The organism is Bradyrhizobium sp. CAR08, from assembly GCF_052871955.1.
In genome coordinates this window covers 157,501-270,139 of record NZ_JBIXJX010000005.1, presented here as the reverse complement: position 1 = coordinate 270,139, position 112,639 = coordinate 157,501, and the positions used below count along the sequence as shown (strand labels likewise).

The following is a 112,639-nucleotide window of genomic DNA, read 5'->3' as shown; positions in this document are numbered from 1 at the left end:
TTGAGGTTGCCGGCCGAGGCGCGGATGATCGACTGGCCCGTGACATGCGAGCCGGTGAAGGCAACCTTGTCGACGTCGTGGTGTGCGGCAAGCGCCGCGCCCGCAGTCTCGCCATAGCCAGGCACGACGTTGATGACGCCGGGCGGAACGCCCGCTTCCATCGCCAGCTCGGCGATGCGCAGCGAGGTCAGCGGCGCTTCTTCGGCCGGTTTGAGCACGACGGTGCAGCCGGTCGCGATCGCCGGACCGATCTTCCAGATCGTCGCAGTCAGCGGACCATTCCAGGGAATGATGGCGCCGACGACGCCGATCGGCTCCTTCAGCGTGTAGGAGAAGATTTCGCCGGGCAGCGAGTTCTCGATGGTCTCGCCATGGATCGCGGTGGTCTGGCCGGCATAATAGCGCAGCATGCCGACGGCGCGCAGGCGATAGGCACGGGTACGGCTGAGCGGCGCGCCCATGTCGAGCGTGTCGAGCTGCGACAATTCGTCGAAATTCTTCTCGACGAGGTCGGCAAGCTTCAGGAGCAGATTCTGCCGCTCGAACGGCTTGACCTTGCTCCAGGGCCCTTCGAAGGCGCGGCGAGCGGCAGCAACTGCGCGATCGATATCTTCCTTGTCGCCCTCGGCCACTGTTGCGAGCAGTTCGCCGGTCGCGGGGTTGTGGGTCTCGAAGCGCTTGCCTGAGGCAGCATCGACCCACTTCCCGTCGATCAGCATCTGCTTGTAGGATCCGTTGGCGAATGGATGGCGTGTGATCGGAATAGCCTGCGACACAGCCATGGCTGAACTCCCTGTCAATGATTGATTGGTTCGATCTGGGTGGGATCGTTGGTCGATAGAATACTGCGATGCCGGACAGGCGTAAAGTAGAGGCGTAGAGTCGGCGCGGAACGAACACCTCCCATGCCGACTTGTGCGGGGTCGCGCGAGTGCCATGTTATAGCACGACCGAGCCCCTCCCCGGAGACCGATCCATGCCACATCCCGCGATCATCAAAGACAATGTTGCCGTGATCACCGGTGGCGCGTCCGGCATCGGATTCGCCGCCGCCGCAGCCTTCGCGCGAAACGGCGTGAAGGTGTGTATCGCCGATGTGGATCAGGCGCGGCTGGCGGACGCCGCGACAAGACTCTCATCCCTCACGTCCGCCGCACATGTGATGACCTTCGCGATTGACGTCAGCAAGGCCGAGAGCGTGATGGAACTGGAGCGCGCCGTCCGCGAGCGCTTCGGCGGCACCGACATCCTCATGAACAATGCGGGCATCCAGCCCGGCAGCACGCTGTTCGGCGAACCCGACAACTGGCAGCGCATCATCGGCGTCAACATGTGGGGCATCATCGACGGCTCGCGCATCTTCGCGCCCAACATGATCGCGCGCGGCAGGGCGGGGCTCATCATCAACACCGGCTCGAAGCAGGGCATCACCACCCCGCCCGGCGATCCCGCCTACAACGTCTCCAAGGCCGGCGTGAAAGCTTTTACGGAAGCGCTCCAGCACGAGCTGCGCAACACTGCGGGTTGCCGCATCACCGCGCATCTGCTGATTCCCGGCTTCGTCTTTACCGGCCTTACCGCGAAGGGCCGGACGGAGAAGCCGGCCGGGGCGTGGACGGCCGAGCAGACCGTGCATTTCATGCTGGCGCGGCTGGAGGCCGGGGATTTCTACATTCTGTGCCCGGACAACGACGTCCCGCGCGCGCTCGACGAAAAGCGCATGCTGTGGGCCGCGGGCGATATCGTGGAGAACCGCCCGCCGCTGTCACGCTGGCACCCGGACCATGCGGATGCATTCGCGAAATTCGTGAAGGGGGATTAGGCGTTTTTCCTTCTCCCCTTGTGGGAGAAGGTGGCGCGAAGCGCCGGATGAGGGGTTGCATCCGCAAATTCAGGAGCAGTGTCTCTCGCAGAGAGAAACCCCTCGCCCGTCTCGCCGCTATGCGGCGAGCCACCCTCTCCCACAGGGGGAGAGGGCGAAGAAACCTACAGCGTCTCTTGCTGGTGCCCGCAATTCTTGCATGCGAATTTGATGCGGGTCTGGCCCTTTGGCGCCTGCACCCGGTTCGGGGCGCCGCATTTACCGCAGACGGCCTCGATGCGGGTATCCCCCTGCTTGACGACGACGGTTTTCTTTTCCATCGATTCGCGGATCAGGCGCTCGGCCTCCTCACGCAGGGATTGTTTCGACAAAGCTCGTCTCCGCCATAAATGCGGGCGAGGCTTATCCCACCTGCGGCGAAATCACAATCCGAAACGGCTGCTCAGACCTCCACAATCACGTAGCTGTCCTCGACATGCACCGGAAAGGTCTCGGCAACATACGGGCCTTTCTGGAGTTCCTCGCCTCGCTCCACCGCGACCGGATATGACCTAATCTTGACGCGCTTCGGGTCGAACCAGGATTGGCCGTTGCGCATGTCGAACTCCCAGCCATGCCAGGGACAGCGCAGCATCTCGCCGACGCGCGAGCGCTGATAGATGCCGGGCTCGGGCGAGGTCAGTCGCGCGACACAGGCCGCTTTCTCCAGCGGCGCGCCTTCGTGCGGGCAGCGGTTCAGCAAAGCGAAGAACTCGCCATTGACGTGGAACACGACAATGTCGCGGCCGGCGACATCGACGACCTTGTTGCCACCGGGTGGGATCTCCGAGGTGGACGCGACGATGTGACGGGCCATCCGTGCAGACCTTCTCAGAACTTGTAGACCGCGCGGGCATTGGTGCTGAAGATCTTCCTTCGCTCGGCCTCCGTCAGTGGCGTCTTGAACGCAAAGCGCGGATCGTCGAAATCCCAGTGCGGATAGTCCGACGAGAACAGGAGACGGTCGATGCCGACCCATTCGATCAACGAGCGCAGGTGCCGGGCTTCGTCAGGTTCGTCGATCGGTTGCGTCGTGAACCAGAAATGCTCGCGGACATATTCCGACGGCTTGCGCTTGAGATGCGGCACCTCGCTGCGAAACCGCTCAAAATGCTGGTCCATTCGCCACACCGCGGACGGGATCCAGCCGAAGCCGCCCTCGATAAAGACAAACTTCAATTTCGGAAAACGCTCCGGCACACCCTCGATCACGAGGCTGGCAAGCTGCGCCGCAATGGTGTGCGCGTTGGACTGGTGCTCCTCGACATAATAGGACGGCCAGCCGCCACCGGTCGGCGCATGCCCGCCATAGCCGCCGACATGGATGCCGAGCGGCAGGTCCAGTTCTTGGGCACGCTCGTAGATCGGCCAGTAGCGGCGGCGGCCCAACGGCTCGTTGGCGCGCGGCGAGACGTTGATCTGGACGTATTCGCCGATTTTCGCGCAGCGTTCGATCTCGGCAATGGCGAGATCGACGCCGTCCTGCCCGACCAGGATCGAAGCCTTCAGGCGCGGGTCGCGATGCGACCAGAACGCCAGTTGCCAGTCGTTGATGGCACGCTGGATCGCGGCGCCGAATTCGAGGTTCTGCTGCGAGAAGATGAAGAGATCGAGCACCTGCAAAATCCCGAACTCGACATCGAGCGGATCGAGATGCTGCTTCTGCATGAAGGCGAGATCCGAACCGGGCGGCCCGCCGGTCGGCGGCCAGGCATCGCGCCGCGCGATCAGCGGCGAAGAGCGCGGATAGGGCGTGGTGAACAGATAGGGCGTGCGCAAATGGCTGCCATATTCCTTCAGATGCTGCTGCCAGCGCTTTGGCAGAAACTCGTTGAGATCGTCGAACGAATGCAGGCTCGGATGAACGTCGCAATCGACGATGCGCAGCCGCGAAGCGGCAGGCTTTTCGTCTTCTCGTAGTGGGCGGTCGATGACGTCACTCATGCGAAACTCCGGTCTAGTTGGCGAGCGACAGCCGCGGAAACGTCTCCAGCGGGTTGTCGACGCACATCTTCGAGATGATGCTGTTCGGCAGGTCCGGCGGGATCGGATCGTCGCCGTCGAACTGCCAGTGCGGATAGTCGGACGCGAACAGGAACATCTTGTCCGAGCCGATCTGGTCGATGATCTCCTCGACGCTTTTGGCGTCGCCCGGCGCGTCGAACGGCTGCATTGTGACACGAAAACTGTCGCGGATGATCGCTGCCGGCTCGCGCTCGACCCAGGGCACCTCGACGCGCACGCCGCGCCAGGTCTTGTTGGCGCGCCACATGAAAGCCGGGAGCCAGCTCACGCCGGATTCCATCAGCACGACCTTGAGGTCCGGAAACTTGCCGAACACGCCCTCATAGATCAGGCTCAGGATCTGCGCCTGAAATGCCTGCGCCTCGACGAAGTAATATTCGTAGCGGTGCGACGGCCATCCGGCCGAGCTCGGCGCCTGCCGATATTGCGTGCCGGCGTGGATCGCGAGCGGCAGCTTGTACTTTTCCGCGAGCCGATAGACCGGCCAGAAATGCCGGCGTCCCAGCAGCGTCTCGCCCTGCGCCAGCACGAGGATCGAGACGAAGCGGTGATCGCCGGCGCGGCGCTCGATCTCCTCGACCGCCAGATCCGGATCCTGCATCGGCACCACGATCGAGGCACGCAAGCGCGCATCGCGCGACAGCCACTCAGTCGCGATCCAGTCGTTGATCGCCCTGCAGAAGTCGGCCGCCATGTAGGGATCGAACACGGCCTGAGCGCCGTAGAGCACGTTGAGAATCGCGTGGCTGGCACCCAACTGCTCGAATGCGCCCTTCTGTACCATCGCAAGATCGGAACCAGGCTTTGCGCCGTTCGCCGGACGCCAGTCGGCGCGGCCCGCCAGCGGCATGCTGGGCGGATAGGAGGTGAGATCGAGCCCGTCGATGGCGCGGCTCACGACCTGCTCTTTCCAGTGATCGCTGAGATAGGGCAGCAGCGTCGTGCGCGTGCCACCAACCGCCGGGTGGATGTCGCAGTCGATCCGCGTCACCGCCATGAAGTTCCTCGCCGAGATCTTGTAAGCACATCTTTTTGGCGGCATTCTTTGTGTGCCGCTCGTGCAGAGTGCTCCGGCCGCTGCCGGTGCGCAAGAGCGCACGCCCGCGCGATCCGTCATGGCTCGGTTGCATTTCGCAGGCGCAATACGAAGTTTGGCGGAATGCAGGTCGGCGCCGAGGCAGCGGAGCGAATTACTCCGCTGCTTCCTCGCGTATTGTCATGCCTCTCAAGCCGCCTTGGAGACTTCCATCAGTAAACGTTCCGCCCTGGCATCCTCGATGCGGTTCACCATCCGGCTACTTTCATGGTTGTCCCGGACCGTCTTGGTCAGGGTGATGCAAGTCTGGATCAACATGACGATGCCCATGGTGAGATAACCCTTCATCCAGAGGTCGATCGGCAGGAAGAAGATGCCGATGGCGATGAGGAAGGCGGAGGCTGCGAAGGACACGTAAGTGAAAGTCACCCAGGCGCCGCTGTGGGGCTGGCCATTCTGGTTCATGATGGTCTCCTGTTGGTTCGAATGATGATGGGTTTGGGATCAGACCGTCGGCGTGCGCTTGGACTTCAACCGTGCCAGCACGTCGTCCGCGGTCGTCTTGAGCCTGGGGCCAAAACCCTGCTCGGCGAGTTTTTCGGCGGTGGCGAGCGGACCGGTGGCCGCATCGAGCTCGACCAGCGCGTCGTCGGCGGCGTGGGCTTCCATCTGCCGCTCACGAAGACGCCTCAAAGTGCTCTCCGCCTCCGGCAGCGTGGATTCGTAGGGGCGTGCCGCCTCGATGCCGCTGCGGCGAAGCGAGCGCACCGCTTCCGAGGCACGGGCGACGCGGCGGCCGCGGTCGAGCTCGGTGATGCGGGCCTGCGCGCTTGCGACGTGCCGCTTCAGCCGCGCGATTTCGGTTGCGAACAGTGCGCGGGCCGTCAGCGCCGCATCGCGATCGGCCTCCAGGCCCGCGATGGCTTCGGCAGCATCGTTGGCGAGATCCTCGCGGTCCCCGTCGAGCGCCGCGACCGCGCGCATCTCGAGATCAGCGATGCGGGCGACGGTCGCCTCGAGCTTGCGAGCTTCCTGCTGGTCCTGCGCAATCGCCAGCGCAAGGGTCCGTTTGCCGCGCTCGACGGCCGCGGCCGCGTCGCGCATCTGTTGATCGAGGATCAGAAGGGCCGTCCGGTCTTCCAGCTCCTCGCTGGCGGCGGCCACGCTGCCGCGGAAAAGTGTCACTACGGTCTTGAACATCTGAAGCTCCCTGTTATGAGCGTTGCTCACGGATGGTTTGTAGCAAGAAACTTGAACATCGTTCAAGGAATATTTGAACGACGCTTAAGAATTTGGTTTGCGGATGACTAAGCCATTGGAACGCCGAGAGAAACTTCGATCCGATTTGATCCTGGCGGCGGAACGAATGATCGCCGACAGGGGATTGGCGGGTTTAAAGACCCGCGATCTCGCCCGCGAGATCGGCTGCGCCAACGGCGCGGTCTACAATCTCGTCGCCGATGTCGATGAACTGATCCTACGCGTGGGCTCGCGCACTTTGCTTCGGCTCGACCGGGCCCTGAGCGCGGCGGAAAGCGCGCGCGAGCCGTCGCCGCAGGAGACCCTGGTCCGCATTGCTCTCGCCTATTGCGATTTCGCCGCGGAGAATCTCGAGCTGTGGCGCGCTCTGTTCGAGCACCGCATGGCAGCCGACAAGCCCCTCCCCGACTGGTCCATCGACGACCAGCTGCAGCTGTTTCGCCACGTCTACCAGCCGCTGGCCGCGCTATTTCCAAAACGCAGTCGGGAGGAGCTCGGCATCACCGCGCGCAGCCTGTTCTCGGCGGTGCATGGCATGGTGGCGCTGGGACTGGAGCAGAAACTGGTCGCGGTGCCGCTGCCGGCGCTCCGGAAGGAAATCGCGGGCCTGGTGCGCGCGATGATTGACGGGCTGATCGCGCGGGCGGCGTAGAGGCCGAGAGAGCACGGCTCAACTGTCGGCGTGCCTGACTAAAATTTCACCTGTCGCGTCGTGTGCCGCGCGCTTAGCTTCGCGAGGTCCACTTCCCTCTCCGGAGCATCCAATGCCCCTCCTCATCCGCGGCGGCACCGTCGTCAATCATGATCATTCGCGCCGCGCGGACGTGCTGATCGACGGCGCGACCGTCGTCGCGATCGGGCGGTCGCTCGATGCGCCGACGGGGTGCGAGATCATCGATGCGGGCGGCGCTTACGTCATCCCGGGCGGCATCGATCCGCACACCCATCTCGAAATGCCGTTCATGGGCACGGTCACCGCCGATGATTTCGAATCGGGGACCAAGGCGGCGCTGGCCGGCGGCACCACCATGGTGGTGGATTTCTGTCTGCCCGATCCAGGCCAGTCGATGCTCGCGGCCTATCAGGAGTGGCGGCACAAATCCGAGAAGGCGGCCTCCGATTACGGCTTCCACATGGCGGTAACGTCGTGGTCGAAGCAAATCCATGACGAGATGGAGACCGTGGTCAAAACCTACGGCATCAACACCTTCAAGCACTTCATGGCCTACAAAGGCGCGCTGATGGTGAACGACGACGAGCTCTACAACTCGTTCGCCCGCTGCGCCCATCTCGGCGCCATGCCGGTCGTGCATGCGGAGAACGGCGACGTCGTCGCCCTGATGCAGGAGGCGCTGATCGCGCGCGGCATCACCGGGCCCGAGGGACACGCTTATTCACGGCCGCCGGAGGTGGAGGGTGAAGCCACCAACCGCGCCATCATGATCGCCGACATGACGGGGACGCCGGTCTACATCGTGCACACGAGCTGCCGCGAAGCGCATGAGGCGATCGCGCGCGCACGTGCGGCGGGCAAGCGCGTCTATGGCGAGCCGTTGATCCAGCACTTGTTGCTGGACGCCGGTGAATATCAGAACAAGGACTGGGATCATGCCGCGCAGCGCGTGATGTCGCCACCGTTCCGCGACAGGTCGCATCAGGATAGTCTTTGGGCCGGTCTGCAAGCCGGCTCGCTGCAGGTGGTCGCGACCGACCACTGCGCCTTCACCACCGAGCAGAAGCGGTTCGGGTTCGGCGATTTCAGAAAGATCCCGAACGGCACCGGCGGCCTCGAAGATCGCCTCGCCCTGCTGTGGACCGCGGGCGTCGCCACGGGACGGTTGACGAAGGAAGAATTCGTCGCAGTCACCTCGGCGAATATCGCCCGCATCCTCAACATCTATCCGCGCAAGGGCGCGGTCGCCGTCGGCTCGGATGCAGATATCGTGGTTTGGGATCCCAAGGCGAGCAAGACCATCAGCGCGAAGCGGCAGATGAGCCGGATCGATTACAACGTGTTCGAGGGGTTTTCCTGCACCGGCGGACCGGCGGCGACGCTGTCGCGCGGCCGAATCGTCTGGAAAGACGGCGATCTGCGCGCCGAGGCCGGCGACGGCCGTTATGTCGAGCGCCCGGCGTTCTCGCCCGTGCATGTCGCCAATTCGACGTGGAAGGAGCTGACCGCCCCACGCGCCGTGCCCCGCGGAGCGGTGACGCCGTAGAATTGATGGCCGCGGCCTCGGCGTCCACGTGTTTTCGGCAATGCCTGTCATCGTCAACAACCACGTCGCGGGGGTGATCTACACGACGCGGACGCTTCAGGGCAAAGCGGGCAGCCTGACGCCGGCCGAGCAGGAGACGTTCATCGCCAACATCCTGTCCGACACAAAGCGGCTGGAAGCGATGGCGCAGCGGCTGCGTGAACTCGCACGTGCCGAAAGCCTGCCGCAAAACGAGCGCACGGAATTGGCGCCGGTGATTGCCGACCTCAGGAGCCGATTTCCGGCGAGCTCGATAGAGGCCAGCGGCAGCCTCGACCTGATGATCGGCATGTCGGCCGAGAAGGCGCTCATCGTGCTGTCGCATCTCGCCGATAATGCGATGCGACACAAGGCTGGGACAATCAGGCTGAAAGCGATCGACGAGCGTACGACCCTGCGTGTGACGGTAAGCAATGACGGCGAGCCGATCTCGACGCCGAACCGCGACAGGATCTTCGACGCGTTCTTCACCACGCGCCGCGACCAGGGCGGCACCGGGATGGGGCTGGCGATCGCGCGCGCGGTGATGGCGAGCCATGGCGGCTCGATCAGGCTCACGCCGACCGATCAGGGCGCGGCGTTCGAGCTGCAGTTTCCAATGGGCTAGATCGCGAACACCCAGGCGGCGACGATGGTGCCGATGGTGACCAGACCGGCGATGGTCCAGCCGGCTGCGTATTCCAGCTCAGGATGACCGGTCGCCCGCATGATCTCTGCCGGATCGGCGGTATGCTTCTCTGCCATGACAGCCTCGCATGTTACTTTCCGCGTCATATGTAAGTCGCATCAGCCATCATTAGGTTCCATCACGGAAATGCGAGGAATGACGCAGCTTGGCTTGTTCGACGATCCGCACGCAGGGCCCGCCGGCCTTCGCTATGCCGATGACTTCGTCGAGACCGCCGTCGAGCAGGCGCTCATCGGCCGCATCGCAGCATTGCCGCTCCAGCGCTTCCAGTTCGGCGCCTTCGAGGGCAACCGCCGGGTGGCGTCCTTCGGCTATCGCTATGACTATTCGCTGCAGCGGCTGGCCGAGGCCGAGCCGATCCCGGACTGGGTCCTGGCCGTCGCGCGGCAGGTCGAGGCATGGGCTGGGCTTGCTGGCGGCAGCGTGCGGCAGGTGCTCTGCACCGAATACGAGGCCGGCGTCGGCATCGGCTGGCATCGCGACAAGCCGCATTTCGACAAAATCCTCGGCATGTCGCTGGGCTCGTCCTGCAAATTCCGTTTCCGCCGCCGTAGCGGCGACAAATGGGAGCGCCACACGCTCGAAGCCCGGCCGCGCTCGCTTTACATGATGGACGGCGAGGCGCGGTCGCAATGGGAGCACAGCATCCCGCCGGTCGAGGCGCGCCGCTATTCCATCACCTTCCGGACGATGAAGCAGGCCTGACAGGTCGGCCAAACAAAAAAACGCGAAAACAACCCCATGCACAGTAGAACGGCCGTCTCGGCGCGGGGCTCGGCCCCGCGGCGTAACCGTTTGACACCTCGGAGCAAAACAGCCGTAGCGCGCGAAGGCGCAAGGCGAGGCGAACTTGCCTTCCAATTCGGATTTACATGCTAATCTGGTTCCGCGCGCTTCCCGGAGGGAAGCCGCGATTGCAGGTCCAGGGAGGGAAGATGAAAGCCGGTCGATTGATCTTCGCCTGCACCCTCGTCCTCGCAGCCGCCTCCGGCGTCGCGGGAGCCTCCGACGCGACGCCCGCAAAAGTCTCGGGCGCGACGGCGCTGGCGCTCGCGGGGGTGATCGCGCCGCTGTCGTCGGTCCTGTCTGGCGCCGAGAAGAAGGCAATGGCGATGCTGTTCGCCGCCAACAGCGACATTCCCTACAAGAAGCCGATCATGGTGACCGCCGATCGAATCATCTGTCGCGCCGGCAATGTCGACATCACCGTCCGGAACTGCGAGGTCACCTTCGGCAAGAAGACCCGGACGGTGAATGGCTCCACGGCCAACGAGATCTTCGCCACCGAAGCTCTGGCCGGCATTCCGGCCGACGGCGCCGCGGGATCGAATTTCGAGAGCCTGACCAAGCTGAGCTGCACGATCGACCCCAATGCCATCCGCCGGAAGGACGGCAGCGGGGCGGATTGCACGTTCCAGCCGGGGAATTGAGCCACGCGTGGAGGACGAGCCGAGAGAACCATGGGTGCCGCGAAATCGCCTCATGACCAACTAACTAATAAGGCGAATTGAAAAGACGGGCCAAACGCGCGAGCCCATATCGGGCACGCAGGGCCACCACCGACATGAAGAATTTTCTCGCATTTTTTCTGATTCTGGGCCTGACGGCAGCCTCCGCGCACGGCCCCTTGCCGCCGCGGCCGGCTGCGCCGTCCGATCTTGTCCAGGTCGGCCTCACAGATAGCGACACCACCGCAGGCGGCACCGCGCGGCTATGCGAGCAGGTCACCTTCTCGCGCGGCCTGCGCTACGGCGAGAGCGAAGCCAATGTGCTCGATGTCGCCACCGCCACGACCAAGGCGGATACGCCGCGGCCGGTGCTGCTGTTCGTGACCGGCGACACTTTCACTGGCGACCGCGCCGCGCCGGAGCTGTCGCGCCAGATCCAGGACCAGGCCATGTGCTTTGCCGCGCGCAACGACATGATCGGCGTGCGCGTCAACTACCGGCTGGCGCCCTCGGCGACGTGGCCGGCGGGTGCGAGCGACGTGGCGGCGGCGCTGTCCTGGGTCCACGGCAATATCGACCTATTCAACGGCGATGCCCGCGAGATCGTTGCGGTCGGCTACGGCGCCGGCGCCTTCCACGTCGCCACCCTGCTGGCCCATCCCGAACTCCAGACCGACCGCGCCGATGTCGCGGCGGTCGTGCTGGTGTCCGGGATCTACCGCGCCGGCAAGGACGCCAGCGACAGCGAGAAGGCCTATCTCGGCAGCGACGCCAGCCAGTACAACAAGCGCTCGGTCTTCCCCGGCATCCTCAATGTCGACGTCCCGATCGTGCTGGCCTGGGCCGCGGATGATTCCGCCGGCATCACGGCGCAGGGCGAAACCCTGAAGAAGACGCTCTGCGGCGCCGGCCATTGCCCGCGTAGCGCGCTGCTGCGCAGCCGCGACGGCATCGCGAGCGCCTTCGGCCTCGACGGCTCCGGCGACAGCCTCGCCGAGCCGACGCTGCTGCTGGTGCATCAGCTCGAGGCGCGCGGTCTGCCGTAGCGGCGTGTTGCCGGCAGCGCGCTGATAACGTCCACCTTTAGCTGGGTTGCCCCTCTCGCGGCCGCGCGCTCTCAGACAATTGTCTCGCCGGCGTTAGCACGCTTCAAACTACGATTCGCGATCTGGTCGCCGCCCGGATCGCCGCGTGCTATCTAGGAGAGCTCTCTGAAGCATTTCTATCTGTGGGGGTTCGTTAGGGACCAAGCAAATCGGCGTTTCGACGCGCCGCCGCCACGATCGGAAAACCGATGCTTAGTTTGCTTGCACGATGCGCGGTGATCTCTTTTGCGTTGATCTCGGCCTCCGCCGCCGAACCGGTCAAGCTCAAATTGGCCTTCCCCAGTTCCGACCGCTCGACGAGTTATCTCGCTGCGGTCAAGCCATTCGTCGACGCGGTCAACGCCGAGGCAAGAGGCCAGATCGAAATCGAGACCTATTTCAGCGGCGTGCTTGGAAAGGATCCGGCTGAGCAACCCCAGCTCGTGCTCGATGGTACGGCCGACATCGCCTACGTCGTGACGGGACTGACTCGCAACCGGTTCGCAGACAATGCAATCATCGAGATGCCCGGCCTGTTTACGAACATGCGGGAGTCCGTTGCGGTGTTCAACCGGCTTATGGCCGCCGGCGCGCTGCAAGGATACGACGACTACGTGGTGATCGGTGCCTATGTCACCGAGCCCGAGACGATCCACAGCAACATTCCGATCACGTCGCTGAATGATCTGAAGGACAAGAGAATTCGCGTCAACAATCCGGGCGAAGCCGCAGCGCTCGAAAAGCTCGGAGCGCGGCCCGTATTTCTGCCGGTCACCAAGATCTCCGAAGCCATCGGCAGCGGCAGCATCGATGGCGCCCTGGTACCACCATCTCCATTGGTCGATTACGGCATCAAACGCGTTGCGACCTATCATTACCTTCTTGGCATCAGCGGCGCACCGCTGATGGTTTTGATGAACCGGAAAATATTCAACCGGCTGCCGAAACCTGCACAGGCGACCATCCTCAAATACAGCGGTGCGTGGTCTGCCGGACGTTTCATGGATACCTACGAAGCCGTTGAAAACAGCATTATGGGGGAGCTGAAGTCCGATCCCAAACGCCAAGTGACCATACCCACGCCGTCGGACCTCGATGCGGCCAATGCCGTGTTCGCGGCCGTTGCCGACGATTGGGCTTCGAAAAGTGAGCGCAATGCCGAACTGCTAAAAACGGTTCGGGCCGAGCTCACGAAAATGCGATCGACCCGGTAGCACTGATGCCGTCACTCGCCAGTATCTGGCCTCAGCGAAACATCGTCACCATCGTCGCCGCGCTTGCCATTCTGTTGCTGGGCGCCGGGACGACCCTGAAGATCACGACCGATCATCTTCTCCGTCAAGATGCGACGTCGACCGCTCGTAGCTGGGCGAGGTTCCTGGCGGCCAGTGTCACCGATCTCGAGCAGATCGCCGGCGGCGAGCAGCCTTCCGCCGCGAGCATGGCGTTCTTCCTGTCGGCGCGAAATTCCGGCGAGGTCTTTCACTACGAAATATTCAACCGTAATGGCTACTCCCAGTTCGTTTCGACCCGCGAAAAGATCGCGCTCGTCGACTTGTCTGAATATAGCCCCGATGCGGCGCGATCAGCGGTTGACGGTCTCCCGATCGTCGACGTCAGGGAGGGAAATTCGCCCGACCGGCCGGCATTCTTCGCCCGCGCCTATGTCCCGGTCCAGACCGACGGTCGCCTCACCGCTGTCGTTGCGGCCTACGTGGATGAAACCGAGCAACGCAAGAATGTCCACAATACGTTCCTGACCGCGGCCGTGTTCCTTTGCCTGCTGTCAGGTCTCGCCTTCTCCATTCCCGCAATTGCCTGGTATCGGGAAACAAAGGTGAAGCACGCTGACCGGCGCATCCGGTTTCTCGCCCATCATGACGCGTTGACCGGGCTGACCAATCGCCCGCAGCTGATCGAAAAACTGGAGAGCGCCATCGCTCGCCTGCCGATGCGGGGCGGCAGCCTTGCCGTACACTTCATCGACATCGACCGTTTCAAGGAGGTCAACGATTCGCTTGGTCACGACGGTGGCGATTTTCTGCTCAAGTCCATCGCCAAGCGTCTTCGCGCCGCGGCCAGGATCGACGACGTGGTGGCGCGGCTCGGCGGCGACGAATTCGTGGTCGTGCAGAGCGGGATCGCCGGCAAAGCTCAGGCCGAGTCGTTTGCGAGCCATCTCGCCGCCGCGGTAAATGCGACCGTGAAATTCAAGCAGCACGAGATCCTCACCACCGCTAGCATCGGCGTGGCGCTGGCGACGGGGGAAGACACCACCGCCGAGCGGTTGCTCAAGAGTGCCGACCTCGCGCTCTACGCGGCCAAGGCAGCCGGCCGCAACTGCATCCGGTTTTTCCTGCCTGAAATGGACACTGAGCTACAAGCGCGCATCGAGCTCGAGAGGGCGATTCGCGACGCGGTACTGAATGATCGCTTCGAATTGCATTACCAGCCGCTCTTCGAAATATCCCAGCGCCGCCTTGCCGGCTTCGAAGCGCTGATCCGGATGCCCGCGGCGGACGGAACCCTCATTCCGCCATTGACCTTCATTCCGGTCGCCGAGGACTTGCGGCTTGTCGACAAGATCGGGGCGTGGGTGTTGCGGGAGGCATGCCGCACGGCCGCGACCTGGCCGGCGCACCTGACCGTTGCAGTGAACCTGTCACCCGTGCAGTTCGTGGCGGGCAACATCGGTGACATCGTCGCCGCCGCACTAAAAGACGCCGGACTCGCGGCGCACCGACTCGAACTGGAGATCACCGAAAGCCTGCTGCTCGGCAACACCGAAACGATCATGGCTCAGCTCCGGACGCTCAAGACGATGGGCGTTGCCATCGTGATGGACGATTTCGGGGCTGGCTATTCGAGCCTCAGCTATCTGTGGCGCTTTCCGTTTGACAAGATCAAGATCGATCGAGCCTTCATGCAGAGCCTCGACGGCCCTCATTGTCAGGTCGGGACAGTAGTAAAAGCGATCATCGCGCTCGGACGGGAACTGCGCATGCGGGTGACGGTCGAAGGCGTCGAGACCGCCAACCAGGCAGCTTTCCTCGACGCGGCCAACGGTGATCAGGTCCAGGGCTTCTTCTTCGGCCGGCCGATCCCCGCCTCAGAGCTCGGCGCCAGCATTCTCGCGGAGTTTGAGAAAGCAATGCCGCGGGCTTCGCCCGCGACCAAGCTGCACCTCGTCAACACATCGGCTGAACGGTAGCACGGACCCGTGCCTCTATCGGCCCAATGCGACTCTTGGCGATCCGCTATCGCAGACAATTCTCATGTTTCAGTTAGCCTTTGCAACACCAACATCGCATTTGGATTCGGCCGGCCGTATCTCGCGCGGAGGTTGCGCGTTGACTCTCAGGTGTATGATGCAAAACAAAACGCGTTTCGATTCGACATTCGAAGGCGGCGGCGGTCCAGATATCGCAAAACCTCTCGCGGTGGACGGAAACCATGACGCGCACGGTTTGCAACGCGCGTTGGATGCGCGTCTCAGTCCCGGCAATGCCGATGCCCCCGCAACCGGCGGCGATGCCGCCGCGGATGTAGCGCAATCCAAGCCGAGCCGGACGCTTCTCCGATTTGTGAAGGCCGCGGCGGGCATCGCCATCGTCGCAGTATTCGGCTGGCTGCCGCTCAGAGCGCTTTTCCAGACGTCAAGCGTCGAAGCCGTCGTCAATTCGAGGCTCGTGACGTTGAGGTCGCCGATTGACGGGAAGATTTCAGCCGGGGCCAGTCTGTCAGGCGATTTAGGCACCGTCGGTGAGGGCACTTTCATCCTCCGTGTCGTCAATCCGCGCGGCGACCGCGTGCGGCTCGATGACCTGCGCAGTCAGATGTCTCGCCTCGAAAACGAAAGGCCGAGCCTCGTTTCGAAGATAGCTTCAGCCCAGGCGGGGCAGAAGGATCTGGCGCGTCAGGCGGCCCTGTTCACAGCGGGGCGCATTCGTCAGCTCGAGGCGCGCATCGCAGAAATCCAAACATCAATCGAAGCGGCCGCAGCGCGTCGTGAAGAGGCGGCAGCCGCGGTGGAACGAGCATCATCGCTCATCAAATCGGGCAGCGTTTCGTCTGTCGAGCTTGGGCGCCTGACGCGGGATCAAACCATTGCTCAGCAGACCGAAATCGGCGCGCGACGCCGTCTGGATGCAACCCAGGTCGAGCTCACCGCCGCGCGCGAGGGCACTTTCCTCGGCGACAGCTACAACGATCGTCCGAGCTCGGTGCAGCGTGAGGAGGAAATGCGGCAGCGGGCTGAAGGCCTCACCGCGGACGTAGCGCACGCCGATGCGCAAATCTCGTGGCTCGTCGGCGAGATAGAATCAGAGCGATCTCGTTACATCGGCCGCTCCGAGGCGGACATCAAGTTCCCCGTCGCCGGCCGAATATGGGAGGTCATGACGGCACCTGGAGAGGACGTCCGGGCCGGACAACCGCTCATTCGTCTACTCGATTGTTCCGGCGCCGTAGTGACGGCGAACGTCACTGAGAGCGTGTATAACGGGCTGCAACTGGGATCTCTCGCACATTTCCGGCCGAGCGCCGGCGGCCCCGAATTGACTGGCACCGTCGTCAATCTCACCGGCTCCGCAGGGGTCGCAGCGAACCTCGCCATTAATCCCGATGCGCTGAGCAAGGAACCGTATCGTGCGACGATTTCGGTCCCCGACCTCAACGATGGCTCCAACGATTGTCCAGTCGGGCGAACCGGACGCGTCATCTTCTCGCCAGACACTGCGAGAAAGCCATGATCGCCGCGCTGACACCGGGCCTTATTGCGCTCGGGTTCTGCGTTGCCGTCCTTCCCTGGTTGCGGCACGAGAACTCCACGGCGCGCTCGCTGATGATCTCAATCGCATTGCTGCTCATGATCCGCTATTTTGGATGGCGCATGACAGCCACGGTGCCGCCCGTCGGCTGGACCGCCGACTTCGCCGTGGGATCCGTGTTCCTCTTCGTCGAGGCTGTATCGCTTGCGGCGGGTGCACTGACACTGGTGTTTCTCAGCCGCTCGACCAATCGAACGCCGCAAGTCGAAGTCAACAGGCGGTGGCTTGCCGGACGGCAAGCTCCGCTGATCGACGTATTCATTTGCACCTACAACGAGGAAACGTCGATTCTGGAGCGCACAATCATCGGCGCCACGGGAATGAACTATCCCAACTACCGCGTCTGGGTTCTGGACGACGGACGGCGTGACTGGCTCGAAAAGCTTGCCGGCCAGCTCGGCTGCCGGTATCTGGCGCGCCCGGACAACAAGGACGCCAAGGCCGGCAACATCAATCACGCCCTGTGGCATGTGGCGGAGCTCGCCGATCCCCCAGATTTCATTTCGATTCTCGACGCCGATTTCGTGCCTATGCCCGAATTTCTCAGCCGCGCGACGTGCCTGTTCCGCGACCAGGGCGTAGGCGTGGTACAGACACCTCAGCATTTCATCAATGCGGATCCGATCCAAACCAATTTGGCCGCGACCAAGGTCTGGCCGGACGAGCAGCGCTTTTTCTTCGATATCCTGATGCCATCGAAGGACGCTTGGGGCGTGGCGTTTTGTTGCGGCACGTCGTCGGTCATCCGATTCTCGTCCCTCGTGAAGATCGGCGGCTTTCCGACCGATTCCGTGACGGAGGACTACTTGCTGACGCTGCGGCTGACGGAAATTGGATCACGCACGGTGTACCTGAACGAGCGTCTGACCTTGGGGCTGGCCCCGGAGGGACTCAAGGAGTACATCACTCAGCGCAGCCGATGGTGTCTTGGCTTCATGCAAATCTTTCGGGGGCGCAGTGGTCCCTTTTCCCGAAGATCGCAGCTGGACGTTGTCGACAGGCTTTCTCTCATCGAAGCATTCATGAGTTGGACCTCGACCTATGTCGTCAAGGTCTTCGGTCTCGTCGTTCCAAGCCTTTATCTTCTCTTCGGCATCAAAGCGGTCCAGGCCGATCTTTTCGAACTCCTCGGATATTTCCTGCCTTTTTATGTCTGGTATTCGCTCACCATGGCCTGGATTTCCCGCGGACGCTCCATGGCGGTGATGTCGGATGTCGCTCAATACATTGCACTGCCGGCGGTTCTCAAGGCCGTGGCGGCGGGACTGCTCCAGACGCAGGGACACACATTCAAGGTCACGGCGAAGGGCGGGGATCGCGACCAACGCTTCGTCGAATGGCCACTGCTCAGGATATACGGCACCGCATTGGCGATTACGCTCGCGGGTATCGTCTATGCCTTCGTGCTTCATGTGCAAGGTGACATGATCGCCTATGGCGGTCTGGCGCTCGCCTGGAGTTTGTACAACGCCATCATTCTGTTGATCGTCTGCCTGGTGTCCATCGAGCAGCCGCGGCGACGGAAGGCCGAGCGGTTCGAGCGAGATGAGCCTGTCCTTTTCAATATCGGTTCCCGGCAGTGCATCTACCGTTTGGCAGACATGTCGATCACGGGCGCTCGCTTCGTGAGCGACAATCCACCACCTGTCGGGACCGCGGTTCGCTGCACCCTCCAGGAGAGAAACGTCGCGGCCCTGGTCGTGCGACGCACGGGGAATGGCTTTGCAATCCGGTTTGATGAAACCCTCAACACCCGCATCGCTCTCATTCGCGCTTTCTATTCCGGTGACTACGTCAGCGCATTCAGCGGCATCCACGCCGCCCCGATCGGCAAAGCATTAATGATGCGGATTTTCGGGTGACTACCTCTGCTGATGAAGCGCAGCACCAAGCTCGCTGAACGTCACCGTCGTTGCCAAGCCGAGCGCTGCAACCGGTTCTTCTCGACCAATGCCTACGTCCAGGCCTTCGGCGCTCGATCGTTCCAGGTAGCGCGCGCCCTATGTAGGCGCCCGCAATTCGCCCTGAAACCAAGCCAAGGTATCAGACGATCTCATTGGGTCGACCAGCACGACCGCGATCTGGTCGACGAAATCGCAAGCGGGACATTCGAAGGTCCAAATCTCAGAACCGGCGGAGCTTGGCGTGATGCGCGCCAGCGTCGTTGTTATCCGGCATGTAGGACAAGGTGGTCGCTGAATGGCCATGAGGCTCGCCTGAATCCGGCGGGAGCGCGATACTCTCAGTCACCGATGGGCGCCGATGCGGGCGGTGATGGACCATCATGGAACCGAGAGCTCTGCCGCCACCGGTCAATATAGACCACCATCCAAATTACGGCCCGCTATCCCAAACATGATCTTTCACAGATCGATTCATTTTTCATCGGACGAGTGCGGAACAGCGAGCGCACCCGGGCTATATCGCCCGATTTCACGACCGCCGGGTCGAGATGGAGTTCAAAGTCCGCGGGCTGCCCTAGCGGCGCGCCCCAGTCGGCGCGTCAGCACGCCTGCCGTTTCGTCCGGCCCTCCAGCTGCGCACCGCGCCACAGCTTTGACAAACGCTTGACCTAGATCAAGCAGCCTTGGTGCGGATTGAGCCGACCTCGATGAGGGGCCAACGTCAAGGTATCGGGCATGCGCGTCTCCGGCAGGATGCTGTTCGTGTTGATGGTTGCCCTGGCATCGCTCGGGGCGATGTCGCAGGAGCGCGCCGATCAACCCACCGCCGACAACGAAATCCGTATCGGCAATGTCATGCCGTATTCGGGACCGCTGTCCGAATTCGGCGCCATCGGCCAGGCGGAAGCGGCCTATTTCGACATGGTCAACGCGCGCGGCGGCATCAACGGCCGCAAGATCCGCTTCATCACGCGCGATGACAATTCCGATCCGACGACCGCGCTGGAGCTGACGCGCAATCTGGTCGAGACGGACGACGTGCATTTGATGTTCGGATCGTTCGGCACGCCCGGTAATCTCGCCACGCGCTGGTATCTGAACGCGAAGAAGATCCCACAACTGTTCGTCGCCTCCGGCGACGAGGAGCTGAGCCAGGCCAAGGCGTTTCCCTGGACCATGGGCTGGCAGCCGTCGTTCCGGTCGGAGGGGCGCATCTACGCCAACTATCTCCAGGCCTATTATCCCAGGAAGAAGATCGTGGTGCTCTGGCAGAACGACCAGTTCGGGCGTGCGCTTCTCAAGGGCCTGGAGGAAGGTCTTGGCGATCTGAACCGTCTCGTCCTCGTCGACATCGCCTTCGACATTGCCGATGAGCATCTCGACGGACACGTCTCGATCCTCAAGCGCGCCGGCGCCGATATCTTCGTCTTTCTCGGTGTACCGTCGACGGCGTCCAAGGTGATCAAGCTGGCGGCGTCGCTCAAGTGGCGCCCGGTCTTCATCGTCAACGACGCCTCCGCCTCAATCGCCAATGCGATGGCGCCCGCAGGCCTGGAGAATTCCTCCGGCGTGATCTCGGCGGCCTTTCTGAAGGACCCGAGCGATCCCGCATGGAAGGACGATCCCGCCATGAAGGACTGGTTCACTTTCATGGACAAATACCATCACGACGAAAGCACCAACAGCAGCGCCGCGCTCTATGGCTACGCCGCGGCAGAGGCGCTGACGCAGGTGCTGAAGCAATGCGGCGACGACCTCTCGCGCGAGAACATCATGCGTCAGGCGGCTTCGCTGAGGAATTATCAGCCTTCGGTCGCCCTGCCCAACATCAGGATGAACACCTCGCCAAACAGCTACCTGCCGATCCGGCAGATGCGGCTGGTCCAGTTCGACGGCCGCTCCTGGCAACCCTTCGGCGACGTGATCGAAACCGCCTTCACGGAAGGCGCGGCGCGGTGAGTTGACTCGGGCCCACCTATTGCTGGGCTACCCCTCTCCCCCGCCCTCTCCCACAAGGGGGGGAGGGAGCCGAGCGGAGAACGGAGCAGCGTCGCACCATGATCGACTTTCCGCGAAGTTGGACAACGTCGCCACGTTAAAGATGTGTTTCCCTCCCTCCTTGTGGGGGAGGGCTAGGGAGGGGGTGCCACACGGCACACTCTCTCGATGGGAGACGGCAACGCGCGTGCTCCTCACGCCGGGTTCAGCGAGGCCAGCGCATTCTCCAGCAGCGAGCGCACCCGCGCCGCGTCGCCGGATTTGACCACGGCGGGGTCGAGATAGAGCTCCAGCCCCGGCGCTCGCTCGGTGATGATCCCGCTCCTTTCGGCGGCCGCGTCGTTCAGCGCGTCGACCGAATAGGGAATGATTTCGCGGCTGATGCCCTTCATCGTGATCGCGGGCAGCGCGTGGGCGCGGACGATGTCGCTGACCAGCGCGAAGGTCTCGTAGCTCAGCACGATGCCGCCGGGCTCGGCGATCGATTGCAGGCGCGCGGCGAGGTTCGCCTCCGCACCGATGATGGTGTAGTCCATGCGATCGCTGCTGCCGAAATTGCCGACATTGCAATAGCCGGAATTGATGCCCATGCGGGCCTTGAACGGCAGCTCGATGCCGGAGGCGCGCCATTTCGCATTGAGCTCGGTGAGCCGGTGCTGCATGCGCCAGGCCATCTGAAGGCAGGCCTGCGCGTCGGCGCGGTCGCCTTTGGTATCGGGGTCGCCGAAGAAGATCAGCATGGCATCGCCGATGAACTTGTCGATGGTGCCGCCAAATTCGTGGGCGACCGCCGACATCTCGGTGAAATATTCGTTGAGGAGCTGGGTCAGCAACTCCGGCTGGAGCCGCTCCGCCGTCGCGGTGAAATTCTGGATGTCGGAGAAGAAGATGGTGAGCTTCTTGCGCTCGGTGTGGATGGTGACGTCCTTCTGGCCGGAGAAGATGCTCTTGTAGACCTGCGGCGGGATGTAGCGCGAGATCTTCATCGACAGCGAAGCCAGGAAGTCGTTGGCGGATTCGAGCTCCTTGTTCATGCCCTTGATACGGCTCGCCTGGCGGCGCTGCAGCGAGAGAAACGACAGGCCGCTGCCGGCGGCGATCAGGAAATAGGCCAGCAGGAACTTGAACGAGAAGATGTTGGCGGCGATCGGCTGGGCGATGATCACCTCCTGGATGCCTCTGACGTCACCAACCTTCCAGTCCTTCTTCGGGCTCTCGGGGTGGCTGTTGTGGCAGCTGACGCAGGCCGGGCCCATCGTCACCGGAGCAATCAGCCGGACCTTGTCGTTGAACAGCGAGGTCTCGGTGTCGACGATCTTCTGCTCGGGATCGTTGCGAAGCGATTCGAGCGCGTCCTTCTCGAACTTGTCGAGCTGGTGCGGGGCGCGGTTCTGGAACGGGAAGTCCGAGACGAAACGGTAGGTGATGTTTTCCTGCTGCGCCCCGATCACCCGCCCTAGCTCCAGCGACAATGTCGCCGGGATCGGGATCGCGCCGGGGATGGATTCGTAGTTGTGAATCACCCTGGTCGTACCGTTCGGATTGGCGATGATGCGCCCGACCACGTTGGTCGCGTAGTAGCTGCGCACGCTCGTGATCACCGAATTCAGGTCGATCGCCTGCCGGCGCAGCGCGGTCTTGCTGAGTTCGGTCAGGTCCAGCCACACCGCGAGCGGCAAGGCGAGCAGCAGGAAGGCGATCGCGGCACCGGTCAGGATGCCGCTCTTGCGCTGTTCTTCGGAGATCTCTTGCTTCACTCTTTGGCTCCGTGATTGCGTTCCTGTCTCGAACTCGGGGCGATTTGCGGAACAGAGCCAATAAACGCGCTCCCGCGCAACCCCATTTTATGGTGGTCGCGCCAAGCGGCTTTTCGTTTCATGGCGAATGTTTAAGATCGGCATTTATCTGCATTCACTCCGCCAGGAGATCCACCAAATGGCCGAGACCATCCGCATCAAGCGCTTCAATGCGCGCTCCGTCATCGTGCCGATGAACCTCCCGCTCCAGACCTCGACCGGGGCTGTCGCAAAGGCACCGCTGGTGCTGATCGACTGCGAGACCGACCAGGGCGTCCAGGGGCACGCCTATCTGTTCTCGATCACGCCATCGGCCTTGAAGCCGCTGACGGCGATGGTCGCGGAAATGTCGGAGCTGCTTGCGGGCGACGAGCTGCTACCGTTCGAGATCGAGCGCAAGCTGACCCAGCGCTTCACCCTGCTGGGGCTCGCCGGCCTGCAGCGGCTGGCACAATCCGGCATCGACATGGCGGCATGGGACGCACTGGCGCGCGCACGCGGCCTGCCGCTAGCGCGGCTGCTCGGCGGCGCGCCAAGACCGGTCAGGGCCTACAATTCGAAGGGGCTCGGCATCATGCCGGCGGGTGCCGCGGTGGAGGAAGCCCACAAGCTGCTGGCCGAGGGCTTTCAGGCCGCAAAGATCCGCGTCGGCCGTCCCGATGCACGGGAAGACCTGAAGGTGGTGCGCGCGGTGCGCAAGGCCGTCGGCGACGACGTGACCTTGATGTGCGACTATAACCAGGCGCTGACGGCCACCGAGGCGATCCGCCGTGGCGAGATGCTCGACGATGAGGGCCTGACCTGGATCGAGGAGCCGATCCGTCACGACGATTATGAGGGTAACGCCCGCATCGCGGATGCGCTGCGCACGCCGGTCCAGATCGGCGAGAATTTCGACAGCGCCTTCGCGATGCAGACCGCGCTCTCAGCCGAAGCCTGCGACTACGTGATGCCCGACGTGCAGCGCATCGGCGGCGTCACCGGCTGGCTGCGCGCCGCCGCGCTGGCGCATGCCGCCGGGATCGAGATGTCGACGCATCTGTTCTCGGAAGTCAGCGCGCATCTTTTGTGCGTGACGCCGACCGCGCATTGGCTCGAATATGTCGACTGGGCCGACGCAGTGCTTTCAACGCGGCTGATCATCAAGGACGGCTTTGCCCTGCCGAACGAGGAGCCCGGCAACGGGATCGCGTGGGACGAGGCTGCGGTGAAGAAGTATCTGGTCGAATAGACCGCGTGTCGTCGCGACGTATCGAAGTGCGAACGTCGAAGCTGACGATCAGCGAACGGCATGCCTTCCTACGACTGAACAGCGGCAATCATACTCAGCTCGACCGGTGCACCCCGCGGCAACTCGGCGACGCCGACAGATGTACGCGTGTGACGACCGCGATCGCCTAGGCGCTCGATCAACCGGTCGGAAGCGCCGTTCATGACTTGCGATTGCTGAGTGAATCCAGGGGCCGAGGCGATGTATCCAACGAGCTGCAAGACCTGGACGATCTTGTCCTCTCCACCTGTTGCGTGATTGATGGCCGAAATGCAGAGATCTGCGCAGAGGGCCGCCGCCCCCTGTGCGGCGGCGACATCGACACCTGCGCCGACTTTACCGGAGCACAGCAGGGCTTCGCCGCGACGCGGCAGCTGACCACTGACATACGCAATTCCACCATGGATGATCACCGGCAAGTAGTTGCCACCTGGTTTGTTCACGCTGCTCATATCGATAACCTGCCTTCATTTCTCGCTGGCGTGGTGGGCGGACAATGGCAGGCGGGGAGTCGCGGATCAAGCTGCGCATTGCACCGAGGTGGTGCACGATAACGATCCCCCATGACCACATGGCGCCTTCATTCGCACATCGCGTCGTCGCGATCGGCGGCGAGATCGAGTTCGGCGAGAGCTGGCAGGCCGCGCTGGTGCGTAAGTTCCACGAGGAGCTCGGTATCGGAATCTCCATCGTGAAGGCGATGAGCTGAACACGTTGCTGCTTCCACATCGTCATTGCGAGCGCGGCCAAGCAATCCAGACCCCCTCCGCGGAAACAGTCTGGATTGCTTCGTTGCGCTCGCAATGACGGAGTGTGAGACAGCAGCGCTGCATGACCAGCTACGCTACCAAACCTCCGCGCCGGGAATCTTCCTGCGCACCGCGATGCGCTGGATCCAGATGCAGCGGCGGATGGATCTGTTGGAGCGGCCGACGGCCGAGATGCCCTCGCCGGCCTGAAGCAGCGGCGCCACGCTTTCGCGCAATGCGCGGCAGCGCTGCAGTTCGGCCTGCCAGTCGATGACCGCAGCAGCGGCGCGCGACGACATCAGCGCCAGCACCATCAGGGCAACATAGCTCGCCCGCATCACCCGCATTCCCTTCATTTTGATCCGCGCTCGTCGCGCCAGTAGCGGAAATCGCAATGGGACGCGCCTTGCATGATGGTTTGCGTGCGCGTGAGCCTGACGTCGGCGCCAAATCCATCAGCGGTCGCGAAGTCGGCGGTGCAGACCAGCAGGAAACCGAGCTCCGGCTCGCCCAGCGCCTTGTAGAACTCGGCATAGGCGCATCGCGTCACGTCGAACGCAAAGGCGTCCTGGGTCTGCTCGATGATGTCATAGGCGAGCGCGTCGTCTCGGGCATAGGTCTTGAACGCCGACGCGACGGCCTTGCCGAGATCGGCTTCGTTGTTCGTGCTGTTCTTTGCCTTCCAGAATTCCTCGCCGAAGCCGCGATAGAGGTCGCCAAGCGCCTTGCGCACCAATGCATTGGCGCGCGCCTCGCCGAGTTCGGCCTGCAACGCCTTAACCAGGGGCACCAGCACCTGCGCCTGGATCTTTGCCTGCTCGATGACGGACACGCTCATGGGCAACCTTCATCCGGGTTACTTCACACCACAAGACGATAACTCAACTCGCTGCTCGCGGCGAGGGTTTGCTTGCCTGGTCCCGTGGCATCCGGAAGTCTACGTTTCCGTGATGTCGGGGTCATCGCCGATCGTGCAATCCTGAAAACATCGACCTGGCCACAATGGTATGACGCTCACCATTCAAATTCCGCCGGCAAATGACCAGAGGTGACCATGATCCGACCCAAAATGCCTTCAGGCAATTTCACGCCACGAGTGTTTTCACGGCGCCCTCAAGTTGCGGCGTTTGCCGCAGCGCTGTTTCTCGCCGCAACGTTCTGGCCGGCCGGAGGCGCGCAGGCTGCCGCAAATGATGCCGAAGCACGAACCATCTTCGAGAAATTCATCGCGGCGCAGAATGCGCATGATGCGGACGCCATGAAGGCCATGCTCCTGAATTCACCCGGAACGCTGTTGTTTGCCAGAAACATCGAGACGCGCGGTCGCGATGAGGTCGCCGAACGCTTCAAGACCTATTACGAGGGCACCTGGCACCTCGAACCCGACATGTCGAAATTCCGCGTCGCCGTGATCTCGAACGAGATCATGCAGATCCTCGTGCCGATCGTCTTTACGCGCGGCCTTCCGGGCAAGCCGCCACAACAAAATACGTTTCTGATCAGCCAGACCTACGTTCAGGATGCGGACGGCTGGCACGTCGCCTCAATCCTTCCGGTCGCGAATACGGAACTGAAATAGGGGATTTAGTGGCTGTGTGTCGGCGCAGGAGGCTGCCGCTCCAGTCCGTGTCCGCTCTTCGAGCTACGCCGGACACGCTTCGCCAAAATGAGATTGGTGGCTTCCGAGCCGAAGCTCGCGGCGGCAGCCCGCCTGCGCCCGTTGGGCTTCGGCGTGGCATCCTTCACTCGGCTATCGCGAGCGAAGGATGGTGGGCGCGACAGGGATCGAACCTGTGACCCCTACCATGTCAAGGTAGTGCTCTCCCGCTGAGCTACGCGCCCTAGATGTCTCTAGATCGGGTCGGGTCCCTATAACGGCTCACGGGAGCCGGTGCAAGGACGGAAGGGGGCCGATTTAGGCCGCCAGCATCTTGTTCACTTCGCTGACCAATTCGCGCAAATGCACGGGCTTGGACAGCACCTTGGCGTTCTTGGGGGCATCCGAATCGGAGTTCAGGGCGACCGCGGCGAAGCCCGTGATGAACATGATCTTGATGTCGGGGTCGAGTTCCGAGGCCCGGCGGGCGAGCTCGATGCCGTCCATCTCCGGCATCACGATGTCGGTGAGCAGCATCTCGAACGGCTCTTCCCGTAGCCGCTGATAGGCGGCCATGCCGTTATCGTGGGACGAGACCTGAAAACCGGCGTTTTCCAGCGCCTTGACCAGGAAACGGCGCATGTCGTTGTCGTCTTCGGCGAGCAGGATCTTTGGCATGGCGGAAATGTCGAATCCCCAGAGGATATCAGCGGAGGTCACTAAGCCCGACGGACGGTAAATTTGGGGTGAAAATCTTTACCCTCCGCAGCTCGCGCTGCCGGACTCTTGTGAACCGGAATACGGCACGAAGCAATCGAGCCGTACCTGCCGGTCCCCACCTCGCTGCCCGCAGGGTTAAGACATGTTCCAGCGCAGATCTCATCTTTTCGCTTGGCAGGATGGTTGCGATTCCGGACAATGACGACACATAAGAGCCGCCCGATCGGCCGAATCAATGCGCCAAGGGCGAAGCCTGATACCGAGAGGCGGAGCCTGATTGCCAAGGGGCCTGACACCAAGGGACGAAGCCTGAGAAGATGACCCGGTTTGACGGCGACAAGTCGCCAGCCTTCGAGATCGTTGAGCCCGCGCAATGGCGCGCGCCGGTTATCTTCAACTCGCCCCATTCCGGCTCGACCTATCCGGACGAATTCCTCAGCGCCTCCAGGATCGACCTGCCGACGCTGCGGCGTTCCGAAGATTCCTTCATGGACGAGCTGATCGGCCATCTCAGCGAGCGCGGCTTTCCGACCGTGCGGGTCAACTTTCCGCGCTCCTATGTCGACGTCAACCGCGAGCCCTATGAGCTCGATCCCCGGATGTTCACCGGGCGCCTGCCGAGCTTTGCCAACACCCGCTCGATGCGGGTTGCCGGCGGACTTGGCACCATTCCGCGCGTGGTCGGCGACGGCCAGGAGATCTATCGCGAGCGCATCCTGGTCGACGACGCGCTGGGGCGGATCGAGACGCTGTACAAGCCGTATCATCGCGCGCTGCGCCGGCTGATCAACAAGGTGCACCAGATGTTCGGCACCGTCGTGCTGGTCGACTGCCATTCGATGCCCTCGGTCGGCGTCTCCCGCGACGAGCCGCGCCGGCCCGACATCGTCATCGGCGACCGCTACGGCACGAGCTGCACGCCGCTATTGCCCGACCGGGTCGAGGAGACCATGGCCGGCCTCGGCTATTCGATCGGCCGCAACAAGCCCTACGCCGGCGGCTTCATCACCGAGCATTACGGTAACCCGGCCAGTGGCCTGCATGCCGTGCAGCTCGAGCTCAACCGCGCAATCTACATGGACGAGCGGCGGCGCGAGCGCAGTCCGCGCTTTGCACAAGTGGCGTCGGACTTCGGCGTGCTCGCAGACGTGCTGGCGACCACGGTCCCGTTCGGCGATCTCGGCCCGTTCCAGGCCGCGGCTGAATAGGCGCGACGTTTTCTTCGAACAATTGTGTTGGTGCGATCAGCGCGAATGCGTTTCGCGGCGAGCATCGAAATGAAAGCCGATGCCGAGAGAAAGCAGAGGCTGAAAGAAAAAAGGGCCGCTTCTAATGAAGAAGCGGCCCAAGTCTAGGGAGGAAACGCCCAAGGAGGGCAGCAGTAACGCGAGAAGCGCTACCGCACCGCAACAATATGCGGCCGCGACGCACAAAGTGCAAGGGCTTTCGACCGGTTTCCCATGCAATGAGGACATAGCTCGGTTGCTTCTAGAGAAACCCAGATTCAGTTCCTTTGATAAGGAAATTCAATGGGTTGATAGTCATTTGCATACGAACGAGGCAGATCCGGAACTAAGGTTTCAACTCAATGATCGATTTTTGGCCAGCCAAGTTCTTTGAAGGAGGGACGCATCCGGCATCCAAAATACCAGGGTGCAAAAGCAAGACAGCGCTGCACGATTCTTCCGATTTGAGCTAGGCAGGAGTGAGCTTCGCCCGACTTTCGCTTTTTGAGGATACGCCGTGACGGTGATCGATTTCTCCGCCTTCATCGGACGGCTCGCCACCGCCTCCGGCGAAACCATCCTACCGTTCTTCCGCACCTCGCTGTCGATCGAGGACAAGAGCAAGACCAAGGATTTCGACCCCGTGACCGAGGCCGATCGCGCCGCGGAGGCGGTGATGCGGCGTCTGATCAAGGCCAACTTTCCCCAGCACGGCATCGTCGGCGAGGAATTCGGCAACGAGCGCGAGGATTCGGATTATGTCTGGGTGCTCGACCCCATCGACGGCACCAAATCCTTCATCGGCGGCTTTCCGATCTGGGGCACGCTGATCGCGCTCCTGCACAAGGGCACGCCGGTCTACGGCATGATGCACCAGCCCTTCATCGGCGAACGCTTTTCCGGCGACAGCGGCTCGGCTCATTATAAAGGCCCGTCCGGCGAGCGCCGGCTCCAGGTCCGGCGCTGCGCCTTGCTGTCGGAGGCGACGACCTACACCACCAGCCCGCTGCTGATGAGCGAGCGCGACCGCGCCATCTTCGGCCGCATCGAAACGGGCGCGCGGCTGTCGCGCTATGGCGGCGACTGCTACTCCTATTGCATGCTGGCGGCAGGTCACGTCGATCTCGTGGTCGAGACCGAGCTGAAGCCTTACGACATCGCAGCCCTGATCCCGATCGTGACCGGTGCCGGCGGCGTCGTCACCACCTGGGAAGGCAAGCCGGCCCAGGGCGGCGGCCGCATCGTCGCGGCCGGCGACGCCAGGGTTCACGAAGAAGCACTGAAACTGCTCAACGGCTAGGCGATCTAGGAGCCTGCATGACCAACCGGCGTACGCTCCTTCTCGCGGCCTTGCTTCTTTTTCCGACGCTCGCCTCCGCCCAGAATTTCCCGGCCAAGCTGATCGTGCCGTTTCCGGCCGGCGGCCCCAACGATATCATCGCGCGGGTGATCGGCCAGCGCATGTCGGAACTGTCAGGGCAGCCGGTGCTGATCGACAATCGCGGCGGCCAGGGTGGCGTGCTCGGCACCGATGCCGTCTCCAAGGCTGCACCTGACGGCTACACCATCGCGATCTCCAGCGCCGGCGCGCTGGCGATCAGCCCGAGCATGGAAAGGGTCGCCTACGATACGCTCAACGACCTCACGCCCGTGACGTTGGTCGCAACCGTGCCGGAAATGTTGGTGGTCGCCACCAACGTCCCCGCAAAGGACATCGCGGAATTGATCGCGCTCGCCAAGGCGCAGCCGGGAAAACTCAACTTCGCCTCCTCCGGACCCGGCAGCCTGCCGCATCTCGCCGGTGAATTGTTCAAGCTGACGGCCAAGATCGACATCGTGCACGTGCCCTATCGCGGCGCGGCGCCCGCCGTGAACGATCTGCTGGGCCAGCAGGTGCAGATGACGTTCCTGGACCTCCCCGTGCTGCTGCCGCAGGTCAAGGCGGGCGCCCTGCGACCGATCGCGGTCGGCTCCGCCGAGCGTTCGCCGACGGCGCCTGACGTGCCGACCACCACAGAAGCGGGCTTTGCGGATCTGCGCATCGAGAACTGGTACGGCATGGTCGCGCCGAAGGGCACGCCGAAGGAGATCGTCACCGCGCTACATGATCTGGCCACGAAGGCGATGGCGGATCCGGCGGTGAAGGAAAAGCTCGCTGCCCAGGGCGCGACGCTGGTCGGCGATGAGCCGGAGCATTTTCGCACATTCATCGCGGACGAGACGAAGAAATGGGCGAAGGTGATCAAGGACGCTGGCGTGGAGACGGCGAAGTAGCTGCGTCTTAACCTCTTCTAAAGGGAGGGGAAATCCCAGAACTCACACCGCCGCAGACCGCAAATGCTCCACCAGCATCTTCGCCGGGCGCGGTAGTGTCTTGAAGCTTCGCGCGCAGATCACGAGTTTGCGGTTGGCCCAGCTATCGCGCAGGCGGACCATGGCGAGCGGCATCAGTTTTGCGCAGCGGCGGGCCGCGGCTTCGGGCACCAGCGCGACGCCGACATCGGCGGCGACCATCTGGCAGATCGCATCGAAGTCGCGCAAGCGTGCGCGGTAATGCGGCCGCATGCCGAGCCGGGCGGCGTGCTTCGAAATATGCACCTGAAGCGCGGTGGCGCTGGTGAGCCCGACGAAGTCGCAAGCGCCCGCCTCCTGGAAATCGATCGCGCGGCGGCCGGCGAACGGGCCGCGCCTAGACGTCACCAGCGTCAGGCGATCCTCGCTGAAGGCGAATCGCTCGATATGATCGGGCAGCGCGTGCTCGGCGGCGAAGCCGAGATCGGCCGCGCCCGCAGTGATCGCGGCCGCGATGTCGGTGCTCTCGCGCTCCTCGATGTCGATGGCAACGTCGCGATGCTCGCGCAGGAAGCCGGCGAGCGCCTTCGGCAGATGCTCCGAAAGCCCCGAGGTATTGGCGAGGAAGTGCACGCTGGCGCGCACGCCGCTGGCAAAGCCGGCGAGATCGCCGCGCATGGCGTCGATCTGGTGAATGACGAGACGGGCGTGATCGAGCAGGCTCTCGCCGGCCGAGGTCAACTCAACGCCGCGGCGCCCGCGCTTGAGCAGCGCGACGCCGAGCGCATCCTCCAGCCCCTTGATGCGCGCGCTGGCTGAGGCCAGCGCCAGATGCGACCGCTCCGCGCCGCGGGTGATGCTGCGCTGGTCGGCGACCGCGATGAACAGCTGGAGGTCGACGAGGTCGAAGCGCATCGGGGGTCCCTTCAGCCTTCGTTCCAAACGAAGGCTTTCTCCGTAAGCTACAGATTGTGCCGGCGCGCTGCATCGGTCAATGTGCAGATATGATCGACCCGCTCCTCATTCTCATCGCCGCCGTTTTCCTGATCGCCGGATTCGTCAAGGGCGTGGTCGGGCTCGGCCTGCCGACGGTCTCCATGGGCCTGCTCGCGGTGAGCATGGCGCCGAGCCGCGCGATCGCCATCGTGATCGTCCCCGCCATCGTCACCAACATCTGGCAGACCTTCGTCGGCCCCCATTTGCGCGATATCCTGAGGCGGCTGTGGCCGCTGATGATCGGCACCGTGATCGGGTGCTGGCTCAATGCCGGCGCGCTCACCGGCCCGCATGCGCGCTACGGCACGATCGTGCTCGGCGTGCTCCTGGTCATCTACGCGATCATCGGGCTGAACAAATTCCAGTTTCATGTTGCGCCAAAGAACGAGAAATGGGTCGGCGGCGTGGTCGGCGTGGTCACCGGCGTGATCTCGGCCTCGACCGGCGTGCAGGTGATCCCCTCGATGCCGTTCATGCAGGCGATCGGCATGGAGAAGGACGAGCTGGTGCAGGCGCTCGGCGTGTTTTTCACGACAGCGACACTGGCGCTCGCCTTCAACCTCACCGCGGGCGGATTGCTGACGCCGGCCAACGCGGTGCCGGGCGCCGTGGGCATGGCATGCGCGTTTGCCGGCATGTACATCGGCCAAACGGTGCGGGCGCGGATGCCTGCGGAAGCGTTTCGCCGCTGGTTCCTGATCGCGATGATCCTGCTCGGCCTCTATCTCGCCGGCAGCGCGCTGCTGAAGGAATTCGCGTAAAGGACGTTACCGCGTCTCCAGCATGGCGACGCGGATGCCGAGATAGATGAAGAGGCCGCCGAGGGCACGGTTGACCCAGGCGACCGCGCCTTCGGAGCTCCGCAAGCGGTGGGCGGCCCTTGCCGCGAACGCCGCCAGCACCAGGCACCACAGCGTTCCCGTGCAGATGAAGATCAGGCCAAGCGTCAGGAAGGCGAGCGGCTTGTGCGCCGAGTCGGCTGCGACGAATTGCGGCAGGAAGGCCAGGAAGAACAGCGCGACCTTGGGATTGAGCGCGTTGGTGAAGACGCCCTGGAGGAAAACCCGCCGCAGCGAGCTCTGCACCGGCGCGTCGATGGCCGAGGCCAGTACCGGGCGCGACCACAGCATCAGAAGCCCGGTCACGACGAGATAGGCCGCTCCGACCAGCTTCAGGATCGAGAACGCGGTCGATGAGGCCATCAGCAGGGCCGAAAGGCCGATCGCGGCGCCCGCGACGTGGAAAAAGCAGCCGCAACTGATGCCCAGCGCAGCCGCGGCGCCACCTCGCCAGCCCAGCTGCATGCTGCGGCCGATCACATAGACCGTATCAGGCCCCGGCGTGATGTTGAGCAGCACGCCCGACAGGACGAAGAGCCAGATTTCGTGAATGCCCAGCATGTGTGACGTGCCTCCGCCGCCCAACCGTAGCCCAAGAGGTCGGCTTAGTGCGTTCGCTCGTCCCCGTCCACTGCCGGGATTGCCGAGGATTTACCTCGAATTTGCAATGCGGATCATACTTTCGCTCGGCCTCATCTGCTCTATAAGGAACGGGTTCTTTGAATGCGGGATTCGAGGCGACTGCCACGCCGTGGCCGGTCCTCGATCTCTTCCAAGTCTCTTGCAAGTCTCTTGGAGCTCCGGAATATGGAAAGACGTCTGGCTGCCATTGTCTGCGCCGATGTCGCCGGCTATTCGCGCATGATGGGCACCGATGAGGCCGGCACCCATGCCGCCTTCAAGGCCCATCGCAGCGCGATCCATCCCATCATCCTCAATCACGGCGGCCGCGTCGTCAAAAACACCGGCGACGGCTTCCTGCTGGAATTCCCCTCGATCGTCGGCGCCACCGAGGCCGCGATCGCGATGCAGACCCTGATGGCGGAGCGCAATCACCATCTGCCCGCCGATCGCGCCATGCAGTTCCGCCTCGGGATCCATATGGGTGACGTCATCGCCGACGAGGACGAGGTCTTCGGTGACGATGTCAACATTGCCGTCCGCCTCGAAGCCGTGGCGAGCCCCGGCGGCTTCGCCATCTCGGCCAAGGCCTACAAGGAGGCCAGCAAGCATCTCACCGTGCCGCTGGTCGATGCCGGCAACCACCGCTTCAAGAACATCAAGGATCCGATCGGGGTCTGGACCTGGACGCCTGAAGGTGCACCGGCGCTTGCGCCCGCGCTGAGGGAGGCATCCGCCCTCTCGCAGCAGTATCGCACCGCGATCGTCGGCGTGCTCCCTTTCGCCAATCTCAGCGACGCACAGGACGAGTATTTCTCCGACGGCCTGACCGAGGATCTGATCCACGCGCTGTCGCTGCAATCCTTCTATCGCGTGCTGAGCCGCAACTCGACGTTCGTGTTCAAGGGCAACAACGCCAGCACCCGCCTGATCGCGCGGGAGATCGACGCCACCTATCTGATCCAGGGTTCGGTGCGGCGTGCCGGAGCCAAGATCCGCGTGACCGCAGAGCTGATCGCGCCGGAGACCGGCGAGCAGCTCTGGACTGGCCGCTACGACCGCGACATCGGCGATCTCTTCGCGATGCAGGACGAGATCACCACCAACCTGTCCGCCGCCATCGCCACCGAGATCGTCCGGGCCGAAGCCTCGGCGCCGGCGCGGCTCTCGACCGACGTCACCGCCTGGGACCGCTTCCTCAAAGGACTGTCGCACTATTATCGGCAAACCAAGGAAGACCTGGCCATCGCCGTCGACCTGTTCCGGGAGGCCATCAGGCTCGAGCCCAAGCTGTCGATTGCGCACGCCTATCTCGCCACGATTCAGATCCAGAGCATCCAGTTCGGCTGGGTCAAGGGCACGCGCGAGATGTGGGCCGAGGCGATGAAGCTTGCCGAAACCAGCGTTCGGCTCGATCCGCGCTCGTCATTTGCGTTCTCGATCCTCTCCTGGACCCACGCGCTGGAGGGGCATTACGAGGCCGCGATGGACGCCGCCAAGCGCGCCGTCGCGCTCAACCCCTACGACAACGGCGCGCGCGGCGTGCTCGGCATCTGCCATTTCGTCATCGGCGAGCACCGCGAGGCGATCGAGCTGTTCTCGATGGCCGCACAGCGCGACAACAGCGATCCGCGCTACCAATGGGCCGCACTGAACGCCTTCAGCCATTATCTGCTGGGCCAATATGACGCGACCCTGTCATGGGCTCGAGAACAGCTCTACATCAACCCGAACCATTTGCAGGCGCTGGCAATCCGCGCCGCGGCGCTGGCGCAATTGGGGCGCGGCGACGAGGCGGTCGAGGCGACCCGCGTGCTCATGGCTAACTACCCGACTCTCAATGTCGACCGCCATTTGCGCAATTTCCACTGGAAGCGGCCCGAGGACCTCGCCCATTACCGCGCCGGACTCTTGAATGCGGGCGTGCCGCTCGGCAAACTGACCCTGGTTTCGAGCGACGTCAAACGCGTCGCCGAATCCTGAGAGCCAGCCGCGGCCACGCGGCAATGTCCCCTCCGCCTTTATTGACACGACAGTGAATTCAGCCACACTCGGCTACACGCTGAAGTAGTATAACGTGTTGTCGGTTTGTCAGGACTTTCCGCGCTCTATCGCCGCGTCTGTATTTCACGATTCGCCGTTTTCAGGATTTGGGCCATGCATGACTCCGCTCCGAAGCCCCCCTTAGACCCTTCGATCCAGGTCTCGCCGAACAATCCCTGTCCATTCCTCCGCGGCCTCGTCGGCGAGGGGTTTGTTGACGGCGGAACCGTTCCGCTCGGTACGCTGTCGCAAACGATCGCGAATGCGAGCGGCGAGACCGGGCTGAAGAAGGTCTCGGCCCGCATCCAGGTCCGCGGCGTTGCGCTTATCGCCAACGGGCTCGGTCACATCCTGAAGAGCATATTTTCGGGCGCACAGCTCGACGCGTTGCGTGGCGGCCCTCTCGACAAGCGCGGTGCCGGCTCGCGCGTCCTCGGCGTCGACGGCAAGGTCGATGAGGACGAGCTTGCGCGGTTTGCGAGCTTCGGCCGGGACTACCGGGATCCGAACGGCGGCGGCTCTGAGCCCGGTCTCAACGCCTCGGAAATCGGCGTCTTCATGCGCGACAACCTCAAGCGCGCCGGCAGCGCCGCGCGCTGGTACTACCCCCTGCTGATGAAGTTCGAGTGGCCGATCCTCCTGAAGATCATGGGCAAGGGCGCGGGTGAGGACCGCTATCTCAGCGTGGCCGACGTGCGCACTCTGTTCAACGAGCGGGAATTCCCTGCTCGCATCAACCAGCGGCTGGTATCGCAGCCGGTGCTGTCCACCTGCCAGCGCGTGGTGCGGGGCGCCCTCAAGGTTGCGGCCCTGCTGCTCGCCCTCGGTCTCGCCTTGCTCGTTGCGGTCGCCGAATTTCCCGACCAGGTGTGCGCCATGCTGCCGCAAAAGGGAATTCTCGTGAATCTCCTGCCGCCACCCTTGCCCACGGTCCCGGAGACGAAGGCGGCCTTTTGGCTCGAACAGAATTGGTCGCTGAAGGACAGGCACTGGTTTCACCATGCCAGCCAGGGCACGGCGACCTTCCCGGTGCCCTATGAATGGTTCATGGCCCTGGAGCAGCCGCGCCTGCATCTGTTCTCGGCGCCGGGCATGATGACGGACGGCACCTATCTCGAGCGCTTCGGGTTCATCCCGAGCCCGCAGTCGATCCAGACTGACGCGACGTCACTGCGCCGCTTCGGCTATGCCAATGTCTACGAGACGACACAGGTGCCGGACTGGTCGACCAGGTGGACGCCGGCGGAGAACGTCGACGGCCTGCCGGTCGGCTTCGCACGGATGACCGGTGTCGTCGATCCCGCGACCGGCCGTCGCGAAGAGGACAAGATCGGGCTGACCTGCGCGGCCTGCCATACCGGCCAGATCCACTACCAGGGCGTGGACGTGCGTTTCGACGGCGGCCCGGCCATGACCGACCTGAAGAAGCTCGAGGTCTCCACCGGCCTGTCGATTGCCTACACGCTTTACGTGCCGTTCCGCTTCCAGCGCTTCGCCGATCGCGTGCTCGGCCCCGATGCCAGCAAGGCTGACCGCGCCGCGCTCAAGCAGAAGCTCAGCGCGATCGGCAACTTCCTGATCGACTGGGCGCAAACCCAGCAAAAGACGATTGAAGGCAAGAAGACCTGGAACGGCAGGCAGCAGCAGGACACCGAGGAAGGGTTCGGTCGCCTCGACGCTCTCAATCGCATCGGCAATCAAGTTTTTTCGCAGGATCTCGCGCTGAGCGGGATCAAGGGATTCGAGAAGAACCTGCACGCCCAGGACGCGCCGGTCAGCTATCCCCCGATCTGGACCGTGCCCTGGTTCAAGTTCGCCCAGTACGACGCCTCGATCGAGCAGCCGCTGATCCGCAACGCCGGCGAAGCCCTCGGCGTGACGGCGCTGCTCAACCTGTCCGACGCCTACCCGGAGGACAGGCTGTGGCGCTCCTCGGTTCATATCAACACGCTCGGCTGGATCGAGGACATGCTCAGGGGGCCAGACCCGTTCAAGACGGCAGATCCCTCCACCGGCCCGAAGTTCGGCGGCCTGCTGGCGCCGAAATGGCCCTCGCAGATCCTTGGCGACAATTGGAGGCTCGATCAAAAGAAGGTCGACAATGGCCGCAAGATCTACGCCGAGATGTGCTCCGGATGCCATCTGCCGGCGATCGACACCCCGGCTTTCTGGTCGTCGGGACATTGGGAGCCGAGCGGCGACAGCAAGGTGCTGAACGCGGTGACGATCCCCCTCGACGAGATCAAGACGGATCCCGAACAGTCGCTCGTGCTCAGCAACAGGATCGTCGATCTGCCCGGCTTCCTGAAGGTGAATACGGCCGACCTCCAGAAATGGTGGCAATGCGACGTCTCGACCGCAAGCTCGCCGACCGCGATGGTTTATGCGCTCGGGTTGATGACGGTGGTGGATCTCGTCGCCCGCAAATGGATGGACGACGAGAAGACTCCGGACGCCGAGCGGTCGAAATTGTGGAATCTCGCGCGCAAGAACTGCCTCAATCCGGTGGGGGGAGCACGCTATCGGGCACGGCCGCTGAACGGCGTCTGGGCCACGGCACCCTATCTGCACAACGGTTCGGTGCCCTCTCTCTACTGGTTGCTGAAGCCTGCAAGCGAGCGCCCGCAAAAATTCTGCATGGGCCGCCGCGACTATGATCCCGTGACCGTCGGCTTTGCGGTCACCGCCAACGAGAAGTGCAAGACGGGTGAAACCGAGTTCTCGGCCGGGTCGGACAAGGATCCGATCCAGGGCAACAGCGTGCTCGGCCATTCCTTCGAGCGCAAGCCGGGCGAGGAAAAACGTCCCGGTGTCATCGGCCGCGTGTTCAAGGACGACAACGAGCGCTACGATCTGATCGAGTATCTGAAGACGCTGTAGTGGGTGATGCTACTTCCTCGTCATGGCCGGGCTTGTCCCGGCATGCCGGCGTGTGGTCGCAGGGCAGCATCGCCTCCCCTCACTTGAACAGCGGCGTGCCTGGCACGAAGGCGTCGAAGGCTGCCCAGAATTGGGAACGGTAGCGGTCCTGCTCCTGGAGAATCTCGTGCTTGGCACCGGCGATCACGAGATGGGAGCCTGCGCGCAAATGATAGGCGAACTCCTCGATCGCCGCGATCGAGACCACGGTGTCGCTGGAGGCCGCCAGCATCAGGATCGGCTGACGGATCTCGGACGGGTAGTTTTTGCCCTTGAAGGTGTTCATCGCGCGGAAGGCGGTATCGGCCCAGGCGACCGTCGGTGACGCGAGCCCGAGGGTCGGATCCTCCTCCAGGATTGCGGCATTGCGCGCATAGCGCACGGGGTCGCTGGTCAGCGGATTGTTGATGAAGGGATTGAGCCCGGTGATCTGGTCGCTGCCGCCGGGGACATAACGGCCGCCCATCCCCAGCACGCGCATCGTCTTCAGCAGAGCCCGCGCCGGAAACGAGGTGGCGCGGCCGGGGAGGTCGATCATCGGCGCAGACAGCACCATGCGGTCGAACCAGCGCTTGCCCGCATGCGCCACCCGCAGCATCACGGTGCCGCCCATGGAGTGGGCGAGCGCGAAGAAGGGCGGCGGGCAATCCGGCAGCACCACCTGCTGCACGAAGGTCTCGACGTCGATCTCGAAATCAGCGAAGTCGCGGACATAGCCCTTGCGCGGATCGCGCAGGCGGCGCGAGGAGTGGCCCTGCCCGCGCCAGTCGATCATCGCCACCGCAAAACCGCGGTCGCGCAGGTCGCGCACGGTCTCGAAATACTTCTCGATCTGCTCGCTGCGTCCGGTGAAGACGCAGACCGTGCCCTTGCGGTTCGCCGGCGGTGCCCAGCGCGCAAAGCGCAGCTCGACGCCATCAGGGGTCTTGATGGTGCCGCTGACGACGTCTTCGGGAACGGGATTGGACGGTATCGAGACCAGCGTCATGATGGGGAGGGCTTGGGCACGAAGAGCTGCAAATCAGGGGCGGGAGCGCCGAAAAGGCTGAGTATCCGCCCTCTTGAACGCCGTTCCCCTGAACCCATATCACCTTGGTGCAGGCCGCTACCAGTGTTTCGGAACCGGAACATCAGGCTGCACACAGACGAAAGCCCGGCCCGATTGGCGGGCGGGTTACTCAACAGTCGCTCAATGGAGGACTTGACCATGCGTACCTACGACCTGACCCCCTTCTACCGTTCCACCGTCGGCTTCGACCGTCTCTTCAACCTGCTCGACCAGGCCGGTTCGGACGGCAGCCCCGGTTATCCCCCCTACAATATCGAGCGTACCGGTGAGAACGACTACCGCATCACCGTTGCGGTTTCGGGCTTTGCCAAGGATGAGCTCTCCATCGTCGCGAAGGAAAACACGTTGACGATTAAGGGCGAGAAAGTCGCCAACGAGAACTCGAAGGCCGAAGTGCTGTACCGTGGCATCGCCGCGCGTGCCTTCGAGCGCGCCTTCCAGCTTGCCGACTTCGTGCAGGTGAAGAACGCCTCGCTCGAGAACGGGCTGCTTCACGTCGACCTCGTCCGTGAGATTCCCGAAGCGAAGAAGCCCCGCCACATCGCGATCAACACCGGTGCGCAAGGCGCACAGGTGATCGAGAACTCGGTAGCCGCGTAAATCACGTCGGCCGCTTCCAGGTTGCGAAAACGCCCCGGTGCCCCGGGGCGTTTTTTTGTTGGGCTCTCCTCGTCCCGGCGAGAGCCGGGGAATCCTGCCGCGAGATCGATCAATCGTGCACGGAAGAAATACCGAACGACGGATCTGCCATACCTTACCAGAGAGGATGGTCTCGGTCGTCGCCGGGACGTCACCGATTGCTGAACGGCCGTGCTGGACTGTTGCGCCGCATCACAGAGCGGTGAAATGGCGTAACACCGCCGCCCCGCGCATCGTCTTTTGGATATCGAACCCAAAAACAAGACGGAGAACAATCATGACTTTCTGGCGCAGCCTTTTCGTCGCCGCGAGCCTGCTGGCGGCCCCTCTCAGCCTCGCTCACGCGCAGACGCCGCAGACCGTAAAGGCCAAGAACGTTGTGCTGGTGCACGGCGCCTGGGCCGACGGCTCAAGCTGGTCGGAAGTGATCCCGATCCTCCAGGCCGCAGGGCTCAACGTAACTGCCGTGCAAAATCCGTTGTCGTCGCTTGCGGATTCCGTCGAGGCGACCAAGCGCGTGCTGGCCGAACAGGATGGTCCGACCGTGCTGGTCGCGCATTCCTGGGGCGGCACCGTGATCAGCCAGGTCGGCACCGACCCGAAGGTCACCGGCCTCGTCTATGTCGCCGCCCGTGCGCCCGATGCCAACGAGGATTTTGTCGCGCTGTCGAAGCAGTTTCCGGCGGGACCGGCACGCGCCGGCGTCGTCGAGCGCGACGGCTACACCAAGCTGTCAGAAGACGCCTTCCTGAAGTACTTCGCCAATGGCGTTAAGCCGGAGCAGGCCAAGGAGCTCTACGCCGTGCAATGGCCGACGGCCGCCTCGATCTTCGCCGGTCGCACCACGGAGGCGGCATGGCATTCCAAGCCGAGCTGGTACGCGGTGTCGAAGAACGACTACACCATCAATCCCGATCTCGAACGCTTCCTCGCCAAGCGCATGAACGCAACCACGATCGAGCTCGACGCCGGCCATCTCTCGCTGGTGTCGCATCCGAAGGAGGTGGCGAATTTGATCCTGGAAGCGGCGGGGTATGGCCGGAGCTGAGCCGCGCTCGTCATGGTTCAGAAGGCGCCTGAGTGCTGAGACGCCTTCTGTTTGCGCTAACTCTCTCCCCAACCTCGTCCTGGCGAAGGCCAGGACCCATCACCACAGGGAGGAGTTTGGCGAAGATTCGGAGTTCGGTACTCCCGCGTCACTCATATGATGCACCTCGCGGTATGGGTCCTGGCCTTCGCCAGGACGACACCGTTGGGATGATGCGGGCCATCGCCTCAAACGCCCGCGCTTAGTCCAGCCCCTGTGCCGCCGGCATCTCCTGCGTAGGCAGGATAGTCGCGGCAGGCTTGACCTGACCTACGGTTGGCGCGGCGGCTTGCGGTGCGACCTCAGCGGGCTTGGACGGCACGGCGGCCGCGGTCTGCGTCACAGGTTGTGCCTGCGGCACCTGGGCCTGCGGCGTCGCAGGCTCGGCCGGCTTGGCGGGGACGCCCGGGGCCTCGCGCGGCGGAGCCGCCTTGGGCAGCGGCACGGAACGGCTGGCGACATGCGGGATCGGGGCCGGAGGGCGGGGCGGACCACTGCGGACCATGGTCGGCGGCGGCAGCGCGCTTTGCGGGCGGTAAGGTGCAACCGCAGGCTGCTCGTAGCCGGGTGCCATGCCGTAGGCGTCGGCAGCCGGCATGAAGCGCAAAATCCTTCCGTCGCGGGCATCGATCACGAGCCGGCCGTCCTCCCCCCGGCGGTCAATCACCGCGATGGTGTAGACGCCGCCGCGCAGGCGCGGGATGCCCAGTGGAGAGAAGCCGTTCTCGCGCAGCACCGCGTAGACCTCGGTCGATGGCAGCAGCACCGGGGCCGGCCCGCGTTCTTCGTAGCCATAGCCGTAGCGCGGCGGCGGCGCGGCCTCCGACGGCGCATAGGGGGCGTCGAAATCCGAGACCGCGATCATCGCCCCTCGCGCTGGAACCTGCGCTTGAGCCGCGGTCGCGGCCAGCGCCAGCGTGGCGGCGGCCACACATCCTGTGAAAAACTTCATGGTCGAGACGCTCCTGTCAGGCCCCCGGATGGATCGCGCTCTTTCGCTTCTTGCGGCGTGGCGGGTCTTCCAAAGGGTTGATCCGAAGCTTCATTGGGGATTCCGGCGTCGGCAGGGCCGGATCAGGGCGCGTTTGCTTCAAAACCGGGGCCGCGCAACTTTTGGAAAGCGATTGATTGACATATGGGGAATCGGGACTTGCGCGCGCTTGTGTGATAGACAAAAATTTGGCAAGGTGATGGTTAGGACAGGAAGACTGTCTCAATTTTGCTTGCGGTTCCGGCATAGGGATTGCAACGAAAGTCGGTGCTTTCGAGCGCCAAGAAGGCAACAGGCAAAGCCGTTCTCGGGGACGAAGAACGCCTTGGCCTGAATTTAAGAAAATGCGGCTCGCGAGCGGACGAGCGGTGACCCAGAAGCGGGTGCCGCGGGACGCCCAAGGTGCGCCGAAGATGGCGGTGAGGCAGCTTGCCGCATGGAGAGGACGAGAACATGAACGGGTCGCAAGTCGAGCGCGGAAACATCGTGGCAGAACAACTGTCGGCGACGGTCGCCTCGAAAACGACCGATCCGATTCAGGAACACAATTCACGGCCGCCGGCCGTAGGCCTGTACGATCCGAGCCTGGAAAAAGATTCCTGCGGCGTCGGCTTCATCGCCAACATCAAGGGCCAGAAGTCGCACGAGATCGTCGCGGACGCGCTCAGCATCCTCTGTAACCTCGAGCACCGCGGCGCCGTCGGCGCCGACCCGCGCGCCGGTGACGGCGCCGGCATTCTGGTGCAGATCCCGCATGCTTTCTTCAGCCGCAAGGCGAAGGAGCTCGGCTTCGTGCTGCCCAATCCGGGCGAATACGCCATCGGCGCGTTGTTCATGCCGCGCGACACTGCCTGGCGCAACGTCATCAAGAGCATCATCGCCGACCAGATCAAGGAAGAGGGCCTGACGCTGCTCGGCTGGCGCGACGTGCCAACCGACAATTCCTCGCTCGGCGTCACCGTAAAGCCGACCGAGCCCGCCTGCATGCAGGTGTTCATTGGCCGCAACGGCACCGCCAAGACCGAGGACGATTTCGAGCGCCGGCTTTACATCCTGCGCAAGTCGATCTCGCAAGCGATCTATCAGCGCCGCGACCGCGGCCTCGCCGGCTACTATCCGTGCTCGATGTCCTGCCGCACCGTGATCTACAAGGGCATGTTCCTCGCCGACCAGCTCGGCAAGTACTATCCCGATTTGCACGAGAAGGATTTCGAGAGCGCGCTGGCGCTCGTGCACCAGCGTTTCTCGACCAACACCTTCCCGGCGTGGTCGCTGGCGCATCCCTACCGCATGATCGCGCATAATGGCGAGATCAACACGCTGCGCGGCAACGTCAACTGGATGGCGGCGCGCCAGGCCTCGGTGAGCTCCGAGCTGTACGGCAAGGACATCAACCGGCTCTGGCCGATCTCCTACGAAGGCCAGTCGGACACCGCCTGCTTCGACAACGCGCTCGAATTCCTGGTGCAGGGCGGCTACTCGCTGCCGCACGCCGTCATGATGATGATTCCGGAGGCGTGGGCCGGCAATCCCTTGATGGATGAGAAGCGCCGCGCCTTCTACGAATATCATGCAGCCCTGATGGAGCCGTGGGACGGCCCCGCCGCGATCGCCTTCACCGACGGCCGCCAGATCGGTGCCACGCTGGACCGCAACGGCCTTCGGCCGGCGCGCTATCTCGTCACCAAGGACGACCGCATCGTGATGGCGTCCGAGATGGGCGTGCTGACGATTCCCGAGGACCAGATCATCACCAAGTGGCGCTTGCAGCCCGGCAAGATGCTGCTGGTCGACCTCGAGCAGGGCCGCCTCATCCCCGACGACGAGATCAAGGCCGAGCTCGCAAGGAGCCATCCCTACACGGAGTGGCTGGAGCGGACCCAGATCGTGCTGGAAGAGCTGCCGAAGGTGCCGACCACCGGCGTGCGCTCCAACCTGTCGCTGCTCGATCGCCAGCAGGCGTTCGGCTACAGCCAGGAAGACATCACCATCCTGATGACGCCGATGGCCTCCACCGGCGAGGAAGCCGCAGGCTCGATGGGCAACGACACGCCGATCTCGGCGCTGTCGGCCAAGGCCAAGCCGCTGTTCACCTACTTCAAGCAGAACTTTGCGCAGGTCACCAATCCGCCGATCGATCCGATCCGCGAGGAGCTGGTGATGAGCCTCGTCTCCATCATCGGACCGCGGCCGAACCTGTTCGACCTGCAAGGCCTAGCCACTACCAAGCGCCTCGAAGCGCGCCAGCCGATCCTGACCGACGCGGACCTCGAAAAGATCCGCTCAATCTCCGAGGTCGCCGAGTCGCACTTCAAGTCGCGCACGCTGGACACCACCTTCCACGCCGGCCTCGGCGCGGCCGGCATGGACCAGGTGCTGGACGAGCTCTGCGCGCGCGCCGAGAGCGCGGTGCGCGAGGGCGTCAACATCATCATCCTGTCCGACCGCATGGTCGGCACCGACCGGGTTCCGATCCCGTCGCTGCTGGCCTGCGCCGCCGTGCATCATCATCTGATCCGCACCGGATTGCGCACTTCGGTCGGCCTCGTCGTCGAATCCGGCGAGCCGCGCGAAGTGCATCACTTCGCCTGTCTCGCCGGCTACGGCGCGGAAGCGATCAATCCGTATCTGGCGTTCGAGACCATCATCGCGATGAAGGACCGCCTGCCCGGCTCGCTCGACGACTACGAGATCGTCAAGCGCTACATCAAGTCGATCGGCAAGGGCCTGCTCAAGGTGATGTCCAAGATGGGCATCTCGACCTACCAGTCCTATTGCGGCGCGCAGATCTTTGACGCCATTGGCCTGAAGGCGGAATTCGTCGGAAAATTCTTCGCCGGCACGCACACCCGCGTCGAGGGCGTCGGTCTTGGCGAGATCGCCGAAGAGGCGGTGCGCCGTCATGCCGACGCGTTCGGCGACGCGCTCGTGTACAAGACCTCGCTCGATGTCGGCGGCGAATATGCCTATCGCAGCCGCGGCGAGGACCATGCATGGACCGCCGAGTCGGTGGGGCTGCTCCAGCACGCCGCGCGCGGCAATTCGCTGGAACGCTACCGCGCCTTCGCGAAGATCCTCAACGAGCAGTCGGAGCGTCTCCTGACGCTGCGCGGCCTGTTCCGGATCAAGAATGCGGACGAAGAGAAGCGCAAGCCGGTACCGCTCGACCAGGTCGAGCCGGCCAAGGACATCGTCAAGCGTTTCGCCACCGGCGCGATGAGCTTCGGCTCGATCTCGCGCGAGGCGCACACCACGCTCGCGATCGCCATGAACCGGATCGGCGGCAAGTCGAACACCGGCGAAGGCGGCGAGGAAGCCGACCGCTTCAAGCCGATGCCGAACGGTGACAGCATGCGCTCGGCAATCAAGCAGGTCGCCTCGGGCCGCTTCGGCGTCACCACGGAGTATCTCGTCAACTCCGACATGATGCAGATCAAGATGGCGCAGGGTGCAAAACCCGGCGAAGGCGGCCAGTTGCCCGGCCACAAGGTCGATGCCACCATCGCAAAGGTCCGGCATTCGACGCCGGGCGTCGGCCTGATCTCGCCGCCACCGCACCACGACATCTACTCGATCGAGGATCTGGCGCAGCTCATCTACGACCTCAAGAACGTCAACCCGGACGGCGCGGTCTCGGTCAAGCTCGTCTCGGAGATCGGCGTCGGCACCGTAGCCGCGGGCGTCGCCAAGGCGCGCGCCGACCATGTCACCATCGCGGGCTTCGAGGGCGGCACCGGCGCTTCGCCGCTGACCTCGATCAAGCACGCCGGCTCGCCGTGGGAGATCGGCCTCGCCGAAACCCACCAGACGCTGGTGCGCGAGCGGCTGCGCAGCCGCATCGTGGTCCAGGTCGACGGCGGTTTCCGCACCGGCCGCGACGTCGTGATCGGCGCGCTGCTCGGCGCCGACGAGTTCGGCTTCGCCACCGCGCCCCTGATCGCGGCCGGCTGCATCATGATGCGCAAGTGCCATCTCAACACCTGCCCGGTCGGCGTCGCGACCCAGGACCCCGTCCTGCGCAAGCGCTTCACCGGCCAGCCCGAGCATGTGATCAACTACTTCTTCTTCGTCGCCGAGGAGGTCCGCGAGATCATGGCCTCGCTCGGCTTCCGCAGCTTCAACGAGATGATCGGCCAGGTGCAGCTGCTCGACCAGACCAAGCTGGTCGCGCACTGGAAGGCCAAGGGGCTCGATTTCTCCAAGCTCTTCGTCAAGCAGAAGGAAGAGAAGGGCCAGAAGATCTATCACTCCGAGCGCCAGAACCATCATCTGGAAGCGGTGCTCGACCGCACGCTGATCGAGCAGGCGACGCCTGCGCTCGACCGCGGTGCGCCGGTGAAGATCGAGGCCAAGATCAACAGCACCAACCGCTCCGCGGGCGCGATGCTGTCGGGTGCGGTCGCCAAGATCTACGGCCATGCCGGCCTGCCGCATGAGACCATCCATGTCAGCCTCAAGGGCACCGCCGGCCAGGCCTTCGGCGCCTGGCTGGCGCAAGGCGTCACCTTCGAGCTCGAAGGCGAAGCCAACGACTATGTCGGCAAGGGCCTCTCGGGCGGCAAGATCATCGTCAAGCCGCCGGCCAACAGCGGCATCGTGCCGGAAGAGAGCATCATCGTCGGCAACACCGTGATGTACGGCGCCATTCAAGGCGAGTGCTACTTCCGAGGCATCGCCGGCGAGCGTTTTGCCGTGCGCAATTCCGGCGCCGTGGCGGTGGTCGAGGGCGCCGGCGACCATTGCTGCGAATACATGACCGGCGGCATCGTGGTCGTGCTCGGCAAGACCGGACGCAACTTCGCGGCCGGCATGTCCGGCGGCATCGCCTATGTGCTGGACGAGACCGGCGACTTCGACAGGCTGTGCAACATGGCGATGGTCGAGCTCGAGCCGGTGCTGTCGGAAGAGCTGATCAACGCCGGCACCTATCACCACTCCGGTGACCTCGAAGCGCACGGCCGGGTCGACGTGTTCAAGGACCTGCTCGCCTCCGACGTCGAGCGGCTGCACGTCCTGATCACGCGCCATGCGAAGGCGACAGGCTCCAGGCGCGCCGCCGACATCCTGGCCAACTGGAAGGACTGGCTGCCAAAATTCCGCAAGGTGATGCCGGTCGAATACCGGCGCGCGCTGCGCGAGATGGCCGCCAACGCGGACGCCGAGCCGAAAATCGCGATCGGGGCGTAAGAAATATCAGCGCCCGTCATTGCGAGCGTAGCGAAGCAATCCAGACTTTCTCCTCGGATGCAGACTGGATTGCTTCGAAGCTCACGCTCCTCGCAATGACGACGAGAGAGAAACACAACGAATTTAAGCGGCAGGGACTTCGGGTTTAATGGGCAAGATCACGGGTTTTCTCGAAATCGAACGGCATGACCGCAAGTACACCCCGGTCGCCGAGCGCGTGAAACATTTCCACGAGTTCGTCGTTCCCCTCTCCGAGAAGGAAACGCGCGACCAGGCCGCGCGCTGCATGAATTGCGGCATTCCCTATTGCCACGGCACCGGCTCGGTCTCGCCCGGCACGCCCGGCTGCCCGGTCAACAACCAGATCCCGGACTGGAACGACCTCGTCTATCAGGGCAACTGGGAAGAAGCCTCGCGCAATCTGCACTCGACCAACAATTTCCCGGAGTTCACGGGGCGCATCTGCCCGGCGCCGTGTGAGGCGTCCTGCACGCTCAACATCGACGACAACCCCGTCACCATCAAGACCATCGAATGCGCGATCGTCGATCGCGCCTGGGACAATGGCTGGCTGAAGCCCGAAATCGCCGCCCATAAGACCGGCAAGAAGGTCGCGGTGATCGGCTCCGGTCCGGCCGGCATGGCCTGCGCGCAGCAGCTCGCGCGCGCCGGCCACGACGTGCATCTGTTCGAGAAGTTCGCCAAGGCCGGCGGCCTGCTGCGCTACGGCATCCCCGACTTCAAGATGGAGAAGGGCATCATCGACCGCCGCGTCGCGCAGATGGAAGGCGAAGGCGTCACCTTCCATTACAACAGCCATGTCGGCGCCGACGGCAATGTCGACCCACGCGAGATGCTCAACGAGTACGATGCCGTGGCGCTGACCGGCGGCGCCGAAGCCCCGCGCGACCTCCCGATTCCCGGCCGCGACCTTGCCGGCATCCACTATGCCATGGACTTTCTGCCGCAACAGAACCGCCGCGTGTCGGAGGAACCGTTGAACGGCGTCCAGGAGATTTTGGCCGGTGGCAAGCATGTCGTCGTCATCGGCGGCGGCGACACCGGATCCGATTGCATCGGCACCTCGCTGCGCCAGGGCGCGCTCTCCGTGACCCAGCTCGAGATCATGCCCGCCCCGCCGGAGCACGAGAACAAGGGCCTCACCTGGCCGAACTGGCCGCTGAAGATGCGGACGTCCTCCAGCCAGGCCGAAGGCGCGATCCGCGAATTCGCCGTGCTGACGCAGAAGTTCACCGGCGAGAACGGCAAGGTCAAGAAGCTGCACTGCGTGCGCGTCGACGACAAGTTCAAGCCGATCGCCGGCACCGAGTTCGAACTCGACGCCGACCTCGTCCTGCTCGCGATGGGCTTCGTCCATCCCGTGCACGAGGGCCTGCTCAAGATGCTCTCGGTCGAGCTCGACCCCCGCGGCAACGTCAAGGCCAACACGCTGGACTATCAGACCTCACGCCCCAACGTGTTCACCGCCGGCGACATGCGCCGAGGTCAATCGCTGGTGGTCTGGGCCATCCGCGAGGGCCGGCTGTGTGCCCGGTCGATCGATACGTTCCTGATGGGGAAGACGGATCTGCCGCGGTAGGCTCGACTGGACAAGCTTTGCCGCCTAATTTTCACACGGTGTCATCGCCCGCGAAAGCGGGCGATCCAGTATTCCAGAGACCGCAGTGATTGGGCCGAAACGCCGCGGCGTACTGGATGCCCCGGTCAAGCCGGGCATGACAGCTGAGTGAGTGGTCCGAGCGGAGTCAACTAAGCCACGTACGCTCAAAAAGCGGCCGTCGCCCCCTCTAATTCTGCAACCTCACCCCGACCATCACGACCGTCGCCTGCGAGCTTGACCCCGGCTGGTTCGAATCCAGGATGTCGTGTCGGAGCGTGCCCTTGATCCAGATGTTGCGGTTGAGCTTGTAGATCAGATTGCTTTCGAACGAGTAGGTCTTGTCGTTGCGATTCTGGCCCTGGTAGTCGTAGGTGCCGTAGGTGAATTTGCCCACTGCCGTAAGCCAGCGGCGGAAATCGTGATCGACTTCGGCGGCGTAGGTGTGCACCAGCACGCCGGAGGAGCCGGGGACGGTGGTCTCGGCGATCTGTGTGTCGGTGGCGAATTTCACGGTGGTGAGGCCGCTTGCGTTCCAGATCAGCGAGCCCGAGGTGAGGAAGCCCGCGAGCTGGCTGAGGCGCGGATCGACGTAATTGCGCGCGGAATAGCCGACCGAGACCTCGCCGGTGAGGATACGCGAGAACTCGAAGGACGTGCCGACCTTGGCGTAGCCGCCGTCCGAATCGCGGAAGTAGCCGTTGCGGTCGGCGGCCCGGTCGTGCACGCGGGTGTCGCCCTGGATCTCGACGAACGGCTTCAGACCCGGCTTGAGATCGTAGGAGAAGCGTCCGACGCCGCCATACTGGTTGAAGTCGCGATCGTCGTTGCTGAAGGTGGCGCCGTCGGTGAGCTTGGAGTTGGTGTAGGCGGTGCGATCGACAGTGGCGCCGGCCGCGATCTGGAAGCGGTTGAAGCTCTGGTCGAAGCCGACGGTCGTGCCATAGGCGGCATAAACAGGATATTTTTGCAGGCCGGCCTGCACGTTCGGGCTGCCGGGATTATCGGTGGCGAGCCGCAGGCGCAGCTGCGTGGTCAGCTTGAGATCGCGATTGACGTCGAGGCGGCCGTCGACATGGCCGTTGAAGTCGGGGCGGTCGACCTCGACCGGCGAAGGCGAGGCAAAGCCGTCGATCGTCGCCGGCATGTTGTTGGTGTAGCCCGAGAACGAGCCGCGCAGATCCGCGACCAGCGCGTGGCGCTCCCAATCGGACGCCACGAGGAGATCGGGTGCAACCACATAGGCCGGCGAGCCAACCGGCTTGTTCAGACGCGCCGGATTGGTGTCGTAACCGGTGGAGAGCTCGAGCCCGCCCTTGATCAGGAAACTGCCGGCATAGTCGCCGACCGCGCCGAACGCATCGTCATCGGCCTTGAGGCGGCGGCGCAGCGGCTGGCCGGGCACGGTGCCCGCCATCGCCGCCGGCACGGGCGCCTTGTTGGCGGAGGCGGACGGGGGCGGCGCGATCTTCGGCGGACCGAGCGTGGATGGCGGCGGCGTAGTGGTCGGCGCCCGCGAGCCGGGACCAGCAGGGCGCTTCGGCTTGGGCTGACCCGGATAGAACTTCGGCTGCTGCCGCTTGCGGTTCAGCGAGTCGTAGCCGGAGCTGCTCGCACCGTTGGCGGCAGGCAGGCCATAGGTCGGGACCTGGCTGGTCGCGTTTTGGTTCGTCGGGTTCTGCCCTGGGCGCGCCGGCGCCTGCTGGCGCTTGCGAAAGTCGGAGTTGAGATCGGGCAGCGCCGGCAGCGCATCCGACGGTGCCTGCGGAACGCCCGCGGTGCGGCGCGTCGGCAGCGTGTCGGGCGAGGCGAAGCCACCGCGGTTGGGACTGAACAGGTCGGGGGTGAGGCTCTGGGCGGCCACGGGGGCGCTTCCGAGGACCGTCAGCGCAAAGCACGGCAAAGCCGCGCGCAGGAAATGCGCGCGTTTGCTCCGGCTCGTGCCTGGAGACGACCCCACGATGGAAGAACTCCAACGAAATCAAACACTTTCGCGATTGTCCCCACCGATCGGCGGGAACTATCGTTAATGGAGTTAAAACAATTATGGTTAACGACCGGTTGAGGGTCGGGTCGGGCTCGTCGCCTCGAAGGCCGCGGCGTGTTAAGCAGGCGCCAACGGGCGAAGGCCCCTCCTCCTGGACCAGAACATGCCGAGTTCGAAACCGCTGATGACCCAATCATCCGGCCCCATTCCCGACAGCGTCGAATCCGCACTCCGCACGCTGGAAACGGAGAGCGGCGGTATCAACGCGCTCGCCGCCGCCCTGCGCGGCCCGCTTGGCGCGAGCTTCGCCCAGGCGGTCGATCTGATCCGCAACGCGAAGGGCCGCGTCATCGTCACCGGGCTCGGCAAGTCGGGCCATATGGGCCGCAAGATCGCGGCAACGTTGGCCTCGACCGGCACGCCCGCCTTCTTCGTGCACACCGCCGAAGCCGCCCATGGCGACCTCGGCATGATTACCACCGACGACGTCATCATGGCGCTGTCCTGGTCCGGCGAGCAGCCGGAGATGAAGACTCTCGTGAACTATTCCGCAAGATTCGCAATCCCGATGATCGCGGTGACGTCGAACGCGGCATCCTCGCTGGGACAAGCGGCCGACGTCGTGATCGAGCTGCCGAAGGCGCGCGAGGCCTGCCCGCACAATCTGGCGCCGACCACCTCGACCCTGATGCAGGCCGCGATAGGCGATGCGCTTGCGATCGCGCTGCTCGAAGGCCGCGGCTTCACCGCGCTGGAGTTCGCGCATTTCCACCCCGGCGGCAAGTTAGGGGCGATGCTGAAATTCGTCCGCGACTACATGCGCACCGGTGCGGAAATCCCGGTCAAGCCGCTCGGCACCAAGATGTCGGACGCGGTGATGGAGATGTCCGCCAAGGGTTTGGGGTGCGTCTGCATCGTCAACGAGGCGAACGAGGCTCTCGGCATCATCACCGACGGCGATCTGCGCCGCCACATGCGGCCCGACCTGCTGACGGCGTCGGTCGACGACATCATGACCAGGCAGCCGAAAACCGTACCGCCCTCGATGCTGGCCACGGAGATGATCGAGGTGCTCAACACCCGCAAGATCACGACGCTGGTCGTGACCGAGGCGGACAAGGTGGTGGGCATCGTGCACCTGCACGATCTGCTGCGGGCAGGCGTGGCGTAGGGAGCCACTCACCGTCATTGCGAGCGCAGCGAAACATCCAGAGTGCCACCGCGGAAAGACTCTGGATTGCTTCGCTACGCTCGCAACGACGGCGGCTAGAGCGGCGCAGGAAATCTTGCCGCCGTCTCCTCCAGCGGCAACCGCAGTCCGTTCGCCAGATACGAGACCGTGCGGTAGAAGCCGCACAGCAGCATGATCTCCAGGATCTGCGCCTCGTCGTAATGCGCCGACAGCGCAGCGAACTCAGCGTCGTCAAACGTCGCGCTGTGATGCAGCGCGTCGACGGCGGCGATCAGCGTCTGCTCGGCCGGGGACCAGCACGACGACGCCGCATCACCCTGCACGGTGGCGCGCACTTCCTCCTCGGTGAGTTTCGCCGGCCCGGCAAAGACCGCGACATGCACGCCCCATTCATATTCGCATTTGTTCAGCGCGCAGGTGCGGTCGATCACGATCTCGCGCTGGCGTAGCGACAGCGGTCCGGGATCGAGCAAGCCGCCGGCGCGAAACTTGTCCCAGGCGCGGGTGTGGGCCGCCATGACCCGGAACAGCAGCAGTGGCGGCGCGCCGCGCATGATGCGGTCGAACTGGGCCTGGATCTCCGGGGGATAAGGCGGGGTGAGCGGGGCAATGCGCGCTGTGACCGGGGACATTGGCCGCCTCTCTTGCTACATTTAACGTAGCATGAAGCTACACTATTTGTAGCACCACGCAAGAGGGCGACGATGGCGAAACAGACCACTTCGAGATCGCGCGGCGTCCGTGGCCCGCGCAGCGGGCGGCCGATCATGGTGCTGCTCGACCTCCTCGGACGACGCTGGAGCCTGCGAATCCTGTGGGAGCTGCGCGACGCCCCCCTCACCTCGCGCGCATTGCGCACCGCCTGCGACGAGGCCTCGCCGACGGTGCTGCAGGCGCGGCTGGACGATTTGCGCGAGGCCGGGTTCGTGGAGCTCGGCGAAGCCGGCGGTTACGCGCTGACGGCGCTCGGGCGGGACTTGTGCGAGACGTTCATGCCGCTGCATAGGTTTGCGGAGCGGTGGCGCAGCAAGAGCGGCGCGTAAGTCTGGCGATGCCGTCCCGACTAGCTCGTCATTGCGAGCGAAGCGAAGCAATCCAGAATCTTTCCACCGGCATCAGTCTGGATTGCTTCGCTTCGCTGCGCTCGCAATGACGGTGGACTAAGCCGCCGCCACCGTCAGATTCGCACCGTCCACTTGCACCACCTTCACACGCGTGCCCGCCGGCGTATCGGGACCTGCGACGCGCCAGACGGTGTCGCCGATGCGCATGGTGCCGTTGCCGTCGACGATCGGCTTCTCCAGCGTGAACTCGCGGCCGAGCAGCGCATCCGCGCGCTTGTTGAGGAAGGGGCTGGCGGCAATTGCATCCGGCTTCGGCCGGGCGAGCCGACGCCAAACCGGCACGGCGGCGGCGGCGAAGATCGCGAACATCACGAGCTGGATCTGCCAGGATATCGCCACTCCGAACGAGATCAGCCCGACCAGCAGCGCGGCGAGCCCGAGCCAGAACAGGAAGACTCCCGGCGCCAGCACCTCCAGCGCCATCAGGATGAAGCCGAAGATCAGCCAGTTCCAGGTGCCGAGCGATACGAACATGTCGGTCATGACACGACCTCTTTGAAATGGCGCATGCCCTTGTCGGAAAACCGGTGTCCACTTTTCCGGGGCATGCGCTTTACCCCTGCCGCGGCGGCACCGCCGGGGGCGTGCTCCCAGTCGTCGGCACCGAACCGCGACGAGCGGCGGCAGCGGCGGATGCCGCACTCTCGCCGAACGTCGCCTTGGCGATCTCGCCGATGCCGGCGAGCGAGCCGAGCATGCTGGTGGCCTCGATCGGCAGCATGATGATCTTCTGGTTCGGCGAGTCCGCAAACTGCCCGAACGCCTTGATATATTTGTCGGCGATAAAGTAGTTCAGCGCCGCGACGTCGCCCTTGGCAATGGCTTCACTGACCATCTGCGTCGCCTTGGCCTCAGCTTCCGCCGACCGCTCGCGTGCTTCGGCGTCGCGGAAGGCGGCCTCGCGGCGACCTTCCGCCTGGAGGATCTGGCCCTGCTTGGCACCCTCTGCGCGCAGGATCTCGGACTGGCGTGCACCTTCGGCCTGAAGGATGTCGGCGCGTTTGACGCGCTCGGCCTTCATCTGTCGGCCCATGGCTTCGACGAGGTCCGCCGGCGGCACAATGTCCTTGATCTCGATACGATTGACCTTGAGGCCCCAGGGCGAGACGGCGGCATCGACTACACGCAGCAGGCGCTCGTTGATTTCGTCGCGGTGCGACAACACCTGGTCGAGATCCATCGAGCCCATCACCGAACGGATGTTGGTCATGGTCAGCACGGTGACGGCTTGGGTCAGGTTAGAGACCTCGTAGCTCGCCTTGGCGGCATCGAACACCTGAAAGAAGGCGACGCCGTCGACCGTCACGGTGGCGTTGTCCTTGGTGATCACCTCCTGCTCGGGAATGTCGATCACCTGCTCCATCATGTTGATCTTGCGTCCGACGCGATCGAAATAGGGCACGATCAGATTGAGCCCGGGGCTCAGCGTCTGGGTGTATTTGCCGAACCGCTCGATGGTCCAGTCATAGCCCTGCGGCACCGTCTTCACGCCGGCCACCAGCGTGACGATGACGAGCAAGACCAGAACAATCGCGAAAATGTCGAAACCGCTCATATTTCCTCCAAGGCGGAAAAGATTGGCGGGAAAAGGCCTTTTCCGCGCTGTCATTGGTCGGGATCACGACCCCAAGGGTTCAGTAAAGCGTTCAGTAAAGAGTTCAGAAGGATTCAAGGCTCAGCGGTCGTGCCTGATTTCGGCATCGGTAGGATTCTACACAAGACACCGGGAGAGGGAATGGTCGCGATTATGTATTTGCGAGGCGCTCTTGAAAGCGTGCTGGCGCACACCTAGCGACGACGTTAACGAATCCGGCGGTCGCAGCCAAATCCTACTCGATGACCTCGTTCGCGGTTGCGAGCAGGCTTGGCGGAAGCGTGACGCCGATCGCCTTGGCCGTCTTCAAGTTGATCGCCAGCTCGAACGTGGTCGGATTCTGGACCGGCAAGTCGGCCGCTCGCGCACCCTTCAGGATGCGATCGATATAGGTGGCGGCGCGGCGGAGCTGCTCGGCGCTGTCGGTGCTGTAGGACATCAAGCCACCCTCGTCGACGAAGGTCCGGCTCCAGAACACCGCCGGCACGCGCGCTTCATTGATGGCTGCCAGGAGAAGCGCACGGTTGGACATGGTGAAGAAATCCGGCAGCACCAGCAGGCCGCCGTCTTTCCGCAAGGCCAGGGCGGCGATCGAGGCCGTGTCATGGACCGGCGCGGGCACCACCGTCACATCGAGCGCGCGGCCGGCGTCTTCGATCGTCCGCAGCATCAGCGGCGCGAACGGCGCGGTGGCGGGATTGTAGACGACGGAAACGCGTGACGGCTTTGGCACGACCTGCGTCAGCATCTCCAGCCATTTGCCGGCCAGCGGGCCGTCGTAATCGGTGAAGCCGGTGATATTGCCGCCGGGATGGGCGAGATTCTGGACAAAGCCCTGGCTGACAGGATCGGTGACGACGGCGAAAACGATCGGGATCGTCGTCGTGCGCTGGCGCAGCTCCTCCACTGAGGGCGTGCCGACCGCAAGCAGGATGTCGGGCTTGAGCGCCACGAGTTCGTCGGCGAGTTGCGCGATCCGCGCGCGGTCGCCGCCGCCGTTGCGCCAATCGATCTCAAGGCTGCCGTGCTCCTTCCAGCCATGGCCGGCAAGCGCCTCGACCAGGACCGCGCTACGCGTCTGCCCGATCGCATCGTCCGCCGCAGTGACCGAGAGCACGCCGAGCCGGCGCGTCGCATTCGCTTGCGCCAGCACCGAGGCCGGCAGCATCGTGGTCACCCCAAGAAGCGCCAGAACCTCGCGGCGGTTCATGGGGCGCTCCTCGGATCCAGGCTCACTATACCCAGCCCTGGAGCTCGCGCAGCACCAGCGTTCGGATCACATGCATGCCGGGGTCGCTGTCGTTGAGGCAGGGGATCGCGGAAAACTGCTCCCCACCATTGTGCTTGAAGATCTCGGCATTCTCCTGCGCGATCTCCTCCAGCGTCTCCAGGCAGTCGGCGGAAAAACCCGGCGTGATCACCGCGATACGGCGCACGCCCTCTTTCGCCAGACGCTCCATGGTCTTGTCAGTGTAGGGCTGCAGCCACTCGTCGAATCCGAAGCGCGACTGGAAGGTCAGCAGCAGCTTTGTCTCGTCCATGCCGAGCCGGCGCCGCAGCGCCTCGGTGGTCGCCACGCATTGGTCCTGATAGGGGTCGCCCTTGTCGACATAGGCCTTCGGCATGCCGTGGAAGGAGGCGACGATCAGCTCTGGCTTGAACGACAGGCTCGCCAGATGCGTCTCGATCGAGGTGGCGAGCGCCTCGATATAGGCTTCGTCCTCGTAGTAAGGCGGCGTCACCCGCAGCGTCGGCTGCGCGCGCAGCCGCGCAAGCACGCGAAACACCTCATCGCAGACGGTGGCCGACGTCGCGGCGGAATATTGCGGATAGAGAGGGACGGCAAGAATGCGATCGCAGCCCTTCGCAATCAGCGCATCGACGCCCGACTTGATCGAGGGATTGCCGTAGCGCATAGCCCATTCCACCGTGACCTGGTCGCGGTCCGACAGCATGGCTCCGAGCTTGTCGCTCTGCGAGCGCGTGATGGTCTTGAGCGGCGACTCGTTCTTCTCGGTGTTCCAGATCTTGAGATAATCGCGCGCCTTGGCGCGGGGGCGCGTGCGCAGGATGATGCCGTTCAGCACCAGCTTCCAGATCAAGCCCTGATCCTCGATCACGCGGGCGTCCGAGAGGAACTCCTTCAGATAGACCCGCACGCCGCGCGCGTCGGCGGTATCGGGCGTGCCGAGATTGACCAGGAGTACGCCGACGCGCGGCTGGCCGGACTGAGGCAGCGGCTTCGTGGTCTTGAGAGGGGCTAGGGTTGTCATGCCTCGTTGGGTCGCGCGTTGTCCCGAGCTTGTCAAGATCAGGCCGGTTTCGCTAGGGTCGCACCGAGGCGGGGGAGGAAAGATGACACTCGCGGAATGGTGCCTCTTCGGAGCGTTGCTGCTCTATTTGGTGACGATCGTCTCGGTCAAATGGATCAGGTTTCGCGGGTTCGACAATTCACGCCCGCGCGATCCCGTCTTCTACGAAGAGGCCATCGCGCAGCGCGCGCTCGGCGCCCACCAGAATGGTATCGAGACCTTTCCGTTCTTCGCCTTCGCAGTGCTGCTGGCCGAATTCCGGGACTCGCCGCAGCGGATGATCGACGAGCTCGCGGTGCTGTTCCTGATCGTACGGATCGCCTATGTGCTGACCTATCTCGGGAACCGCCCGACGCTGCGCTCCATCCTCTGGAGCATCGGCTTTGCGATCAATCTCGGGATCTTCTTCATGCCGGCGTTGAAGCAGTTCTTGCCGGTGTGACTCTCCCTTTGTGGGAGAAGGTGGCGCGAAGCGCCGGATGAGGAGTTCTATCGGCGAACGCAGCTGCAAGAGGATCGCTCGCGGAGACAACCCCTCACCCGTCTCGCCGCTACGCGGCGAGCCACCCTCGCCCACAAGGGGAGAGGGAAAAACTCAGAAACACGTCGTCCGTTCGGCCGCGATGTAACCCAACAACAGGCCTGCACCGAACAGCAGCACGAGGCCGGCGGCGGCGATTTCGATGCCGCGCATGAACAGCGCGCCGTTGCCGTCGCGTCCGGCGCTCAGGCGGGCGGCGATGTCCTGGGCGGAGACGGCGACCACGGCAATGACCGCGACGGTGATCGCGGTGCCGAGCCCCATCAGCAGAGTTGCGGCGATGCCGGCCCAGAACAGGCCTTGGGCCAACGCGAACACCAGCACCAGGATCGCGCCCGAACAGGGACGGATGCCGACGGTCAGGATCGCGGTAAAGCCGCGTCCCCAGCCTCCGGGGCCGGCGAGCTCGCTCGGCATGGCGCCGTGGGAATGGCCGCAATGCTCGTCATGAACGTGGTGATGCGCGTGGTGATGATGGGCGTGCGCATGATCGTGACGATGATGATCATGCGCATCATGATGGTGGTGACCGTGATCATGATGGTCATGCGGCACGCCCGCGATCGCCGGCACCGGCTGAACCGCCTGCAGCGCACGGATGAAGGTGCGGCCCTTGACCCAGACCAGGCGCAGGCCGAAAAGCGCGATCAGGGCGTAGCTTGCGATCTCGATCGCGCCTTCCGCCTTGCACATGGTCCTGGCGGTCGCATTCAGCACCCAGGCCGAGATGCCGACAATCAGGATCGCCACCAGCGACTGCATCAACGCCGATGCAAACGACAGCACGATGCCGCGCCGGGCAGTCTCGCGATTGGCGACGAGATAGGAGGCGATCACCGCCTTGCCGTGGCCGGGCCCTGCGGCGTGGAAGATGCCGTAGGCAAAGGAGATGAAGAGCAGCGTCCACACCGCCGAGCCGTCGGACTTGGCGGCGCGAATGGTCGCCGACATCTGGCGATAAAATTCCGATTGTTTTGCCAAGAGCCAGCCGATGAGGCCACTGGCCTCAGGCTCGGCCGCCGGGGCTGGCCGCGGCGCGCCGAACGGGTTCTGGGCAAGGAGATCATGCAGCGCGGCATCGGCCACGCCCAGCACGACAATAACGGCGGCGCAGGCGAGAAGCCCGCGGGCAAGCGGCGAACGAAGACGACCGATCAAGGGCAATCCACCGTGATCTTGTTGGCGAACATCATGCCGAAATTGGAGTTCTCGCCGTTCATGAAGGTCTGCTCGTTGAGCTTCTGCGCACTCGCGGTGCCGTCGCTCGGCCGCTCAAGTTTCATCTGGCAGCCGGCGGGCGCGCCGACCAGCTTGATCGGGTTGTCCTTGGCCATCTGGAAGTCGATGAAGAATGAGCGGTCGAACACTTCGAGCATCAATTGCTTGGGCTTGACCGGATTCTTCAGCGGCAGCGTGAAGTGCAGGGTCAGGACCGTATCCTTGTAGTCGAGGAAGTAGTCGACCGGCTCCTGGAATCGCTCCTTCTTGCCGTCGGCTCGCGCGAAGGTGAAGTAGGCATATTCCTTCAGCGACTCGACATTGGTCTGCGCCAGCGGTCCGAGCTCCTCGCGGGTATAGACGCCCTTGGTCTTGCTCTCGAGCCCCTGCACGGCATAGGCCGAGAACATGTCGTCAAACGTCCAGGCGTGGCGCACGCCGGTGATGGTGCCGTCCGCGGCATAGAGCAACTCGCTGGTCGCGGTGATCCAGACATGCGGGTGCGCCTGCGCCGCCCCGGCCACAAAGGTGAGGCCAGCGGCGAGCAGCAGCCCGAGCAGGGCGCGCACGCCCATCAGGCCGCCTTCGGGGCGTCAAGCAGACCTCGGCGACGCAGCAGCGCATCGGGCTCCGGCGGGCGGCCGCGGAAGGCCTCATAGGCGGCTTCCGGATCGACCGATCCGCCGCTCGAGTAGATGTCGTCGTGCAGGCGTTTTGCGACGGCGGGATCGAAGATGTCGCCGGCTTCCTCGAATGCGCCGAAGGCGTCGGCGTCCATCACCTCCGACCACATGTAGCTGTAATAGCCGGCGGCATAATGATCGCCGGTGAAGATGTGACCGAATTGCGTCGGACGGTGACGCAGCGAGATCTCCTCGGGCATGCCGATCTTCTCCAGCTCGCGTCTCTCGAAGGCGCGGACGTCCTGCGCGGCGGAGGCCGGCTGGGTGTGGAATTCGAGATCGATCAGCGCCGAGGAGACGAACTCGACCGTGGCGAAACCCTGGTTGAATTTTCGCGCGGCCAGGAACCGTTGCAGCAGATCGTCCGGCAGCGGCTCGCCGGTCTGGTAGTGGCGGGCAAACTTTTGCAGCACCTCGGGCCGCTCCTGCCAATGCTCGTACAGCTGGGAGGGCAATTCGACGAAGTCGGTGAACACGGAGGTGCCCGACAGCGACGGATAGGTCACGTTGGAGAGCATGCCGTGCAGGCCATGGCCGAACTCGTGGAACAGGGTGCGGGCATCGTCGGGCGACAGCAGCGAGGGTTCCCCGTCCGCGCCCTTGGAGAAGTTGCAGATGTTGAGGATCAGCGGCGCGACCTCGCCGTCGAGCTTCTGCTGGTCGCGCAGCGAGGTCATCCAGGCGCCGGAGCGCTTCGACGGCCGGGCGAAGTAGTCGCCATAGAACAGCGCCTTGTGCTTGCCGTCCCGCCCCTTCATCTCCCAGACCCGGACGTCCGGATGCCAGACCGGCACGTTCTTGCGCTCCTCGAAAGTGACGCCGAACAGGCGCGTGGCACAGTCGAAGGCGGCGGCGATCATGTGATCGAGCGCGAGATACGGCTTGATCGCGGCGTCGTCGAAATTGGCGCGCTGAAGGCGCAGCTTTTCGGCATAGAAGCGCCAGTCCCAGGGGGCGAGCTTGAAATTGCCGCCCTCCTCCGTGATCAGCGCCTGCATGTCGTCGCGGTCGGCGAGCGCCCGCGCCCGGGCCGGCTTCCAGACCCGCTCCAGAAGGCCGCGCACCGCTTCCGGCGTCTTGGCCATGGAATCCTCGAGCCGGTAGGCCGCGAAGGTCGGATAACCCAGGAGATTGGCGCTCTCCTCGCGCAGCTTCAGGACCTCGACGATGGTCGCGTTGTTGTCGTTGGCATTGCCGTTGTCGCCCCGCGCGGTGAAGGCCTTGTAGACCTTCTCGCGCAGGTCACGCCGGGCCGAGCTCTTCAGGAACTGTTCGACCGAGGAGCGCGACAGGGTGACGATGGCCTTGCCGGCCATGCCGCGTTCTTCCGCCGCAGCCTTGGCGCTGGCGACAAAACTCTCCGGCAGGCCCTGGCGGTCGGCTTCGCCGAGCTCCATGAACCATTCCTGCTCGTCGCCGAGCAGATGATGACTGAAGCTGGTGCCGAGCTGGGCGAGTCTCTCGTTGATCTCCGCCATCCGCGTCTTGGCCTCTTCGGAGAGGCCGGCGCCGGAGCGGTGGAAGCGGGTGTAGGTGCGCTCGAGCAGGCGGAGCTGTTCCGGTGTCAGACCGAGATTGGCGCGGTTCTCGTGTAGCTGGGCAATGCGGCCAAACAGCACGGCGTTCATCATGATCGGATTCCAGTGCCGCGCCATCCGCAAGGAAACCTCCTTGTCGATCTCCAGAATGGCCGGGTTGGAATGCGCCGAGACGAGGTCGTAGAAGACCGACGCGACCTTGCTGAGCAGCTTGCCCGAGCGCTCCAGCGCCGTGATGGTGTTGGCGAAGTCGGGCGCGGTCGGGTCGTTGGTGATCGCTGCGATCTCGGCGGAGTGGTCGGCGAAGGCCTGCTCGAAGGCCGGGAGGAAGTGCTCCGGCTTGATTTCGTCGAAGGGCGGGGTCGCAAACGGCGTCACCCACGCCTTCAGCAGCGGGTTGGTCTCGGAGTCCGTAGTTTGGCGGGGTTCTGACATTACAAGTCCCGATTTGTGGCTCGATTGTTGCGGCCAGCTATAGCACGCGATAGGGCTTTTTTGGGCCGTTTGCCCTTGCTCCCGGCTGCCTTTTCGGTGAGATTGCGGCCCTCCAAGCCTAGGACCCCTGAGCTCATGAACGCGACCTCCTCGTCTTTCCGTCGGATCGTCTGGCCGAGCGTCATCACCGTCGTCAGCGCCGCCATCCTGATCGGCGCCGAGGTGTTCGGCGCGGCGTTTGCCGGCGGCTGGGCGCTCGCGATCCTGTTCGGGCTGGGCGAGCAAGGCACGCACATCCTTCAGGCCACGCTGTTTGCGCTCGGCGTGCTCGTGATGACGGCCTTCATCCGCGCCGCTCAACGCGTCGAGCCGTTCACGAAGCGCGGCTGAAGCGCGGACGCTCGCGAGTGACGCGCGCCGCGCAGAAAACTTAACGCGCGTTCATCTTTCGCGTCGCGCGCGCAACACTGCGCAAGCAGATGTTAGGCAATTCTGTTCGCAGCCTAAAAAATCTCTTGCGAAGCAGAGTCAAAACACTTATGTGCGGATTGCCCAATTTCGCACGTGCCTGTGGTCGTGTGTCAGTCGGTAGGTATCCGGACAAGAGGCCGGACAGCCGCCAAGGGGTGAAGAAGCCGAGGGGCTCTTCGGAAGTGTGGAAGTCGGAAGGCTCATCGCCGGAAGACGAAAGCAAACCCGGAGCGTCCAGCATCTCTCTCAAAGAGATGCCTTGTCGAAGGTGACTTTGCTCTTTGCAACCGTGACTGGCAGCCGGAGGCGAACCGGCGCACCCCGCTCTCAACGGGGGACGCGACTTAAAGCAACGACGGATCGGGCTTTTTTGGTCTCTACCGGCAGTCCAACGCCGGCGCGGGCTACTGAAAAGGCTTGTCCTTCATTGCCAGGTGTGCGGGCGGGAACATTCCCAACCAATCCACGGCAGCACAGTCTGATGTGAGTCTTTGGCTCGTCGCGCCTCCATCGCGCGATCTGGCCGGAGCGCTCTTATCCGACGTCATTTTTTGAACGGATCCCCGTCGCTGGGCCGTTTGGGAGAGTGCTATGACCGACCGTATCCAGGAATTCCTGCGCAACCGCCGCAGCGAGGGCCTCGACACCGAGCCGTGCCTCGTCGTCGACCTCGAAGTCGTGCGCGACAATTACCAGACCTTTGCCAAGGCGCTGCCCGACAGCCGCGTGTTCTATGCCGTCAAGGCGAACCCGGCGCCGGAAGTGCTGGCTTTGCTCGCCTCCATGGGCTCCTGCTTCGACACCGCGACGGTCGCCGAGATCGAGATGGCGCTGGCCGCCGGTGCGACGCCCGACCGCATCTCCTTCGGCAACACGATCAAGAAGGAGCGCGACATCGCGCGCGCCTTCGCGCTCGGCATTCGGCTGTTCGCGGTCGATTGCGCCGCCGAAGTCGAGAAGGTCGCCCGTGCCGCGCCCGGCGCAAAGGTGTTCTGCCGCATCCTCTATGACTGCGCCGGCGCCGAATGGCCGCTGTCGCGCAAGTTCGGCTGCGACCCGGAGATGGCCGTCGACGTGCTCGACGTTGCCAAGCGTCTGGGCCTGGAGCCGTGCGGCATCTCCTTCCATGTCGGCTCGCAGCAGCGCAAGGTGAAGGCGTGGGACCGTGCGCTGGCAATGGCCTCGCAGGTGTTCCGCGACTGCGCCGAGCGCGGCATCAACCTGACCATGGTCAACATGGGCGGCGGTTTCCCGACCAAGTACCTGAAGGACGTACCGCCGGTGGTGACCTACGGGCGCTCGATCTTCCGCGCGCTGCGCAAGCACTTCGGCAACCAGATTCCGGAGACCATCATCGAGCCGGGCCGCGGCATGGTGGGCAACGCCGGCATCATCGAGTCCGAAGTCGTGCTCATCTCGAAGAAGAGCGACGAGGACGAGGTGCGCTGGGTTTATCTGGACATCGGCAAGTTCGGCGGTCTCGCCGAGACCATGGACGAGTCGATCCGTTACGCCATCCGCACCCCGCATGACGGCGCGGACATGACGCCGTGCGTGCTCGCGGGCCCGACCTGTGACAGCGCCGACGTGCTGTACGAGAAGAACCCGTATCCGCTTCCGGTGACGCTCGAGATCGGCGACAAGCTGCTGATCGAAGGCACCGGGGCCTATACGTCGACCTACTCGGCGGTGGCTTTCAACGGCATCCCGCCGCTGAAAACCTACCACATCTGATCCGCCTCGCGTCTGAGGCCTGACGAACCCGGGAGCCGGCTTGCCGGCTCCCTCCCTGACATTTCGATCTCTGACGACGCCTTGAACTGGCGTGCTTTGCGCACGTCAGTTTCAAGCGGGGACTGACGCGCCATGACTGCTCTTCGGAAGACACAAATTGACCCCACTTCGAAAGCCGCTCCGTTCGCGATCCGTGCGGAGCGTGCTGTCGACGTTGCGATGCGTGAAGCGCTGCTCGATGCGTCCTTTGGCGAGAACCGCCATGGCCGTACCTGTCAGCGCCTGCGTGACGGACGCGCACCCGCTGCCGGCCTTGCGCTGGCCGCGATGCGCGAGGGGAAGCTTGTGGGAACCGTGCGGCTGTGGCACGTCAGCGCCGGAGGCAGGCCCGCTCTGGTCCTCGGACCGCTGGCAGTGGACCCTGCCTGCCGCGAGCTCGGGATCGGCGCCGCGCTGATGCAACAAGCGCTGGCTGCCGCCCGGGCGCGCGGGCATGCCGCCGTGATCCTGCTCGGCGATGCCCCCTATTACGCCCGCTTCGGCTTCTCGGCCGCCAACACCGGCGAGCTGTCGCTGCCCGGTCCGTTCGAGCGCGACCGCCTGCTGGCGATCGAATTCACAACAGGCGCGCTGGACGGCGCCGCCGGGATGATCGTCCCGACTGGTGCGGCCCTGCCCAAACGAAGGGTAGTTCGCGCCCTCCAGGCGCGCGCGGCTTAAGGATCGCCATGATGGCGACGACCTAGCCGCGTTAAGCGGCAACGCCCGGCTGTGCCTGCGTTAAGCTCCATTCCTTTGGGGTTGCGCAGGCCGGCAAATTGCGTAAACCCCACGAAATTCCTCTTCAGTCGAGGCCTACGACCATGTCCCGCCGCCTGATTTCCACCGGCTCCCCGTTCGAGAAGACCGCCGGCTACAGCCGCGCCGTGATCGACGGCGAGTTCGCCTTCGTCGCGGGAACCACCGGTTACGACTACACCACCATGACGATGCCGGCCGATGTCACGAGCCAGTCACGCAACTGCTTCAAGACCATCGAAGCTGCCCTGAAGGAGGGTGGCTTCGAGATGGCCGACATCGTCCGCGTGACCTACTACCTCACCAACATCAAGGATGCGGACGCGCATTTCGCGGTCTGCGGCGAAGTCCTCGGCGAGATCCGCCCGGCCGCCACGCTTCTCGTCGTCTCGGCGCTCTACAAGTCCGAGATGAAGGTCGAAATCGAAGCCACCGCCAAGCGCCGCAGCGCCTGAGCCATCCCTCACCATTTGTTCGCCAGCACGTTCCGGAGAAACCATCCCATGAGCCCCGCCTCGCAGATCTACGCGAAGATCACTGGTCCCATCGTCATGGTCGGCTTCGGCTCCATCGGCAAAGGCACGTTGCCGCTGATCGAGCGGCATCTCGATTACGACAAGTCGCGCGTTACCGTGATCGACCCAAAGGACGAGGGTCGCAAGGCTCATTGCGAGAAGCACAATGTGCGCTTCATCCAGAAGGGCGTGACCAAGGACAATTATCGGGAGTTGCTGACCCCGCTGCTCACTGAGGGCGGCGGCCAGGGCTTTTGCGTCAATCTCTCGGTCGACACCGGCTCCACCGACATCATGGAGCTCTGCAACGAGCTCGGCGCTCTCTATATCGACACCGTCAACGAGCCCTGGCTCGGCTTCTATTTCGACTCCTCGAAAGGCCCGGAAGCGCGCTCCAACTACGCCCTTCGCGAAGCGACGCTGGCCGCCAAGAAGGCGCGCCCTGCGGGGTCGACGACGGCCGTCTCCTGCTGTGGTGCCAATCCCGGCATGGTCTCGTTTTTCGTCAAGCAGGCGCTGCTCAACGTCGCCGCCGATCTGAAGCTCAATGCCCCCAAGCCGAAGACAAAAGCCGAATGGGCGGACTTGATGCGACAAGCCGGCATCAAGGGCATCCATATCGCCGAACGCGACACCCAGCGCTCCAAGAAGCCGAAAGAGCCCGATGTCTTCGTCAACACCTGGTCGGTGGAAGGTTTCCTGTCGGAAGGCGTGCAGCCCTCCGAGCTCGGCTGGGGCACCCACGAAAAATGGATGCCCGAGAATGCGCGGACTCACGAAGCCGGCTGCGGCGCTGCCATCTATCTGATGCAGCCCGGCGCCAACACGCGCGTGCGCACCTGGTGCCCGACTCGCGGCGCGCAGTATGGCTTCCTTGTCACCCACAACGAGTCGATCTCGATCGCTGACTATTTCACCGTGCGCGACGCATCGGGCACGGCGGTCTATCGACCGACCTGCCACTATGCCTATCATCCGGCTGACGATGCCGTGCTGTCGCTGCATGAAATGTTCGGCCGCGCCGCGAAGATGCAGGAAAAGCACCACATCCTCGACGAGAACGAAATCGTCGACGGCATCGACGAACTCGGCGTGCTGCTGTTCGGCCATGACAACAATGCCTACTGGTACGGCTCGCAGCTCTCCATCGAAGAGACCCGCAAGCTCGCGCCCTATCAGAACGCCACCGGTCTGCAAGTGACCTCCGCCGTGCTCGGCGGCATGGTGTGGGCGCTGGAAAACCCGAACGAGGGCATCGTCGAAGCCGACGAGATGGATTTCGATCGTCTGCTGGAAATTCAGCTGCCGTATCTCGGCCCGGTGAAGGGTTTTTATACCGCCTGGACGCCGCTGACGGACCGTCCGGGACTGTTCCCGGAGGACATCGACACTAGCGATCCCTGGCAGTTCCGGAATGTTCTGGTGCGGTGAGGCGGCGTCGCGCCACGGCCACTGCTGTCATGCCCCGCGACCCGGCTACGCCAAGGCTTAGCCGAGGTTGAGGTCCAGGCACGCCGAAGCTTTAGCGTAAGCGGCAGGCGGGCATCCAGTACGCCGCAGCATCTCCGTATCCACGCACAGCCTCTGGAATACTGGATCGTCCGCCTTCGCGGACGATGACAGCACCCGCGTAGATGCAGAACCTACTTCCTCTCGATCGGCGGTGCGATCTTCTCGGCTGGGGCTGGCGGCAATGCTGGTTTCGCCGCGCCGGCAGCGCCCTGCGTCTGCGGTTCGGGCCGCGCGGGCTCTGGGGCGGGCGTGGTCGGCCGGTCGCCGCCGGGCTTGGCTTCCGCGGGCTTATTCTGATCGTCGGACGGTGTGCCCTGAAGGGGTTGCGTCGCTTGGGCTGTCTGCATCCGGGTCTCGGCGCGGATTTGCGCCAGCGACATGCCTGACACCACGACGCCTGCCGCGAACAGCGAGCCGGCGACCATCAAGTCGAGCTTCAGTCTGCGCTTGTCATATTGGCCGGGCATGTCGATCACCGCCTTTGTCTGCGGGATCAACGAAATTGCCGCTCTGCGGTTCCCGCCGTGGCGGCCGGAACTCGACGGCTGCGCGCCAAATGGCCTCATCCACGGTCGGAACGATGACAGATTAAAGCTCGAGCAGGCCGCCATCACCATTTTCGTCGGCGAACGCCAACAGCGTCCCCTTCGCGTTCCAGGCGAGCGCGGCGACTGCGGGCGTGCCGTTGCGGCGGACGAGGATCTCGGCGCCGTCCTCCAGACGGACCATCAGCACGGTGCCGTCGCTGTAGCCAGCGGCGAAGATGTCGTTCCTGGGGTGGCAGGCGACGACCGACACGCGCGCCTGCAGCGGCGCGAGCATCGCTGGCTCCTTGCCCATCGGGCCATCCTTGCTAGCGAACGGCCACAGGATCACCGTGTCGGCGCCCGAGGTCGCCAGCGCCTTGCCGCCCGCGCTCCACGACATCGAGCGGACGCGGCTGGGATAGCCGGTCATGCGCATGTGCCTGTTGTCGGCAAGCCGCCAGCCGTGCAGCGCCGATTCGTGCATCGTGGTGACCAGGAATTTGTTGTCCGGGCTGAAGGTGACGCCGAGATGCGAGCCGGCCCAAGGCAGGAATTCGGCCGACCCCGCCATGTTGGGAAACCACAGCGTCGCGCCGTTGTAATGGGCGATCGCGAGACGCTGGCCCTTCGGCGCAAACGCGAGGCCGCCGACGGTCGAGGGCACCTCGAGCGACTTCTCCTCGCTCTTGCCGCTCTTGAAGAAAGCAGTCTTGCCAGCCGACCAGGCGTAGGCACCGTCCGGATGCAGCGCCACCGCATCGATCCAGCGCCGTTTCGGGTCGGTCGCAAGCAGCGTCACTTCGCCTTTGGCCTCGAGCGACACGACTTTTCCATCGTCGCCGCCCATCACGAGGCGCTTGCCGTCGGAGGCGGCCGAGAGAATGCCGCCGCTGTGCACGGCGATCTTGCTGATCTCACCCTGGCTATCCACGAGCGCGACATTCTCCTCGCCGCCGACGAAGGCGGCGCGGTTGCCAAGGAAATGCACGGAGGTCACGACCATGCCGAGCGCGAGCGGTTTGACGCGCTCGGTGACGGAGACGATCGAGGCGGAATCGGCGGGTGGCGTAAACTCTTTCATCACGAGACGATGCAGCTCTCAAAACCCTGGCGAATGAGGTCTTGCGGCAATTCGCGACCGATGAAGACGAGGCGGCTCTCGCGCGGCTCGCCGTCCTTCCATTTGCGCTGGTGGTTGCCCTCCAGCATCATGTGGACACCCTGAAAGACGTAGCGGTCATCATCGTCGTGGAAAGCAAGGATGCCCTTGGAGCGCAGGATCTTGCCGCCCTCCACCTGCACCAGGTTCTGAAGCCAAGGCATGAACACGTTCGGATCGAGCGGCTTGTCGGTCTTGAGTGACAGCGACTGCATGTCCTCGTCGTGATAGTGCTTCAGGCCGTGGCCGTGATCATGATTGTGATGATGGTCGTGATGGTGATGATCATGGTCGTGGTCATGATCCTCGGCATTCAGGAAGTCCGGCTCGATGTCGAGGATGCGGTCGAGGTCGAAAGCGCCGCGGTCGAGCACGTCCGCCAAAGCCACCGAGCAGCGCTCGGTGCGATGCAGTTTCGCATAGGGATTGATGGCGCGGATGCGGGCCTCGACCTCGGCAAGTTCTCCCTTGGAAACGAGATCGATCTTGTTCAGCACGATGACGTCGGCAAAGGCGATCTGGTTCTTGGCCTCAGGTGCATCCTTGAGGCGGTCGGATAGCCATTTGGCGTCCGCAACCGTGACCACCGCATCGAGGCGCGCGCTCTTCTGCACGTCCTCGTCGACGAAGAAGGTCTGGGCGACGGGGGCCGGATCGGCAAGACCGGTGGTCTCGACGATGATGGCGTCGAACTTGCCCTTGCGCTTCATCAGGCCTTCCATGATGCGCACGAGATCGCCGCGCACGGTGCAGCAGATGCAGCCGTTGTTCATTTCGAACACTTCCTCATCGGCACCGATGATGAGGTCGTTGTCGATGCCGATCTCGCCGAATTCGTTGACGATGACGGCGTATTTCTTGCCGTGGTTTTCCGACAGGATGCGGTTCAACAGCGTGGTCTTGCCCGCACCGAGATAGCCGGTCAGGACGGTCACGGGAATTTTTGGGGCGGTCGCTTCAGACATAACAACTCCGGACTTCGGGCTTTTCGCGCGACGCGAGGCGGGGTGGCCCCTGCCCTAGTGGTCAAGCGCACTGGTCAGGGCCTTTATATTGTGCCTGACCATATCAATGTAAGTGGGTGCAGGCCCCTTTTCGCCGGTCAAACCGTCCGAAATCAGGGTCCCACCGACTTTTGAGCCGGTCTCCGCCGCGATCCGCCGGATCAGCCGGTCGTCGCTGATATTTTCCAGGAACACGGCGGGGATTTTTTGGGCCTTGATCTGGCCGATGATGGTGGCGATGTCCCGCGCGCTGGGCTCGGTTTCCGTGGAGACGCCCAAGGGCGCGATGAACTGGACGCCGTATTCGGCGGCGAAATAGCCGAAAGCGTCATGGGTCGAAATCACCTTGCGACGCTCCTGCGGGATCTTGGCCACGGCTTCGCGGACCTCGCGGTCGAGCGTTTCGAGCTTTTCCAAATAGGCCTTGGCCTGGGCGCGGAAGAACTCCGCATCGTCAGGGTCGACCGCGGCCAGCGCATTGGCGATGTCGGTGACGTAGATTTTGGCGTTGGGGACCGACTGCCAGCCATGCGGATCTGCGGCCGAGCCGAGCTTGAGCGGCGCGATGCCGGCGCTCACGATAACCACCTGCGCCTTGCTGCCCGAGGACTGCACGAGCCGTGGCAGCCAGCCCTCGAGACCAAGCCCGTTGACGATGACCAGCTTTGCGTCCGCGATCCGCTTCGCATCGCTTGGCGCGGGCGCGTAGACATGGACGTCGCTGTCGGCCCCGACCAACGTCGTCAGATTGATCCGGTCGCCGCCGACATTACGGACGAAGTCGGCCAGGATCGAGAAGCTCGCGACGACCTTTAGCCGTTCCGCGGCGTGCAGCGGCGAGGCGATCAGCACAAGCACACAAAGCAGGATGCGCGGCATCGCTGTCACGCTTCCAGATGCCGGCCGGGAAAGAGTTGCCTGACGACGCCGCCGACCCGGCCGAACAGGACGGAGACGGTGTAGAGCGCGCTCGCCACCAGAATGATCGCAGGACCCGACGGCACACGGGTCTGGAACGACAGCACGAGACCTGCATAGCCGGACACGGCGGCAGCGACGACCGCGATGCAGATCATGACGGTGAGATCGCGCGACCAGAACCGCGCGATGCCGGCCGGCAGGATCATCAGGCCGACCGCGAGCAGCGTGCCGAGCGCCTGAAAGCCGTTGACGAGGTTGATCACGACCAGCGCGAGGAAAGCGAGATGCGCAGGCCCGCCGGCCCGGCTGACGGTGCGCAAAAACAGCGGATCGACGCTTTCGATCACCAGCGGACGGTAGATCACGGCGAGCACCAGCAGCGTGACCGTGGCGTTGAATGCGACGACCAGCAGCGTCTGGTCGTCCATCGCGAGAATATTGCCGAACAGCACGTGCAGCAGGTCGATATTGGTGCCCTTGATCGAGACGATGGTGACGCCGAGCGCCAGCGAGGCCAGATAGAAGGTCGCGAGCGAGGCATCCTCCTTCAACCCGGTCGAGCGCGCGACGAGGCCTGCGAGGATTGCGACAGCAAAACCTGCGATCAGGCCTCCGGCCGTCATCGCGAACAGATTGAGACCGGAGAGCAGGAAACCGACAGCGGCGCCGGGGAGGATTGCATGTGCCATGGCGTCGCCGACCAGGCTCATCCGCCGCAACATCAGGAACACGCCGATCGGCGCACCCGCGAGCGACAGCGCGATAACGGCCGCGAGCGCACGTCGCATGAACTCGAATTCGGTGAACGGGCCGATCAACGCGTCATAGAGCATCGGATATCAAGCCGCCCGTGAGCGGGCATCATCGGCCGAGCAGGCGGCGGCGCTGTCGTCGAAGGCTTCGCACATCCGCATCGCCACCATCAGGTTTTCCGGCGTCAGCACCTCCGCCGTCGGGCCCCACGCCACGGGGCCGCGCGCCAGCACCAGCGTCTCGCTGAAATGGGTGCGCACCATCTCCATGTCGTGCAGTGCGGCGAGCACTGTGCGGCCCTCGCCATGCCAGCGCTTCACCAGCGCCAGCAGATCGGCCGTGGTTTTGCTGTCGATGGCGTTGAAAGGCTCGTCCAGCACGATCAGCCGGGCGTCCTGGAGCAGCACGCGCGCGAACAGCACGCGCTGCATCTGGCCGCCCGAGAGCGTTCCGATCGGGCGGTTTTCGAAACCGTTGAGGCCAACGGAAGCGATCGCGCGGAGGATCTTTTCGCGCGCCGCCTTGCCGATGCCGCCGAACAGGCCGGTCCCACGCCACAGCCCGGTGGCGACGAAATCCAGCACCGAGATCGGGAAGCTGCGGTCGATCTCCGCACTCTGCGGCAGATAGGCGATATCGCGGCTGTCGAGCCCGCCGAGATGGATGCTGCCGTCGAGCGGCCTGAGGATGCCGACGATGCCGCGCAGCAGCGTCGACTTGCCGGCGCCGTTCGGGCCGATCACGGCCAGCAGCGCGCCCGGCGCGACCTCCCCATTGAGGTGGTGCACGGCCGGATGGCGGTCATAGCCGAGCGTAACGTTGTGGAAATGCAGCGCCGCCATGGTCACCTCATCGCCAGGAAGACCACGCCCCAAAGCACGGCGCAGACCGCGAGCGCGGCCGCGAGACGGGCGGCCATCGTCATGCGCAGGATCGACCAGTGCGCCGCCTGAGCCGGATGCGGAGAGGCCGCACCGTGGACATGTGCGTGGGTGTGATCGTGTCCATGCGAATGCCCGTCGTCATGGGAATGGCTATGAGCATGATCGCTATGATGGGCTTGGGACGCGGCGGGAACCATTCCTGGATGTTATATTATAACATTACAGCTGTCCATGCCGGGCTCAGGGTTTGCCGATCAGCATGGCGATGGCGGCGGCGACGAACGGGAACGGCACCGAAACCGCGCAGCGGAACCAGACGAAACGGGCCGGCATGAACGGAATTTCCCACAAAATCACCCGCTGGAAGGCAAATAGCGCCCAAGCGACGACATAGGCGACCACCTGCGGCACCCCACCACCCGATTTCAGGGCCACCGTCCCGATCGAGAACCCGATTACCGGGCCACCGGGCGTCGCGGCCCCGGCGACCACGGCAGTCGCGACCCCGAGCCAGCCGCTGTCCGGGCCCAGCCAGCCGCTGATCACCTCCTGCGGGATGATGGCGGCGATGTAGCCGGAGCCGATCACCCCCAGCGCGATGCGGGGCACGATATTAATGAAGTCCATGGAGCCTTCGCGCAGCGAAGCCTTGAACACCGGTGGGCCACGGCGAAAGGCGATCAGGCCGACGCCGAACACCGAGCCCCACAACAGGATGTCGATCAGGAGCGCGGCGCTCAATTCTCATCGTCCTTGGTGGCCAGCCTCGGATAAAGCCGGACATAGACGAAGCGGCCGAGCGCGCCTGCGAGCACCGGCAACGGCAGCGAGATGACAATGCGCCACAGCGTGAAGTCGGTGCCCATAATCGGGATTTCCCAGGCGACCGCCCGGCCATAGCCGATCAAGGTCCAGCTCACGACCATGGCGATGGTGGCACCGAAATCGGCGCCGACCGCCAGCAGCGCACTCGCCACGGGATAGGCGGTGAAGGGACCGCCGGGCAGGATCGCGCCGAAGGCGGTGCCGATCAGAAGGCCTTTCAGGCCCGATTTCGGCCCGAGCGCGCGCGAGACTTTTTCGTGCGGCAGGATCTCGGAGATGAACGCACCGAGCAGGCAGCCGGCCAGCACGCGGGGCAGGATGCCGCCGAACAGCGAGAGATCGTGGGTCAGTATGTCGAGAACACCGTCGGCGCCGTCACGCCGCCAGACCAGACCCGCGCTCACCGCCACCAGCGCTGCGATGATGATGGTAGACCAGCCGATCGGCTTGCGCACGCGACCCGGCCGCGGCTCGGATTCCGCGTCCTCGGCGGGCGCAGGGTCTTTCGGGGAAAGTTCTGACAACGGGCGCGTTCGGCTCGAGGGTGATGCCCGTCCTGCTTAAGGGCGCCGCAGATGCGATGCAAACAGTACGATGACGGGAGCGATGCGCACCTCGCGCAGGGCCATGCGAGGCGAAGTGCGAATTCCGCACAACAAAAAGGCGGCCGCGCCTGCGACCGCCTTTCAATTCCGTCATTCCGGAGCGGCAAAGCCGGCCCCGGAATGCGTGAAGCCCAGGCCTCGTCGAACTCAGGCCTTGTCGAACAGCGACTCGACGTATTCCCAGTTCACGAGGTTCTCGACAAACGCCTTCAGATAGTCGGGACGGCGGTTGCGGTAGTCGATGTAGTAGGAGTGCTCCCAGACGTCGCAGCCGAGGATCGGGGTGGCGCCGTGCACCAGCGGATTCTCGCCGTTCGGGGTCTTGGCAATCTCGAGCTTGCCGTTCTTGACTTGGAGCCAGCACCAGCCGGAGCCGAACTGGCCGACGCCGGCCGCCTGGAAGTCCGTCTTGAACTTCTCGAAGCCGCCGAGGTCCTCGTTGATCTTCTTCTCGATCTTGCCCGGCAGCTTGGTGCCGCCGCCATTGGGCTTCATCCAGCTCCAGAAATGGATGTGGTTGTAGTGTTGGCCGGCATTGTTGAACACCGCGGGGTTCTTGCCGAACGAGCCCTTGACGATCTCCTCAAGGGACTTGCCTTCCCATTCGGTGCCCTTGAGCGCGTTGTTGCCGTTGGTGACATAGGCCTGATGATGCTTGTCGTGGTGGAATTCGAGCGTTTCCTTCGACATGAATTGTCCGAGGGCGTCATAGGCGTAGGGGAGTGGGGGCAGCGTAAAGGTCATGGGTGTTGTCCGCGACTGATGGGGGAACGAGACTTAACGGTCACCCCTTATAGAAGGTTCCGTGGCCGTTAAATACCGCGAATTTTCCAAAAGGCGTGGTGCGGCGGCTTGGCCGGATTGCATAAAATCGTCGCAAGGATGTAGGGCGTTTCAACCAGGCCATAAAATATCATTGCCTTTGAGGTGCTTATGGCAGAACGACACGCACCGACGGCGCGGAGACGCGAAAGAGAGAGCCATGAGCATCGAGATCGACATTTTGAACGGCGACGCCTCCTGGCGGATCGCGGAGCCGCTGCACCAGGCGGTCTTCGGACCTGATATCGTCGGGAAGCAGCCCTGGGCCCACGTCAAATGGGCCAACGCCGACCTGCGCGTTCTGATCGAGACGCCCGAGGATGGTCTCGTCTGCCACGTCGGCATCTACTTCCGCAGCGTCACCTGGAACGGGCAGAAGGTTCACATCGGCGGCATCGGCGGCGTCTGCACGCGGGAGGATCGGCGCGGCCGCGGCTATGCGACCATGGCGATCGATGCCGCGGTGCATACCATGCGCGCCAACGAGGCGGTCCGCTTCGCGCTGCTGTTCTGCGAGCCGCACAATGTCGCGTTCTACGAAGCCCGCAGCTGGCTCCCCTTCAAGGGCGAGGTCTATTGCGAGCAGCCGGAGGGGCGGATCCGCTTCACTCACATGGCGCCCTATGTCTGCAACATCGTCAGCGCGCCGACACTCGGCACTATCGACCTCTGCGGCCTGCCCTGGTGAGCCCTGCGTGAGGCGCGGCTGGTGCCGGGGCTGCCCGCCATATAATATGTCGATCATCATCCAATATTCCGCGCGGTGACACATGACGATCGACGCCTCGATAGACGCCGTGCCGCTGCCTGCCCCGGTCGCCTCCCCCATCGCCGGCTTGCTGACGGCCCCGATCCTGCCGACGCTGCTGCGGCTCGCGATCCCCAACATGATCGCGATGGTGGGCAGCACGCTGGTCGCGGTCGCCGAGACCTCCTATATCGGCCGGCTCGGCACCATTCCGCTCGCCGCGATCGCGCTGGTGTTCCCATTCGCCATGCTGACGCAGATGATGAGCGCAGGCGCGATGGGCGGCGGCGTCTCGTCTGCGATCAGCCGCGCGCTCGGCGCAGGCGACCGGAACCGTGCGGCGACGCTGGCGCTGCATGCCGCCATCATCGGCCTCTGCGGCGGGCTTTTCTTCACGGTGACGATGCTCGTCTTCGGCCGCTCGTTCTTCGCGCTGCTGGGCGGGCGCGAGCGTGTGCTCGAGGAAGCCAGCGGCTATTCGCAAATGCTGTTCTCCGGCGCGGTCGCGATCTGGCTCGTCAACACGTTGGCGTCGGTGATCCGCGGCACCGGCGACATGCGTCTGCCCTCGATGGCGCTGATCGGGACGAGCGTGCTCCAGATCGCGCTCGGCGGCACGCTGGGGCTCGGCCTGTTCGGCGTGCCGCAATTCGGCATGCCCGGAGTGGCCGCCGGTCAGTTGATCGCATTCACCTGCGCTGCGATCTTCTTCCTCTGGTACCTCTGGTCCGGCCGCAGCCGGCTGCCGCTGGATTTCGGCGCCTTCCATTTCGATCGCGCGTTGTTCTTCGACATCCTCAAGGTCGGCGCGGTCGCCTGCCTGTCGCCGCTCCAGACCGTGCTCACCATTTTGATCTTCACCAAGATCCTGGCGACCTTCGGCACCGAGATGCTCGCCGGTTACGGCATCGGCTCGCGACTGGAATTCTTGCTGATCCCGATCACCTTCGCCTTCGGCATCGCATCGGTGCCGATGGTCGGCATGGCGATGGGCGCCGGACAGGTGAAGCGCGCGCGGCGCGTGGCCTGGACCGCGGCCGGGGCCTCGGGACTTACCGTCGGCCTGATCGGCCTCATCATCGCGCTCGATCCATCCCTGTGGGTTTCGCTCTTCACCAGGGATCCCGGCGTTGCCGCCGCCGCGCACAGCTACTTCCACTGGGCAGGCCCAACCTTCGTGTTCTTCGGCGTGGGCGTGTCGCTGTATTTCTCCTCGCAAGGCGCGGCGCGGGTCGGCGGTCCCGTGCTCGCCTCCACCGCACGGCTTCTGATCGTCGCGATCGGCGGCGGCGGCCTCGTGATGGCGCAGGCTCCGGCCTGGACCCTGTTCGCGCTGGTCGGCGGCGCCATGGCGGTATTCGGGCTGTCGACCGCGGCCTCGGTCGCCTTCGTGCGCTGGGTCAAATAAGCGCAGGTCATTGCACGCAGGCAAATAAACGCGGGAATGTGATTCCATCCAGATTCGCTGCGGGTCGAAGGCTGCGTCGGCGCGCTCTGCGGCGGCGAAACCTGGACGCGGGCGGGGCGCTAGCGCTTCACGCCGTCATCGCCTTCAGCGCCGTCGCCGCCGAGGCGTAGCCGCCCCGCGCGCCGTCGATAAAATGGACGTGATCGCTGCGCAACGCCGACGGGGTGAAGCAGGTCATCATCGCAGCGTCCTGCTGATAGAGGCCGTAACGCACGATGCCGTCGCGCGCGGCAATCGCGAGGCGATCGCTGAGGGCGCGTTCGAGCTCCGGCGTACAGTCGAGGATCATGCGCAGGCCGTCGTCATATTTTCGGAAGTCGGAGTTCTCCACGACCTGCCGTGTATAGAGCTTCGGCACGAAGCCGCCGACTTTGAGATCGAAGCGCATGATCAGATAGACGAAAAGGGTGTAGGCCAGCACGCTGGCGCGGCGTGCGAGCAACGGACCTCCGCGCTTGGTGCGCGCCTCATATTCCAGCCCTTGCGGCGGCCATGTCAGCGGCGGCCCTTGTGGCGGCACGGGACGACCGGCATCCGGGCTGCGCTCGACGAGATGGATGATGTCCTCGATCACGTTGCGGAATGCCGAGGGATCGGCGCCTTGGGCCGGCATGACCAGCACGGACAGGATCAGGCCGCGCGCAGCGGGAATCACCTCGAAGCGGCAGGACAGGCCGGAGAGATCGGGCTGCGTCCCCGCGGGCGCTTCGGTGATCGCAAACTCGCCACGCTTCATCGCTGCGTCCGCCCAGGCGAGCCCGCCGCCAGAAAACATCGCATAGGACAAATTGGCCGACGGTCCGAAGCGCGCGACGCGCACGTCTAGGCCATGCGCGCGAATGACGCTCACCGGCACCAGCGCGACGCGCATCCGCAAGTCGAGATCTTCCCGCACCCAGGTCGCGGTCGCAGCCAAAGCCTCGCGGGCCAGTTCGAGATCATTAGGCGCGACCGCAAAACTCGCGCCGTCGCCGCCGAACACGAAGGGAAATTCGCGTCCCTCCAATGCATTCGTCACGGCCGCGATCACGGCGGCACCGGCCATGTTCACCGCCTTGTAGCGCTGCGCCGCGATGGCCTTGGTCGAATCCACGATGTCGGCAACGCCGACGCTCCAGTCGTCGGGCAGCGGCGAATACAAAGCGGGGTCCATCAGACTGGTGAAGCCGCGAAAGACCGGAATGCCGCTATAGAACGCTGATGTCATCGGATGATGCCGGATGGTTGGGACGCACGTCCAAAGGGACATACGTAGAAGAATCGATTCGGTTCGCCAGGCGCGCGCCCTTGCAACCATTGGCCGAAATGGACCCGGACAACAAGATGAGGGCGCACTGCAATGCCACAGAAGGTCATTAAACGGTTGACCGTAAATGGCGTCTAGTCTCGATGATCTGACATGGTTGCGCGGGAACATCGACGTGTCCGACTTCGACAGGAAGGACTCCATCGCTCCGGCAAGCCGGCGCACTGGGCGTGATCCGATCAACGCGGTGAAGACGCCGGAAAGCCTGACCGCGGCCGTGGATAGCTGGGCCGAAACCCATCACCTGTAGCGCTCGGAAGCCATCCGTAAGCTGGTCGAGCTCGGCCTGAAGGTCGCGCCCCCGGCACTCCCGCCAGGGCACCCGCTCGCTTCGGATGCCACCAGGATCGAAGAGCTTGCGGTGCGTGAACTCGGGGGACTGCTCGATCCTGCGCTGTCTGAAGACGAACGCGAGCGCCGGATCCGCCGCCTGACCGAGGGCCCGCCGGAGTTCTCACACGAACGGATTGACCTGCCGAAGCATCGGACCTGAATGTCTAGTGCAGCTTCTCGCCCACGCGCTTGCGTAGCGCGGAGGCGGGAACGTCATGGCAGCCGACAAGACGCACGAATTTCTGCGGATACATTTCGTAACCGTGGTCACCGGAATTTTGGTGAGACATCGGCTCGCAGTGAACGGGCTCGCAGTGAACGTCGCTTTGCTGTGCGCAAGATGGCTTTACCGACGCCTTGTCCGGGCTCGAAGCGGTCATGGACTGCTCCCTATCGATTAGGGCAGATCGATTGACGTAACCCAATCGATTGCGCGGGATCTTACGACCAAATCCGGATGATGTCATTGCGCCGGATCAATGCAATTGTGGCGATGGAGTTCCGCCTACGCCGTGTTGCCCGCGTCGACCGTAAACACGGTACCCGTCACATTGCGACCGCCCTCTCCCAGCAAATACTCCACCATCCGCGCGACGTCGTCGGTCTCCGGCAGGCGGCGCAGCGCGCTGCGGCCGGCGATGCGCTTGCGGCTGTCGTCGGACAGGTTGTGCGTCAGCTCAGTGTCGATGAAACCGGGCGCGATCGCGTTCACGGTGATGCCGAGCTTGCCGACCTCGCGCGCGAGCGAACGGGTGAAGCCGGTGGCGGCGGCCTTGGTCGCACCGTAAACCGAGAGGCCATTATAGCCGGTCGTCGCGATAATCGAGGAGATGTTGATGATGCGGCCGGCGCCGTCGGCCATCATCTGGCGCGCGACATATTTGGTGAGAATGATCGGCGACAGCACGTTGAGCTGCACCAGCGCCTCGATCTCGGAATTGTGCATGGTCGCGAGCAGGCCTTCGGTGCCGAGGCCGGCATTGTTGACGAGGCCGTAGATCGGGCCGAATTCATCGCGCACGAGTTTTGCATAGGCGGGGATCGCGTCGATCACAGCGAGGTCGCAGGCGCGGAAATGCATGCGCCCGTCCGACCCGGCAATCGCCGCCTTGAGCTCGTCGCTCTCGCGCCGCGCCGCCGCGATCACGTTGTAGCCGCCATCAACAAGCCGCTGGCCGATCGCAAGGCCGATGCCGCGGCTGCCGCCGGTGACGAGAACATTATGCATCGGTGCGCGCCAGTTTGCCGGCCGGGGTGACGTCGAGTGCCTCGACGAAGCGGATCACCGCCGGCACTTTGTGGGAGGCGAGCTGAGCGCGGCACTGATCCAGAATCTGGTCGCGGATCTCTTTCGCGCGCGCCGGATCGGTGCCGTCGGCGAGGATCACGTCGGCGACGACGATGCCGCCGGTGATCGGGCTCTTGCGTGACTTCGCCCTCGACATCCGCACATCGAGATGACGGTTGATCACCGCCTCGATCTCTTCGGGGTGAACCTTCAGCCCACCGATATTGATGATGCCGCCGCGGCGTCCGACGAAATAGTAGCGGTCGCCGCGCAATTCGACGATATCGCCGCTGTCGACATACCCGTCTGCATCGGTGAGCGCAGCCGCGTCGCGGCCGATATAGGCGTGCGCCGTGCGCGTCGAACGGATACGTAGCGAGCCGTCGACGACCTTCATTTCGACGCCGTTGCGGTTGCCGAGATAGTCCGCCGGAAAGCCTTCCAGCCCGTCATTGACGGCAAAGCCGACGCCGGCCTCGGTTGACGCATAGGCATGGCCGACGGAGGAATTCGGGAACGCCGCTTTCAGGCCGTCCAGCACCGCCTGGTCGGCGATCTCGCCGGAGAGGCGGACATAGCGCGGCGCGAACTGCGCGGCCGAGCCGCTCATCAACAGCTTGCGCCAGTGCGAGGGCGTGCCGGAGATGTGGGAGACGCCCCGCGCGTTCAGCCGCGTGACGTGATCGGCGAGCGCCTCATGCGGATCGGACAGCACCATCGAGCCGCCCGAGAGGACGGCGCGGAGGAATATCTGCAGGCCGCCATAGCGGCGGATGTCGTAGAACGTCGCCCATACCGGCGCGGGTCCGCGCGCCGGGCCTTCGGCGACGATGGCGCCGGTGAGTGCTTCCAGCGTATGGCCGACGATTTTCGGCACGCCCGACGTGCCCGAGGTGAGCATCAGCCATTCCGTGGCGCGCTCGGTCCTGGCCGGCGCTGTGGCTTGAAGCGGCAGTTGTGCGGTGACGACCAGCGGCACGCCAGTCTCGGCCCAGCGATCGGGCTCGTCGGTGACGACGGCATCGATCCCGGCATCCGCCGTCAGCGCGTCGAGATGCGCCGGGTTGAGATCCGGCGGGCACAGCAGCATGCGGCGGGCAATACCGTCGAGCTCGATCATGGCAAGACCCGATCGGAGCTGGTCGGACAATTTCAGCAGCACCGCGCGGCCGGACAGCTCGCCCAGGCGGCCACCCAGGACCGTCTGCGACAGGATATCCGTCAGCGACACGACATCGTGCGCGTCCGACAGCGTGCGGCCGGTCAGCTCCGCGCCAAGATGGTCGCGGAGCGCAAAGATCTCACGCGGGGACATTTTCGTAGGCCCGCACGAAATCGCCCACGGTGGCGGGGAACGCTGCGTCCTCGGAAATGGTGAAAGGGTCGACGCCAGTCTCGTCCTCGAGGCGCGCCACCAGGATGGCGAAGGCGAGCGAGTCGAAGCCCGTCTCGTGCAGGGACAGCTCGTCCGAGAGTGCGGGAAGCGCGACGTGCTGCTCCTTGGCGATCTGCTGGATCGCTTCAATGACCTTAGACCGTACCGACATGGCTGGCTCGCTTCTGTTGTCGTTCGTGTTGCGGCGGTTCTTGATGACCGCCTCCCTTGCCCGTTTGTTTACCCGACAGAAGTAAATGGCTTCTTGGACAATTCGGATAAAATTGGACCTATCTGGCGGATTTTCGCGTGGCTAGAGCCGGATCGTACCCTCGTTGATTTGCGCATAGGTCTCCGCATCCAGCGCGACATAGGCGCCGGTCTTCGGGTCCAGCATGAACAGCGGATCGGAGATCGCGCCCGGATCAAATCCCTCGCGCGCGAGCTCGCCCTTCTTCTGCTTGAAGGTCTCGGTCGCGTCGAGCTCGCGCGAGATGCGTATGAAGACGGGGCGAGCATAGGCGGGCAGGCGCTGTGCGAGATGGGCGGGCAGTGCCTCGACGGCGAAGCCTTCGTTCACCACGATCGCACTCATGCCGGCGCGGCCGTCGGTGCCGGGAATGCCGACGCCGTAGGTGGTGGCGTCGATCACGCCAGTGAAACCCCGCATGGCGTCGTTGACCTCCGAAGTCGCGACGTTCTCGCCCTTCCAGCGAAAGGTGTCGCCGATGCGGTCGACGAAGTGGAAGAAGCCCTTCTCGTCGAGCCGCATCAGGTCGCCGGTGCGGAACCAGGAATCGCCCTTGGCAAAGACATCGCGCAGGATCTTCTTCTCGGTCTCGCTCGCCTCGGTGTAGCCCTCGAAGCGGCCGCCGCCCTCATCCGCCGTGCCGATGCGGCCTATGGCTTCGCCGGCCTCGCCGCGCGCGCAGGGGATACAAAACCCCTCCGCATTGCGCAGCGGGGCGCCGTTATCGGGCTCGAGCTTGACGAGACCGGCAGGGAAACGATGCGCAAGCAACGGCGGAACGCGGCCGATCGCGCCGGGCTGGCCCTCGACGTTGAACAGCGAGAAATTGCCTTCCGTCGCCGCGTAGAATTCGAGGATGCGCGGAATGGCGAAACGCGCCTGAAAATCGTCCCAGATGTCACCGCGTAGGCCGTTGCCGCAGACGAGCCGCAGGCGATGCCGGTTCTCGTATTCCGACGGCGGCGCCTTGAGCAGATAGCGGCAGAGCTCGCCGATATACTGGAACAGCGTACAGTCGTGGCGCACGATGTCGGGCCAGAAATTCGAGGCTGAGAATTTATCTGCGATCACAACCGAGCCCCCGGCAGCGAGCATGCTGCATGGTGCCACGATGCCGCCAACCGAGTGGAACAGCGGCAGGCAATCGTAGAGCCGGTCCTGCGGCGTCGCGCCGGTGAGGCCGGCGAACCAAAAGCCCCAATTGAGGATGCGGCGGTGGCTGATGCTTGCGGCTTTCGGCAGGCCGGTCGTCCCGGACGTGTAGATCAGCAGGGCCCGGTCGTCGATGGTGACGTCACCACGCTCGTCCGGCGAAAGCGGCCGGTCATCGAGGGCGTCGAGCGCGACATCGATCGGACGCTCGCTGCGGGCATCGCCGTGGGTCCAGACCTTTGCTTCCGTCTTCAAGTGCGGCAACGCGCCGGACAGCTCCGCTGCAAGCTCATGCGCAACAATGATGTGAGCGGGCTTTGCGACTCCGACGCAATGCGCGAGCGAGTGCCCGACGAGCTTGGTGTTGATCAGCGCGACCACGCCGCCGACGCGGCTGATGCCGAGCCAGGCCGCGACATAATCGATGCCGTTCGGCATGATCAGCGCGACAGTGCCGCCCTTGGCCACACCGGCCGAGCGCGCCCAGCGCGCATAACGATTGATGCGTTTCGAAAGTCCCTCATAGTCGAGGCTCGCGTCATCGGTGGTCAGCGCAACGCGATCTGGCTGGCGCTGCGCCCAATCGTCGACGACATCGGCGAACAGCCGGCCCGGCAACGTCTCGATCCGTGCGGTGAGCTCGATCGCCTTCAGCCAGATTTTCGAAGCCGAAGGTGCGCGCGCGGCTTTCGGTTGCTCGATGACGCCGGTTGTCATGCCGTTCATTCTTTACGTGTCTGCGGGTTTCCGGCAGCTTAGCTCGCACGCCCTGCCCAGATGTTAAGAGACAAGGTAAAACCGGGTTAGTGCACGATTAACTCTAGTGATCCTTTACCAAACCGGAGGCGATCGAGGTGCGCCGCCTGGCAGTTCTTGCAATAGCAAAGCCAGTTGTCGGGGCGTGAGGCTAGGCGGCTCCGGGCAAACGGGTTAGTCTTTTTGACCCTGCATTGTCCCGGTTGCGAAAGGGAGACGACCTGTGGCTCTCGGCTCGTCTGAATTTCCCGTCCAGGCCGCGCCGTTCGAGCAGCCGCTGACCAATTTTGCCAATGGCCTGAGGCGCGGACAGGTCAAGGTGGTCGCGATCGGCTCGTCGACCACGGCGGGCGAAGGAGGCATCGCGCCCTATCCGCAACGATTGCTGGCGGACCTTCGGAGCATATTTCCGAAGCCCGGGATCGATGTCATCAACCGGGGCGTCGGCGGCGAAGAGGCTCCCAAGGAGCTTTTGCGGTTCAAGCACGACGTCTTCGACCAGAAGCCGGATCTCGTGATCTGGCAGGTCGGCACCAATGCGGTGTGGCAATCGGCCGATCAGAATCCACCGACCTTCGACGAAACCAGGAGGGCCATCGCTGACGGCGTCGATCAGCTGCTTGTGGACGGAGGGATCGACGTCATCCTAATGGATCTGCAATATGTGCCGGCGGTGCTGACGCCGGCCAAGGCCGACAAGGCGAACGCGATGGTCGCAGCGATCAGCGAGATCGCGCATGCAAAGCGGGTCAACGTCTTTCGCCGCTTCGCGCTGATGAAGGGCTGGCACGACGTTGCAAGAATTTCGTTCGACCGCATGGTCGACCCGGGCGAGACAGCAGGCTGCACGCAAGCGACTGGACCACGGACAAGATGACCTGGCAGTTGACCGACGCGATCGTCACCGCGGCCAACGAGGCGCCCCACGGCAGCTAGCCCTGCATACTCCGTCTGATTGACGGCCGAACGGGCGGTGAGCCCTAGCCGCCTCGCTGATGGCGCAAGCGCTGCGGCGGTGCGTTGAACGGATAATACGGATTGAGATCGCAGCTGGCGGAGCGGCCGGAAGCCGTAGCTCGGCACTGCGGCACTGAGGTGAAGGAGCAATCGTACCACTCCCCGCCACCGCCGTTTGCACCGGAATAGACGTGCATGCAGACGGGATAGCGCGGATCGAAGGTCTGTGCATGCGACGGCGCGGCCGTGAGCAGGGCACCGACGGTCATGATCAGTCCGAACAAGCGATGCATGAAAATTCCCCCCTGAAGGCCGTTGGGGACCGCTAGTGCACGTTCTTGTGGCGCCGGCGCGGCGGCGGCGGGGGTTGGTCGAACGCATAGTAGGGATTGACGTCGCAGCTTGCCGAGCGGCCCGAGGCCGTGGCGCGGCACTGCGGCAGCGAGGTGAAGGAGCAATCGAAATAATCGCCGCCGCCCCCACCAAAACTACCGGGCGTATAGACGTGCATGCACACCGGGTAACGCGGATCGTAGGTCTGGGCGCTGGCATCTGCCGCCACGAACAGCGTGGCAATTGCGGTCAGGGTCAGGATCGGCAAACGCATGGAGAAATCCTCGAATCTGTCATGTCGGCGGCCCGGATACCGGCCACCTCGTATGGCATAACACCATGGCAGAGGCGACCGTTCCTGCGCGCAGATGACGGCAAGGTGAGTGCGGTGCACTGCGCCCGCTACGCGCCGAGCCCTTGCAACACCAGCCGGTTCAACCTTGCCGCAAACGCCGCAGGGTCCTCCGGCAGCTCGCCGTCCAGGATCTGCGCCTGTTCGAGCAGGAGCAGGCTGAGATCGTCAACCGTCTTGGAGCCGGCCTGAGCCTTCGTGATCGCCGTCACCAGCGGATGGCGCAGGTTGATCTCAAGGATCGGCTTGGTGCGCATGCCACGGTTCTGCTGAGACAGGATGCGCTCGAGCTCGCGGCTCGGGCCCTGGCTGTCGGCGACGAGGCAGGACGCGGAGCTGGTAAGACGCGCCGAAGCCTTGACGTCGCTGACGCGCTCGCCGAGCGCGGCCTTGATCACCGCGATGGTGGCGGCCTCGTCGGCGGGCGGCTCGTCCTTTTTCGCCTCGTCGGCTTCGTCGACGCGCGGGATCAGGTCGAGATTGAGATCGCCCTGGCTCAGCGACTTCAGCGGCTTGCCGTCAAACTCCGAGGGCATCGAGGTCCAGAAGGCGTCGACGGGATCGGACAGCAGCAGAACTTCGATGCCGCGCGCAGTCGCCGCCTCGAGCCGGGGGTTCGACTTCAGCCGGTCGATGCTGTCGCCGACGAGATAATAGATCTCGGTCTGGTTCGGCTTGAAACCGGCGACGACGTCCTTGAGCGAGCGCTTCTCGCCCGAGGTCGTGGTGAAACGCGACAGCGCGAGCAGCTTTTCTCGGCGTTCGAAATCCTCGTAGATGCCTTCCTTCAGCACCGCGCCGAAGGCCTCCCAGATCTTCGCGAAGTTCTCCGGATCCTTCTCCGCCAGGCTTTCGAGCTCGGACAATACGCGGGTCGCCACGGTCTTGCGGATCTGCGCGAGCTGCGGATTGTTCTGAAGCATCTCGCGGGAAATGTTGAGCGGGAGATCCTCGCTGTCGACGACGCCGCGGATGAAGCGGAGATAGCCCGGCAGCAGATCGGCATCGTCAGTGATGAACACGCGGCGGACATAGAGCTTGACGCGCCCCTTGCGGTTCGGTTCGAACAGGTCGAACGGCTTGGTCGAGGGCGCGAACAGCAGCACGGCGTAGGAGTAACGTCCCTCCGCGCGATAATGCAGCGTCATCGCGGGATCGTCGAAGGCGGAGGCGATCTGCTGATAGGCCTTCTTGTAGTCTTCCGGCGTGAGCTCGGATTTCGAGCGCTGCCACAGCGCGCTCGCAGAATTGATCTGACGCGGTTCGCCCCCTTCAGGCACGAGCTCGATGGGGAAGAGGATGTTGTCGGAATAAGCGCCGACGATACGTTCGATCTCGTAAGCTTCGAGATATTTCTTCGCATCGTCCTTGAGATGCAGGACGATCTCGGTGCCGCGCTGCACGCGGCCCGCATCCTCCTCGCTGGCACGCGCGATCTCGAAGCCCGAGCCGCCCGAGGACGTCCAGGTCCAGACGTCGCTCTCGCCGGCGCGGCGGCTCACCACGACGATCTTGTCGGCTACCATGAAGGCGGAATAGAAGCCGACGCCGAACTGGCCGATCAGGCCGAGACCATCCTTGGCCTCCTTGAGCTTCGACACGAAGGCCTTGGTGCCCGAGCGGGCGATGGTGCCGAGGTGGTCGATCAGCTCCTGCCGCTCCATGCCAATGCCATTGTCGGCGATCGCAAGCGTTCCGGCCGTCTTGTTCGGAATGATCCGGATCTTGAGCGCGTCGCCTTCGCCCAGCAGCGCCGGATTCGCGATGGCCTCATAGCGCAGCTTGTCGCAGGCGTCAGAGGCATTGGAGACGAGTTCGCGCAGGAAGATATCGGTCTCGGAATAGACGGAATGCACCATCAGGTGCAGAAGCTCGGAAACCTCGGCCTGGAAGGGCTGCGTATGCACAGCCGTGTCTGACGTCGTCATGCGTTTACCCGGTCAATCCAAAGAGGAAGAAACCCGGGATATAACGCGAGGGGGCAGGGGATCAAGTAGACGTCAGCAATCGCCCTCCGGGCGGAGGGCGACTTGTCCGTGGCCAAAGCCGATCAAGTCACACAGCGGCCGGGTTGGAGCAGCTTTGCGACCTCGGTCAGGGAGCTGACCATCGGCTCGCAGGCGATCGTCGGCTTTTTGCGGCTCTGCTTCTGGTCCGGGAGCAACACCGGCGGCTTGGCGTTGCCGGTCTCGATCACCGCGGGGACCCGCAGCAGCACCGACGTGTCGGCCAGATCGTTCAGCCGCATCGACACGGTGCGGGTCGGAACCTCAGCCTGCTTGATGTCGGCCAGCCGGTCCGCTTTGCTGGAGCGATTGACGTTATGGCCCGGCTTGTCAGCGACCGCCTGCCAGCGGTCGGCGGGATCATGGCCGGAGGCCAGCTGCACGGCGCCGACCTGGACGGCGCCAAGCGTCGCGGCGATCGCGACGGCGCCTAAAAATACCTTTTGAATCTGTGACATGGCTGTCGGTCCCTCGCCCCATGGCGATCGCGGGAACAACGCGAGGAGAGGACCCAGAGTTCTCAGGCGTTAAGATCACTTAACCGTGTGCGAAAAGGCAGGGTGCGAAAAGGATGGCCCGACGAAAAATTTTGCAACCCCCTGGAACGACTTTCAGGGACGGGAGTCGTATCAACAGCCGGCTATTCCCCCCTGCCCCATAAGCCGGCGACGTAGGGCGCGACTGTGGTGATGCCAGTCGCGCCTTACTTTTGTCTGGCGTTCAGTTCGCCTTCCCCGCAAGCCACTCCCGCCCCTCCGCATAGAGCTTCTCAACCTCGGGCCCGGTGAGGCCTGGCATGTCGCGCTTGACCTTGTAGCCGATCAGCTCCTGCATGTAGGCGAGGTGGCGGTAGCCTTCGGGCAGCGCGGCAAGGGCTTTCTGGTCGAGCTGAAGCGTCGCGGAGGGATCAACCGGGTCGATCCGGTCCTTTTCGTAGATCGGCTGGCGGCGGACGATGCCCCATTTTCCCTGCCGCTTCTCCAGGAAATCGTAGAAGCGCCCGGTGCAAACGACGTCGCAGGGCACGTCGTGCACCGGTGCGCGCTGCGAGATGGTCATCTTGGTCTGCGCGATGGCGCGCGCCCCCTCGAGATCGATGCTGCAGCCACCGAGGAAATGCAGGATGCGCACGCCCTTGGCGAACCCCTCCTGGCTGACCCGCATGAAATCCCGCGCCGGCCCCTGAAACCAGGTGGCGGACATCCAGCCTTCCTCGTGCCAGACGGTGGCAAAGCGCTCCCAATCGCCGGCATCGCGCCACACCGCCCAGTTCTCGACGAGGTCGCGGATGGCGAGGCGATCGAGGAGTTGCTGGTCCATGAACACGTCTCCGATGGCACCGCGGCTGCAACGGCCACTGCGCGAGGTATGAGCGGCGAATTCGATGGCCGTCAAGCGTGACAACCGGATCAACAAAAATCCGGCGCACCTTGCGGCACGCCGGATCGGATTTCGTCAAAATGCCGGGCGCTGGCGCCTTCGTTACGCCGCCGGTACCTTCGGCGCGCGGTTGCGGGAGTTGCGCTGGAAGAACAGCGCCTGGCTCGCCACCGCCGACACCATCGCCGGCTGGAACGGTTTCGAGATCAGGAAGGCCGGCTCCGGTCGCTCGCCGGTGAGGAAGCGCTCGGGGTATGCGGTGATGAACACCACCGGCACTTCGAAGGTGCGGAGCAGCTCGTTGACGGCGTCGAGGCCCGACGAGCCGTCGGCGAGCTGGATGTCGGCGAGGATCAGGCCCGGTCGCTTGTTCTTTGCCAGCGCGACCGCATCGGCGTGGGTGCGGGCGACGCCGACGACATTGTGGCCGAGGTTCTTCACCAGGCTCTCGAGATCCATGGCGATGAAGGTCTCATCCTCGATGATCAGCACGTCGGTGGCGATCTCGGCTGCCATCTCACGCCCTGCGGCATCCGCAAGCCGGCGCGTCTCACCGACGTCGGTGCCGAGAATGTAGCCGACCTCTTCTTCCGAAAATCCCTCGAGCGAGAGCAGCAGGAAGGCTTGCCGCGGCAAGGGCGTGATGTTGGACAGCCGCCGCTCCGGCGGCATCGGCAGGTTCGTCACCTCGGAATCGTCGTTGACGGAAACGGAATTCCAGATTTGGGTGAACAGCCGGAACAGGCCGGCGCGCGGCCCGTGGCTCTCGTCGAGCACCGACGGATCTCCCAGCATGGCTTCCAACATGGCTGCGACATAGGCGTCACCGGAGGACTGGCTGCCGGTCAGGGCGCGTGCGTACCGGCGCAACAACGGCAAGTGTTCAGCAACAAGCTGTGAACGGGACATCCCCACTCCATATCATCTTCGGGCCGACCTTGACGTGCAGGCGTTAGGCGGGGGGCCCGGGTTCCCCTGCTGGGCTGATTACGCCTCAGTCTGAGAAAAGTTCCGCATGGGGGCGGAACTTTTTCTCGCAGCTCGCATTGAGCCTATCCAGGGAACGGCTCCCGGTTGAGAGAACTTCTCGATTTTACAGCTACTTAACTCGGGGAAACGTGGAACAGGTCATGAAAGATCTCAAGTCTCAAGCCAGCAAAAGCACGACCCCCGGCAAGGGAGGGCTCACTCCGGAGATCCAGTCCCGGATCGGGCACCAGCTGCGCGCCATGTACGACGACGTGGTGCGGCAGGGGGTTCCGGACCGGTTCGCGGAACTGATCAAGAAACTTGATGCGCCGGGAGCGACACCCCACGTGGAAAATGGTGGCGGCTCTAACGACAACAACAATGGGAGGGATTGATGCCTCTCACGGATTCCCTGCGTAACGACATCCTGGCGGCCGTGCCCAGTCTGCGCGCGTTTGCCATCTCGCTCAGCGGCAATGCGGACCGCGCCGACGATCTGGTCCAGGAGACGCTGTTGCGGGCGCTCGCCAACATCGACTCGTTCCAGCCCGGCTCCAATCTGCCGGCATGGCTGTTCACGATCCTGCGCAACCTGTTCCGCTCCGACTATCGCAAGCGGCGGCGGGAAGTCGAGGATGCCGAAGGCAATTATGCCAAGACGCTGAAGACGCAGCCCTCGCAGAACGCCCATCTCGAGTTCGAGGAATTCCGCACGGCGCTCGACAAGCTTCCGCAGGACCAGCGTGAAGCGCTGATCCTCGTCGGCGCCTCCGGCTTCTCCTATGAGGATGCGGCTTCGATCTGCGGCTGCGCAGTCGGCACGATCAAGAGCCGCGTCAACCGTGCGCGCTCCAAGCTCGCGGCGCTGCTCTATGTCGACGGCGCCGAGGATTTCGGGCCCGACGAGACCATTCGCGCCGTGATCGGCGGCAGCGGCGGCTGACGGCCGGCGTCAATCGAACTGAGACCGCGATGAAGGCGGCCGCATCCGCGACCGTCTTTTCGCGCGAACGGGATCACGTCCAATACGGAGCGTGCATCGCCTCGATCACTCGTCCACGAAGGTCACGGTCTCGGCCAGGCTCGCACGCGACGTCCGGTAGCTGTTGACCTTGTGGGCATTGTCGGCATAGCCGAACGAGATACCGCAAACGATGCGGCGATCATCAGGCAAATTGAAATGGCGGCGGATCAGGCCGGAGTGGCGCGCGAGCGCCGCCTGCGGAATTGTGCCGAGCCCGAGCGCCTGCGCGGCCAGCATGAAGTTCGAGACATAGGCGCCGCAATCGATCGCACCGTAGATGCCGAGCGGCTCGTCGGTATGGATGACGGCCACATGCGGCGCGCCGAAGAAATTGTAGTTCTCCAGCGCCTGCTTGGCATAGGCCATCTTGTCTCCGCGCGCGATGCCGAGCGTGTTGTAGAGCTGAAAACCGCTCTCGCGGCGGCGTTCGAGATAGGCGCCGAGATATTCGCGCGGCGGCGTGAAATCATAGTCGTCCCCGAGCCCGCCCGAAGCCTCCTTGTAGATCAGCTTGCGGAAACGCTCCTTGGCCTCGCCGCTGGCGATGACGACCTGCCAGGGCTGGCTGTTGCACCAGGACGCCGTGCGCTGCGCGGTGGTCAGCACGTGCTCGATCGTCGCGCGATCGACTTCCTTGGCCAGGAAGGCGCGCACCGAGTAGCGCTCGTTGAGCAGCTCTTCGAGCACGCCGATGCGGTTGTTATGATTGACTGCAGCGTCCATTGCTTAAGCTCGCTTTCGTGCCCCGGACGCGACGCAGCACGAAGTGATGCGGCGCTGAGGCGGGGCCCATTGTGGCCTGTCTGTTACGGCTCCTGGGTCCCGGCTCGCGCTTCGCGCGTCCGGGACACGAGATGTCAACGCCCCTTGGTCGGAATCTTGTTGTACGGCACGTCCTTGTCCACGCGGATGTCGCCCGGCAATCCCAGCACGCGCTCGGCGATGATGTTGCGCAAGATCTCGTCGGTGCCGCCCGCGATGCGCATCGAAGGCGAGGACAGCAGCATCTGCTGGAACTGGCCCTGCACCACGGTCTCCTCGTCCGTGCCGGTGAGAACGCCGGCCGCGCCCTGGAGGTCCATGGCATAGGTCGCGATGTCCTGTAGCATCATGCCGGAGACGAGCTTGCCGATCGAATTTTCCGGTCCCGGCCGCTCGCCCTTGGACAGCGCCGAGATCGCGCGGTAGCTGGTGTATTTCAGCCCGCTCGACTTCACCGCCCAGCTCGCGAGTTTTGAGCGCACGGCGGGATCGTCGATGGCGAGGCCATCCTCCAGCATCAGATTGGAGCAGAACTCGAACATCTCTGGAACGCCGGTCGCAAGCCGCGAGCCGATCGACATCCGCTCGTTCATCAACGTGGTCAGCGACACGCTCCAGCCCTCGCCGATGGCGCCGAGGCGCTGGCTGTCGGGAATGACGACGTCGGTGAAATAGACCTCGTTGAACTCCTGCATGCCGTTGGCCTGCTTGATCGGACGCACCTCGACGCCGGGGCTCTTCATGTCCAAGAAGAACATGGTGAGACCCTTGTGCTTGGGCACATTGGGGTCGGTGCGCGCGATCAACAGTCCGTAGTCGGAATAGTGCGCACCAGAGGTCCAGATCTTCTGGCCGTTGACGACCCAATTGTCGCCCTTCTTCTCCGCGCGTGTGCGCAAGCCCGCGACGTCAGAGCCCGCTGACGGCTCGGAGAACAGCTGGCACCAGATCTCCTCGCCCGCGGCCAGCTTCGGCAAATGACGCCGCTTGGCCTCCTCGCTGCCAAAAGCCATCACGGTTGGCCCGCACATGCCCTCGCCGATCTGGAACGGCTGCGTCAGCTTGCCGTAGACGCCCTCTTCCTGTTGCCAGATCACGCGCTCGATCGGCGTCGCACCGCGGCCGCCATATTCCTTGGGCCAGTGCAGGCAGGCCCAATTGCCTTCGGCCTTCTTCTTCTGCCAGGCCTTGCCCACATCGACGATGTCGTGGTTGGCCAGCCGGATGCGGCCGAGCGAGGATTTTGACAGCTCGGCCAAAAACTCCTTCGGCGCGTTGGCCTCGACCCATTTGCGCGCGGTCTCGCGGAAGGCGGCTTCCTGCGGGGTGTCGTCGAAATTCATCTTCGAACTCTCCTCTCGCGTGCCCCGGACGCTGCGCAGCGCGAAGCGGTGCGCAGCAGAGTCGGGGCCCATTGTAGCTTTCTAGGTCCCGGCTCTGCGGCGCGGTACTTCGTACCGCACCGCGTCCGGGACACGATCAGCCTCTTCCCTTCGTCGGGATCTTGTTGAACGGCACGTCCTTGTCGACACGGATGTCGCCGGGCAGGCCCAGCACCCGCTCGGCGATGATGTTGCGCATGATCTCGTCAGTGCCGCCTTCGACACGGGTACCGGGCGCACGCAGCAGCATCGCCTGGAAGCGGCCGGCGAGTTCGGAATCTTCAGCACCGCTGATCACACCGGCGGCGCCTTGCAGGTCCAGCGCGTAGGTCGCTACATCCTGGATCATGGAGCCCGCGACCAGCTTGCCAATGGAGTTCTCCGGTCCCGGACGCTCGCCCTTAGACAGCGCCGAGATCGCGCGCATGCTGGTGTATTTCAGTCCGCTCGCTTTCGCCGCCCAGCTCGCCAGCCTCGCGCGCACCGCGCGGTCCTCGATTGCCGGGCCACCGTCCAGCATCAGGCTGGAGCAATATTCGAACAGCTCGGGGAAGCCGGTCGAGACGGCCGCGCCGATCGCGCTGCGCTCGTTCATCAGCGTGGTCAGCGAGACGTTCCAGCCGTCACCGACCTCGCCGAGGCGCTGGTGATCGGGAATGCGGACGTTGGTGAAATAGACCTCGTTGAAGTCGGAACCGCCGCTCGCCTGCTTGATCGGCCGCACCTCGACGCCAGGGCTCTTCATGTCCAGGAAGAACATGGTAAGGCCCTTGTGCTTGGGCACGGTCGGATCGGTGCGGGTGAGCAAAATGCCGTAATCGGAATAGTGCGCGCCCGACGTCCAGATCTTCTGGCCGTTGATCACCCAGTCATCGCCATCTTTCTCCGCCCGCGTACGCAGGCCCGCGACGTCGGAGCCGCCGGCGGGCTCGGAGAACAGCTGGCACCAGACCTTTTCGCCGGAGGCGAGTGGCGGCAAATAGGCGCGCTTATGCTCCTCGCGCGCGAACGCCATCATGGTCGGCCCGCACATGCCGTGGCCGATGATGAACATGCGGGATAGCTGGCCGAACGGCCCTTCTTCCTGCTGCCAGATCACACGTTCGATCGGCGACGAACCGCGGCCACCATACTCCTTCGGCCAATGCAGGCAGGCCCAGCCGGCATCTGCCTTCTTCTTCTGCCAGGCCTTTGCCACTTCCAGAATGTTGGCGTTCTTCAATTGCGTGCGGCCGAGCGAGGACTTGCGAAGCTCCTCCTCGTACTGCTTGGGCGCATTTGCCGCGATCCAGGCGCGAGCCGTGGCGCGAAATTCGGCTTCCTGCGGAGTGTCGTCGAAGTTCATGACGTTGCCTTTCGCCTACGCCGCGTTCTTCTTGCGCATGCGGTCGATCAACTGGTCTTCCCAATAGGACAGGCTGCCGAGCCCGAGCGCCATCGCGTTGGCGCGGCGGTAGTACATGTGGCAGTCGAACTCCCAGGTGAAACCCATGCCGCCGTGAACCTGGATGTTGTTCTTGGCGCAGTGCTGGAACGCCTGCGTCGCGCTGATGCGGGCCGCGGCGGCGGCTTCCGGCAGCTCCGCGGCGTTGGTCGAGAGCGCCCAGGCGCCGTAATAGCTGTTGGAACGCGCCAGCGTCGCCGACACGTACATGTCCGCCAGCATGTGCTTGACGGCCTGGAACGAGCCGATCTGTCGCCCGAAGGCGATGCGGTCGAGCGCGTAGTCGCGGCCCATCTCCAGCGCGCGGTCGGAGCCGCCCACCTGCTCGAATGCGCAGAGCACCGCAGCGCGATCGAGCACTTGAGTCAAGATGCTCCAGCCTTCGCCGGCCGCGCCCAGGGGCTCGGCCTTGCAATCCCTGAAAGTGATCTCCGCCTGCCCGCGGGTCGGATCGAGATTGGTCAGGCTTTTCACCTCGACTCCGCCGGCCCTGAGATCGACAATGAACAAGGAGATGTCGCCGTCGCGTCCGCTCGATCCCGTGCGTGCCGCCACCACCGCGAAGTCGGCGATCGCACCATCGGCGACCGGCTTCTTGACCCCGTTGAGCACGCCATTCGCAGCCGTGAGCTTGACGTTCTTCGGTGACGGATTGCCCTTGCCCTCGAACAGCGCCAGCGTGCCGATCGCCTCGCCCGAGGCAATGGCCGGCAACCATTTTTTCTTCTGCGCGTCACTGCCCGCGATCAGCAGCGCTTCGGCAGCCAGGTAAACAGTCGAGGAGAACGGCACCGGTGCGTTCGCCCGGCCCATCTCTTCGGCGATCACGCAAAGTTCGAGATGACCGGCGCCGGCGCCACCAAAATCCTCGGGAATGGCGACGCCGAGAAAACCCATCTCGGCGAGGCCTTTCCACAGCTCCTTGTCGTACGGCACCTTGCCGTCGAGGACTGCGCGCACTGCCTTGGGTGGGCACTTCTCGGTGAGGAATTTGCGCGCCTGATCGCGGAGCTGCTTCTGGTCGTCGGAGAAATCGAAATTCATGGCGCGTATCCGTGTTGATGATGTCGATTACTTGAGAATGATGACGTCCTGGTCAGGCTTGTCAGCATAGAGCCGCTCCACCAACGCGGCACGACGTTCCAGGCCGGCGCGCTGGTTGATGTAGCCCTTGTCGGTGAGTTCGTTGCCGTCGATCGAAGGCGGTTCCGCCATCAGCATGGCGCGCGCGATGATGCGGCTGGTGGCGCCTTCGCACTCCTTGTTGTGAGCTTCCAGCCCGCACCTGAAGCAAGCGATCACCTCGGGATGCTTCACTGCATCCTCGAAGCTGAGATCAGGCTTGCCGACGAGTTGACGGCAGGCATGCAGGTTCGGCCAGGCCAGCAGGCCGATGAAGGCGCGATCCTGCCCCGCGACCAGCGCATCATGCACGACGGGCGTCGCGGCGGCGATCGCATCGGTGCGCAGCGAGCCGACATGGACGAAGGTGCCGGTGGTCAGCTTGAAATCCTCGACCACCCGGCCGGCAAAGATGATGCCCTTCACCGGATCGGTGTCGTCGACGAAGATTCCGGCGTCGCCGATGCAATAAAAACCTTCCTCGTCGAACATTTTTTTCGTCAGGTCAGGCTGGCCGAAATAACCCGGGGTGACGTTGACGCCGCGCAGACGCAGCTCGTATTTCGAGCCGCACGGCACCATCTTCAACTCGACGCCGGGGAACGGCAGGCCGATCAGACCGACCCGCTCGGTGTCCCAATAGGTGCCGGTCGAGGTCGGCGCGGTCTCGGTCGAGCCCCAGCCGGTGTAGAACACGATGCGCTCGCCGGTGGTCTTCACGGCGAGAGCCTGCATGCGGTCGTAGAGGTCATCAGGCAGTCGCGCGCCGCCATAAGCCATGATCGAGAGGTTCTTGAAGAAGGATCGGCACAGCGCGTCGTCCTTTTCCATGGCGGCGGCGAGCGCGGCATAGCCCGCGGGGACGTTGGCGTAATAGGTCGGCGAGATCTCGCGCAGATTGCGCAGCGTCTCATCGAACTGGCCCGGCATCGGCCGGCCGTCATCGATATAGAGCGTGCCGCCATCGACCAGGATCGGATGGAACGCCGCATTGCCGCCCATGGTGTGGTTCCAGGGCATCCAGTCCAGCATGGTCGAGATCGGACCGCCGGGATCGCGCGGCCGTACCTGCATCATCATCGCCGCATTGGCGCACATCATCGCTTGCGTGTTGATGACGGCCTTGGGCATGCCGGTCGAACCTGACGTGAACAGCAGTTTGCCGACGGTCTCAGGCGTGATCTTCGCGATCGACGCTTCGACATCGGCGGTCACGGCTGTCGCCGCGAGCTCGGCGAAGCTGACGCTCTCGATACCCTCGCAGGGCCGCGAGACGTGAACGACGGTGACGCCGGTGAGATCGAGCGCTTTCAGCGCCTTCTCGAAGGTTGGGCCGTCCTGCACCATCACCACGCCGGGCTTGATGAGGTCGAACAGGTATTTCAGCTTGACGTGATCATGGCTCATCAATGAGTAGGCCGGCGAGACCGGCGCGGCAGGGACGCGCGCCTGCATCGCGGCCTGCGTCATCAACGCGTGCTCGATCGAATTGCCGGAGAGGATCGCGACCGGGCGGCCATCGAGCGCGAGATTGAGCAGGCCTTGCGTCAGCGCATCCACGGTGCGCTTGGCTTCGCCATAGGACAATTTGCGCCATTCGCGGTTCGGGCCACCGCGCTGGGCAAGCCAGATCCGCTCTGGCGCTTCCTTCGCCCATTTTGCCAGCGAAGCCGGAATATGCTTCTCGTAGGTCTGCAGCGGGATGCGCGACTTCAGCACCACCGTGCCGTCGTCGCGGCGCTCGACGTCGATGTCGCGCGCAAGCCACTTGACCTTGCGAAAGGCGGGTTTCGTCATCACCGCCGCCGCGCTTCCACTCATAGTGCGTCTCCCGGAATTTCTCGTCCTTTACGGATCTTCATTGTCAGCGCCTGATATAGACAGGCTTTCGCTTCTCAAGGAAGGCCCTGATGCCTTCCGAAAATTCCTCAGAGCGGCTGCACAGGACCTGGTTGCGATCCTCCATCGCGATTACGGCTTCCAGCGATCCGGCATCGACGCTCATGTTGAGACATTCTTTGGACAGGCGTAGGCCCATGGGCGAGGCCGTGATCATCGCGTCGACATAGGGTTCGGCGGCCTCATCGAGCTTGTCCTCGTCGACGACCTCGGAGACCAGCCCGACCGCGAGCGCCCGCTCGGCGCCGATGAAGCGTCCCGTGAGGATCAGCTCCGATGCCACGGTGACACCGACAAGGCGCGGCAGGAAATAACTGGTGCCAATGTCGCAGCCGCCAAGGCCGAGCTTGATGAAGGCGCAGTTCATCCGCGCCGATCTCGTCGCAATGCGGATGTCGGAGGCGAGCGCCAGCGCAAAGCCGCCGCCGGCCGCCGCGCCCTGTACCAGCGCGAGGATCGGCTGCGGACAGCGCCGCATCAGCATCACGATGTCGGCGATGCGCCGCTGCGAATCCAGCGACTCGGTGACATCAGGCGGCTCCTGCTGGCCGGCACGGCGCGCCATCGCCGCCTTGAGGTCGAGGCCCGCACAGAAATTCTTGCTGGCGCCCTTCAACACCACGACGCGCGTGTCGCGGTTGCGCTGAAGGCCTTGGAAGTAGACGTTGAGCGCGTCGATCAACGCAGGATCGAGCGCGTTGAGGTGTTCAGGACGATTGAGCGTCACGGTGTCGACGCCGTCATTGTGCTCGATCAGCAGCGGTTGGGACATGCGCGCGACTTCCTTCATCCGCAACGATGGTGCCGATTACTGCGCCCTCTCCCCTTGTGGGAGAGGGCATGTACGTCACGCGCCGCGCATTCGCTCGGGTAAGGGGTCTGCCTCCACAGGTGAGATCGTGGAGAGAACCCCTCATCCGGCGCGCTCAGGAGCGCGCCACCTTCTCCCACAAGGGGAGAAGGAAAAAGAGCTCTACCGCGGCGCCATGCGGATCGCGCCGTCGAGGCGAATGGTTTCGCCATTGAGCATTGGGTTCTCGACGATGTGCACGGCCAGCGACCCGTATTCATTGGCGTCGCCGAGACGCGCGGGATGCGGCACCTGGGCACCGAGGCTCTTGCGGGCCTCTTCGTTCAAGCCCATCAGCAGCGGCGTCAGGAATAGCCCGGGGGCGATGGTGTTGACGCGGATCTTCTGGCTCGCGAGGTCGCGCGCGGCCGGCAGCGTGAGACCGACGACGCCGCCCTTCGACGCTGCATAGGCGATCTGGCCGATCTGGCCTTCGTAAGCCGCGACCGAAGCAGTGTTGACGATGACGCCGCGCTCTTCACCGACCGGCTCGATCGTGACCAAGCGCTCGGCGAACAGACGCAGGCAGTTGAACGTGCCGATCAAATTGACGTTGATGATGCGCGCGAACTTTTCCAGCGGGTAGACTCCATCGCGGCCGACGATGCGCTGCGAGCCGCCGATGCCGGCGCAGTTCATCAGCACGCGCGCGACGCCGTGCGCGACTTCCGCATTGGCGATCGCCGCCTTGATCTGCTCCTCGCTGGTGACGTCGGCATGAAGCGCGATGCCCTTCACTTCGGCGGCGACCTTCTCGGCGTTTTCCTTGCTCTGGTCGATCACGCCGATCTTGGCGCCCTTGGCGGCCATGGCGCGGGCGGTCGCGGCACCAAGGCCCGACCCGCCGCCGGTGATGAGAACGGCTACGTCTTTCAACTGCATCGCTTGTACCTTTCCTCGAACCTTTTCCTTGGGCGTTTCTTCTCTAGACTTCTGCGTTCTGGCCGGATCATCCGGCCGCGGCGGCTTCCTCGATATTCGTGAGAATGCCGCCGCAGATCAGCGTTTCCATGTGCTTGATATATTGCCGGCAGACGTCGTCGGTGACCGGGCCGACGCCGGTCGCGCGTGACATCGCGTGCCGGCCGAAGAACAAATGATCGCAGGCGCCGATCAGGCTGGTGTAGAACAGCACGGGATCGGTGGCGCGGAATTCGCCCTGACTGACGCCTTCGGCGAGCAGGCGGCGATGGAAATCCAGCAGCGGTGCGACGAAGAATTTCGAGACTTCGTCCGCGGACCCCGCGACGCTCTCGTGCAGCAGATAGTGAATCAACCGGTTCATGTAGGGAAACCGGTGATAGGCGCGGATGATGCCGCCGATGTGCAGCTTCAGCTTCGCGGTCGGCGTGATCGGCTGCGCCAGCAGATATTCCAGGTTGGACAGTTCCGTTCCTGCGTCGCGCTCGAGCAGCGCCAGCAGCAGGCCGTCCTTGTTGCCGAAGTGATATTTGACCAGCGCGGCGTTGGCGCCGGACTTCTGGGCGATGTCGCTCAGGGAAATCTCGATCGAGGAGCGTTCGATCATCAGCTCGCTCGCGGCCACGAGCAATTTCTCTGCCGTGGAATTCTTTCCGCTGGGGAGCCTGTTCGGTACGCTGGTAGTCACGGAGATCCCTGATTTTGGCGGAAGAGCGGCCGCAGATAAGCCCAAGCAGCGCCTCCCCACAAGAGTTAATTGATCGATTGACTAAACAACCGGTCGCCCCTTAAATCCCGCCCCGACAACCAACCGTTCAAAATAATCCAGGGAGAAACCGACATGGCCGAGGCTTATATCGTCGCCGCTGCGCGTACCGCCGGTGGGCGCAAGGGGGGCCGCCTCGCCGGATGGCATCCGGCCGATCTCGCCGCGAAGGTGCTGGACGAGTTGGTCGACCGCACCAAGGTCGATCCCGCGCTGGTCGAGGATGTGATCATGGGCTGCGTCATGCAGGTCGGCGAGCAGTCCAACAACGTGGCGCGCAACGCCATCATGGCCTCGAAACTGCCGGAGAGCGTGCCGGGCACCTCGATCGACCGCCAATGCGGCTCGTCGCAGCAGGCGCTGCATTTTGCTGCGCAGGCCGTTATGTCGGGCGCGATGGACGTGGTGATCGCCGCCGGCGTGGAATCGATGACGCGCGTGCCGATGGGCCTGTCGTCGCAGCTTCCCGCCAAGAACGGCTTTGGCAATTACAAGAGCCCGGGTATCGAGCAGCGTTATCCCAACATCGTGTTCAGCCAGTTCACCGGCGCCGAGATGATGGCCGAGAAGTACGGCCTCTCCAAGGATGAGCTCGACGAGTACTCCTACAACAGTCATCAGCGCGCGATCGCGGCGACGCAGGCCGGCCGTTTCAAGACGGAGATCGTGCCGCTTGAGATCACCCGCGCCGACGGCTCCAAGGACACCCACCACATCGACGAGGGCATCCGCTTCGACGCCACACTCGACGGCATCAAGGGCGTCAAGCTGATCGCCGAGAATGGCAAGCTCTCCGCGGCCAGCGCCAGCCAGATCTGCGACGGCGCTTCCGGCGTGATGGTGGTGAACGAGCGTGGCCTGAAGCAGCTCGGCGTGAAGCCGCTGGCGCGCGTCCACCACATGACCATGATGGGTGGCGATCCCGTGATCATGCTCGACGCACCGCTGCACGCCACCAAGCGCGCGCTGGAGAAGGCCGGCATGGCGATCGACGACATCGACCTGTTCGAGGTCAACGAGGCCTTTGCCTCGGTGCCGACCGCGTGGCTGAAGACCACCGGCGCCGATTCGGAACGTCTCAATGTCAATGGCGGCGCCATCGCGCTCGGCCATCCGCTCGGCGGCTCCGGCACCAAGCTGATGACGACGCTGGTGCATGCCTTGCATCAGCGCGGCAAACGCTATGGCCTGCAGACCATGTGCGAAGGCGGCGGCATGGCGAATGTGACGATCGTGGAGCGGCTGTAAGCCCTCTCGTGTCCCGGACGCGCTGCAGCGTGAAACGCTGCGGCGCAGAGCCGGGACCCATGCCTCACAATGGACCCCGGATATCCGGGGAACGTTACTCCCAGCCGCGTAAACAGAGACATGACACACCCCTCCATCCACGCCCGCGCCACACCCGACAAGATCGCCTATCAAATGGCCGGGACCGGCAAGGCGATTACCTATCGCGAGCTCGACGAGCTCTCGAATCAGGGCGCGCACCTGTTCCGCTCGCTCGGGCTGAAGGCCGGCGACCACATCGCGCTGCTGATGGAGAACCGCCTCGCCTTTATGGAGATCTGCTGGGCTGCGCAACGCAGCGGGCTCTATTACACCGCGATCAGCCGCTATTTAAAGCAGGACGAGATCGACTACATCATCGCCGATTGCGGCGCCAAGGTCGTGATCACGACACCGAAATGTGCCGACCAGATCAAGACGCTGATCAAGGGTGCGCCCGGCGAGCCGGTCTTCTACATGATGGACGAGCCGCAAGCCGGCTTCCGCTCCTACGACAAGGAAGCCGCCGCACAGCCGACAACCCCGATTGCCGACGAGGTTGCCGGCTATGACATGCTGTATTCGTCGGGCACCACGGGCCGGCCCAAGGGTATCAAGAAGGCTTTCGAGGGCAAGCCGATCGACGAGCCGAACGCGTTTCTGCGCGTGCTCTGCGCCAGCATGTGCGGCATGAACGCCGAGACTATTTATCTCTCACCGGCACCGCTCTATCACGCCGCTCCCTTGCGCTTCAACATGATGGCGGTCCTGCTCGGCGGCACCTCCATCATCATGGAGCACTTTGACGCCGAAGATTTCCTGAAACTGGTCGAAAAGTACAAGGTGACCCAGGCGCAGCTGGTGCCGACCATGTTCGTGCGCATGCTGAAGCTGCCGAACGAGGTCCGTAACCGCTACGAAGTCTCGACACTGAAGGGCGCGATCCACGCCGCCGCCCCCTGCCCGGTCGAGGTCAAGGCCAAGATGATCGAATGGTGGGGGCCGATCCTGATCGAATATTACGCGGGCTCCGAAGGCAACGGCGTCACCGTCTGCAACTCGAAAGAATGGCTGGAGCACCGCGGCAGCGTCGGCCGCGCCGTGGTCGGCAAGATCAAGATTCTGGACGAGAACGACGAGGAGCTGCCGACGGGCGAGATCGGCACGGTCTATTTCGCCGATGCGCCGGTTTTCGCCTATCACAACGATCCCGAGAAGACGAAGAAGGCCTATAACGCAAAAGGCTGGTCGACGCTCGGCGACGTCGGCTATCTCGACAGGGATGGCTTTCTCTTTCTCACCGACCGCAAGTCCTACATGATCATCTCGGGCGGCGTGAACATTTACCCGCAGGAGACCGAGGACGTGCTCATCACCCACCCCGAGGTCGCCGACGTCGCCGTGTTCGGTGTGCCGAACGAGGAGATGGGCGAAGAGGTCAAGGCGGTGGTGCAGCCGCACGATCCCAAGCGCGCCGGCAAGGAGCTCGAGGCCGACCTGATCGCCTATTGCAGGAGCCGCCTCTCGACGATCAAATGCCCGCGCTCGATCGATTTCGAAGCCGAGCTGCCGCGCACGCCCACTGGGAAGCTGGTGAAGCGGCATTTGCGCGACAAATATTGGCCGATGGCGGCGGCGAAGATCTAGCCAGCGGCGTCATCGCCTCAATCAAACAAGCTCGGCGTGTGGTTCACCAGCGCGCCTTCGATCTCCAGCATCTTCAGCTTCGTCACCACGCCGCCATTCGCGGAGAAGCCGCCGGGCTTGTTGCCGGCCGCCAGCACGCGATGGCAGGGCACGACGATCGGGCACGGGTTGCGGCCGAGCGCCTGGCCCACGTCGCGCGACAGCTCGACACCGCCGAGTTGCTTGGCGATGTCGCCATAGGTGACGGTCTTGCCCGGCGGAATGGTGCGGGCGATCGCGTAGACCCCGCGGTTGAAGTCGGGCACGCCATCGAGATCGAGCGGGATGTCGGTGAGGTCATCCGGCTCGCCCGCGAGCAGTTTTGTGATGCGGTCGATCGCCTGCTGTACTTCGGCGGTCGGCGCGGCTTCGCTGGCATCGGCATGGCGCTGGCTGATGCGGGTGCGGATCTTCTGCTCACCGCCCATCGGCAGTTGCGTGCCGTTGATGCCGCGCGGACCCCAGGCAATGGCGCAAAGGCCGATCTTGCTGTCGAACAGGGCAAAATGCTGGTCGGTCATAACTTGGTCCTTGGCTTGCGTTCCCCTCGCATGCCCCAATGTGAACTGAGCTCAAATCTAGGCTTGGAAATAGTTGCGATCCACCCGGTTTCCGGGAATCTTGCACAGGAGTTCCGCCTTCCCTGTTTGCGAGCCCAGAATGCAAAGCCTCCACGTCAACGGATACGACATGCCCTATCTCGACGTGGGCGAAGACCGAGGCCGGCCGCCGCTGGTCTGCGTTCATGGCTCGCTCAACGACTTCCGTGTCTGGGGCTGCGTGATCGGGCCGCTATCGCAGCGGCACCGGCTGATCTGCGTCAGCCTGCGGCACTTCTTCCCGGCGCAATGGGATGGCGTCGGCGACACCTATTCGATCGCCCAGCATGTCGACGACGTCATCGCCTTCATCGAGGAACTCGACCTCGGCCCGGTTGATCTGATGGGCCATTCCCGCGGCGGGCACATCTGCTTCCGCGTGGCGCAGCGGCGGCCGGAGCTGCTCCGGCGGCTGGTGCTGGCCGAGCCCGGCGGGGAGCTCGACGCGAGCCTCGATCCAGACTATGCCGGCGGCCCCTCGCCGTTGCTGGCGCGGTTCACGGCGTCGGCCGAGAAGATCGCGGCCGGCGACATCGACGGCGGCCTTGCAGTCTTCGTCGACACGCTGGAAGGGCCCGGCACCTGGCCGCGGCTGCCGGCCCTGGTGAAGCAGAATCTGCGTGACAACGCCTTCACGCTGATCGGCCAGGTCCGCGACAACCGCCCGCCGTTCTCGAAGGCCGACGCGGAGTCCATCAGGATGCCGACGCTGTTCATCCTGGGCGCGCGGACCAAGGGCCTGCTGCCGAAAGTGCTGCATGCGCTCGCGGCGCATGTGCCGTATTCCAGGACGGCGGTCATCCCAAACGCAACGCACCCGATGTTCGAGCAGGCGCCGCAGAAATTCTCCGAACTGGTGCTGGATTTTCTGGCGGGCTGATCATGCAGACACTTCGCGTCAATGGTTACGACATGGCCTATCTCGAAGTGGGCGAGGGGCCGCCGCTGGTCTGCGTGCACGGCACGCTCGGCGATTTCCGCACCTGGTACTCCGTGCTCGGTCCGCTGTCGAAATCGCATCGCGTGATCTCGGTCAGCCTGCGGCATTTCTTTCCCGAACATTGGGATGCCGTCGGCGACGATTACAAGATGGCCCAGCACGTCGCTGACGTGATCGCTTTCATCGAGCAGGTCGAACCCGCGCCGGTCGATCTGATGGGCCATTCGCGCGGCGGCCACATCGCCTTTCGTGTGGCGCAGTCGCGGCCCGATCTGTTGCGAAAGCTGGTGCTTGCAGAACCCGGCGGCGATCTCGATGCGAGCCTGCCGGTGCCCGCAGGCACGCCCGCGCACCCGCCGCTGGCGGCGCGCACGGCGCGCTCGGTCGAGATGATCCGCGCCGGCGACATCGAGGGCGCGCTGCAGAACTTCTACGAAGGCATCGAAGGCGACGGCTCGTGGCGGCGCGTGCCGGCGGCGGCGAAGCAGCAATTGCGCGATAACCCGATCACCTTCCTCGGCCAGATCAACGAGCAGCGCAGGCCCTACACGCTCGCGGACGCGCAGGCGATCACGACCCCGACGCTCCTGATCGGCGGCGGGGCGACGACGGGGAGCCTGTCGGTGATGTGGCGTGTGCTGGCCGAGCACATCACCGGGGCCAAGACGGCCGTGATCCCCAATGCCGGACACTGGATTTTCGAGCAGGCACCGCTGCAGTTCGGCGAGGCCGTGAACGCGTTCCTGGCGGAGTAGGCGGCCTCACATCTCTTTTCCTTGAAAACAACCCCATGCACAGTAGCCGAGCCCAGCAATATCAATGGCTTGGCGAAGCGCAAAAACGAGGTTGGACGCTCTATTGGTCCACGCTTGACGCCCTTCCCCTTCTCGCCGTATCTTCGAATACGGAATTCCGTATTCCCTCTCATGGTCGGAGCTGCCGGCGTGATCCCTCTCGACCCGCTTCCGAACTTGATCGACCAGGTCTATGCGCGGATCCTGGAGGCGATCTCCGACCGCACGCTGCAGCCCGGTCAGCGCATCCGGCAGAACGAGCTCGCCGACAGGCTCGGCGTGTCGCGCCAGCCGGTGTCGCATGCGCTGCATCTGTTGCATCGGCAGGGGCTGGTCGCCGAGAGCGGCCGGCGCGGCTTTGAAGTCACCCAGCTCGATCCCGCACGCATTCGCCAGCTCTACGAGGTGCGCGGCGCGATCGATGCGCTGGCGGCACGGCTTGCCGGCGAACGCGCCGCAAGCGATGCGGCGGGACGCGCGCGGCTGGAGGCGGCGCTCGCCGCCGGACGTGGCATCGACGGCAAGACCACGCTCGCCGAGCTGATCGCGCTCGACGTCGCCTTTCATCGCGCGATCTATCGGCTCGCCGGCAATCCCGTGATCGAGGAGACGATTACGCCGCAATGGCCGCATATGCGCCGCTCGATGGCGACGGTGCTGTCCGAGCTCGATTATCGCAGTAGCGCCTGGGCCGAGCATGCCGACATCGCCGGACACATTCTCACGGGCGATGCGAAGGCGGCCGAACGTGCGGCGCTTGCGCATGCGCAGACGGCTGGACGGATGACCGAGGAGAGATTGAGGGCGACGGAAGAGGCGGCGGCGTAGCAGCCACCACCGCCAAAGACGTGGATGGCCGGGTCAAGCCCGGCCATGACGAGCGATAACAAAAATTAAACAGGAGGACGTCCCATGAAACTGTCCCAGGAGCAATTGGAGTTCTTCCACCGCGAGGGCTGGCTGTTCCTGCCCGAATTGTTCAGCCAGGAGGAGGTCGATCTCCTCGCGCGCGAGGCGGTCGCCATCTATGACGCGAACCGGCCGGAAGTCTGGCGCGAGAAGAGCGGCGCGCCACGTACCGCCTTTGCCGCGCATCTCTACAACGAGGCGTTCCGCATTCTGGGTGCCCATCCGCGCATGATCGACCCGGTCGAGCAATTGTTCGGCGAGCAGGTCTACATGCACCAGTTCAAGATCAACGCAAAATCCGCCTTCACCGGCGACGTCTGGCAATGGCACCAGGATTACGGCACCTGGAAGCGCGACGACGGCATGCCGGAGCCGCGCGCGATGAACATCGCGATCTTCCTCGACGAGGTGATGCCGATTAACGGTCCCCTGATGCTCGTGCCACAGAGCCAGAACGCCGGCGACCTCAAGGCCTCGCACGACCTCGCGACGACCTCCTATCCGCTGTGGACGCTGGACGAGGAGACTGTGACGCGGCTCGTCAAGCAGGGCGGCATCGTGGCGCCGACCGGCAAGCCCGGCGGCATGCTGATGTTCCACGGCAATCTCGTGCATGGCTCGGCCGGCAACATCACGCCCTACCCGCGCAAGATCGTGTACCTGACGCTGAATGCGGTTTCGAACTACATCCGAACCCCGACGCGGCCGGAATACATCGCGCATCGCGACTTCGCCCCGATCAAGACGGTGGAGGACGACGCGCTGCTGCGGCTCGCCCGTGCGCCGCGGCAGGCGGCGGAGTAAGCGTAGTCATGCAAACATCTCAGGCGTCATGCCCGGGCTTGTCCCGGGCATCCACGTCTTGACACCATCTCCAGCAGTAAGACGTCGATGGCCGGGTCAGGCCCGGCCATGACGAACTGATTGAGACACGCGTCTCACGAATTTCTGTATCACCGGGAACATCCCCATGAACCTCTTCCGCCTCCTCCAGGCCCGCGCTGCCGCCGGCAAGCCCGTCCGCGTGGCGCTGATCGGCGCAGGAAAATTCGGCTCGATGTTCCTGGCGCAGGTGCCGCACACGCCGGGGCTTGAGGTGCCCATCATCGTCGATATCGATCGCGACCGCGCGCGCGAGGCTTGCCGCACCGTGGGCTGGAGCGCCGAGCGGATCGCCGCCACCGTCTTCACCGATGACGGCGCGCGCGCCATCGCCGGCGGCGCGATGGACGTGGTGGTGGAGGCGACCGGCAATCCCGCCGTCGGCATCAAACACGCCCGCGCGGCGATCGCGGCCGGCAAGCATATCGTGATGGTCAATGTCGAGGCCGACGTGCTGGCCGGTCCGCTGCTCGCCGAGGAAGCCCGCAAGGCGGGCGTGATCTATTCGCTGGCCTATGGCGACCAGCCGGCGCTGACCGCGGAGATGGTGGATTGGGCCCGCGCCACCGGTTTTCACGTGGTTGCCGCCGGCAAGGGCACGAAATATCTGCCGGCCTATCACGACGTGACGCCTGAAAGCGTCTGGCAGCATTACGGGCTGACCGCGGGCGAGGCACAATCGGCCGGGATGAATCCGCAGATGTTCAACTCGTTCCTCGACGGCACCAAATCGGCAATCGAGATGGCCGCAATCGCCAATGCCTGCGGACTGAACGTGCCCGCGGAGGGCCTGCTGTTTCCACCCTGTGGCGTCGACGACCTCCCGCATATCATGCGGCCGCGCAGCAAGGGCGGCGTGCTCGAGCGATCGGGCGTCGTGGAGGTGGTCTCCTCGCTCGAGCGCGACGGAAGGCCGGTATTTCGCGATCTGCGCTGGGGCGTCTACGTCGTGCTGGAGGCGCCGAACGACTACGCCGCCGACTGCTTCAGGCAATACGGCCTCAAGACCGACGGCAGCGGACGGTACGCGGCGATGTACAAGCCCTATCATTTGATCGGGCTCGAGCTGAACATCTCGGTGTTGTCGGCAGCCCTGCGGAGCGAGCCGACCGGGCAGCCCCATGGTTTCCGCGGCGACGTCGCCTCCGTGGCGAAACGCAATCTGCGCGCCGGCGAGATGCTGGACGGCGAAGGCGGCTACACGGTGTGGGGCAAGCTGGTGCCGGCAGCCGCGAGCCTCAAGGCCGGCGCGCTGCCGATCGGGCTGGCGCATCGCGTGAGGCTGAAGCACGACGTCGCCCATGGCGAGATCGTGCGCTGGAGCGACGTCGAGTTCGACGCAGGCAACGAGACGATCAGGACGCGGAAAGCCATGGAAGCGGCGTTCATTAGCGCAGAGTAGGCCCTGTACTCATAATCGAGATTTATTGGTGCGGACTGAGCGATGTCCGCTGGCCGCCACATGTGCGCGACAGAGGGGCGAACATGCTCTGCTGAGTTCCGCCGCCTTCACCAGTCCATTGATTTCAGTGGCAACCATGGCAAGGTAGCTCGCGCGGCACAACCAGTTGGACGCATGATGATGGTGGGCTCGGTCGTCAATGAAGATCGGCTCGCGAAAGAAAGTTTTTCTTTTGGGCCCTTTGAATTAATCCCGGAGCGGAGACGTCTAGAAAAATCGGGTGTACCACTTCAGTTGGGCGCCCGTAGCTTGGACATCCTTACAGTTCTTGTCGAGCATGCTGGCGAAGTTGTCAGCAAGAAGACTCTGCTAGCTCGGGTTTGGGCCGGCGTCACCGTCGACGAGGGTAGCCTTAGATTTCATATGGCGGGCTTGCGCAAGGTGCTCGGCGATGGAGAGGCCGGAGCGACGTATGTCACGACCGTGCCAGGACAAGGGTATAGCTTCGTGGCGCCTGTCTCACGAACGCTCAAGCCTGTTGCTGAAATCGCAAAATCGGGTCGACGCTCAACATTTCCGAATCGCCTTGGCAGGATGATTGGAAGGGACGACGCCGTGCAAGCGATCTCCTCGCATCTTATGGCCGAACGATTCGTGTCCATTGTCGGTCCGGGCGGGATCGGAAAAACAACTCTGGCAATATCTGTCGGCCACCAACTCACTACAGAGTTTGCCGATCTGGTTCACCTTATTGACCTGGGCTCACTTTCTGATCCGCATCTCGTGGCTGGTACGATCGGCTCGGCGCTCGGACTTGCCGTTGACGATCGCGATCCTATCCCCGGCCTTCTGGCCGCACTGCGAGACATCCGAGTTTTGCTGGTGCTCGATAGCTGCGAGCGTGTGATTGAGGCGGCTTCTGCGCTGGCAGAAACCATCTTCGAGGAAACGCCGCAAGTTTACATCTTGGCAACAAGCCGTGAAACCTTGCGGGTCAGAGGCGAGCACGTTCATTGGATAGCTCCCCTCGAGTTTCCGCCTGAGGGTCCCAATGCACGAGAGGCGATGGCATACGCTGCAGTACAGCTTTTTGTCGAACGCGTTACAGCAAGTCAGCCTCAGTTCATACTCAACGACGTCGATGCACCGGTCGTGGCCGAGATCTGCCGAAAGCTCGACGGAATCCCCCTCGCAATCGAACTCGCAGCTGGTCGTGTGGACGCTTACGGAGTCCATGACGTTTTGCGGCTCCTCGACCACAAGTTCGAGCTCTGGCGAGGCCGGCGAACGGCGTTGCCGCGACACCAGACTCTGGCTGCAACGCTCGACTGGAGCTACGATCTTTTGCCGGAGCTTGAGCAGATTATCCTGCGCCGACTATCTGTTTTCGTTGGGCCGTTTACGATCGAGGCTGCCTTCGCGATCGCGGCCGGAGATGATTTGGACGATTCGCAGGTGATCGAGTCCGTTGCCAGTCTTGCCGCCAAGTCACTTCTGACAGCGAACGCTCGTCTCGCCATCCCGCTATACCGATTGCTGGATACCACCCGCGGGTATGTGCAGGAAAAGTTGGCCAGAAGCGATGATGCAAACCTCGTTGCTCGCCGTCATGCTGTCTATCATTTAACTTTATTCGAGCGGATTGGGGTCGAGCTGTCCGGTTTCCGGAAGAGCGAAAATGCGTCTGCCTCCAAGCTCGTTCGGTCCCTGAAAGGGGCAGGAAGCAACAATCTGACCGAAGCATCGGTTGCCACTAATGGTCGGCCGATCGATGAGATCCGCGTTGCCCTCGACTGGGCGCATGGCAAGTCTGGTGATTCGCTGCTAGCGCTCGACCTCACGGCCGCTGCCGCACCGGTCTGGATTCATCATATGCTCATAGACGAATGTCGGGAGCGGACAGAGCAAGCGGTTTTCCAAATCGACGAAAAGCTGGGTCGTGACGCGCGCCGGGAGCTCCGCCTCTTCTTCACTTTGGCGGTTGCGCATATGGAATCGACCGGGGACGCTGCGATCATCGACGATGCGTGGTTGCGTGTATCCCGATTGGCTGAAGAACTGGACGACAACGAATATCGGCTGAGGAGCTTATGGGGTCTCTGGATAGGGCGATACCTAAGAGGCGATTTCCCCGGTGCACTGCAGATCGCCGAAAAATTCGTCAACCTGCCTGATGGCGCTATCGATGTCGCTGATCGTTTCGTCGGAGAGCGGATTTTGGGAGTGACGCGGCACATTCTAGGGGACCAAGCCGGCGCCCGGCGACATCTGGAAAAAATGCTGGCAGGCTACGTCGCGCCGCCAGGGCAAATGCACGCCCTGCGATATCAGTTTGATCAACATGTGGCTGCCCGAACGTACTACAGCCAAACGCTTTGGTTGTTGGGTTTTCCGGACCAGGCAGCCGCGGTCGGCAAACACGCCTTCGATCATGCGACGGCACTTGGACACGATTTTTCTCTTCTCTATGCGATTGCCTTCGGCGCTTGCCCTCTAGCGCTTGAGATCGGCAATTTTGATGCTGCGGAAGCGCTCATCTCAACTATGCTTCATCGAGAAGCGACGTTCAGAGCAATGGGAGTATGGGGCCGCTGTTATGCGGGTATTCTGGAGATGAAGGGTGGCCACACCGCTGCGGGCCTTGCCCTGCTTCGCGAAGGCTTGAATGGCTTCCCCCCGACCGGCTTTCAAAGCCGCTATTTATTCCTTCTGGGCAATCTCGCACTCGGTGAGTCTGATATCGGCGATCACCGCGGAGCCAATACAACGATCGAAAGGGCGCTGGCTCAATCGGAAAGGAACGAGGACCGCTGGTTCGTCGCTGAACTGCTGCGCATCAAGGGTATCCTGGCGCTCAATCAAGGTGGCGCGGAGGCGCTCGTGTCGGCCGAAGCGCACCTCAATCACTCTCTCGAGTGGTCACGCCGCCAAGGCGCAATATCCTGGGAGCTCAGGACGGCGACAACTCTGGCATCCCTGATGCAGAAGCAGTCGCGTATCGGTGAGGCACGGGAGCTGCTAGCGCCCCTTTACGTTCGTTTCTCCGAGGGACTTGCCACTGCCGATTTAGTCAAAGCTCGTTCTCTGCTGACATTGTTGAACGAGCCAACCTAGCTTGGATCAATAAGGATTCGCAGCGTGATAGAGCCAGCCGCTACGAGAAAGAAGATGCCACGCCCACTCACCCCTGCAGAGCGTGATCTGGTTGCCTTTATTCTAGGTCAGCATTCGCCCTTGCAGGACCATTTTGGGCTCGTCGAGGAAATGAACGACGGTGGGATGGGTAGCCTTCTCTTTGTCGGCGCGGCAGATCGGCGTTTCGGCCGATGTATTGGCGAATGCGAATTCGACGATGCCGATGGAGTGCTGGTGTCGGTCGCGCTGAACCTCGGCCAGCGCGACGAGTTGTTTGAACTTGATCTGTGGAAAGTCGACTTTTCGCCGCTACAGAGGATCGCCGTCCTAGGTGATGTCCGTCCCTCACGGTGGTTGCGACACACGCTCAGATAAGCCAGATGTGAAGCCGTTCGAACCGGCTCGGCCAGCGGACCGCTCCGGGTCACAGTCTGACCTGGGCAACGATCCCGGACATATCCGCTTTGGCTCTCGGTCAGGGAAGCAGTCGCTCTTGCTTTGCCTGCCTGAACCACTTCCGGAACATGTCTTCCGTATCCATCATCTCGGTGAAGCCGGCGCGGTTGATCTTCACGGTCGAGACGATCGAGGGCGGACCGGATTCGGTGTGGCCATAGCGCAGGCTGTAATCGGCGTATTGGAACGAGAGGCCGACGAATTCGGCCAGCGCAGGCGATGCTAGGTCGTGCTTGCGCCGCAGCGCATCCCAGGGAGCGACCCAGCTCGGGAATTCCCTCGCGAGCGACAGCGGGACCGGCCTGCCCGGCTTCATCTCCAGTGCATCGGCGACCGCAGGCCAGATGTTCTCCCAGGTAAAGACGTCGCCATTGGTCACATTGAAGGCCTCGTTGCGCGCGGCCTCGGCCTCGCCCGACCAGGCGATGGCGCGGGCGAGAAGATCGACGTCGACGGCCTGCCCCACCCGCGGAGCGCCGCCGGGGTAGTCGAGCGGCCTGCCCTGCTCGCGCAGCATCGCGGCATAGACGCCGAGCGGCGGGATCAGGTCCATGGCGCCGCCCATGGCGAGACCGACGATCAGCACCGGCCGCAGGATGCTCCAATGCCAAGCCTTGCCGGTTTGGAGGTCGCGCAAGAAGTTTTCCTGCGCCCAGTAGAAGTTGGGCTGCTCGTACATTTCGGAGCGGCCTTCGCGGGCCGGCACGGTCAAGGGGCGAACGTGGACACCATAGGCCTTGGTGCCCTGCAGCAGGGCGACGTGCCTGAGGCCGGGCGCCACAGGCTCGAGCGCACCCATCAAATTGCGCAGCATCAAATCGTTGGTCTTGATTTGCTGCGGGTCGCGCCAGCCGTCGACGAGCTGCGGCGCCTCGTAGAGCGCGGCGTAGATCAGATGCGTTGCGCCGCTCAGTTCCGAGGCGGCACGCCCGCAATCCGCTGCGCTGGTCAGGTCGATCGGTACATGACGGGCACCGTAGAGGTCGCGCGGCTTCCGCCGGGACAGGGCAATGACATCGCACCCGCCCGAGACGCCGAAGTGTCGCAACGCGGCATTGCCGACGAGACCGCTCGCTCCGGCGACCACGATTTTCTTGCCCGTCATGCGCGAGCCTCCCGAGTTTTTGAATGACCGAATAGCAGATCGCTTGCAGGCCCGACTTGCGTCAAGCCGGCGTTCGCACCTGCGAGGCGCCCATGAGACTTGATTCCGGCGAAGCGCCCGGTCATCCTCGCCGCGGAACCGCAACGATCGGAATTCCATCTTCGAGTGCCCGCAAGGGCCGTTCGGAAACGCCACAACGTCTCAACAGACAACGTCGAGCGTCGACGAAGACAAGACGACACCAAGATCGGTCCCTGGTCGAAGCATCGACTTAACGGAGGGAAGCGCATGGAACGTCGTAAATTCCTGACGGCAGGCGGATTGGGCCTCGCCGCCAGTGCCGTCGCTGCGCCGGCGATCGCGCAGTCGATGCCCGAGATCAAATGGCGATACGCCGCGAGCTGGCCGAAGGCGCTGGATACGCTCTACGGCGGCTGCGAGTATTTCGCCAAGCGCGTTGCCGAGATCACCGACAATCGTTTCCAGATCCAGCCATTCGCCGCCGGCGAGATCGTGCCGGGCCTGCAGGTGCTCGACGCCGTCGCCAACGGAACGGTGGAGATGGGCAACACCGCGCTGTATTATTACTGGGGCAAGAACCCCGCCTTCACGTTCGGCACGTCGCTGCCGTTCGGCTTGAACACGCGCCAGCATATTTCATGGCTGCAGTGGGGCGGCGGCCAGGACCTGATCAACAACCTGCTGAAGGAATACAACGCCATCGGCATTCCGACCGGATCCACCGGCGCGCAGATGGGTGGCTGGTTCCGGAAGGAGATCAAGTCGATCGACGATCTCAAAGGGCTGAAATTCCGGGTCGGCGGCTTTGCCGGCACGATCATCGCCAAGGTCGGCGGCGTACCGCAGCAGATCGCGGCGGGCGACATCTATCCGGCGCTGGAGAAGGGCACGCTCGATGCCGCCGAATGGGTCGGGCCCTATGACGACGAGAAGCTCGGCTTCGTGAAGGTCGCGAAGTACTATTACTATCCGGGTTGGTGGGAAGGCACCGGCCAGGGTCACAACATCATCAATCTGGACAAATGGAACACGCTGCCGAAGCACTACCAGGCCGCGGTCGATGCCGCGTCGCGCGATACCTTCACCTGGGTGACCGGCAAATACGACTACGTCAATCCGCCGGCGCTGAAGCGTCTGCTGGTGGCCGGCGCGATCCTGAAGCCGTTCCCGCAGGAAGTGCTGGAGAGCTGTTATGGCGCGGCCAACGAGATCTACGCCGATCTCGCCAAAACCAATCCGCATTTCGGCAAGATGTATGCGAGCCTGACGGCTTTCCGCAGCGAATCGCTGGCCTGGATGCAGGTGGCCGAGCTGAGCTTCGACAGCTTCATGATGCGGATGCGGACACGGACGTGAGGCGCTGAACGACGCGTGGGGTCAGAAACGACGAAAGCCC

105 protein-coding genes, 1 tRNA gene and 3 pseudogenes (1 of these 109 cut by a window edge) are annotated in these 112,639 nt (G+C 63.8%); 50 read left to right on the top strand and 59 right to left on the bottom strand.

All coding sequences use genetic code 11. From position 1 onward, the window contains the following. Positions 1–782, bottom strand: partial view of an aldehyde dehydrogenase family protein gene (locus tag ACIPUD_RS13655; RefSeq protein ID WP_247299325.1) — the 5' portion only. The gene continues 715 nt to the left of window position 1, outside the view; 782 of the gene's 1,497 nt are visible here — the first part of the coding sequence; it begins with the start codon at positions 780–782; its stop codon lies beyond the left edge, outside the window. A 194-nt stretch (positions 783–976) separates the two neighbouring features. On the opposite strand from ACIPUD_RS13655, the gene ACIPUD_RS13650 reads away from it, so the two are divergent. After that, on the top strand, positions 977–1,822 hold the full coding sequence (locus tag ACIPUD_RS13650; RefSeq protein ID WP_446480828.1) for an SDR family NAD(P)-dependent oxidoreductase: 846 nt from the start codon (positions 977–979) through the stop codon (positions 1,820–1,822). A 164-nt stretch (positions 1,823–1,986) separates the two neighbouring features. Here ACIPUD_RS13650 and ACIPUD_RS13645 read toward each other — a convergent pair whose 3' ends face one another. From ACIPUD_RS13645 to ACIPUD_RS13620, 6 genes are all read right to left on the bottom strand, one after another. Further along, positions 1,987–2,193, bottom strand: a complete 207-nt coding sequence (locus ACIPUD_RS13645; protein WP_007615092.1) for a hypothetical protein — start codon at positions 2,191–2,193, stop codon at positions 1,987–1,989. 71 nt (positions 2,194–2,264) lie between these two features. Then, positions 2,265–2,678: a Rieske (2Fe-2S) protein gene (locus tag ACIPUD_RS13640; protein ID WP_027565497.1), complete on the bottom strand. Its 414-nt coding sequence runs from the start codon at positions 2,676–2,678 to the stop codon at positions 2,265–2,267. Positions 2,679–2,692: 14 nt separating this feature from the next. Then, entirely contained in the window at positions 2,693–3,805 is a 1,113-nt protein-coding gene (locus ACIPUD_RS13635; RefSeq protein ID WP_085385450.1) for an amidohydrolase family protein, read from the bottom strand. A 13-nt stretch (positions 3,806–3,818) separates the two neighbouring features. After that, positions 3,819–4,883, bottom strand: coding sequence for an amidohydrolase family protein (locus tag ACIPUD_RS13630; protein WP_018453370.1), 1,065 nt, complete (start codon positions 4,881–4,883; stop codon positions 3,819–3,821). A gap of 228 nt (positions 4,884–5,111) precedes the next feature. Then, positions 5,112–5,387 (bottom strand): YiaA/YiaB family inner membrane protein, encoded by a 276-nt coding sequence (locus tag ACIPUD_RS13625; RefSeq protein WP_085361234.1) that lies wholly within the window; start codon positions 5,385–5,387, stop codon positions 5,112–5,114. Positions 5,388–5,426: 39 nt separating this feature from the next. Continuing rightward, positions 5,427–6,122 carry a PspA/IM30 family protein gene (locus ACIPUD_RS13620; RefSeq protein WP_446480827.1) on the bottom strand — a complete coding sequence of 232 codons (696 nt, stop codon included), beginning with the start codon at positions 6,120–6,122 and terminating at the stop codon, positions 5,427–5,429. A 103-nt stretch (positions 6,123–6,225) separates the two neighbouring features. Between ACIPUD_RS13620 and ACIPUD_RS13615 the strand changes: the two genes are divergently transcribed. From ACIPUD_RS13615 to ACIPUD_RS13605, 3 genes and pseudogenes are all read left to right on the top strand, one after another. Then, positions 6,226–6,834 carry a TetR/AcrR family transcriptional regulator gene (locus tag ACIPUD_RS13615; protein ID WP_026232519.1) on the top strand — a complete coding sequence of 203 codons (609 nt, stop codon included), beginning with the start codon at positions 6,226–6,228 and terminating at the stop codon, positions 6,832–6,834. 112 nt (positions 6,835–6,946) lie between these two features. Beyond that, positions 6,947–8,401 carry a dihydropyrimidinase gene (gene hydA / locus ACIPUD_RS13610; RefSeq protein ID WP_204512435.1) on the top strand — a complete coding sequence of 485 codons (1,455 nt, stop codon included), beginning with the start codon at positions 6,947–6,949 and terminating at the stop codon, positions 8,399–8,401. 10 nt (positions 8,402–8,411) lie between these two features. After that, a pseudogene (locus tag ACIPUD_RS13605) lies at positions 8,412–9,047 on the top strand (sensor histidine kinase); the annotation flags it as partial. Here ACIPUD_RS13605 and ACIPUD_RS13600 read toward each other — a convergent pair. Next, positions 9,044–9,184: a hypothetical protein gene (locus ACIPUD_RS13600; RefSeq protein ID WP_007597071.1), complete on the bottom strand. Its 141-nt coding sequence runs from the start codon at positions 9,182–9,184 to the stop codon at positions 9,044–9,046. The pseudogene ACIPUD_RS13605 and the gene ACIPUD_RS13600 sit on opposite strands and share 4 nt — an antisense overlap. Before the next feature lie 79 nt (positions 9,185–9,263). On the opposite strand from ACIPUD_RS13600, the gene ACIPUD_RS13595 reads away from it, so the two are divergent. From ACIPUD_RS13595 to ACIPUD_RS13560, 8 genes are all read left to right on the top strand, one after another. After that, positions 9,264–9,833, top strand: coding sequence for an alpha-ketoglutarate-dependent dioxygenase AlkB (locus ACIPUD_RS13595; RefSeq protein WP_446480826.1), 570 nt, complete (start codon positions 9,264–9,266; stop codon positions 9,831–9,833). A gap of 230 nt (positions 9,834–10,063) precedes the next feature. Next, positions 10,064–10,558: a hypothetical protein gene (locus ACIPUD_RS13590; RefSeq protein WP_446480825.1), complete on the top strand. Its 495-nt coding sequence runs from the start codon at positions 10,064–10,066 to the stop codon at positions 10,556–10,558. A gap of 134 nt (positions 10,559–10,692) precedes the next feature. Further along, positions 10,693–11,622 (top strand): alpha/beta hydrolase, encoded by a 930-nt coding sequence (locus ACIPUD_RS13585; protein ID WP_085361229.1) that lies wholly within the window; start codon positions 10,693–10,695, stop codon positions 11,620–11,622. Positions 11,623–11,897: 275 nt separating this feature from the next. After that, a complete protein-coding gene (gene dctP / locus ACIPUD_RS13580; protein ID WP_247299323.1) occupies positions 11,898–12,875 on the top strand; it encodes a TRAP transporter substrate-binding protein DctP in 978 nt (325 codons plus the stop codon). Between the two features lie 74 nt (positions 12,876–12,949). Then, a complete protein-coding gene (locus ACIPUD_RS13575) occupies positions 12,950–14,872 on the top strand; it encodes a putative bifunctional diguanylate cyclase/phosphodiesterase (RefSeq protein ID WP_446480824.1) in 1,923 nt (640 codons plus the stop codon). 157 nt (positions 14,873–15,029) lie between these two features. Beyond that, positions 15,030–16,412 (top strand): HlyD family efflux transporter periplasmic adaptor subunit, encoded by a 1,383-nt coding sequence (locus ACIPUD_RS13570; protein ID WP_143273909.1) that lies wholly within the window; start codon positions 15,030–15,032, stop codon positions 16,410–16,412. Continuing rightward, a complete protein-coding gene (locus ACIPUD_RS13565; RefSeq protein ID WP_247299319.1) occupies positions 16,409–18,352 on the top strand; it encodes a glycosyltransferase in 1,944 nt (647 codons plus the stop codon). Before ACIPUD_RS13570 ends, ACIPUD_RS13565 begins: the two co-directional genes overlap by 4 nt. A 777-nt stretch (positions 18,353–19,129) precedes the next feature. Beyond that, positions 19,130–20,353, top strand: coding sequence for an ABC transporter substrate-binding protein (locus ACIPUD_RS13560; RefSeq protein WP_446480823.1), 1,224 nt, complete (start codon positions 19,130–19,132; stop codon positions 20,351–20,353). Between the two features lie 233 nt (positions 20,354–20,586). Here the strand turns inward: ACIPUD_RS13560 and ACIPUD_RS13555 are convergent, their stop codons facing one another. Further along, positions 20,587–22,149 (bottom strand): adenylate/guanylate cyclase domain-containing protein, encoded by a 1,563-nt coding sequence (locus tag ACIPUD_RS13555; protein WP_446480822.1) that lies wholly within the window; start codon positions 22,147–22,149, stop codon positions 20,587–20,589. A 178-nt stretch (positions 22,150–22,327) separates the two neighbouring features. Between ACIPUD_RS13555 and ACIPUD_RS13550 the strand changes: the two genes are divergently transcribed. Then, positions 22,328–23,419: an enolase C-terminal domain-like protein gene (locus ACIPUD_RS13550; RefSeq protein WP_026232518.1), complete on the top strand. Its 1,092-nt coding sequence runs from the start codon at positions 22,328–22,330 to the stop codon at positions 23,417–23,419. 68 nt (positions 23,420–23,487) lie between these two features. Here the strand turns inward: ACIPUD_RS13550 and ACIPUD_RS13545 are convergent, their stop codons facing one another. Then, positions 23,488–23,910 carry a RidA family protein gene (locus tag ACIPUD_RS13545; RefSeq protein ID WP_018453354.1) on the bottom strand — a complete coding sequence of 141 codons (423 nt, stop codon included), beginning with the start codon at positions 23,908–23,910 and terminating at the stop codon, positions 23,488–23,490. 119 nt (positions 23,911–24,029) lie between these two features. On the opposite strand from ACIPUD_RS13545, the gene ACIPUD_RS13540 reads away from it, so the two are divergent. Continuing rightward, positions 24,030–24,167, top strand: a complete 138-nt coding sequence (locus tag ACIPUD_RS13540; RefSeq protein ID WP_018453353.1) for an NUDIX domain-containing protein — start codon at positions 24,030–24,032, stop codon at positions 24,165–24,167. A gap of 135 nt (positions 24,168–24,302) precedes the next feature. Here the strand turns inward: ACIPUD_RS13540 and ACIPUD_RS13535 are convergent, their stop codons facing one another. Both ACIPUD_RS13535 and ACIPUD_RS13530 read right to left on the bottom strand, forming a co-directional pair. Next, on the bottom strand, positions 24,303–24,563 hold the full coding sequence (locus ACIPUD_RS13535; protein WP_018453352.1) for a hypothetical protein: 261 nt from the start codon (positions 24,561–24,563) through the stop codon (positions 24,303–24,305). Further along, complete coding sequence (locus ACIPUD_RS13530) at positions 24,560–25,045, bottom strand: L-2-amino-thiazoline-4-carboxylic acid hydrolase (RefSeq protein WP_018453351.1); 486 nt, start codon at positions 25,043–25,045, stop codon at positions 24,560–24,562. The genes ACIPUD_RS13535 and ACIPUD_RS13530 overlap by 4 nt, the downstream gene beginning before the upstream one ends. 216 nt (positions 25,046–25,261) lie before the next feature. On the opposite strand from ACIPUD_RS13530, the gene ACIPUD_RS13525 reads away from it, so the two are divergent. Continuing rightward, positions 25,262–25,786 carry a nuclear transport factor 2 family protein gene (locus tag ACIPUD_RS13525; RefSeq protein WP_204512440.1) on the top strand — a complete coding sequence of 175 codons (525 nt, stop codon included), beginning with the start codon at positions 25,262–25,264 and terminating at the stop codon, positions 25,784–25,786. Positions 25,787–25,974: 188 nt separating this feature from the next. Here ACIPUD_RS13525 and ACIPUD_RS13520 read toward each other — a convergent pair. Further along, positions 25,975–26,049: transfer RNA gene (locus ACIPUD_RS13520), tRNA-Val, on the bottom strand. A gap of 73 nt (positions 26,050–26,122) precedes the next feature. Continuing rightward, complete coding sequence (gene cpdR / locus ACIPUD_RS13515; protein WP_007597092.1) at positions 26,123–26,482, bottom strand: cell cycle two-component system response regulator CpdR; 360 nt, start codon at positions 26,480–26,482, stop codon at positions 26,123–26,125. Between the two features lie 359 nt (positions 26,483–26,841). On the opposite strand from cpdR, the gene ACIPUD_RS13510 reads away from it, so the two are divergent. From ACIPUD_RS13510 to ACIPUD_RS13500, 3 genes are all read left to right on the top strand, one after another. Continuing rightward, on the top strand, positions 26,842–27,732 hold the full coding sequence (locus ACIPUD_RS13510) for an N-formylglutamate amidohydrolase (RefSeq protein ID WP_018453348.1): 891 nt from the start codon (positions 26,842–26,844) through the stop codon (positions 27,730–27,732). Between the two features lie 535 nt (positions 27,733–28,267). Further along, positions 28,268–29,050 carry a histidinol-phosphatase gene (gene hisN / locus ACIPUD_RS13505; RefSeq protein ID WP_018453346.1) on the top strand — a complete coding sequence of 261 codons (783 nt, stop codon included), beginning with the start codon at positions 28,268–28,270 and terminating at the stop codon, positions 29,048–29,050. Positions 29,051–29,067: 17 nt separating this feature from the next. Then, positions 29,068–30,024 carry a Bug family tripartite tricarboxylate transporter substrate binding protein gene (locus tag ACIPUD_RS13500; protein ID WP_446480821.1) on the top strand — a complete coding sequence of 319 codons (957 nt, stop codon included), beginning with the start codon at positions 29,068–29,070 and terminating at the stop codon, positions 30,022–30,024. Positions 30,025–30,066: 42 nt separating this feature from the next. Here the strand turns inward: ACIPUD_RS13500 and ACIPUD_RS13495 are convergent, their stop codons facing one another. Further along, positions 30,067–30,957, bottom strand: coding sequence for a LysR substrate-binding domain-containing protein (locus ACIPUD_RS13495; protein WP_018453344.1), 891 nt, complete (start codon positions 30,955–30,957; stop codon positions 30,067–30,069). A gap of 89 nt (positions 30,958–31,046) precedes the next feature. On the opposite strand from ACIPUD_RS13495, the gene ACIPUD_RS13490 reads away from it, so the two are divergent. Next, positions 31,047–31,799 (top strand): sulfite exporter TauE/SafE family protein, encoded by a 753-nt coding sequence (locus tag ACIPUD_RS13490; protein WP_018453343.1) that lies wholly within the window; start codon positions 31,047–31,049, stop codon positions 31,797–31,799. 6 nt (positions 31,800–31,805) lie between these two features. On the opposite strand, the gene ACIPUD_RS13485 is transcribed toward ACIPUD_RS13490, so the two are convergent. Then, entirely contained in the window at positions 31,806–32,438 is a 633-nt protein-coding gene (locus tag ACIPUD_RS13485) for a LysE family translocator (RefSeq protein ID WP_446480820.1), read from the bottom strand. A 246-nt stretch (positions 32,439–32,684) separates the two neighbouring features. On the opposite strand from ACIPUD_RS13485, the gene ACIPUD_RS13480 reads away from it, so the two are divergent. Together ACIPUD_RS13480 and ACIPUD_RS13475 are read left to right on the top strand one after the other, a co-directional pair. Beyond that, positions 32,685–34,481 carry an adenylate/guanylate cyclase domain-containing protein gene (locus tag ACIPUD_RS13480; protein WP_162496403.1) on the top strand — a complete coding sequence of 599 codons (1,797 nt, stop codon included), beginning with the start codon at positions 32,685–32,687 and terminating at the stop codon, positions 34,479–34,481. 174 nt (positions 34,482–34,655) lie between these two features. Further along, entirely contained in the window at positions 34,656–37,421 is a 2,766-nt protein-coding gene (locus ACIPUD_RS13475; protein ID WP_446480819.1) for a di-heme-cytochrome C peroxidase, read from the top strand. Between the two features lie 79 nt (positions 37,422–37,500). Here the strand turns inward: ACIPUD_RS13475 and ACIPUD_RS13470 are convergent, their stop codons facing one another. Continuing rightward, the gene (locus ACIPUD_RS13470; RefSeq protein ID WP_018453339.1) at positions 37,501–38,448 is read right to left on the bottom strand and encodes an alpha/beta fold hydrolase; all 948 of its coding nucleotides are present in this window, start codon (positions 38,446–38,448) and stop codon (positions 37,501–37,503) included. A gap of 219 nt (positions 38,449–38,667) precedes the next feature. Between ACIPUD_RS13470 and ACIPUD_RS13465 the strand changes: the two genes are divergently transcribed. Both ACIPUD_RS13465 and ACIPUD_RS13460 read left to right on the top strand, forming a co-directional pair. Further along, entirely contained in the window at positions 38,668–39,129 is a 462-nt protein-coding gene (locus tag ACIPUD_RS13465; RefSeq protein WP_026232515.1) for an Hsp20 family protein, read from the top strand. Between the two features lie 316 nt (positions 39,130–39,445). After that, positions 39,446–40,216, top strand: a complete 771-nt coding sequence (locus ACIPUD_RS13460; RefSeq protein WP_018453337.1) for an alpha/beta fold hydrolase — start codon at positions 39,446–39,448, stop codon at positions 40,214–40,216. Between the two features lie 241 nt (positions 40,217–40,457). Here ACIPUD_RS13460 and ACIPUD_RS13455 read toward each other — a convergent pair whose 3' ends face one another. After that, the gene (locus ACIPUD_RS13455) at positions 40,458–41,207 is read right to left on the bottom strand and encodes a hypothetical protein (RefSeq protein ID WP_018453336.1); all 750 of its coding nucleotides are present in this window, start codon (positions 41,205–41,207) and stop codon (positions 40,458–40,460) included. Between the two features lie 492 nt (positions 41,208–41,699). Between ACIPUD_RS13455 and gltB the strand changes: the two genes are divergently transcribed. Continuing rightward, complete coding sequence (gene gltB / locus ACIPUD_RS13450; protein ID WP_026232514.1) at positions 41,700–46,433, top strand: glutamate synthase large subunit; 4,734 nt, start codon at positions 41,700–41,702, stop codon at positions 46,431–46,433. Positions 46,434–46,581: 148 nt separating this feature from the next. Continuing rightward, the gene (locus ACIPUD_RS13445) at positions 46,582–48,033 is read left to right on the top strand and encodes a glutamate synthase subunit beta (protein ID WP_018453334.1); all 1,452 of its coding nucleotides are present in this window, start codon (positions 46,582–46,584) and stop codon (positions 48,031–48,033) included. 208 nt (positions 48,034–48,241) lie between these two features. Here ACIPUD_RS13445 and ACIPUD_RS13440 read toward each other — a convergent pair whose 3' ends face one another. Next, positions 48,242–50,011 carry an outer membrane beta-barrel protein gene (locus ACIPUD_RS13440; RefSeq protein WP_377829026.1) on the bottom strand — a complete coding sequence of 590 codons (1,770 nt, stop codon included), beginning with the start codon at positions 50,009–50,011 and terminating at the stop codon, positions 48,242–48,244. A gap of 190 nt (positions 50,012–50,201) precedes the next feature. Here ACIPUD_RS13440 and ACIPUD_RS13435 point away from each other — a divergent pair, with 190 nt between their 5' ends. Further along, entirely contained in the window at positions 50,202–51,209 is a 1,008-nt protein-coding gene (locus ACIPUD_RS13435) for a KpsF/GutQ family sugar-phosphate isomerase (protein ID WP_085385456.1), read from the top strand. A gap of 95 nt (positions 51,210–51,304) precedes the next feature. Here the strand turns inward: ACIPUD_RS13435 and ACIPUD_RS13430 are convergent, their stop codons facing one another. Beyond that, a complete protein-coding gene (locus ACIPUD_RS13430) occupies positions 51,305–51,862 on the bottom strand; it encodes a carboxymuconolactone decarboxylase family protein (protein ID WP_377829025.1) in 558 nt (185 codons plus the stop codon). A gap of 72 nt (positions 51,863–51,934) precedes the next feature. Between ACIPUD_RS13430 and ACIPUD_RS13425 the strand changes: the two genes are divergently transcribed. Next, positions 51,935–52,273 (top strand): winged helix-turn-helix transcriptional regulator, encoded by a 339-nt coding sequence (locus ACIPUD_RS13425; protein WP_204512442.1) that lies wholly within the window; start codon positions 51,935–51,937, stop codon positions 52,271–52,273. A gap of 117 nt (positions 52,274–52,390) precedes the next feature. Here ACIPUD_RS13425 and ACIPUD_RS13420 read toward each other — a convergent pair whose 3' ends face one another. The 4 genes from ACIPUD_RS13420 to hemH form a co-directional block, all read right to left on the bottom strand. Next, entirely contained in the window at positions 52,391–52,837 is a 447-nt protein-coding gene (locus ACIPUD_RS13420; RefSeq protein ID WP_007597152.1) for an NfeD family protein, read from the bottom strand. 70 nt (positions 52,838–52,907) lie between these two features. After that, on the bottom strand, positions 52,908–53,909 hold the full coding sequence (locus ACIPUD_RS13415; protein WP_007615156.1) for an SPFH domain-containing protein: 1,002 nt from the start codon (positions 53,907–53,909) through the stop codon (positions 52,908–52,910). A 274-nt stretch (positions 53,910–54,183) separates the two neighbouring features. Next, positions 54,184–55,158, bottom strand: a complete 975-nt coding sequence (locus ACIPUD_RS13410; protein WP_446480818.1) for an ABC transporter substrate-binding protein — start codon at positions 55,156–55,158, stop codon at positions 54,184–54,186. Between the two features lie 25 nt (positions 55,159–55,183). Beyond that, a complete protein-coding gene (gene hemH / locus ACIPUD_RS13405) occupies positions 55,184–56,221 on the bottom strand; it encodes a ferrochelatase (RefSeq protein ID WP_446480817.1) in 1,038 nt (345 codons plus the stop codon). 82 nt (positions 56,222–56,303) lie between these two features. Between hemH and ACIPUD_RS13400 the strand changes: the two genes are divergently transcribed. Continuing rightward, the gene (locus ACIPUD_RS13400; RefSeq protein ID WP_446480816.1) at positions 56,304–56,702 is read left to right on the top strand and encodes an MAPEG family protein; all 399 of its coding nucleotides are present in this window, start codon (positions 56,304–56,306) and stop codon (positions 56,700–56,702) included. 153 nt (positions 56,703–56,855) lie between these two features. Here the strand turns inward: ACIPUD_RS13400 and ACIPUD_RS13395 are convergent, their stop codons facing one another. The 3 genes from ACIPUD_RS13395 to ACIPUD_RS13385 are packed head-to-tail and all read right to left on the bottom strand — an operon-like array spanning position 56,856 to position 60,675. Next, positions 56,856–57,965, bottom strand: a complete 1,110-nt coding sequence (locus ACIPUD_RS13395) for a nickel/cobalt transporter (RefSeq protein ID WP_085361219.1) — start codon at positions 57,963–57,965, stop codon at positions 56,856–56,858. Further along, the gene (locus ACIPUD_RS13390; protein ID WP_085350701.1) at positions 57,956–58,594 is read right to left on the bottom strand and encodes a DUF1007 family protein; all 639 of its coding nucleotides are present in this window, start codon (positions 58,592–58,594) and stop codon (positions 57,956–57,958) included. Before ACIPUD_RS13390 ends, ACIPUD_RS13395 begins: the two co-directional genes overlap by 10 nt. Beyond that, positions 58,594–60,675, bottom strand: coding sequence for a M3 family metallopeptidase (locus tag ACIPUD_RS13385; RefSeq protein WP_018453323.1), 2,082 nt, complete (start codon positions 60,673–60,675; stop codon positions 58,594–58,596). Before ACIPUD_RS13385 ends, ACIPUD_RS13390 begins: the two co-directional genes overlap by 1 nt. A gap of 135 nt (positions 60,676–60,810) precedes the next feature. On the opposite strand from ACIPUD_RS13385, the gene ACIPUD_RS13380 reads away from it, so the two are divergent. The 5 genes from ACIPUD_RS13380 to ACIPUD_RS13360 all read left to right on the top strand — a co-directional run bounded on the left by ACIPUD_RS13380 (position 60,811) and on the right by ACIPUD_RS13360 (position 65,624). Further along, the gene (locus ACIPUD_RS13380) at positions 60,811–61,065 is read left to right on the top strand and encodes a hypothetical protein (RefSeq protein WP_446480815.1); all 255 of its coding nucleotides are present in this window, start codon (positions 60,811–60,813) and stop codon (positions 61,063–61,065) included. Positions 61,066–61,737: 672 nt separating this feature from the next. Beyond that, a complete protein-coding gene (locus tag ACIPUD_RS13375; RefSeq protein ID WP_018453321.1) occupies positions 61,738–62,880 on the top strand; it encodes a type III PLP-dependent enzyme in 1,143 nt (380 codons plus the stop codon). Between the two features lie 132 nt (positions 62,881–63,012). Then, positions 63,013–63,600: a GNAT family N-acetyltransferase gene (locus tag ACIPUD_RS13370; RefSeq protein ID WP_026232510.1), complete on the top strand. Its 588-nt coding sequence runs from the start codon at positions 63,013–63,015 to the stop codon at positions 63,598–63,600. A 143-nt stretch (positions 63,601–63,743) separates the two neighbouring features. Continuing rightward, complete coding sequence (locus tag ACIPUD_RS13365) at positions 63,744–64,133, top strand: RidA family protein (RefSeq protein WP_446480814.1); 390 nt, start codon at positions 63,744–63,746, stop codon at positions 64,131–64,133. Positions 64,134–64,181: 48 nt separating this feature from the next. Further along, entirely contained in the window at positions 64,182–65,624 is a 1,443-nt protein-coding gene (locus ACIPUD_RS13360; protein ID WP_446480813.1) for a homospermidine synthase, read from the top strand. A 212-nt stretch (positions 65,625–65,836) separates the two neighbouring features. Here the strand turns inward: ACIPUD_RS13360 and ACIPUD_RS13355 are convergent, their stop codons facing one another. The 10 genes from ACIPUD_RS13355 to ACIPUD_RS13310 all read right to left on the bottom strand — a co-directional run bounded on the left by ACIPUD_RS13355 (position 65,837) and on the right by ACIPUD_RS13310 (position 73,127). Then, positions 65,837–66,172, bottom strand: a complete 336-nt coding sequence (locus ACIPUD_RS13355; RefSeq protein ID WP_446480865.1) for a hypothetical protein — start codon at positions 66,170–66,172, stop codon at positions 65,837–65,839. 121 nt (positions 66,173–66,293) lie between these two features. Continuing rightward, positions 66,294–67,313 (bottom strand): WD40 repeat domain-containing protein, encoded by a 1,020-nt coding sequence (locus ACIPUD_RS13350; protein WP_018453316.1) that lies wholly within the window; start codon positions 67,311–67,313, stop codon positions 66,294–66,296. Beyond that, the gene (locus ACIPUD_RS13345) at positions 67,313–68,356 is read right to left on the bottom strand and encodes a CobW family GTP-binding protein (RefSeq protein WP_377788145.1); all 1,044 of its coding nucleotides are present in this window, start codon (positions 68,354–68,356) and stop codon (positions 67,313–67,315) included. Before ACIPUD_RS13345 ends, ACIPUD_RS13350 begins: the two co-directional genes overlap by 1 nt. A gap of 54 nt (positions 68,357–68,410) precedes the next feature. Further along, positions 68,411–69,274 (bottom strand): metal ABC transporter substrate-binding protein, encoded by an 864-nt coding sequence (locus ACIPUD_RS13340; protein ID WP_377829018.1) that lies wholly within the window; start codon positions 69,272–69,274, stop codon positions 68,411–68,413. Positions 69,275–69,279: 5 nt separating this feature from the next. After that, positions 69,280–70,149 (bottom strand): metal ABC transporter permease, encoded by an 870-nt coding sequence (locus ACIPUD_RS13335; protein WP_007597190.1) that lies wholly within the window; start codon positions 70,147–70,149, stop codon positions 69,280–69,282. A gap of 6 nt (positions 70,150–70,155) precedes the next feature. After that, positions 70,156–70,911: a metal ABC transporter ATP-binding protein gene (locus ACIPUD_RS13330; RefSeq protein WP_446480812.1), complete on the bottom strand. Its 756-nt coding sequence runs from the start codon at positions 70,909–70,911 to the stop codon at positions 70,156–70,158. Between the two features lie 2 nt (positions 70,912–70,913). Further along, the gene (locus ACIPUD_RS13325; RefSeq protein ID WP_039798633.1) at positions 70,914–71,150 is read right to left on the bottom strand and encodes a hypothetical protein; all 237 of its coding nucleotides are present in this window, start codon (positions 71,148–71,150) and stop codon (positions 70,914–70,916) included. Between the two features lie 43 nt (positions 71,151–71,193). Continuing rightward, positions 71,194–71,694 (bottom strand): hypothetical protein, encoded by a 501-nt coding sequence (locus ACIPUD_RS13320; RefSeq protein WP_018453311.1) that lies wholly within the window; start codon positions 71,692–71,694, stop codon positions 71,194–71,196. Next, complete coding sequence (locus ACIPUD_RS13315) at positions 71,691–72,302, bottom strand: permease (RefSeq protein WP_446480811.1); 612 nt, start codon at positions 72,300–72,302, stop codon at positions 71,691–71,693. Before ACIPUD_RS13315 ends, ACIPUD_RS13320 begins: the two co-directional genes overlap by 4 nt. 228 nt (positions 72,303–72,530) lie before the next feature. Further along, positions 72,531–73,127, bottom strand: a complete 597-nt coding sequence (locus tag ACIPUD_RS13310; protein WP_007615200.1) for a superoxide dismutase — start codon at positions 73,125–73,127, stop codon at positions 72,531–72,533. Between the two features lie 238 nt (positions 73,128–73,365). Here ACIPUD_RS13310 and ACIPUD_RS13305 point away from each other — a divergent pair, with 238 nt between their 5' ends. The 3 genes and pseudogenes from ACIPUD_RS13305 to ACIPUD_RS13295 all read left to right on the top strand — a co-directional run. Beyond that, positions 73,366–73,893 (top strand): GNAT family N-acetyltransferase, encoded by a 528-nt coding sequence (locus ACIPUD_RS13305; protein WP_446480810.1) that lies wholly within the window; start codon positions 73,366–73,368, stop codon positions 73,891–73,893. Between the two features lie 82 nt (positions 73,894–73,975). Continuing rightward, on the top strand, positions 73,976–75,361 hold the full coding sequence (locus tag ACIPUD_RS13300) for an MATE family efflux transporter (protein WP_446480809.1): 1,386 nt from the start codon (positions 73,976–73,978) through the stop codon (positions 75,359–75,361). A 51-nt stretch (positions 75,362–75,412) separates the two neighbouring features. Then, positions 75,413–75,484: pseudogene (locus tag ACIPUD_RS13295) on the top strand (DUF2147 domain-containing protein); the annotation flags it as partial. Between the two features lie 4 nt (positions 75,485–75,488). Here ACIPUD_RS13295 and ACIPUD_RS13290 read toward each other — a convergent pair. After that, entirely contained in the window at positions 75,489–76,628 is a 1,140-nt protein-coding gene (locus ACIPUD_RS13290) for a DUF3095 domain-containing protein (protein ID WP_085350710.1), read from the bottom strand. 166 nt (positions 76,629–76,794) lie between these two features. Here ACIPUD_RS13290 and ACIPUD_RS13285 point away from each other — a divergent pair. Next, positions 76,795–77,220, top strand: a pseudogene (locus tag ACIPUD_RS13285) (hypothetical protein). A gap of 4 nt (positions 77,221–77,224) precedes the next feature. On the opposite strand, the gene ACIPUD_RS13280 reads toward ACIPUD_RS13285, so the two are convergent. The 5 genes from ACIPUD_RS13280 to ACIPUD_RS13260 form a co-directional block, all read right to left on the bottom strand. Next, entirely contained in the window at positions 77,225–77,440 is a 216-nt protein-coding gene (locus ACIPUD_RS13280) for a hypothetical protein (RefSeq protein WP_204512447.1), read from the bottom strand. A 125-nt stretch (positions 77,441–77,565) separates the two neighbouring features. After that, positions 77,566–78,288: an SDR family NAD(P)-dependent oxidoreductase gene (locus ACIPUD_RS13275; RefSeq protein ID WP_446480808.1), complete on the bottom strand. Its 723-nt coding sequence runs from the start codon at positions 78,286–78,288 to the stop codon at positions 77,566–77,568. Beyond that, on the bottom strand, positions 78,281–79,663 hold the full coding sequence (locus ACIPUD_RS13270; protein WP_368507013.1) for a class I adenylate-forming enzyme family protein: 1,383 nt from the start codon (positions 79,661–79,663) through the stop codon (positions 78,281–78,283). Before ACIPUD_RS13270 ends, ACIPUD_RS13275 begins: the two co-directional genes overlap by 8 nt. Then, positions 79,650–79,895 (bottom strand): acyl carrier protein, encoded by a 246-nt coding sequence (locus ACIPUD_RS13265; protein WP_018453301.1) that lies wholly within the window; start codon positions 79,893–79,895, stop codon positions 79,650–79,652. Before ACIPUD_RS13265 ends, ACIPUD_RS13270 begins: the two co-directional genes overlap by 14 nt. Before the next feature lie 141 nt (positions 79,896–80,036). Next, entirely contained in the window at positions 80,037–81,851 is a 1,815-nt protein-coding gene (locus ACIPUD_RS13260) for a long-chain-acyl-CoA synthetase (RefSeq protein WP_446480807.1), read from the bottom strand. A gap of 253 nt (positions 81,852–82,104) precedes the next feature. Here ACIPUD_RS13260 and ACIPUD_RS13255 point away from each other — a divergent pair, with 253 nt between their 5' ends. Further along, the gene (locus ACIPUD_RS13255) at positions 82,105–82,758 is read left to right on the top strand and encodes an SGNH/GDSL hydrolase family protein (protein WP_446480806.1); all 654 of its coding nucleotides are present in this window, start codon (positions 82,105–82,107) and stop codon (positions 82,756–82,758) included. 103 nt (positions 82,759–82,861) lie between these two features. On the opposite strand, the gene ACIPUD_RS13250 is transcribed toward ACIPUD_RS13255, so the two are convergent. The 6 genes from ACIPUD_RS13250 to ACIPUD_RS13225 all read right to left on the bottom strand — a co-directional run bounded on the left by ACIPUD_RS13250 (position 82,862) and on the right by ACIPUD_RS13225 (position 87,818). Further along, positions 82,862–83,131 (bottom strand): DUF3551 domain-containing protein, encoded by a 270-nt coding sequence (locus ACIPUD_RS13250; RefSeq protein ID WP_007597230.1) that lies wholly within the window; start codon positions 83,129–83,131, stop codon positions 82,862–82,864. A 32-nt stretch (positions 83,132–83,163) separates the two neighbouring features. Further along, positions 83,164–83,445, bottom strand: a complete 282-nt coding sequence (locus tag ACIPUD_RS13245) for a DUF3551 domain-containing protein (RefSeq protein ID WP_018453298.1) — start codon at positions 83,443–83,445, stop codon at positions 83,164–83,166. 128 nt (positions 83,446–83,573) lie between these two features. Then, the gene (htpG, locus tag ACIPUD_RS13240) at positions 83,574–85,451 is read right to left on the bottom strand and encodes a molecular chaperone HtpG (protein ID WP_446480805.1); all 1,878 of its coding nucleotides are present in this window, start codon (positions 85,449–85,451) and stop codon (positions 83,574–83,576) included. Between the two features lie 122 nt (positions 85,452–85,573). Next, positions 85,574–85,987 carry a hypothetical protein gene (locus ACIPUD_RS13235; RefSeq protein ID WP_018453296.1) on the bottom strand — a complete coding sequence of 138 codons (414 nt, stop codon included), beginning with the start codon at positions 85,985–85,987 and terminating at the stop codon, positions 85,574–85,576. 262 nt (positions 85,988–86,249) lie between these two features. Continuing rightward, positions 86,250–86,849 carry a nuclear transport factor 2 family protein gene (locus ACIPUD_RS13230; protein WP_026232506.1) on the bottom strand — a complete coding sequence of 200 codons (600 nt, stop codon included), beginning with the start codon at positions 86,847–86,849 and terminating at the stop codon, positions 86,250–86,252. Positions 86,850–87,011: 162 nt separating this feature from the next. Then, positions 87,012–87,818, bottom strand: coding sequence for a response regulator (locus ACIPUD_RS13225; protein WP_007597237.1), 807 nt, complete (start codon positions 87,816–87,818; stop codon positions 87,012–87,014). Between the two features lie 221 nt (positions 87,819–88,039). Here ACIPUD_RS13225 and ACIPUD_RS13220 point away from each other — a divergent pair, with 221 nt between their 5' ends. Together ACIPUD_RS13220 and ACIPUD_RS13215 are read left to right on the top strand one after the other, a co-directional pair. Next, positions 88,040–88,273, top strand: coding sequence for a NepR family anti-sigma factor (locus ACIPUD_RS13220; protein ID WP_446480804.1), 234 nt, complete (start codon positions 88,040–88,042; stop codon positions 88,271–88,273). Then, a complete protein-coding gene (locus ACIPUD_RS13215; protein WP_007597240.1) occupies positions 88,273–88,821 on the top strand; it encodes a sigma-70 family RNA polymerase sigma factor in 549 nt (182 codons plus the stop codon). Before ACIPUD_RS13220 ends, ACIPUD_RS13215 begins: the two co-directional genes overlap by 1 nt. A gap of 105 nt (positions 88,822–88,926) precedes the next feature. Here ACIPUD_RS13215 and ACIPUD_RS13210 read toward each other — a convergent pair whose 3' ends face one another. The 8 genes from ACIPUD_RS13210 to ACIPUD_RS13175 all read right to left on the bottom strand — a co-directional run bounded on the left by ACIPUD_RS13210 (position 88,927) and on the right by ACIPUD_RS13175 (position 97,913). After that, positions 88,927–89,625 (bottom strand): nitroreductase, encoded by a 699-nt coding sequence (locus tag ACIPUD_RS13210; protein WP_204512453.1) that lies wholly within the window; start codon positions 89,623–89,625, stop codon positions 88,927–88,929. Positions 89,626–89,759: 134 nt separating this feature from the next. Then, entirely contained in the window at positions 89,760–91,007 is a 1,248-nt protein-coding gene (locus ACIPUD_RS13205; protein WP_446480803.1) for an acyl-CoA dehydrogenase, read from the bottom strand. 136 nt (positions 91,008–91,143) lie between these two features. Continuing rightward, positions 91,144–92,391 carry an acyl-CoA dehydrogenase gene (locus ACIPUD_RS13200; RefSeq protein WP_446480802.1) on the bottom strand — a complete coding sequence of 416 codons (1,248 nt, stop codon included), beginning with the start codon at positions 92,389–92,391 and terminating at the stop codon, positions 91,144–91,146. Positions 92,392–92,406: 15 nt separating this feature from the next. Then, positions 92,407–93,534: an acyl-CoA dehydrogenase family protein gene (locus ACIPUD_RS13195; RefSeq protein WP_446480801.1), complete on the bottom strand. Its 1,128-nt coding sequence runs from the start codon at positions 93,532–93,534 to the stop codon at positions 92,407–92,409. Positions 93,535–93,561: 27 nt separating this feature from the next. Further along, the gene (locus ACIPUD_RS13190; RefSeq protein WP_446480800.1) at positions 93,562–95,433 is read right to left on the bottom strand and encodes an AMP-binding protein; all 1,872 of its coding nucleotides are present in this window, start codon (positions 95,431–95,433) and stop codon (positions 93,562–93,564) included. A gap of 43 nt (positions 95,434–95,476) precedes the next feature. Next, complete coding sequence (locus ACIPUD_RS13185; protein ID WP_446480799.1) at positions 95,477–96,283, bottom strand: enoyl-CoA hydratase/isomerase family protein; 807 nt, start codon at positions 96,281–96,283, stop codon at positions 95,477–95,479. 201 nt (positions 96,284–96,484) lie between these two features. Beyond that, positions 96,485–97,243 (bottom strand): SDR family NAD(P)-dependent oxidoreductase, encoded by a 759-nt coding sequence (locus tag ACIPUD_RS13180; protein ID WP_446480798.1) that lies wholly within the window; start codon positions 97,241–97,243, stop codon positions 96,485–96,487. A gap of 67 nt (positions 97,244–97,310) precedes the next feature. Further along, a complete protein-coding gene (locus ACIPUD_RS13175) occupies positions 97,311–97,913 on the bottom strand; it encodes a TetR family transcriptional regulator (RefSeq protein ID WP_018453285.1) in 603 nt (200 codons plus the stop codon). A gap of 210 nt (positions 97,914–98,123) precedes the next feature. Between ACIPUD_RS13175 and ACIPUD_RS13170 the strand changes: the two genes are divergently transcribed. Both ACIPUD_RS13170 and ACIPUD_RS13165 read left to right on the top strand, forming a co-directional pair. After that, positions 98,124–99,296: an acetyl-CoA C-acetyltransferase gene (locus ACIPUD_RS13170; RefSeq protein WP_018453284.1), complete on the top strand. Its 1,173-nt coding sequence runs from the start codon at positions 98,124–98,126 to the stop codon at positions 99,294–99,296. A 120-nt stretch (positions 99,297–99,416) separates the two neighbouring features. Further along, entirely contained in the window at positions 99,417–100,961 is a 1,545-nt protein-coding gene (locus ACIPUD_RS13165; protein WP_026232503.1) for an acyl-CoA synthetase, read from the top strand. A gap of 17 nt (positions 100,962–100,978) precedes the next feature. On the opposite strand, the gene ACIPUD_RS13160 is transcribed toward ACIPUD_RS13165, so the two are convergent. Continuing rightward, positions 100,979–101,521 (bottom strand): methylated-DNA--[protein]-cysteine S-methyltransferase, encoded by a 543-nt coding sequence (locus ACIPUD_RS13160; protein ID WP_018453282.1) that lies wholly within the window; start codon positions 101,519–101,521, stop codon positions 100,979–100,981. 139 nt (positions 101,522–101,660) lie between these two features. Here ACIPUD_RS13160 and ACIPUD_RS13155 point away from each other — a divergent pair, with 139 nt between their 5' ends. The 7 genes from ACIPUD_RS13155 to ACIPUD_RS13125 all read left to right on the top strand — a co-directional run bounded on the left by ACIPUD_RS13155 (position 101,661) and on the right by ACIPUD_RS13125 (position 110,036). After that, positions 101,661–102,479 carry an alpha/beta fold hydrolase gene (locus ACIPUD_RS13155; RefSeq protein WP_204512457.1) on the top strand — a complete coding sequence of 273 codons (819 nt, stop codon included), beginning with the start codon at positions 101,661–101,663 and terminating at the stop codon, positions 102,477–102,479. Positions 102,480–102,481: 2 nt separating this feature from the next. After that, entirely contained in the window at positions 102,482–103,294 is an 813-nt protein-coding gene (locus ACIPUD_RS13150; RefSeq protein WP_446480797.1) for an alpha/beta fold hydrolase, read from the top strand. 189 nt (positions 103,295–103,483) lie between these two features. After that, complete coding sequence (locus ACIPUD_RS13145; RefSeq protein WP_446480796.1) at positions 103,484–104,161, top strand: GntR family transcriptional regulator; 678 nt, start codon at positions 103,484–103,486, stop codon at positions 104,159–104,161. 84 nt (positions 104,162–104,245) lie between these two features. Beyond that, the gene (locus ACIPUD_RS13140; protein WP_446480795.1) at positions 104,246–105,046 is read left to right on the top strand and encodes a phytanoyl-CoA dioxygenase family protein; all 801 of its coding nucleotides are present in this window, start codon (positions 104,246–104,248) and stop codon (positions 105,044–105,046) included. Between the two features lie 166 nt (positions 105,047–105,212). Beyond that, positions 105,213–106,526, top strand: a complete 1,314-nt coding sequence (locus tag ACIPUD_RS13135) for an NAD(P)H-dependent oxidoreductase (protein ID WP_446480794.1) — start codon at positions 105,213–105,215, stop codon at positions 106,524–106,526. Positions 106,527–106,568: 42 nt separating this feature from the next. After that, complete coding sequence (locus ACIPUD_RS13130) at positions 106,569–109,640, top strand: ATP-binding protein (protein ID WP_446480793.1); 3,072 nt, start codon at positions 106,569–106,571, stop codon at positions 109,638–109,640. A 54-nt stretch (positions 109,641–109,694) separates the two neighbouring features. Further along, positions 109,695–110,036 (top strand): DUF6984 family protein, encoded by a 342-nt coding sequence (locus ACIPUD_RS13125; protein ID WP_026232500.1) that lies wholly within the window; start codon positions 109,695–109,697, stop codon positions 110,034–110,036. 100 nt (positions 110,037–110,136) lie between these two features. On the opposite strand, the gene ACIPUD_RS13120 is transcribed toward ACIPUD_RS13125, so the two are convergent. After that, on the bottom strand, positions 110,137–111,222 hold the full coding sequence (locus ACIPUD_RS13120; protein ID WP_018453276.1) for an NAD-dependent epimerase/dehydratase family protein: 1,086 nt from the start codon (positions 111,220–111,222) through the stop codon (positions 110,137–110,139). 288 nt (positions 111,223–111,510) lie between these two features. On the opposite strand from ACIPUD_RS13120, the gene ACIPUD_RS13115 reads away from it, so the two are divergent. Next, positions 111,511–112,599: a TRAP transporter substrate-binding protein gene (locus ACIPUD_RS13115; protein WP_018453275.1), complete on the top strand. Its 1,089-nt coding sequence runs from the start codon at positions 111,511–111,513 to the stop codon at positions 112,597–112,599. The last annotated feature ends 40 nt before the right edge of the window (positions 112,600–112,639 follow it).

Excerpts from the sequence above, each read along its gene's own strand:
- ACIPUD_RS13160 (WP_018453282.1), bottom strand. The coding sequence starts at position 101,521 with ATGACCGACCAGCATTTTGCCCTGTTCGACAGCAAGATCGGCCTTTGC.
- ACIPUD_RS13210 (WP_204512453.1), bottom strand. The coding sequence starts at position 89,625 with ATGGACGCTGCAGTCAATCATAACAACCGCATCGGCGTGCTCGAAGAG.
- ACIPUD_RS13370 (WP_026232510.1), top strand. The coding sequence starts at position 63,013 with ATGACTGCTCTTCGGAAGACACAAATTGACCCCACTTCGAAAGCCGCT.
- ACIPUD_RS13630 (WP_018453370.1), bottom strand. The coding sequence starts at position 4,883 with ATGGCGGTGACGCGGATCGACTGCGACATCCACCCGGCGGTTGGTGGC.
- ACIPUD_RS13170 (WP_018453284.1), top strand. The coding sequence starts at position 98,124 with ATGGCCGAGGCTTATATCGTCGCCGCTGCGCGTACCGCCGGTGGGCGC.
- ACIPUD_RS13385 (WP_018453323.1), bottom strand. The coding sequence starts at position 60,675 with ATGTCAGAACCCCGCCAAACTACGGACTCCGAGACCAACCCGCTGCTG.
- ACIPUD_RS13350 (WP_018453316.1), bottom strand. The coding sequence starts at position 67,313 with ATGAAAGAGTTTACGCCACCCGCCGATTCCGCCTCGATCGTCTCCGTC.
- ACIPUD_RS13380 (WP_446480815.1), top strand. The coding sequence starts at position 60,811 with ATGAACGCGACCTCCTCGTCTTTCCGTCGGATCGTCTGGCCGAGCGTC.
- ACIPUD_RS13480 (WP_162496403.1), top strand. The coding sequence starts at position 32,685 with ATGGAAAGACGTCTGGCTGCCATTGTCTGCGCCGATGTCGCCGGCTAT.
- ACIPUD_RS13325 (WP_039798633.1), bottom strand. The coding sequence starts at position 71,150 with ATGGTTCCCGCCGCGTCCCAAGCCCATCATAGCGATCATGCTCATAGC.
- ACIPUD_RS13245 (WP_018453298.1), bottom strand. The coding sequence starts at position 83,445 with ATGCGTTTGCCGATCCTGACCCTGACCGCAATTGCCACGCTGTTCGTG.
- ACIPUD_RS13635 (WP_085385450.1), bottom strand. The coding sequence starts at position 3,805 with ATGAGTGACGTCATCGACCGCCCACTACGAGAAGACGAAAAGCCTGCC.
- ACIPUD_RS13225 (WP_007597237.1), bottom strand. The coding sequence starts at position 87,818 with ATGTCCCGTTCACAGCTTGTTGCTGAACACTTGCCGTTGTTGCGCCGG.
- ACIPUD_RS13565 (WP_247299319.1), top strand. The coding sequence starts at position 16,409 with ATGATCGCCGCGCTGACACCGGGCCTTATTGCGCTCGGGTTCTGCGTT.
- ACIPUD_RS13360 (WP_446480813.1), top strand. The coding sequence starts at position 64,182 with ATGAGCCCCGCCTCGCAGATCTACGCGAAGATCACTGGTCCCATCGTC.
- ACIPUD_RS13465 (WP_026232515.1), top strand. The coding sequence starts at position 38,668 with ATGCGTACCTACGACCTGACCCCCTTCTACCGTTCCACCGTCGGCTTC.
- ACIPUD_RS13585 (WP_085361229.1), top strand. The coding sequence starts at position 10,693 with ATGAAGAATTTTCTCGCATTTTTTCTGATTCTGGGCCTGACGGCAGCC.
- ACIPUD_RS13425 (WP_204512442.1), top strand. The coding sequence starts at position 51,935 with ATGGCGAAACAGACCACTTCGAGATCGCGCGGCGTCCGTGGCCCGCGC.
- ACIPUD_RS13460 (WP_018453337.1), top strand. The coding sequence starts at position 39,446 with ATGACTTTCTGGCGCAGCCTTTTCGTCGCCGCGAGCCTGCTGGCGGCC.
- ACIPUD_RS13500 (WP_446480821.1), top strand. The coding sequence starts at position 29,068 with ATGACCAACCGGCGTACGCTCCTTCTCGCGGCCTTGCTTCTTTTTCCG.
- ACIPUD_RS13420 (WP_007597152.1), bottom strand. The coding sequence starts at position 52,837 with ATGACCGACATGTTCGTATCGCTCGGCACCTGGAACTGGCTGATCTTC.
- ACIPUD_RS13365 (WP_446480814.1), top strand. The coding sequence starts at position 63,744 with ATGTCCCGCCGCCTGATTTCCACCGGCTCCCCGTTCGAGAAGACCGCC.
- hydA (WP_204512435.1), top strand. The coding sequence starts at position 6,947 with ATGCCCCTCCTCATCCGCGGCGGCACCGTCGTCAATCATGATCATTCG.
- ACIPUD_RS13430 (WP_377829025.1), bottom strand. The coding sequence starts at position 51,862 with ATGTCCCCGGTCACAGCGCGCATTGCCCCGCTCACCCCGCCTTATCCC.
- ACIPUD_RS13490 (WP_018453343.1), top strand. The coding sequence starts at position 31,047 with ATGATCGACCCGCTCCTCATTCTCATCGCCGCCGTTTTCCTGATCGCC.
- ACIPUD_RS13125 (WP_026232500.1), top strand. The coding sequence starts at position 109,695 with ATGCCACGCCCACTCACCCCTGCAGAGCGTGATCTGGTTGCCTTTATT.
- htpG (WP_446480805.1), bottom strand. The coding sequence starts at position 85,451 with ATGACGACGTCAGACACGGCTGTGCATACGCAGCCCTTCCAGGCCGAG.
- ACIPUD_RS13335 (WP_007597190.1), bottom strand. The coding sequence starts at position 70,149 with ATGCTCTATGACGCGTTGATCGGCCCGTTCACCGAATTCGAGTTCATG.
- ACIPUD_RS13135 (WP_446480794.1), top strand. The coding sequence starts at position 105,213 with ATGAACCTCTTCCGCCTCCTCCAGGCCCGCGCTGCCGCCGGCAAGCCC.
- ACIPUD_RS13265 (WP_018453301.1), bottom strand. The coding sequence starts at position 79,895 with ATGTCGGTACGGTCTAAGGTCATTGAAGCGATCCAGCAGATCGCCAAG.
- ACIPUD_RS13375 (WP_018453321.1), top strand. The coding sequence starts at position 61,738 with ATGACCGACCGTATCCAGGAATTCCTGCGCAACCGCCGCAGCGAGGGC.
- ACIPUD_RS13640 (WP_027565497.1), bottom strand. The coding sequence starts at position 2,678 with ATGGCCCGTCACATCGTCGCGTCCACCTCGGAGATCCCACCCGGTGGC.
- ACIPUD_RS13445 (WP_018453334.1), top strand. The coding sequence starts at position 46,582 with ATGGGCAAGATCACGGGTTTTCTCGAAATCGAACGGCATGACCGCAAG.
- gltB (WP_026232514.1), top strand. The coding sequence starts at position 41,700 with ATGAACGGGTCGCAAGTCGAGCGCGGAAACATCGTGGCAGAACAACTG.
- ACIPUD_RS13230 (WP_026232506.1), bottom strand. The coding sequence starts at position 86,849 with ATGGACCAGCAACTCCTCGATCGCCTCGCCATCCGCGACCTCGTCGAG.
- ACIPUD_RS13540 (WP_018453353.1), top strand. The coding sequence starts at position 24,030 with ATGGCGCCTTCATTCGCACATCGCGTCGTCGCGATCGGCGGCGAGATC.
- ACIPUD_RS13140 (WP_446480795.1), top strand. The coding sequence starts at position 104,246 with ATGAAACTGTCCCAGGAGCAATTGGAGTTCTTCCACCGCGAGGGCTGG.
- ACIPUD_RS13455 (WP_018453336.1), bottom strand. The coding sequence starts at position 41,207 with ATGAAGTTTTTCACAGGATGTGTGGCCGCCGCCACGCTGGCGCTGGCC.
- ACIPUD_RS13260 (WP_446480807.1), bottom strand. The coding sequence starts at position 81,851 with ATGAACGGCATGACAACCGGCGTCATCGAGCAACCGAAAGCCGCGCGC.
- ACIPUD_RS13310 (WP_007615200.1), bottom strand. The coding sequence starts at position 73,127 with ATGACCTTTACGCTGCCCCCACTCCCCTACGCCTATGACGCCCTCGGA.
- ACIPUD_RS13415 (WP_007615156.1), bottom strand. The coding sequence starts at position 53,909 with ATGAGCGGTTTCGACATTTTCGCGATTGTTCTGGTCTTGCTCGTCATC.
- cpdR (WP_007597092.1), bottom strand. The coding sequence starts at position 26,482 with ATGCCAAAGATCCTGCTCGCCGAAGACGACAACGACATGCGCCGTTTC.
- hemH (WP_446480817.1), bottom strand. The coding sequence starts at position 56,221 with ATGACAACCCTAGCCCCTCTCAAGACCACGAAGCCGCTGCCTCAGTCC.
- ACIPUD_RS13550 (WP_026232518.1), top strand. The coding sequence starts at position 22,328 with ATGGCCGAGACCATCCGCATCAAGCGCTTCAATGCGCGCTCCGTCATC.
- ACIPUD_RS13495 (WP_018453344.1), bottom strand. The coding sequence starts at position 30,957 with ATGCGCTTCGACCTCGTCGACCTCCAGCTGTTCATCGCGGTCGCCGAC.
- ACIPUD_RS13205 (WP_446480803.1), bottom strand. The coding sequence starts at position 91,007 with ATGAATTTCGACGACACCCCGCAGGAAGCCGCCTTCCGCGAGACCGCG.
- ACIPUD_RS13235 (WP_018453296.1), bottom strand. The coding sequence starts at position 85,987 with ATGTCACAGATTCAAAAGGTATTTTTAGGCGCCGTCGCGATCGCCGCG.
- ACIPUD_RS13535 (WP_018453352.1), bottom strand. The coding sequence starts at position 24,563 with ATGAAGGGAATGCGGGTGATGCGGGCGAGCTATGTTGCCCTGATGGTG.
- ACIPUD_RS13545 (WP_018453354.1), bottom strand. The coding sequence starts at position 23,910 with ATGAGCAGCGTGAACAAACCAGGTGGCAACTACTTGCCGGTGATCATC.
- ACIPUD_RS13130 (WP_446480793.1), top strand. The coding sequence starts at position 106,569 with ATGTCCGCTGGCCGCCACATGTGCGCGACAGAGGGGCGAACATGCTCT.
- ACIPUD_RS13525 (WP_204512440.1), top strand. The coding sequence starts at position 25,262 with ATGATCCGACCCAAAATGCCTTCAGGCAATTTCACGCCACGAGTGTTT.
- ACIPUD_RS13600 (WP_007597071.1), bottom strand. The coding sequence starts at position 9,184 with ATGGCAGAGAAGCATACCGCCGATCCGGCAGAGATCATGCGGGCGACC.
- ACIPUD_RS13185 (WP_446480799.1), bottom strand. The coding sequence starts at position 96,283 with ATGTCCCAACCGCTGCTGATCGAGCACAATGACGGCGTCGACACCGTG.
- ACIPUD_RS13485 (WP_446480820.1), bottom strand. The coding sequence starts at position 32,438 with ATGCTGGGCATTCACGAAATCTGGCTCTTCGTCCTGTCGGGCGTGCTG.
- ACIPUD_RS13120 (WP_018453276.1), bottom strand. The coding sequence starts at position 111,222 with ATGACGGGCAAGAAAATCGTGGTCGCCGGAGCGAGCGGTCTCGTCGGC.
- ACIPUD_RS13410 (WP_446480818.1), bottom strand. The coding sequence starts at position 55,158 with ATGAACCGCCGCGAGGTTCTGGCGCTTCTTGGGGTGACCACGATGCTG.
- ACIPUD_RS13400 (WP_446480816.1), top strand. The coding sequence starts at position 56,304 with ATGACACTCGCGGAATGGTGCCTCTTCGGAGCGTTGCTGCTCTATTTG.
- ACIPUD_RS13330 (WP_446480812.1), bottom strand. The coding sequence starts at position 70,911 with ATGGCGGCGCTGCATTTCCACAACGTTACGCTCGGCTATGACCGCCAT.
- ACIPUD_RS13510 (WP_018453348.1), top strand. The coding sequence starts at position 26,842 with ATGACCCGGTTTGACGGCGACAAGTCGCCAGCCTTCGAGATCGTTGAG.
- ACIPUD_RS13150 (WP_446480797.1), top strand. The coding sequence starts at position 102,482 with ATGCAGACACTTCGCGTCAATGGTTACGACATGGCCTATCTCGAAGTG.
- ACIPUD_RS13340 (WP_377829018.1), bottom strand. The coding sequence starts at position 69,274 with ATGCCGCGCATCCTGCTTTGTGTGCTTGTGCTGATCGCCTCGCCGCTG.
- ACIPUD_RS13475 (WP_446480819.1), top strand. The coding sequence starts at position 34,656 with ATGCATGACTCCGCTCCGAAGCCCCCCTTAGACCCTTCGATCCAGGTC.
- ACIPUD_RS13435 (WP_085385456.1), top strand. The coding sequence starts at position 50,202 with ATGCCGAGTTCGAAACCGCTGATGACCCAATCATCCGGCCCCATTCCC.
- ACIPUD_RS13220 (WP_446480804.1), top strand. The coding sequence starts at position 88,040 with ATGAAAGATCTCAAGTCTCAAGCCAGCAAAAGCACGACCCCCGGCAAG.
- ACIPUD_RS13275 (WP_446480808.1), bottom strand. The coding sequence starts at position 78,288 with ATGCATAATGTTCTCGTCACCGGCGGCAGCCGCGGCATCGGCCTTGCG.
- ACIPUD_RS13195 (WP_446480801.1), bottom strand. The coding sequence starts at position 93,534 with ATGAATTTCGATTTCTCCGACGACCAGAAGCAGCTCCGCGATCAGGCG.
- ACIPUD_RS13215 (WP_007597240.1), top strand. The coding sequence starts at position 88,273 with ATGCCTCTCACGGATTCCCTGCGTAACGACATCCTGGCGGCCGTGCCC.
- ACIPUD_RS13345 (WP_377788145.1), bottom strand. The coding sequence starts at position 68,356 with ATGTCTGAAGCGACCGCCCCAAAAATTCCCGTGACCGTCCTGACCGGC.
- ACIPUD_RS13270 (WP_368507013.1), bottom strand. The coding sequence starts at position 79,663 with ATGTCCCCGCGTGAGATCTTTGCGCTCCGCGACCATCTTGGCGCGGAG.
- ACIPUD_RS13560 (WP_446480823.1), top strand. The coding sequence starts at position 19,130 with ATGCGCGTCTCCGGCAGGATGCTGTTCGTGTTGATGGTTGCCCTGGCA.
- ACIPUD_RS13625 (WP_085361234.1), bottom strand. The coding sequence starts at position 5,387 with ATGAACCAGAATGGCCAGCCCCACAGCGGCGCCTGGGTGACTTTCACT.
- ACIPUD_RS13355 (WP_446480865.1), bottom strand. The coding sequence starts at position 66,172 with ATGCCCGGCCAATATGACAAGCGCAGACTGAAGCTCGACTTGATGGTC.
- ACIPUD_RS13250 (WP_007597230.1), bottom strand. The coding sequence starts at position 83,131 with ATGCATCGCTTGTTCGGACTGATCATGACCGTCGGTGCCCTGCTCACG.
- ACIPUD_RS13620 (WP_446480827.1), bottom strand. The coding sequence starts at position 6,122 with ATGTTCAAGACCGTAGTGACACTTTTCCGCGGCAGCGTGGCCGCCGCC.
- ACIPUD_RS13290 (WP_085350710.1), bottom strand. The coding sequence starts at position 76,628 with ATGACATCAGCGTTCTATAGCGGCATTCCGGTCTTTCGCGGCTTCACC.
- ACIPUD_RS13570 (WP_143273909.1), top strand. The coding sequence starts at position 15,030 with ATGCAAAACAAAACGCGTTTCGATTCGACATTCGAAGGCGGCGGCGGT.
- ACIPUD_RS13470 (WP_018453339.1), bottom strand. The coding sequence starts at position 38,448 with ATGACGCTGGTCTCGATACCGTCCAATCCCGTTCCCGAAGACGTCGTC.
- ACIPUD_RS13615 (WP_026232519.1), top strand. The coding sequence starts at position 6,226 with ATGACTAAGCCATTGGAACGCCGAGAGAAACTTCGATCCGATTTGATC.
- ACIPUD_RS13155 (WP_204512457.1), top strand. The coding sequence starts at position 101,661 with ATGCAAAGCCTCCACGTCAACGGATACGACATGCCCTATCTCGACGTG.
- ACIPUD_RS13200 (WP_446480802.1), bottom strand. The coding sequence starts at position 92,391 with ATGAACTTCGACGACACTCCGCAGGAAGCCGAATTTCGCGCCACGGCT.
- ACIPUD_RS13650 (WP_446480828.1), top strand. The coding sequence starts at position 977 with ATGCCACATCCCGCGATCATCAAAGACAATGTTGCCGTGATCACCGGT.
- ACIPUD_RS13305 (WP_446480810.1), top strand. The coding sequence starts at position 73,366 with ATGAGCATCGAGATCGACATTTTGAACGGCGACGCCTCCTGGCGGATC.
- ACIPUD_RS13590 (WP_446480825.1), top strand. The coding sequence starts at position 10,064 with ATGAAAGCCGGTCGATTGATCTTCGCCTGCACCCTCGTCCTCGCAGCC.
- ACIPUD_RS13300 (WP_446480809.1), top strand. The coding sequence starts at position 73,976 with ATGACGATCGACGCCTCGATAGACGCCGTGCCGCTGCCTGCCCCGGTC.
- ACIPUD_RS13390 (WP_085350701.1), bottom strand. The coding sequence starts at position 58,594 with ATGGGCGTGCGCGCCCTGCTCGGGCTGCTGCTCGCCGCTGGCCTCACC.
- ACIPUD_RS13180 (WP_446480798.1), bottom strand. The coding sequence starts at position 97,243 with ATGCAGTTGAAAGACGTAGCCGTTCTCATCACCGGCGGCGGGTCGGGC.
- ACIPUD_RS13165 (WP_026232503.1), top strand. The coding sequence starts at position 99,417 with ATGACACACCCCTCCATCCACGCCCGCGCCACACCCGACAAGATCGCC.
- ACIPUD_RS13190 (WP_446480800.1), bottom strand. The coding sequence starts at position 95,433 with ATGAGTGGAAGCGCGGCGGCGGTGATGACGAAACCCGCCTTTCGCAAG.
- ACIPUD_RS13595 (WP_446480826.1), top strand. The coding sequence starts at position 9,264 with ATGACGCAGCTTGGCTTGTTCGACGATCCGCACGCAGGGCCCGCCGGC.
- ACIPUD_RS13115 (WP_018453275.1), top strand. The coding sequence starts at position 111,511 with ATGGAACGTCGTAAATTCCTGACGGCAGGCGGATTGGGCCTCGCCGCC.
- ACIPUD_RS13530 (WP_018453351.1), bottom strand. The coding sequence starts at position 25,045 with ATGAGCGTGTCCGTCATCGAGCAGGCAAAGATCCAGGCGCAGGTGCTG.
- ACIPUD_RS13280 (WP_204512447.1), bottom strand. The coding sequence starts at position 77,440 with ATGACCGCTTCGAGCCCGGACAAGGCGTCGGTAAAGCCATCTTGCGCA.